This window comes from Alicyclobacillus sp. ALC3, assembly GCF_028751195.1.
Lineage (GTDB): Bacteria > Bacillota > Bacilli > Alicyclobacillales > Alicyclobacillaceae > Alicyclobacillus_L.
Map to the genome: position 1 here is coordinate 4661839 of NZ_CP066784.1, position 115343 is coordinate 4777181.

Below are 115343 nucleotides of genomic sequence, written 5' to 3' on the forward strand. Positions count from 1 at the left end.
ATGGATGCTAGTTCCTGAACGAGAGATTCCACCACTGCCTCAGGAAATTCCCCTCCACTAGCAAGTGAACGAATGACTGCACGGAGCCGATAGTCTAAATCGTTCTCATCTATGATGTCATCCGTCTCCCAATCTTCAGTTTCCACCCCGTCGAAGTACCCGGCCCTTTGCATCAATTCGCCATAGGTAACGGGGCGCAACTGTTCTGCAAGCAGCCTGAGCGTATCTGGAGTTGGCCGTTGAGCTCCGGCCTCAATCCGCGATAGGGTTGCTTGCGACACTCCAGTGGCCTCAGCTAACTGCTTCTGCGTCCTGAACCCGTAACGAACACGCAGTTCGCTTAGGTATGTTCCAAACGACTGTTGCGTTTGCAAACTTTCACCTCCTTTATCGCCATCATCTTACATCAGTAATTGCGCGTACGCAATTATTTTATACACACATATTGCACCCGCGTATATTATCGGCTTATCATGCAAATATACGCGAACGCATATTGGTGATGCGTAAACGTATTGAATGAGGGAAAAGTGAGGTGAGTACTGTGGCTAAAAAAATCATTCGACTAAAGGTGAAGGAGTTGATGAAAGCTCAAATCGATCATGACATTCCTACTGACGCTGCACTTGCAAAAATCATAGGCGTCTCTGTCACACAAGTTTGGAGAGCGAAACTTCCTCCGTCAGATAGGCGCCATAACTCTCCGGGAATACATTTTATCGCTGGGGTAATGAGCGCGTTTGAAGGCCCGTTTGAGCGCTTCTTTTACCTTGAAGAGGATTCACTCCAAACTGCGATGGGTGCGAGGTGACCGCAAATGGGTTTACGGGTCGAGAACTGGAATGGACACCGTATTCGGTTCGTTGAGAAAGAACCAGGTGAATGGTGGGCAGTCCTATCTGATGTAGCCAAGGCCCTTGATCTTGGACAGACGGCACCTATTCGCCGGCGATTGCCAAGGGATGTGATTTCAAGTCACCGCGTTGAGACAATCGGTGGAGCACAAGCAATGCTCATTGTGAACGAGTTTGGAATCTATGAAACAGTATTCGAAAGCCGCAAACCGGAGGCCAAGGCGTTCAAACGCTGGGTGTACGAGATGTTGAGAACGCTCCGCAAAGTTTCGGGCCTCGAAGGCTTTGAGATTTTCCGCATGTTGGACAAAGAGCATCAGAAGTCTGCGATGGCCCGTTTGCATGGTGCACTGCCAGAACCATCTCGGGTGGACTTCATTAAGGCAAATACGATTGCTAACAAGACCGTCTCGACCATATATGGCTATCCGAAGATGATCCATAAGAACGCAATGACTCCTGAAATGCTGCTGAAACGCGAGGAAGTTTTGGACGACACGGTCGAACTGATGGAATCTGTGGAGAAGTTTGGTCTGGGATTGTCGGTGTCCCAAGCAGTACGTAGGAGGCACCTGCAGTGAGCAGTTTCGATGAAGCGCTCCAAGAAATGCAATCGGAAATCGCCACCGAACTCGAGGAACGCTTATGGGCGCGCATCGAACCGCGCATCCAGCAGGCTCTCCTTGCTCGGTACATGACGGTCACCGAATGCGCGCAATACCTGCACACGTCGGATGCGTCTGTCAGACGCTTGATTGCAGACCGCACGATCCCGCACTTCAGGGTCCGGGAGCGAATCATCATCCGGCAACACGACGTCGACAGGTGGGTCGAAAGGCAAATCACTGAAGGGGGGCGATAGGTAAGACCGCGGTACCAGATAGACACGGGAGGAGTCCAAACGATGGAACAGTCACGAAAACACGGAACCCGCACAGGCGGCAACCTGCACGGGCTCGGAACACAACAGCTTTCGGGTTACCCACATTTTACGCCTCAAGTCATGAAAGGCGCAACCGCACTGGCGAATGCCCTACACCTGATGGTCCCTGCTGACCGGGAACTGGTCATCGTCTGCATCGGTACCGACCGGAGCACTGGTGACGCCTACGGACCCTTGGTTGGTACCGCACTGAAGCACGAGGATTGCCCGGTACCCGTTTACGGCACCATTCACGAACCCGTGCACGCGCTCAACCTCGAGGCGACAACGGATTACATCGCCATCCGCCACCGTGGTGCGTATGTCATCGCCGTCGACGCGACACTCGACACGTTCGACAATGTCGGCGCGATACAGATTTACTCGAGTCCGCTGCGCCCAGGCGCAAATGCCGGTAAGGAGTTGGCTGCGGTCGGCGACTGCTCCGTGCTCGGAGTGGTCAATGTCGATGGGTTCTTGGCCCAGACTACCCTACAGTTCACACGCCTGGCTCTCGTCATGGATATGGCTGAAAGCACTGCAGCAGGATTGCTCCAGTTCCTGCGCTCTCGAGTGGGACAGGCCTCTCTCACCGTAATTCAATAATTCGATACCCGAGGAGGAAATCACGTGTTTGAAGTCGTCGTGAAAGTCGAAGCACCAGAACTGTCTCACGCCATCCGCGAACTGGCCAGTGTTCTAGCGATGCGCATTTCAGCAGATGCCGCGCAGGTCCATGTCAAGGCGGAGACCTCGGCTGGCGTAGACTCGGGCGCCCTGCCTGCGCTTGGCGTCCAGGCACCTCAGCAGTTTACGCCGGCCGCTCCGGTGGCTGCACCTCCTGTAGCACCGATCGCGGCACCGCCTGTTGCACCCCCTGCACTTGCACCGAGTGCTGTTCCGACGGCTGCAGCTCCCACCTATTCGATGGAGCAGCTTGCGGTCGCGGCAACGCCACTCATGGAGGCCGGACGGCAGCCAGAGCTGATGCAGCTGCTTAACTCCTTTGGTGTGCAGGCGCTCACGATGTTGCAGAAAGAACAGTACGGCGCGTTCGCCACAGCGCTGCGTCAGATGGGAGCGCGGATCTGATGCCTGAGATTGCACACGCAGAACGCGCACACGCGCTCCTCAGTGCGTCCAGTGCGAAGCAGTGGCTCAACTGTACGCCGAGTGCGCGGCTGTCTGAGCAGTTCCCGGATACGCATTCAACCTTTGCGGCAGAAGGCACGCTTGCCCATGAGATGTCTGAACTCAAACTGCGTGCCGCGTTTGTAGAGCCGATGCCAAAGCGCACGTTCAACGCGCAACTGAAGAAGTTCAAAGAGCACGAGTTGTATCAGCCTGAGATGGACAAGCACACGGACACGTACGTGGAGTATATCGCGGCCATCGTGCACCAGTTCGCAACGCCCCCTTACGTAGCGGTGGAACGTCGCCTCGATTACAGCGCCTACGCACCGGAAGGCTTCGGTACAGGCGACTGCATCATCATCGGTGGCGGCACGCTCTACATCAACGATCTGAAGTACGGCAAGGGCGTACCGGTATCGGCCGAGGGCAACCCGCAGATGCGCCTCTACGCGCTCGGTGCCTATCTTCTCTACTCACTCTTGCACAAGATTGACCGCGTGCAGATGGCGATCATCCAGCCACGTCTCGACAGCATTTCCGAGGAGACGCTGACGCTCGAAGAACTGCTTGAATGGGGCGACAGCATCAGGCCACTTGCCAAGCTGGCGTGGGAGGGGAAGGGCGAGTTCCAGCCAGGCGACCACTGCAAGTTCTGCCGGGCCCGCGCAACATGTGCGGCGCGAGCTGAGTATCACCTGTCACTGGAAGGCTTCCACGCGATGAAGCCGCCGCTCATCTCTGCGGCGGACGTCGGCCAGATACTCGAACGAGCGCGCAACCTCGCGTCGTGGGTGAAGGATCTTGAGGACTACGCGCTGCAAGAGGCGCTCACGGGCGCAGAGATCCCTGGCTGGAAAGCAGTCGAAGGACGCGGGTCCCGACAGTACCGAGACCTCGATGAAGCGTTCCAGGCACTCATTAAGAGCGGCATCGAGGAGGCGATGCTGTACGAACGCAAGCCGCTCACCGTGCCGAACGTCGAGAAGCTGCTCGGTAAGCAGCGGTACCGCGAACTGCTCGAACCGTACGTCGTCAATCAACCCGGCAAACCGACACTCGTACCCGAAACCGACAAGCGGCAAGCGACTACCCGAGACACTGCGGCAGATGATTTTGCACCCGTAACCGAAAACTAGGAGGAAACGAAACCATGCCAAACGCAGACCCGAAACGCGTCGTAACTGGAAGAGCGCGACTCAGCTTTGTTCACCTGTTCACACCGTTCACCCGTCAAGGCCAGGAACCGAAGTACAGTGTCACCCTGCTCATCCCGAAATCCGATGTAGCTACGAAACAGCGCATTGACGCCGCAATCCAGGCGGCCATCCAGGAAGGCGTTGAGAAGCGCTGGAACGGCGTGCGCCCTCCGCAAATTGCTTTCCCGATTTACGACGGTGATGGCGTCAAACCGTCAGACGGACTCCCATTTGGACCTGAGTGCAAAGGTCACTGGGTCATGACGGCGTCCTGCAAAGCCGATCGCAAACCGGAAATCGTTGACGCGAGCCTCAATCCAATCATCGACCAGACACAGGTCTACTCCGGCATGTACGCACACGTCTCTATTCGTTTCTTCGCGTACACGGCAAGCGGTAAGAAGGGCATCGGCTGCGGACTTGGCAACGTGCAGAAGGTGGCTGACGGTGAACCGCTTGGCGGTGGTAGTCGTTCGGCCGAGGAAGACTTCGCCAGCCTCGCGGGGACTGCCCCGGCTCCGTACCCGAACCAAGGTGGCTACGGCGCTCCGCAGGCGCCCCAGCAACCGGCATACGGACAACCGCAACCAGGCTATGGCGTACCTCAGGCACCCCAGCAACCGGCATACGGACAACCGCAACCCGGCTATGGCGTTCCACAGGCACCTCAGCAACCCGCATACGGTCAATCGCAGTACGGTGCGCCTCCGGCACAGCCTGGTTACCCGCAACAGGCTCCGCAGATTGATCCGATCACCGGTCAGCCGCTGACTGGCGGCATCTACGGGATATGAGACACCTGAGTATCGACATTGAGACCTTCAGCAGTGTCGATATCCGAAAAGCCGGGCTCTACAAGTACGCGCAGTCGCCCGACTTCGAGGTTCTTCTGTTCGCGTACTCGGTGGATGGACAAGCAGTGCAAATCGTCGACCTGGCACAAGGTGAAACACTGCCGGTGCAAATCGTGACCGCGTTGGCCGACCCGAACGTCATCAAGCACGCGTATAACGCACCGTTCGAATGGTACTGCCTTAACCGGTTCTGGTTCACACCGATCGAGCAGTGGCGCGACACGATGTTACACGGACTCTACTGTGGGTACACCGCAGGGCTGGCGGCTACGGCCGTCGCCCTCGGGCTACCCGAGGACAAACGGAAAATGGGCATCGGGTCAGCACTCATCCGGACGTTCTGTGTGCCATGCAAGCCGACGAGCAAGAACGGGAACCGCAAGCGCACGCTGCCGCACCACGAACCGGAGAAGTGGCAACTGTTCAAGGATTACTGCAGGCAAGACGTCGCAGTGGAGATGGAGATTGAGCGACGTCTGTCGATGTTTCCGGTACCTGACCAAGAACAACGGTTGTGGGAACTCGACGTACAAATCAACGCGAATGGCGTCGCGGTCGACACTGAGCTCGTGGAAGGCGCTCTCGGCATCAACGATATCGTCACCAAGGAACTGACAGATGAGGCCGTGCGGCTGTCTGGCCTCGACAATCCTAAGAGCGTTCAGCAGCTGACGAAGTGGCTTGAGACCGAACTCGGGGAAGAGGTCGCGAACCTGCGCAAGGACACGGTCAGCGACTTGGTCACTTCGCTCGACGATGGCGCGGCCAAGCGGATGCTAGAGATTCGTCAGGAACTCAGCAAGACGTCTGTCAAGAAGTACACCGCGATGCAAGAATCCGTGTGCGCCGACGGTCGCGTGAGAGGGCTGCTCCAGTTCTACGGCGCTCGAACCGGTAGATGGAGTGGGCGTTTGGTCCAGGTGCAGAACCTACCGCGCAATTACCTAGAGACGCTGTCGCACGCGAGGGAACTTGTGAAGAGCCGCAAACTGGACGCGCTGCGCTTCGTCTACGGCAACGTGCCGGATACACTCTCTCAGCTCATCCGGACGGCGTTTGTTCCAGCACCGGGTCACGTGTTCCTCGTGGCAGACTTCAGCGCCATCGAGGCGCGCGTGATTGCCTGGTTGGCAGGTGAACAGTGGCGAATGGACGTGTTCGCCACACACGGCAAAATTTACGAAGCTTCAGCCAGTCAGATGTTCGGCGTACCGATAGAGCGCATCACAAAGGGGAACTCGGAGTACAGCCTCCGGCAAAAGGGGAAAGTCGCAGAACTCGCACTCGGGTATCAGGGAGCTGCCGGTGCACTGATTGCAATGGGCGCTCTCAACATGGGGCTGACGGAAGACGAACTGCCGGATATCGTGCACCGCTGGCGGTCGTCAAACAAGCGCATCGTGGATCTGTGGTACAGCCTGGAGAACGCCGCGATCGACGTCATGCACACGGGGCAACCGGCAGGAGTGAAGAACCTGATTCTCGCTCGCGAAAGCCATCACAGCACCGGCCAGGATTTCCTGACCATCACACTACCGAGCGGGCGTGAGCTGTTCTACCCAAGGCCGTTCCTGGCCGTCAACGATAAGGGCCGCGAAGCCCTCCACTACTACGGAGTGAACCAAACAACAAAGAAGTGGGAAGCGGTACCTACATACGGCGGCAAGTTGGTTGAGAACGTCGTCCAGTCCATCGCGCGCGACTGCTTGGCCGAGAGCTTGATGCGGTTAGCGGCAGCCGGTTACAAGACGACCTTCCACGTGCACGACGAGGTCATCGTGGAAGTTCCGACGGAGAACGCAGACCTCGACGCGGTGACGTCGCTGATGGGACAACCCATCGCCTGGGCGCCAGGGCTACCGCTAAGAGCTGACGGGTTCGTGACTGAGTTCTACAAAAAGGATTGATGGGAGTGAGGGACATGAAAACAGTGTTGCTGATATTCGGTGTTTTGTTCCTGCTGTGGACGTTATACGGATCCAGAACGTATTTCCGAAGCAGCGGTAAAAGCCACGATGCACTCAAGACATCAAAAGCTGATTTGGAAGAGAAAGCGGGCAAAGAAGCAGCGCAAGTGATTTACGGAGCGATCGTTGTGTTTGCGATTTGTGTCTCATTGCTCTGGATTGCCTACATGTTCGCGGTAGCTCTCTACTTCGGTCACGGTTGGGTGACGTTGATTGCGGCTGTACTCGGTTCGATTTCCGCACTGACACTCATCCCAAAGGTGTTGCGCACCTTGGCTGGGATCACGAAGAGAGGACCCCTGTCATACATCCTTCCGCCTGTGGATGCCATCTTTCTTGGCTATCTGATTTGGGTGTTTGCCCGATGACAAACGTGGACGAGCAGTTGTGGGTGGTGTGGATTGAGAGGGCGCAAGGATTATGGTGGCCGGAAGAAGCGCGGGAGCTACGCGACGCTAAAGCCTACGCCGGACTAGCGCGGGCTGCCGGATATCGCGTACGAGTGCATGCACGCCATACCGTGACGTTGCAAGACATCATCGACGGGTGAAAGGAGTGGCCGGCGTGCAACGGATACTCATTACTGACGACGTGACAGACATCCGCGATGGTTACGCGGTATGTGAGCAAAGCGGTGCGGTACAGCGGTACTGGCTGGACTTCTACCGGCTGCCAGACGAAAACACCGAACACTGCGACACATGCGGCAAGTCTCTGGACAAGTCCAAAGGCGAGGACTTCTTTGTGGAGGATGCAACAGGCGCCCACGTGTACTGCGAGGCACACTGGCCGGGCGCAGGTGAGACGGCGTGATGGATGCGACAACCGTGATTGCGCAGCTGCGCGAACAGCTCCAGATCGCGTTGGAACACTGGGAGATGTACGAGGAGTTCTTTGTGGACGCGGAAGCGGACGCGTTCCTAGCGGCGTCGGCTGTGCTTGAGTCGACCGCAGACGGAGGTGAGACGGCGTGAAAGTGGCGATCGAGCTTACGGACGATGGGTACGGTGTCACAGCAGAAGTGGACGGACAAACCTTCTCGGAGAAGTGGAAACTGACTCCGACAGGTGCGATCCAGTTGCCGGGAAATACTTTTGAAGACTCCGACCTCGACGATGACGTTGTCGAGGCGCTCGAAAGCATCCTGGATGCGGTTGGAAACCTCGCGTACTGGGACGCAGCGACACGAGGTGATCGTGAATGAAGAGTCACAGACGCTGGATGGCCAACGGCTTGCAAGTCGTTTACGAGGGCTACGACGACCGGGAGTGTGAAGTTCAGTACACCGTCAAGGTTGAGAGCTTCGACGACCTCCCGTACCTGCTAAGTGAGGATGGCATAGCAGCCAACCGTGGAGAAATTGAGGACGAAGTTCGTGTCTCTATCACGGCCACTCGCAAAAGTGAAAACGGCGAAGGCTACTGGATTGTCATCCAAGACGCAAAAAAGTGGGGAGAACCTGGACCGCGCGTCACGCTGGAGACGGATCACCTTGTCACTGAAGGCGAGTTCACCGAGCGGGCCCAGAACAGAGCGCAGGCGATTGTGCGGGACTTAGAAAGCGTCGTTGGGCGCCTGAGAGAGGATTTCGACATAAAAGAGGCTGACAGCCAATGATTCACGCCGGGATGTGGTTCTCACTGGGTCTGGTTGTCGGAGCGATCCTGATAATGGCGATCGCGCTGCTGATGTCCACCGGCGAACGCGAAACGTCTGCGACGCTCGTCAGCAAGCACCATCAGCACTTCCGGAACCCGGAGGAGATGCATGCCATGCTTCAGCATCGCGGGGAGCGTACGGTAACGGTCAACTCAGCACGTGTTACGGGAGAGACCGACGGTTTCACCGATACGCGCGAAGTCTTGATTCTGATGTCTGAGTACGCTGCGCTGCTGGGGGTTCTCGAGTCAGCACGGGCACTACACGACAATCTTGAGTGGGCACGGCACGAAGGCCGTCACGTGTCAGCGAGAGCAATCTTGGAACTTGGCAGAGAGTTGAAACGGTGGGAGAAGTCGTTCCATGTCTGAGCCGACATGCGTGTGCGTGTTCATCGGGCAGACAGAGTACTTCGTGGACCCGCAAACCATTCGAGAAGTTGAGCGTGGGCGCTACCTGTGCCGAGCGTGGAAGCTCGGTCGGGACGACGAACTACGCGAGGTGCAGCACGTGGGGCAACTCGACAAAATAGCCAGACTGGCGAAGGAGGAGATGGGCAAGTGAGCAAATTTCGCAAGAAGCCTGACGTAATCGATGCGTTCAAATGGACGGCTGACATTGACCAAACGGAAGACCCCGAATGGGCAGTCGCGGCGATTGAACGCGGAGATATCTGGTTTGAAGATGTCCCGAAACCGGAAGCGGTGGAGATGAGGATTCGCACACTCAAAGGAGTCATGACGGCGCGGCGCGGGGATTACGTCATCCGAGAAGTGAATGGTGAAATCTATCCGTGCAAACCGGGCATTTTCGAGGCAACGTATGAGCCTGCAGAGTGACCACAAAGAGAAAAGTCGGCTAAGCACGCGGCTTGCCGACAACAACGCAAAATTCACCCTCAGTGTCACACGCGAGCCTGGGGCGTGTCAAACAGATGAACTGGCGGGAGGGGGCAACGCTTCATGAAGAACACTCTCGGAGACCTCAACAATCACTTGTTTTCGCAGCTCGAGCGGCTCTCGGACGAGGAGCTGACCGGGGAAAGACTCGCCGAAGAGATTTCTAGAGCGCGGGCTGTGACCAGTGTTGCGTCTCAAATCATCGCGAACGGCGCTCTGGTTCTCGAGGCGAAGAAGCTGGCCGATGACAGAATGAGCGCGGAAACTGTCGTGCCGAAAATGCTGGAGGGATGACGCATGTTTCGTTACTCCCAAGAGCAGCGTGAATTCATCCAGGCAAACGTGAGTGGCCGACTCGTATCGGATTTGACAGACATGTTCAACGCCCATTTTGGGGCGAGCCTGAAGTACGAGCAACTGCGGGCATTCGTCAAGAACAACGGCCTAAAGAGCGGTGTCGACTCGCGGTTCAAGCCGGGGACGGAGCCATCCAACAAAGGTAAGCCAAAGATGTGGGCTGGCGGCGAAGCTACGCAATTCCGTAAAGGGGATAGACCGCACAACTATATGCCGGTCGGATCGGAACGAGTGAACACCGATGGCTACGTCGACATCAAGATTGCTGACCCCAACCAGTGGCGTGGGAAACATCTGATTGAGTGGGAGCGGTACAACGGTCGGCCGGTACCTGAGGGTTATGTGGTGCTCTTCGGCGACCGTGACCACTTCAACTTTGAACCTGACAACTTGATTCTCGTTTCTCGCGCACAACTGGCGATTATGAACAAACGGAAGCTGATACAGGACGACGCAGACTTAACCCGGTCCGGGGCGCTTTTGGCAGACATCTATCACAAAATCGGGCAACGCAAGCGGAATGGATGAGAAGGAGTTGAGCCAGATGAACGCGCATGATAGACGCCGCATTGCGGCACTCACGAAGACGCTGGAGAAGGCAAAGGAGCAGGCCGAGACGGTTCGGTTGTACCTGGCGGACGGTGACATGGACTCACAGTTCAAGCTGGCGTCGGTGCTGGACCACGTTGAGATTGCAGTGGAGCGACTGAAAGAGAAACAGGATGACCGTTCACAGGGTCAACGTGATTACGAGGCAGATTTGAAGCGTAAACCGACGTATCACGACGGTACGCCGCGACCACAGTGGTCTGAACTCGACCTAGTAGCGCGCTGGTCGTGGGAACGCGGACCGAACAAACCGTCGGAGGTGACAACGTGAAAGTCTACATCAGCGGTCCGATGACCGGTCGTCCCGCGTTTAACTTCCCGGCGTTCTTCGCGGCGGCTGAGACCGTGCGGCAACAAGGTCACGAGCCTCTCAATCCTGCTGAGGGTGTCACGGAATTGGACAGGCCTTGGAATTGGTATATGCGTCGGGCGATTCGATTATTACTCGAGGCGGACGAGATTTGGATGCTAGCAGGATGGGCCGATTCTAAAGGGGCAAGGCTGGAACGAGACTTGGCCACGCGGCTCGGCATGCAAGTTCGATACCTAAACGCCGTGAGTGTACCGGTCAAACGTTAAACACAAGGAGGGCGCTGCTATGAGTCGTTCGGTCAGCTATCGAGGTGTCAAGTCTGGTACGCCAGTCCCGCGGGGCGAACGAGAGCGAGCGGCGCCCAGTCCTGTTACGACCTACTTTCTGCCACCGGAAGAACTCGAGCAATACCGGAACCAAGGACGCCCGGCTAAGAAAGCGTCCAGACCAAGGGAGGAAGTTATAGTGGCCGCTCAGATCGCATTGACGAAGGAAGAGTACCTGCTGAAACGTTTGTCTGGAATGAACCGTGCGCAGATCGCTGACGAGCTCGGGCTACCGCATCAGTCGTATTTGTACTCGACGCTGCAAAAGTGGGAAATCAAAGAAAAGGCTGCCGAGCAGGCCGCGATGGACGAACTGAAGACATCCGCGGCGAAAGTGGAGACCGCGAAACGCGTGCTTGCCTCTCGTTCTACCGACTCTGTCAGCGCTACCGATTCTTTTGCCATTACTCTCGCTACTGACGCAACCAGTCCTAGCGAGTCTACCCCCTCCGCCGACGTTACTGATGACGGCATGGGCGAAGGCGAGCGTGCGCCAGTGACCGAGTCTACGCGCTCAGGTTGGGGTTTCTTCCCGACATCCCAGGTCGACCCGACAGCGGCTGCCGATTCTCTCAGCCTTCCCGAAGCGTTGGACCCCGAGAAAAACGGGAGACCCTTCGAGTCAGCCGACTACATCACCATCCAGCTACGCGTCCCTCTGCGCAAGCACGTGAGCGGTGTCTACGCGTCCAGGAGCGAGGCTGTGCAGGTCGGTATCACCCAGCTCCGGTACGCTGCGTTCTCTGCGTACTCGGCGCTTGCTGAGCTTCTCGGCGATGACGCCGACGTGGCTGCGCACGTGCAAGCCTATATGGACCGCAAGGTGCAGGAAGTCACACAGACAGTCTGAGCAGGGAAGAGTGGTGACGGCGATGCAATACGACAAACAGCTAACGATCTCTGCCGCCGGCAGTCGGCGGTCCACTCACTGGCCTGCGCAGCAAGTGTGGTGGTCAGAGCTCACCGAGCGGCTCAAGGTGCCGACGCGCGGTACCGAGACGCTGGCCGAGTACCTGGCGCTCAGTAAGTCGAAGCAAGACGACCTGAAAGACGTCGGCGGTTTTGTCGGTGGTACGTTCACCGGCAACCGCCGCAAGGCGTCTTCTGTCGCTGGCCGTGACCTCGTTACCCTCGACCTCGATAACATCCCTGCCGGCAACACGGCCGACGTTCTGCGTCGTCTGAACGGCCTTGGCTGCGCGTACGTCGTCTACTCCACGCGCAAGCACGAAGAGGCGCGGCCACGGCTGCGTGTGCTGATACCACTCATCCGGACGGCCACGGTCGACGAGTACGAACCGATCGCGCGCAAGCTCGGCCAGCTCATCGGGATCGACATGTGCGACCCGACCACGTTCGAAGCGTCACGGCTGATGTACTGGCCGTCCTGCTCCTCTGACAGCCAGTACATCTTCCAGGCGAGCGATAAGCCGTTCGTCGACACGGACGGTCTTCTGGGTCTCTACACCAACTGGCGTAACGTCAGCGAGTGGCCGCAGGTCCCAGGCACCGAGCAAACGCATCAGCGCCTGCTCTCGAAACAAGAGGACCCAACGCAGAAACACGGCGTCATCGGCGCGTTCTGCCGCGTGTACGACATCTACCGCGCCCTGGAGACGTTCCTCCCGGACGCGTACACGGAAGTGGACGGAATGCCGGACCGTCTGACGTTCACCGGCGGCAGCACGACCGGCGGCGCAGTGGTGTATGACAACGGTGCGTTCCTGTTCTCGCATCACGCGACAGACCCAGTCGGCGGCAAACTCGTGAACGCATTCGACCTGGTTCGATTGCATCGCTACAGCGAGCTCGACGATGACGCAAAGCCAGACACCCCAGTCAACAAGCTGCCGTCGTACGCAGCCATGTGCGAGTTCGCCCTCCAGGACGAGAGTGTTGCAGCGCTCCTCAACCAGGAACGCTACGAACAGGCGACACAGGACTTCGGTGTTGCCCCCGACGACGCCGCCAACTGGATGAAGCTGCTGCGCGTCAGCCCGACTACAGGGCAGCCGGCAAAGACGATCCGAAACGTGATGATCGTGCTCGAGAACGACCCCAGGCTCAAAGGTCGCATCAGAAAGGACCTCTTTGCAGACCGCATCCTCGGCTACGCGCCGCTGCCATGGGGCGCACGCAGCCGTGCGGAAGGTGCATTCCTTTGGACGGATGAGGACGACAAAGGCCTGCGCAAATACATGGAACTCGTGCTCGGCTTCTCAACGCGGGACCTGATTGACGTGGCACTGGGGAACCACGCCACCGAGAACAGCTTCAACCCTGTGACCGAGTACTTGAACAGCATTGAGTGGGACGGCATCCCTCGGCTCGATACGGTCTACATAGACTACCTCGGCGCCGATGACCATCCCTACACGCGTACCGTTGCGCGTAAGGCGTTTACCGCGGCTGTCGCACGTGCCATGACACCGGGGTGCAAGTTCGACTACATGACCGTCGTCTGCGGCCCTCAGGGCATCGGCAAGAGCACGTTCTTTACGAAGCTTGGGCGAGAGTGGTTCAGTGACTCCATCAAGACGTTTGAAGGTAAAGACGCAGCTGAGCTCATCCAGGGTGTATGGATTGTCGAGATTGGCGAGCTGGAGGCCTTCAGCAAGACGGACATCAAGGTCATCAAGCAGTTTCTCAGTAAGTTGGACGACCAGTACCGGGCTGCTTATGCGCGGACCACGGAGAAGCATCAGCGACGCTGCGTGTTCTTCGGTACCACGAACGACCATGAGTACCTGCGAGACCCGACCGGGAACCGGCGCTTCTGGTCCGTGGACGTATTGCTTCAGCGCCCTACGAAGTCCGTGTTTGACGATTTGACGGGCGACGAGATTGACCAGATATGGGCGGAAGCGGTCATGCGCTGGCGTGTAGGCGAGCCGCTACATCTGTCCGATGAGATGGAAGTGGAAGCACAGAAACGGCGTGAATCGCACATGGAACGGGATCCGCTGCAAGGTCAGATTGAAGAATTCGTGGATCGGCCGATACCGGAGGACTGGGTGAAATGGGAGCCAGGGCGACGCAGCATGTTTTGGGGGGATGGGGTCCGCGACGGGTTGAAACTGGTGCCGAGAGACCGAGTGTGCGCGATGGAGATATGGAGGGAATGCCTGAATGAGCGCCGCGTGATGACCAAGATAGACGCGACGCGCATCAACCAGGTACTGGAGATGTTACCCGGTTGGGAACGGGCAGGCGTGCAGCGATTTGGCGTGGATTACGGCAGACAAAAAGGGTTCAAACGGGTTCAAACGGACGCAAAAGTTGTCAACTTTCTCGGCCAAAATGTCAACCAAGTACCCCAATTTGTCAACCATCCAGAAAACGGAAGTGTCAACCATGTCAACCAAGTTTCAAGAGAAAGTTGACAAGTTGGTTGACGCAAAAACCCATACAGGACAAGGGATTATAGTACTTGTCAACTATGTCAACTACTATCTCTATAAGACAACTTAAAATAGACAAATTAGGCAGATACGAAAACGCCTAAAACGCCTAATCACGATCTCTCTATACGCGTACGCGGATTTGGTTGACAAGCTATTTCCGAAGCGCTTGGGAGAACGCCTTGGAGAGGTGGGCGCGGAGGTGCGACGGAAGGGGTGGACGGAGATGACGCAAACACGTGAACGAGACATCGAAGCGCACTTGAGAGACCGCATCAAAGCCGCAGGTGGTTTGGCCTACAAGTTCGAATCGCCGGGGAATGCAGGTGTGCCGGACCGCTTGGTCTTGATGCCTAGCGGCCGCGTGGCTTTTGTCGAGCTGAAGCAGAAGGGGAAGAAGCCGACGAAGCTGCAGGAGGTGCAGCACAGACGCATCCGATCCCTAGGATTTCGCGTCGAGGTGTGTGACAGCAAAGAGGCAGTCGACCGGTTTGTTGCCGACATCACGCAGGCAGGTGAGGCAGAGTGAAGTTTACACCGCACGCGTATCAGCGCTACTGCATCAATCGGCTGTTGTCGGACGATGCCTTGGGTCTTTTTCTGGATATGGGATTGGGGAAAACAGTCATTACGCTGACCGCCGTCAACGACCTGAAGTACAACCGGTTTGCCGTACGTAAGGTGTTGGTGATTGCGCCGAAGAAAGTAGCCGAGGCCACCTGGAGCAAAGAAGCGAAGAAATGGGACCATCTGCAGCTGCTTCGCATCGTCACCGTGCTGGGCAGTCAGCAGAAGCGGATCCGAGCGCTAAACACCCCAGCCGATGTCTACGTCATCAACCGCGAGAACATTCCGTGGCTGGTGGAGTACTATCGCAACGCATGGCCGTTTGACATGGTGGTTGCCGACGAGTTCAGCAGTTTCAAGAATCATGAGGCGAAGCGGTTCAAAGCACTGACTTTGGTGCGGGGGCACATCCGTCGGTTTGTGGGGCTGACCGGAACGCCAGCGCCGAACGGTCTGCTGGATTTGTGGGCGCAGGTGTATCTCCTGGACCGAGGACAGCGGTTAGGCACAAAGCTTACGCACTTCCGCGAACGGTATTTCGAAGCTGACCAGCGCGACCGTGACCGCGTGTTCAGTTACGCGCCGAAGCCTGGAGCTGATGACGTCATCCGAGGGCTGATCGGCGACATCTGCGTGAGCATGAAAGCAGAGGACTATCTGGAGTTGCCGGACGTGACGTCGGTGACTGTGCCCGTGGTGCTGGACGGTCCTGCGCAAAAAGCATACGCCAAGATGGAGCGTGAGATGATCCTTGAGGTGGACGAGACGACCATCGACGCCGGCAGCGCTGCGGTGCTGACGAACAAGCTTTTGCAGTTGTGCAACGGCGCAATCTATTACACGGAGCCCATGTTGGACGGTAGCGGTCAACCGGTCATCGACGACAAGGGACAGCCCAAAATGGAGCGGAAATGCGCGAACGTCCACGACTGCAAGCTTGAAGCGTTCATGGAGTTGGTGGAGGGCTTGAACGGCAAGCCTGCATTGGTGTTTTATAACTTCCAGCATGACCTGTCACGAATGCACGCAGGGTTGTCGCACACAAAGCTGCGAGTACGCGAGCTAAAGAGCCCGCAGGACGAGGACGACTGGAACAGCGGCAAGATCGACATTCTGCTTGCCCATCCCGCGAGCGCCGCGTACGGTCTGAATCTGCAGCAAGGCGGCAACCACGTCATCTGGTTCGGGCTGAACTGGAACTTGGAACTCTATCAGCAAGCGAACAAACGTCTGCATCGGCAGGGGCAAACACAGAAGGTCATCCTCCACCACCTGGTGGTCGATGGGGGAGTCGACGAAGACGTCATGGACGTGTTAGCAAAAAAGGGCGCCACACAGGACGGTCTGATGGAGGCGCTGAAAGCGCGCATCGAACGCGTCAAGGGAGAGTGACGGATGAGACCGAAGCTTAAGCCCAAAACACTACCTGACGTGTTTGCAGCCTACCGTGCTTGTCAGAAGCTGCTGGCGAGAGACATCATCCCGCATCCGGTGCCTGCGGCGCCGTTGCCAGGATACGAGGAAGCTGTTGACCCAGACTTGATTCACGTGGGAAGGGTACATGCCCCAGCGCCAGCTGGCTACGGCGTCGGAATGTCGTTTATGAGCCGTCAGGAATGGGACTGGTCTGACTACGTCGAGTGGGTCGATGGGCGTGTAGGGCGATTGCCAGCGCTGCAGAGAGACATCGTTCGAGTCCGGTACATGGGCGTGGCGGAACTGAGCGGGCAAGACGCGTACTACGTGCTTCGCGCAGTCGGAGTGGTCCAGACGTTCGAGGAGTATTTCGTGCAGATTCGAGCGGCGCAGAGAGCGTTGCGTCGAGCGTTTAAAATAAATTCTGAGCACGTTTGACTAAAGCTGATCACTGTAGCGAAAACGAATTGTAGAAATCAGGTAAAAAACAGCCGTTTTGATCAATCCTGAATGAAAATCGCTGTTTTTCTGCAAGCGAAATTTTTTTTATCCCGCGCCACGACTGGGTTTTTGGGGGTTGACACGTTCTGTCAAGGGGGTTAAGATGCATACGATGAGGTGAGTATGCATACACGCAAACGGCGTTCCGGGTGTCCGGAGCGCCTTTTTTGATCTCGTTTTGCATGCCAAGGCCGCGCTGAGCGCGCATCGGCCTCCACATAGCAACCTTCCCTGTTGCGGGACACCTCCCTGTCCCGTCTGCGGCGATGGCTGTAAGCGTATGTTAGCGCAGGTCTGGCATGGCCTGCGCATCCTTAGGCTGAGGTGATGACGATGGAGCCGTGTCAGAGTGGACAAGCGTGCATCTGGATGTCGAAGCGCAGCGGGCAAGCCATCTGCATGTTTGGCAGTTGCGTGAAGGTGCCAGTCGTGAGCGGGTACGTGGATCGCGTGGACGGAACCGTGAGACGCACCAAGTGACACCCCAGTTTGTGTTTCAAGCTGGCATGAGTGCGATTGGCTTGACACTGGCTATCCATGCGGTCGTGGTAGCCATACAAGCGATTCGACGTCGGTGAGACGCAGCGTCGGGAGCTGCCTAAGGGCATTCGTCTGAGCCATACCTTCCCCAGGCTCGGGCTCCCTACAGTGCGTCTGACTGAGTTGCGAGGTGAGAAGAATGTGAAGCGGAAAACGAATCACAAACGTGACGGGCAACGGCGAGCAACTGCGGCCAGAGCGAAGCAAGCTGACCGAGACCACGACTTGCGTGTTGGCCTGGGTCAGTTGTTTCGGCTGTCGACTGGCTGTGTTGGCGTGAGTGCAGCGGCCAGCCGAGAACCGTGATGCAGGGAGGTGATGATTGTGGCTGATCGTAGCAACGCGGTCGGTCGAGGAAAGTCGTTGCCGGCGAGGCAGCAGGCGTTTGTTGAGCAATACCTGATTGACTTGAACGCGACGCAGGCCGCAATCAGAGCCGGGTATTCGCCAGCTAATGCAGATAAGATTGGTTCGGAGCTCCTAGGAAAAACTGGAGTTCGCGCATGTGTGGATGCCGCGTTGGCAGAACGTTCGAAACGAACTGGCATCAACCAAGACATCGTGATTCAGGAGTTGGCGCGAATCGCCAGGGTCAACCCAGCTGATGTCATCGACCCGACAACCGGCGAGATAAACTCTGACGCTGTTGACGACCTGGCGGCGATTGCGTCGATTCGGGTCAAGGTGACACCGACGAAGAACGGCGAGATGGTTGAGCGAGAAGTCAAGATGGCTGACAAGCTCAAAGCCTTGGAGCTGCTGGGCAAGCACCTCGGCATGTTTGTGGACCGCAGGGAAGTGACCGGCAAGGATGGCGGCCCGATTGAGATGGCGGCGATAAGTCCTGAAGAACGAGAGAGACGAATTCAGGAGCTGCTTGAGAAGCGCGGTCCGTAGCCGCGTGTCTGGTTGGGGTACACTTCAATAATACACGTTCGGCACCGCGTAAAGGTGTATAGATAGAATCGGTTTTCGGGTTACTTGACACATTCCCGAAAAGGTTATAGACTCTAACTATGCACACAGTACACGGAGGTGCCGAATATGGCAGGCAAACGGATTGGCTACGTTCGCGTCAGCACGGTGGACCAGAACACGGAGCGTCAGCTCGACGGCATGGTACTCGACAAGGTTTACACCGACAAGGTGAGTGGCAAGAACACCGAGCGGCCGCAGCTGCAAGCACTGCTTGACTACGTACGCGACGGTGACACGGTGGTTGTTCACTCGATGGACCGGTTGGCGCGTAACCTTGACGACCTGCGCAAGCTGGTGTTTGGTCTGACGAGCAAGGGCGTCGTGGTCGAGTTCGTCAAGGAGCACTTGACGTTCACCGGCGATGACAGCCCCATGGCGAACCTGATGCTGTCCATCATGGGCGCGGTTGCCCAGTTCGAACGTGAGCTCATCAAAGAGCGTCAGCGTGAAGGCATCGCTGTAGCGAAGCAAAAGGGCGTCTACACGGGTCGCAAGCCTGCGCTGACCGAACAGCAAGCCGCAGAGCTTCGCAGACGGGCTGAGCAGGGCGAACCAAAGGCAAAGCTGGCACGTGAGTACCAGATTAGCCGAGCGACGCTCTACAGCTACCTGCAAGACGCTCAGTAAGCGAGACGCACGATGCAAGCAAGCCCACTCCGGTGGGCTTTTTTGTTTTGACGGAACGGTGATCGTTGGCGCAGGCCAACCGGTATGTACGCGGTGCGCAACGCGGGACCACAAGTCTCTTTACGGTACATGCGACCAGGTTGGCGTGCGCTGGCGATGACCAGCAAATCGACGACGAAGAGGATGATGACGATGTTTGCGAAGGACGAGGACAATCGACTGGACTTTCTGCTGCACTATTTGGGGCTGTTGAGAGATTTGAACAAGGACGGAGTTTTCGTCACGTCTGAAATCGTAGCCACGATGGCTGTGATTAACACGCAGCTTGGAATTGAAGTGAAGGCTCCGAAGTCCACACCTGGAGCAGTAACGCGCGGGTGACCGCGTTTTGACGGACTGGAGGTGAGTCACGTGGCGCTGACCGCAGAGGAAGAAGCTGAGCTGTTGCGCTTGCTTGAGCTGAGCACCAAGCAGCAGGAACTAGACGCGAAGTTTCAACCGCAGCCAGGTCCCCAGGAGATGTTCCTGAACACGACGGCAGACATCGCGCTGTACGGCGGTGCAGCTGGCGGCGGTAAGACCTACGCGCTGCTGCTTGAGAACATGCGCCACGTCGACAATCCGCGCTTCGGTGCGGTCATCTTCCGGCGCAACAGCAACCAGATTATGACCGAAGGCGGTCTGTGGGACAACGCGCTGGATCTGTACCCGCTCAAGGGTGCGGTACCGAAAATCACGCCGCGACCGGTCATGGTGTTTCCCTCTGGCGCGCGAGTCACGTTTGCCCATCTCCAGTACGAAAACGACATCCACGGCTGGCAAGGCGCGCAGATCCCGCTCATTTGCTTCGACGAGCTCACGCACTTCACACGGCGCCAGTTTATCTACATGCTCTCACGCAACCGTTCTACGTGTGGCGTGAAGCCTTACATACGCGCTACGACAAACCCTGAAGCTGACTCCTGGGTTGCAGACTTCATCAGCTGGTGGATTGACGATGACGGGTATCCAATCCCTGAGCGATCAGGCGTGATTCGCTACTTCGTGACCATCGACGACGACGTCAAATGGGCTGACAGCCGTGAAGAGCTCGCCAAGAACTACGGCAGCCGCATAGACGACGCCAAGTCCTTTACGTTCATCGCTTCGTCGATTCACGACAACAAGATTCTGCTTGAACACGACCCTGGGTACCTGGCGAACCTGAACGCGCTGTCGTCGGTCGAAAAAGGTCGACTGCTGCATGGCAACTGGAAAATCAAGCCGTCAGCAGGGATGTACTTCAGACGCGAACAGGCGCAAGTCGTACCAACCGTACCCGGTCGAATCATCAAGTCTTGCCGCGCTTGGGACTTGGCAGCGACGATTCCTACGCCGGACAACCCATCACCAGACGCCACGTCAGGCGTGCTGATGGGTAAGCTCGATGATGGTCGATTCATCGTGCTTGACGTGATACGCGTCCAGCAGCGCGCCAATGAGGTCCGTTCCCTGGTGAAGCGCACAGCAACGTCTGACCGTGACAGACACCCTGGCAACCGAATCAGGCTGCCGCAAGACCCGGGTCAAGCTGGCAAGGAACAGGCAGAGTCGTACGTGAAGCACCTGGCTGGATTCACCGTCAAAACGCTTCGTGTGAATGGCGACAAGGTCACACGTGCTGAGCCGTTCTCATCGCAATGGCAGGCAGGGAACATTCTTATCCTGGCCGCGCCGTGGAACGAGATGTACTTCACTGAACTCGAGTCATTCCCGGACGGCGCGCACGACGACATGGTCGACGCATCGTCAGACGCGTTTGCGGACCTGACCGCAGACAACTACGAGGCCATCACCGAGTACTACCGACGTCAACGCGAGAAGAGAGAGGTGAAGACGCGTGAAAGCAGCTGACGTGCAAGCGCAGATTGATAAGTTGCAGCAGGAAGTGGTTGGCCTGAAGTCTGAGCTCCACGACCGCCAGGAAGCCATTAAGCACCTGGAAGCGGTTCGTGACGCGATGAGCGAGGAGGAAAAATAGTGGATAGCACGATTCGCGACGAACTGGTGAAGGAAATCACCGGTCGGATTGAAACGGTGTACGACGAGTTCATGAGTTCCCATGACGAGAAGTGCATCGTGAGAATTGAACCGTCACTCGACCGGATGCTTCGCCTGCACATTGCGAGCATCACTCCAAGATTTATCGAGCCACCAGAGCACGGATTTCTTCCGCTACTGGCGTGGGCGCACAGTCGCACTGGTGAGCCTATTGAGCTTCGCTCCGACCCACGGGTAGAAAGCATTGAGGCGCAAGCCTGGCGGGAGTACGTGCCGTACAAAGGGGATGGACTGATGGAGACCGTTGTCGACAGACGCAATTGGACCCCGGAACAAGAAAAGGCATCTGCGCAGTTCCACGATTCACTGCTCAATGCCGATGAAGACGGGGGTTTCACTGTTGACTCGGACGTAGCCACAGAGTATGTGTCAGCGCTCCGAGACACCATCAAAATCACCACGAACAACTGCCAACGTTGCGGCGGTGAACACGTTGGTATCGAGTTTCAGCCGCTGCACTATCCTGTCGGCGAGTGGAACCACTACGGTATCTGTCCGACAACGGGTCAGCCATTGTTGATGCGGATTGGCGATTGACAGCCGGGCATTAGTAGAACCCGAGAACGGGGAGGGGTTGTGACGATGGAGCTGTACGGCAGCCTGTGCGAAAAGATGTCAGAGTGGTTGCAAACGAACGACGAGCCCGGAGTTATCCACATGAGCCTGACGGACAACTATCGCTTGGTCGATGAGATTCACCCTCAGAGGACAACGTTTGAATACGATGGTGCGGGAGGTTTCAGAGAATGGCGTGTCGAGAACATGACCATCGCCAAGCTGATGGAACCTACTGAAGGCAAGATATTTATCATCTCCATTGACGGTGAAGACAGTCCGGAGACGGCATTTATATCCGTACTTGTAGAAAAGGGTCCAGCGCGGTCCGAGGTGTTGTGTGCCGAGTGCGGGTACTGTTTTACGGGAAAATCGGGAGACGAGTGTCCGAGGTGTCACGGCATCCTCACGATGCCACTGCCACCTCATCACGTCAACTGCCGATGCACAGCAAAGGAGACTGAAAACAGTGGGTCATGATTCCAAAGCCGCAGCCCAGCAACCGATGCTCCGTTCCGTCATCCTACGCGGTGACACGGTTGTCAGTGAGGAAGAGCTCCCGGCCTACAGTACAACCACCATCATCGTCAAAGGCGGCCACGTGAACTTCCACAACGTCACACACGAGAAGAGGGTGGAGTGACGGTGGAGGCTCGGCACATTGACGCGAAGACAGGCGTATTGGTTTTGCCGCCAGTGACTGACGAACAGTACGAGGAGATCGTGGCTGCTCTTAAGGGAGCTTCAGAGCCCGGCAGTCTGTCAGTTTTGCCGCTGGGGACGTCGTTCGTTCCGACGGGTATTCACCTCGAACGCGGTGACTGGTTACGAATAATGGATTGGTATGACGTCGCTTGGGAAGAGGGAACGGCGAGAGAACCAGAACACGAGGCTCTCTATGCGGCTATCCGAGACCACGTCGATAACATTTCGACCGGCGTCTATGAGCAATCCACTGAACCTGAAAACAGGAGATGAGATAGTGCCAAAGTACGTGACGTTGGACTGGGATGAGTATCAAGGATTGAAGGGTCGTATCCTTGATGCCATATCGGAGCCGTTAAATTCTAACTTTGTTTTCAATGTGTTGGTGTTACCACCCGGGACAACGCCGGAAGACGGTCTCCAGAAATACGTTGCGCATATCCAACAGCTACTCGAAGAGAGAGTAGCCCGAGTCTTTGGCGGTAAGTAGAAGCCACAAACGAGCGGTCACTGATGAAGGGGACAACCCCATGTGACTGTAGTCCGCGCGACTACACACATGATCCCTTTTGTCAGTGACCGCTCTTTTTGCGTTTACAGGGTCTCACTTGGTTGGAGCGTCATACTCAGTCCACTGCGCAGAGGTCCCGCACTCCGCGCAGTGGCCTAGGACGTCGTACTCGTTCTTGGCAGCATTTACGAGTTTCCAACTGTCCGCCACGAGCTCGGTTTCTTTACCGCAATGTACGCACACCAAAGCGTGTCCCTCCTTTTTGTCCACATCGTATCACGGAAGCGAGGTGAAATAGATTGCCCGTTGAAATATTCGGCCGCACGGTTGGCGATGTCACGAAACGTTCGTCTGGTACCGGCACAACACGGATGGGCGCGCAGGACGGTGTGTTCAGTAACCCGAAGGCGAAGGCCTTGTCGACCGCGCTGGAAAACGTCTCGCGCCAGCAGGACATGAACCTGCAACCGGACCCGACGCTTGGCGCGCCGTTCAGCTCGTTTCCGGATAACCGACTGACCGTTGCGCAGATGGGCCCAGGTGAGCCAGCGGAGAACTTCCCGCTTGGTGGTGAGCCCCGCCAGTGGAAGTACAGAGTCGGTTGGAACTTCCCGACCACGCCAGACACTGACCGCGGCATCAATGGTGAGCTGCTTCGCGCACTGGCTGACTCGTCATGGTTGGTCAGACGTTGTATTGAGATCCGCAAAGCCGAGCTGTGCGGCCTCAGCTGGGAGATTGTCGCGAAGGGCCATAACGGCAAAGAACGGCAGCGCAACGGCGAGGAATATCAGCCGCTCATCAACGAGCTCACGTCGTTCATGGAACACCCAGAGGGTTATTACACATACGAGAATGGCCAGTGGATTCGCCGCGGGCTGGTGGACTGGGGCGACTGGCTGAACGCATCGATGGAAGACTACTACGTCGGCGACTGGTGGTCAGTGTGGCCGCAACGCACACTCGGCAACAAGATGCTGGGCCTGCGCCGTGTCGATGGCATGCATATCAAGGCACTCCTTGACCTCGATGGACGCACACCCCCGCCACCGATGCCCGCGTGGCAGCAGTACCTGTATGGCGTACCGCGTGGCAGCTGGGCAGCTGACGAGTTCTACTACATGCCTCGCAACCTGCGGAACATGACGCCGTACGGCTTCAGCCACATCCAGCAAGCGCTCGTGATGATTAACCAGACGCTCAAGTTCGACCAGTGGAACACGGCAGCGTACACCGAGTCGACGATTCCGATGGGAATCCTGGAAGCGCCGGAGAATGTCACGCCGGAACAGATTCAGGATATCGCGGACTTTTTGAACGGTGCGGCTGCGTCGCTCGCGGACCGCATGAAGGTGCACCCAGCGCCAAACGGCACCAAGTGGCAGCCCATCAAGCCGTTTGAGTTCGACCAGGACTTCGCGATGTACGTCATCGAAGGTATCTGTGCCTGCTTTGACGTGCAGCCGCAGGAGCTCGGGTACGCACCGTCACGCGCAGGTCTCGGTGGGGCAGGTTTCGCGCAAACACAAGGTGAGATTCACAGGCGCAAGTCGCTCGTTCCGACGGCGCGTTGGATTGAACGCAAGCTCACGAAGATCATCCACGACCAGTGGAAAGAGGACGGCGGCGATATGCTGGAGTTCCGGTTCTCTGACCTCGTGTCTGAGGACCTGCAGGCGAAGTATACCGCCAACAAGGTCGCCATCTTGAGCGGCCAGAAGGCGATTGACGAGGTCCTCGAGGAGGACGGCCAGGACGGTCTCGGCATCGGTCACGTCCTCGAGACGCAACAGGGCCTGGTGTTCCTGGAGAAAGGCGTCGTGCTCACGGCCACTGGAATGGTACCGCTCACGTTGAATTCGCAAGAGCTTCAGCAACAACAACAGCAGCAGCCGAACGCGCCACCTGGTTCGAATCCACCCTCGGCGGGGGATGAGACGAACGGAGGCCAGAATCCGCCGGCGCCGATGAAGGCGGCTTTGGCTGACATCTTCAAAGATGCGGTGACAGGCGCGGACGATAAAAAAAAAGTACTTGAAGCCGCTTGGCTGTTAGCGTGGCGCAAGTGGTGGAAGAAGAAACTTGACGCGCTGAAGGACAAGCAACCGCTGCGGCCCGAAGAGGCGAAACGGCTCCTCGAGCTCTCGCAGGCCGAACAAAACGACTTGGCAGAGATGCTGCAAAAGGAGTTGCGCGGACCCGCATACGAGTCCGCGTTTGTGTCGTTGGTAGAGGAGTCCGGTATCGACCTCGCGTTGCCCTCGGCCATCGTGACGCCGTCTGACGTCCTACGACTGCAGACCAAGAGCCAGACGCACATGGTGGAGATTGCCCAGACGTACCACACGGACCTGTCGAGAGCCTTTGACCAGGCGCAGGCTGAGAGCGCAGGCCACCCGGACGTGTCCGCTCAGGCGCTCATGATTCTGCGAGCGCTGGTGGACTGGGCCCAGAAGAGGGTCGACTGGAAGGGCGAACAGATTGGCGCAACGGAGGCCACGCGAGCGCAGACCCAGGCAACAATGGACTTCCGCATCCAGAACCCTGGCGCGTTCCTGCAGTACATGTGGTGGGCGGAGCTGGACGACAAGACGTGTGAGAAGTGTAGAGCGCGCCACGGCAGCATCGTCGGTCCGTCGGATGTCGTGCCTCCGATGCATCCCAACTGTAGATGTAAATTATTACCTATGAAGACGAACCGCGAAACCAGCAAGAGCTGGTGAGATTAGGATCTTCGCGTTGGACGCCCGTTGTGTCCGATGCGGACGTGTTCCGCGTGAGAAGCAAATTTCTGTAGGTTCTCAATGCGGTCGTCCAATCGGTCTTCGTTGATGTGGTGGATTTCTTCGCCGGCCTTAAGGACGTCCCCAGTGGTCTCTTGCCACACGTAGCGAGCGTTCCGGATGTAGCCCTTACTATTGGCGCCTGGGTAATCGGGGCCGACTTTGCGGAGGCGATAGCCGTGAACATCGATGACAACGCCGCCGTTCCACTGCGGGTTGTTTTCCATTTTGAACAGCTCCCGTTTCGCTTCTGCATAGCACTTTGTGCCGCAGTATTTGGCTGTTTCACTGCGGACGGCCTTAACAGCAAATGGGCGCCCGCAAACCAAGCACGTTTTTTCAACAGGGCGGTTCGCGCCATCACGCAGGTTAGAAAAGTTCACCTTTTGCGCGCAAGCCCGAGAGCAATAGTTGTGCTCTTTCACTTGGCTTGGAAACTTACGAATTTCCCGCCCGCAGTTATCGCAGTGCACGATGGTATTCCCGATGTGCGGTTTGATTCTACCCACAAAAGCGCCTCCAGTACTGAATGTTACTCCAATTATACCACCGGAAAGGAGGTGATAGAATAGTGGATTTTGAGAGCCCGGAGGAGTACCTCTATGCCGAGATAACAAAGTCTCAGGAGCTGGACGACGGGAGTCTCCTCGTATACGGTCGGCCCTCGCAGGACGTGCTCGACATTGACGACCAGGTGGCAGACAAGGAATGGCTGAAGCAGGCGCTTCCCGAGTGGTTCACCAGCTTCGCCAACATCCGCGAGATGCACCAAGCGAAGGCTGTCGGCGTCGGGCAAAAACTCGAATTTGACGAGGCTGGCGACCCGTGGTTGCTCTCCAAAGTAGTCGATAAGGATGCCGTCAAGAAGGTCAAAGAGGGCGTTTTAAAGGGATACTCGATCGGTATCCGCAAACCCGTCGTCAAACGCGACAGGGAAGCCCACAAGGGCCGATTCGTTGGCGGCAAAATCATCGAAGTGAGCCTGGTCGATCGTCCGGCAGTGCCGACTGCAAAGTTTGACATCGTCAAAGCGGCCGGCGCGAACGAGTGGTTGGACTGCCAGTCCGGTTTCGTGTTTGAGGACACGACGAAGGCCGGCAACATCCACGACCCGGGCGCAGGCAACTCGGTGGACTTCGATTCACTGGGGAACCCCGTCCTGCAACCAGGGCATCTGAAATCCGATGACGCAGCGATAACGGTTGTTACTGCGGATGACCGCGGCGTCGTGGTCCAGATGGGGGCAGACCAGTTCCTCGTTCCGTATACGGTCGATTCTGACGGCACTATTAAATTTGGAGAACCGGAACCTTTACCCCAGCAACGCAGGGCGACTGAAGGTCCGACCACCGAAACGCCGGCTAATAAATCAGCGGATATCGTCGAAGTCCAGGGAGGTGATTTTACGCGAGCAAAACCAGCACAAAGTCTGGAAGCAGTGCGTGACCAGGTCATGGCGAAGCTCGACCCGCCAGATCCGGTCTCGGGACGACGTGCGTACAACGTGTCCATTGTGTCCACGTACCCCGACTACGTCATCGTGGAGCGGTACGACGAGGGCAAGTACTACCGGGTCCCGTACACGTTCAAAGATGGCGACGTAGACGTCGGACAGTCTGAGCAGGTGGAACAGACCTTCGTTCCGGTGGCGAACAAGGCCGCGGCCGACTCAACTGACGAGCAACGCCGACAGCTCATCGCCGACCTTGGCAAAGCGGTATGGACAACTAAGTACATTGACGAGTTGCCCGACTCCGCGTTTGCCTATGTCGCCTCAGGCGACGACAAGGACGACCGACACCTGCCCTACAAGGACAAGGACGGAAAGGTGGATGCTGCCCATGTGCGTAACGCCTTGGCGCGGCTCGACCAAACCGACATACCCGCAGAGGCGAAGGAGGAGGCAAGGCGCAAACTCGAAGCCGCTGCGAAGGAGGTGGGAATCGACGTGGATGGTCAAACCACAAACAAGGCTGCCGGTATCATTGATGCCGCAAAAGCCGCAGTCGCTGATATGGCACACTGCCCTGAGTGCCAGAAGCGTGTCAAGCTCGGCGAGAAGGTGAAGGAAGAAGACGGTCAGGGCGGCAAGCACGTCACCTACAAGGGTGAGTGCGGCCACATGGTCAAGAAGTTCGAGAAGGACGACAAGAAGGACCCCGAGACACCGGACACGAGCAAGGGCGCGGATACGGATCCACCGTCGGGCCAAGGCGAAGGCGCTGGAGACGTCAAGGGGAACACAACCGGGGACCCTCCGAAAGATGGCTCAGGCGAGAAGCAGGAGAACGACATCATCAGGCGGATGCAGGCCGTGATTGACGAGCTTGAAAAGAACCAGGCGGGTTCGGACAATCAGCAGACTGAGAACAAGGCGTTGGCCCAGATGAAAGAGCTGGTCAACGCCTTTGTTGCGCATCAGCAGCAAGAGGCAACGATGAAAGGCGGCGACGCGACCAAAGCGGCGATTTCGGAGGCCGTGAAAGCAGCCCTTGCAGAAGCAGGCATTTTGCCCGACGCGGTGAAGGCCGGCCGCAAGATTCGCAAGGAGCGTCTGGACCGTCTGAAGGACACTCACGCCAAGCTCGGGGACCTCATCGACGAGCTCGACGACGATCCGCTTGAGAACCCCGAAGACGCGAGCAAAGCACCTTCGCTGGACCGCGCAAGCGGGGGCCCTACGCCGGTCGACAAGGACAAGATTTACGAGCGCATTCGCGAGGGCATCACAGAGTTCGATGAGCTCGCACGGATGCTGACGTCCGCTGACAATCCGTTGGTACATGCCGGAGAAGGTCAGGCAGGCAACCTGGGGCCTGACAACAAGCCGGTACCACCTGACAGCAAGCCAACGGGCGACACGATGGACTTCACCCGCGGTGACGGCGGCGGAGCTCCACGCGCTGGTGGCGATACGGTGAAAGCCGTTGAGATCGCCGATGCGGTGAAAGGCGCACTTGCGGATGTCACCAAGACATTCGGCGAGCAGTTGCAGGGCGTGTTGACACCGCTCCAACAGCGTCTTGCTACCCTCGAGCACTCGGCCAACAACACGACGAAGGCTCAGCTCTACGTGGCTGAGAACCCCGGCGTATTCGGGCAGGCAGCTCCGACGGTGCAGAAGGCTGCGATCGAAGACGTACGCAAGAAGTTCTCAGAGATGACTCCGAAAGAACAAGAACAATTCACCACGCAGCTCGTAGCCAGCGCACGTCGTGCCCAAGGCGCACGATAAGAAGGGGGATGACAGTTTAAATGCAATACGGACAAAGCGTGCCGCAAGAACTCTGGGAAACCGTCGAAGCGCTCAAGGGCGTCTTTGCCGCGCAAGACGGAGCAGCCCTCTCGAATGACCAGATGGACCTCATCACCAAGACGTTCGGTGTAGACTCCGGGTTCCATCCGTACGACCTGGCACCTGTTGCGATGTACCTGCAGCCGGTGTTCTCGCCCCTGCGCAACCGCATGCCGCGCTTGCACCTTCAGGGCACGAATATGGAGTTCAAGTCGGTGCTCAACGTCGACACCAACAACGTGTCTGGCATCGTGGCCGAGGGTAAACTGGCGCCGGCGATTGCGACGCAGTTCGCGGACGTGACCACGCACTTCAAGGCGTACGGCGTGTCGAGCGATCCTGTGACGTTCGAACAGCTGTACGTGGGTGCTGGCAAGGCTGCCGACTTCAACGTCGACTCTCGCGCGATCGCAGCTGCGAACCTCCTCAAGGCCATGTTTATCAAAGAGGAGCGCTTGATGTTGGCTGGCGTCGGTTCGCAGCAGCAGATCATCACGTCGACGGGCTCACCGGATAACGGCTTCGCGTTCACGATTGGCGGAGCGATGGGGAACGCGCCAGACGGTGGATCGTTAGCGGCCGTCACCACAGGCGGACAGATTCCAGCGTCGACGGCTGTGTACGGCGTCTATTCAGCGGTCTCTTCGTACGCCGTACCGACGGGCATGGCCACGAACTCTGGCCTCATTACGCCGACGACAACGCAGTTCGGTCAGTCGAAGCCGAACCAGACCGCGATGTCCGCGACGACCGGCTCTGGCACTTCGACCAATGCGCTGACGTTCACACCTCCGTCCTACTCGGGTCCGTTGCCCGTGCTCGGTTGGGTGTTGTACCTCGGTACCAATTCCAACGGGCCGTTCTACGCAGCTGGATACACCACCGGCGCTCCATTGACCGTGACGAGCGTTCCGACGTCTGGGCAACAGGCGCCTACTACCGACACATCTGCAGGCACGGTTGCAAACGGGGGAACCGGATCCAGTGTCGAAGGTTCGATGAACGGTGTGCTGGCCTGGATTTATGGCACGGGCAGCCAGGCGACCATCAAGCAGGTCAACGGTCAACCGACGCTGGCGACATACCAGAATGCCTTCACGGACGCATTCGACAACGCGTTCGCTGACCCGGATGAGTTCTGGTTGAACAGTAAGGACCTGCTGTTCCTCACCGGGTTGCTCACTGGCAACAACAGCGGTCAGCCGTACTGGTTTGCGGCGCAGCAGGGATCGGACCAGGGCAACATGACGGCTGGTTTCCGTGTGTCGCGGTTCATGAACCCGACCACGAGCAAAATCATGCCCGTGAATGTCCACGCCTACCTGCCGCAGGGCACATCCATAGCGCTTACGACGGAGTTGCCTGCGTGGTACGTCGGCAACAACGTGCCCGACGTCTGGACGTGGGGTGGCGCGATGGATTACTTGGAGGTCGATTATCAGCCGACCGCAAACAACAAGCAGTGGATCTCTGAAATTGAGTGCGTCGGTGCCATCCACTGCTTCTTGCCATCGCAGAACATTCTTTGGAGCGGTTTATCCGCGTCGTAATACCACTACTAGCGAAGGGCGTCCTGATGGGCGCCCTTTTTGTGTTGAGGTGACAACATGGACGCACGAGAGACGGTCACAATCAGCGTCGACGATCCCAACTGCGGAGGCGTCACTAGTCCGGACGGCGCAGTCCGGTACGACGCGAATGACCGCGTGATTGAATTGCCGAAGTTTGAGGCTGACCGCATCCTCAAGAGCGGTCACCCAGGCGCAGCAAGCTACCGCAAATCGTGGTCGGTCGGGATTGACCTGAAGGCCATGGAAGCGGCAAAGCGAGCAAGGGAGGGACAGCAAAGTGTGGGTAAAACATCCGACGATTGACAGGGATGGGGAAATCTCTATCGCCACGCCAAACGGTGCCGTGAGCCGCAAGATGGTTGGCGGCATTTTCGAGTGGCCAGACGGTGTGCCGATTCACAATCGCTTCACCGTAGCGGAAGGACCGGAAGAGTTGGTGCGCGAACGCAGGCGTCAACAGGTGCAGGAGAAAGTCGAGGAGCTGAAGGCGCTCGGCATTGACGTGCCTGACAGCTTGCTTGCCCAAATCGAGGAACCTGCATCCCCTGTGGAGCCGGTGCAAGATGCCGCAGCCATCGCAGAGAAACAGAAGGCAGTCGATGAGGCCCAGGCAGCTCTGGATGCCGACCCGGAGAACCCGGACCTCAAGAAGGCGCTGACGGCTGCCAAGGGAGCACTGACCAAGGCCAAGAAAGCTGCCGAGTAAGGCGGGTGATGGGAAGTGCGTAGTTACGCGACGACGCAGGAGTTCCTGAACCATCCGACGGGGCTCGAGGTCAGCGACCTGGTTGCCGGCGGCGATAGCGGGCAACAGACAGACGAGCTGGCTCTGTTGCTGCAAGCCGCTTCCTCAAGCATCGACCAGTGGTGCTTCCATCCGCTCTACGCGCACTCGAAGACCGAGACGAAGCGCGTCAAGCCGGATCCGTATGGCACCCTCACAGTGCGGTGCAACGAGTTCCCGATCTCAAGCGTGACGTCAGCTCAGTGGCGACAGTTTGCCATCAACTCATTCCAGGCGATTGACCTGACGAAGATCGATATCTTCCCTGAGCTCGGCGACGGACACAAGTATGTGGCCGGGGACATGAACTACGGACCGTATCACGGCTGGGGTCAACCGCCATTGACGGTTCAAACGACGTACGTAGCCGGGTACCCGAACATGCAACTGACCGGCTCGGTCACGGCTGGGGACACGTCGCTCACCGTGGACACCACACTCGGTGTGACCCAGGGCGACACACTCAAGATATACGACGGGACGAGCTATGAAGAGGTACTCGTCGAGTCAGTGGCAGACAACGTCATCACGCTGACGGCCGGATGTCAGAACGCACATGTCGCTGGTGTTCGCGTGTCGGAGGTTCCGGATGTGATTTGGCTGTCTTGCATCCTCTCGGCCGCCTACATGATCAAGGAACGTCGAGCTGGCGCATCCATCATGATGCAGGGCACCATTCAGCCCCAGAATGTCATCGACGCTGAGGACATGCAGCTCGTTCGCCAGTACCTGCAGCCCTTCAGGAGGGTGATTTGACGTGTTCTCCATCCAAGTGGACGACAAAATCACGCCCTACCTTGACGGTGTGATTGGGACGGTCGGAGACGCCATGAGCGCTCTCGTGCGACAGACTGCAGACGTTCTTACGCCGTTCCTACAGCAACAAGCACCCGTCGGGCAGCACTACGGATTCGATGGATCCCTTCAGCCTGGTGGTGAGTTGCGTAGTAGCCTGAACTGGGCTGTCGGTATGTATGGCGCGAAACTGGAAGGCGCGAAACAGGGCGAGTACGTGATTGGCGGCACGGCGCCGCATGAAATCACGCCGCGGGCCAAATCAGCCCTCGCGTTCTACTGGCCGAAGGTCGGAGCAGGTGTCATGTTCGGACACGTCAACCACCCAGGGACACAGCCAAATGATTTTCGCTGGAAGGCGATCCAGCAGGCGTTTGACGAACTGGCCATTAAGGACGTCACGTTGCACGTCATGTTGGATTGGCTGGACGGGGGTGCGTTCTAGTGGCGCGTATTGACCAGCAGCTAGCTCTATACGAGTTCTTCGGCGGCGCATCCACCACGCTTGTATCGGCAGCCAGTGCGGGGGACACAACGGTCATCATTGACGGCTCGTTCCCAAAGGCTCAAATGCTGACGCTCGTGAGTCCTGGCTCCATGGAGCGAGGTACGGCAGCTGTCGGCGAGGCACTCCTGGTGAAGTCTGTGAGTGGCGCAGGGCCGTACACGGTGACGCTCCTCCAGCCGCTGCAGAACAGCTACCCACAAGGCGCAACCGTGGCACCGCTCAGCTCCATGTCCTCTGTGTTCCCGTGGCTCGGTACCGTGGTGAACGGCGAGTTTGTGACGGCTAAGGGCAATCAACAGCCCGTGCTCTATCTGCTCTCGCCAACCACCAAAGAGACACGCGAGTATGCTCAGAAGAAGTTCATCACTTACACGTTGTCGGCTGTGCTGGTAGACCTGATTCCAGGCGTGCCGCAAGGCGACGCAGGGCCGTACGCGCTCTTCACGTTTTACTCCTGGCTGGATAGCATCGCGGACAAGATACGCACCAACAAGCAGCTCATCACAGCAAGTTACCCGCAAGGAGCGGCTATCAAGTTCGGCGAGTCATTTCAGATCCAAGAGAACCACCAGAGGACGGAAACCGAGGTGTACCTGGTGGGGCGCATCAACATCGAATCGATCGAGCAAGTCAACGCATAAGGCGGTGATCGTGTGAGAGTTAAGTATACGGGCGAGACCCAGGTTCTCTTGATGCACAAAGGTCAGGTGTGGCTCGTGGATCCGGGCACAGACGACCTGGAGCTCGACGAAGTTCCGGATCTACCTAATTTCGAGGCTGTGAAGCCTAAGAAAGGAGTGACGGCAACAGATGCCAGCGAAACTAACTAGTCTGTCCTACCTCGGTCTCGCGGTCGAGGCGACGCTTGGAACACCGGTTGCACCGACTGGGTTCATCCCGGTCAAGTCCTTTAAACCGCAGGACACGCCGCAGTACGTAGCCGACCAAGGATACCGTGGGCAGCCGGTTAAGGTCTTCGGGGAATACCTCGGCACCATGTCATCCACCTACGAGATTGACGGCGATGCGTATCCAAGCTCGTTTGGTAGTATCCTCGGGGCCATTTTCGGCGGCGAGACAGTGACGGGAACTACTCAGCCGTACACGCACACCTTCAAGGTGGCTGCCACCCCCGGGAGTTTGACTTTGTCTGACTATTACGTCGCAGGGTTCCGTCAGTGGGCGGGTGCGAAATGCGACAAGTTGACGGTGAAGTTCACCCCAGACGCAGGACTTACCTACACGGCGCATTTCATCGGATTCGGGTCAGTGACGGGTACAGCACCAGTGAGTCAGACGTTCGGCACGAGCCCGTTTTTCCTCGGTTGGGAAGCGGCACTCAACATCGACGGCACTGCGAACGTGAAGCTGGATTCTTTCTCGGTAGACATCGCGCGGGCAGGTAGTAAGGCCCTCTTCAGTGCTGCCAACAGTCAGACTCCATGGGATATTTTCGTCGGCGAGATGACGGCGGACTGGGACCTCAGTTTTTACATGGAGGACGACAGTGAGTACACGTACGCCCTGGCGGAGGGCAAGCACATCGTCTCTGTGACCCTGACGCAACCGAGCACGAATTACACCTGCAATTTCACATCCTCGGCGGTCCAGTGGACCAAACCGACGATCGACCGCGGGAAGGAGTTTGTGGCCGTCTCGATTTCAGGGTCGGCCGTGAACAACGCGACCGACAGCGGGGTTATCACCGCGGCACTCACGAACGATACCAGCACGGCCCAAACGACCACGGCCGCGAGCTAACGGAGGGATAGAATGCGCATTGACTTGTCTGAGCACCAGTCAGGAGCATGGGCGGACATTTTGGACGCGGTGCCGTATAAGGTGATCAAAGTCGCCGCGGCCGTTGCCAAGAAGAAGGACCCCACGCAGGACGAAGAGGAGCAGGCCAACCAGGTACTCCTGAAAACGATGGTTCGCGCGTGGAACGTGAAAGACGCGGAAGGCAAAGAAGTCAAAGTGCCACGCGAGGCAACCGTGGACGAGATCGAAATGGTAGACGGATTCATCCTCAGTAAGATTTTCACGACGGTCACCCAACTTGTGAAGTCCAAAGTACCGGACCCAAACTCCGGCAACGCCTCGTCGCCGTCCTAACCGGCGATACCCCTCTCGATTCCGAGCGCGCAAAGTCCAATGAGTCACTCATGGAACTCGTTACCGAATGGAACGAGTTTAATTTGTGTCGCGAACTGGGTATCACGCCGGATCAGTTGGCGGAGATGGACGCCGCAACCGTGCAACGGTACATGATGTTCATCTCCGCTGAAGGCGAGGCGGAACGCATCAAGATCGAACGTGCGAAACGAGAACAGCTGCGCGGAAGGAAGTGATGGACTGTGGCAGAGGTCAACGATATTGACCTGAAACTGAATATCATCGCGGACGACAAGGCCTCATCGGTATTGAAGGAACTCGATGTGGTGTTGACCACTCTGCGGGAGTCTCTGGTCGCGTTTAAGGACATCAATCCTTTCGCGCAGCTGATGGACGATGCAGAGACACTGGGTATGCAAGTGCAAGACCTGACGACCGAGTTTGAGAACTTGCGGGAAGCGGCAGCGAACGTAAACGACGCAGACGTGTTTGCCACTATGGCTATGCAGATGGACGACGCCTATCAGCAAGGACGGATGTTTGCCGAGGTCCTGGCGTCGATTGAAGATAGATTGCTTACAGTGAACGAGGGGAACGTGTTCGGCACCCTGGCACTCGAGATGGACGACGCTTCCCAGCAAGGGTCCAGGCTGTACGGAATTTTAGCATCGATTCAAGACAGCATGTCAACCGTAAACGGCGATAACTCGTTTGGGACAATCGCTCTGGAAATCGACGACGCCTCCCAGCAGGCGTCTCGGTTCTACGAACTCCTGGCGTCCATCCAAGATAGCATGTCAACCGTAAACGGCGATAACTCGTTTGGGACAATCGCTCTGGAAATCGACGACGCCTCCCAGCAGGCGTCTCGGTTCTACGAACTCCTGGCGTCCATCCAAGATAGCATGTCAACCGTAAACGGCGATACCGCGTTCGGCACCCTGGCGATGCAGATGGACGACGCGTATCAGGTAGGAATGCGGCTGGACCAACTCCTAACCACGCTACAAGACCAAATGTCGGGGGGCAGCGACCTGTTCGCCCCCTGGCAGACGGAACTGAGCGACGTCTCCAGTATGGTCATCGATATCAGCGGAGAAATCGTCACCCTCGGCGACGACGCCGATGCCGTCAACTTCGCGCGCTGGGGCGACTCCTTGCCTGCGCTACTGGGTGACCTCACAAGAGCCGAGACGCAACTCGCGACGATCCAAACCACAACACAGGATATTGCGGTAAGCATGGAAACCATGGGCACCGCCGGCATGGGCGCAGGCGTTCTCGGCGGAGGGGGTGCAGGCTCCGCGGGTGGCGGCAAGGGAATGTCCGGTTTGCTGGGCGGCCTACGCGGCGCGAGCAGCATGCTGAGCGAACTGCCGATGAAGCTGATGTACGGTGGCATGAACGCGATGATGGGGTATTACGGGCTGCAGGCCCTCGCGAACGGAACATCCGGGTTCGCCGCTATTCAGCAAATGAAGAACCTTAACAACTCGACGGTGAATCAGGCAGCCCAGTACCAGATGATGCTTGGAGCAGCGGGGCTTACGGGTACGTCAGGCGTGTCGTTCCTGCAGGGGTTGGCCGGGAACATGCAAAAGACGTTTACGCCGGCTGTGGGGTCGGGCGCACTCAGCCAGAGTGCAATCCTCCTGCAATCCTTAGGCATCACTCAGCAGGACATCACGCAGTCCCCGATGGCGCTCTTGAACACCATAGGTCAGCAATATCGGCAACTGCTCGGCCAGGGACGAGGCAATCAGGCGTCTGAACTATTGTCACTGACAGGCACAAGCCAAGTTGCGTCTCTGCTACAGAACTGGAAGTCCATGCAGAGCCAAGCCTCGCAGACGCAACTCGACATGTCGCCTCAGCAGTTGAATCAAGCCGTATCGAAGAACGTCAGCATGCAGATGTCGATGCAGCAATTGAACCTGGCGTTTGAACAGATGGCGATCACATTGGTACCGCTCGTGACACGATTGACCGGGGCTCTCACAGCGCTTATGAACGGGTTCACCAACGGCAAAGGTCCGGTTAATGGCTTTGTGTCAGGCATCACGGGTGCCGCGAAACACCTCGGCGTCCTCGGGACTTCGATTGTGGGTGCGATCGCGGCGATGAAAGCCATATCGTTCACGACCGATGTCATGTCCGGCATGGGGCTCTTGGCGGATTTGGGCGGTGGCATGACGATTGGAAAGTTGCTCGGCAAAGGGATAGGTGGAATTTTCAAATTCGGCAAAGGACTGTTTGGCAAGCTTGGTCTAGGAGGAGCAGCGGCAGCCGACGGCGGCGCTGAAGCTGGCTTCGCTACAGCTGGCGCAGGGATGGAAGCCACCGGCGGCACGCTTGACGCTACGATTCTCGGTGCACCCATCGGGGTCATCCTCAATATCTTGGGCCTCGTTTCCATCGGGCTGGCTGTACTGTGGGGGCACTTCAAACAGGTCGGACACTTCTTCGTGTCGACTGGGAAAGACGTCGGCCAGTGGGTGAGCTCTATGGCTCGCGGGCTGGGGCAGATGACCAGCCACCTCATCACTTGGTCTGGCCACCAATGGTCGAGTGTGTCCGGGAACTTTCAAGCGTGGACCTCGTCCTTGGTGAGATGGTCATCGCGGCAGTGGACGGCGGTGTCTGGACAGTTCGCCACTTGGACCAGTTCTCTCAATACGTGGGCCGGAAGGAACTGGACTGCGGTCTCCGGTCAATTCTCGATGTGGACGAGCTCACTTGTCGGGTGGGCGAGCAAGCTTTGGACCTCTGTCTCGGGTGACTTTTCCCGCTGGACCAGTTCGCTGGTTAGCTGGGCAAGCAAGAACTGGAGCTCAGTCTCGGGCGACTTCTCGAGTTGGACCAGTTCGCTGGTAAGTTGGTCGTCGAAGAATTGGGCATCTGTCTCAGGCAACTTCGCCAGTTGGACCAGCTCGCTTGTCAGTTGGTCGTCGAAAAACTGGGGGTCCGTCTCAGGCAACTTCTCGAGTTGGACGAACAGCCTGCGGACGTGGTCGGGTGCACTCTGGGGGGACGTGCAGTCCTCGTTTACCCAGTGGACCCAGAGGCTCGGGGCATGGGCAACGAACCTATGGCCAGCCGTGCAGCAGCCGTTCACGAATTTCACCACAGCCATTACGAGTTGGGCGTCGACCGTGGTCACGGATGTCGAGAACATCCTGAGTTCCATGGGCAACGTCGGGAAGCAAATCGTGGCGAGTACGAAGAACATGTTCAGCGGTCTTGGCAGTTGGATACAGAACAGCCTCGGCGGAATGTTCGGCGGTAAGTCGTCTGTACCCGGATCCCTGTCGAAGTCGAACGCATCTTTCGTGAACACGGTGCGCCCGTATGCGCAGGAAGTCGCCAAAGCAACAGGATTGCCGTTAAACGGCATTATCGGTCAGTGGGCGTACGAGTCAGGGTGGGGCTCCTCCACAGCCGCCCAACAGAATGCGAACCTCGCAGGCATTATCCCCTTCGGTCAGTACGGCGCCGGGAAGGACAGTTCGTACGCAGGATTCTCCAACCTCGCGCAGTTTGCCCAGGCGGACATATCTGTCCTGAACGAGTCGCGGTACGCAGGAGCGAGGTCGTTGGCCCAGAACGGCGGCAGCATCCAGGAGATATACCAACTGCTCTCGCAGGAGGGTTACGACACCACCAACCCAGGCATCTACTCGAACAATGTCGCAGGTATTGCCAACATGATCCCACAGCTCGCCGCGGGCGGGATGGTGAACAGCCCGACATTGGCACTCGTCGGCGAGGCAGGTCCTGAGATGGTCATACCGCTTAATCAGTACCCGGTGCGAGCTGGCGCAGTATCTCAGCTCGGTGCTACCGGCACGGAGGGTATGCCGGCTGGCGGCTCTCTTGCAGGACCAGCCGGGGGACAAGTCTTTAACGTGGTCATTAACGTAAACGGTGCGATGGGCGGTATGGGCGCTGGCACTGCGGAAGTGCGTCAGATGGCAGAAATGGTCGCGACGGAATTCAAGAACCAGATGAAACGTCGCGGCAACTTCGATTGGGGTTGATAGCGTGGGCGTTGACATCCTGATCGAGGGTGTGTCCTACATCGAAGGCGGCGGTGCGAGCGGCAAGTGGTGGGTGGATATGTCGTCGGTCCAGATTGATCAAGACATCGCCGCACAGCAGACAACCGCTGACTTTGATGTGTGGATTCGCGGCGTTTATAGTGGCGGCACCTGGTCGTGGCCGATCAAGCGTCCCCGAGCCGGCCAAGAGGTTGTGTTCATCAACGCAAGCGGCCAGCGAGAGTTTGGTGGCATCTTGCAGCAACCCGAGGAAGAAGAACGGCAAGAAGACACTATGGTCTACCACTGCAAGTGTTCCGACTTCACCCAGTGGTTCGACCGGCATCTCGTGAACGCGACGTACCAGTCTAACACGCCAATGCAGACGCTCATCAACGACTTGGTCAGCCAGTACGTCAACACGCCAGGGAACTCGCGCACCTTCACCACGAACAACGTGCAGCAGTTCCCCCAGCTGCCACTGCCGATTCTGCAGTTCGTGTACCTGCCGCCGTCTCAAGTGCTGTCGCAGCTCGCGCAGATGACGGGATGGGGGTGGTACGTCGACTTCTATCGGGATGTGAACTTCTATCAGACGCAGTATTTTACGAGCCCGCTCACCAACAACACGCTCAATGCTGATGACCTGATTGAGGACCCGAATATCGCAGCCGACCAGGTGGCCGAATGGGTCAATCTGATGATCAACGAAGACTCGAGTCAGCTCAAGAACGTGGTCTATATCACGGGCATCTACGTAGCGCAGGCGCAGCTCTACTCACAGACGTTCACCGCCGACGGCAGCACCGACGTCTTCACACTCGGGTACCAACCACCGAACAACGTGTCCAACATCACGGTGAGCGTCGGCGGCACGCAGCAGCAGATTGCGCTCGACCAGGTTGCAGGTTATCCTGGCGGCCCGGCGGCAGCGCAGACAGCCTATGTCAACTTTTCCAACCAAACAGTACGATTCGGCACTCCTCCACCTGCGGGCACTCAAATTGTTGTCGACTACTACCCGATGACACAGACAGTGGTTGCGCAGTCCGACCCGCAGTCGCAAGCATATATGCGCTCCATTGACGGCACGGACGGCGTGTATGAGTACAACCGCATGGACCCGAGCTTGAGTGCAGAGCTACCGGCACTCGCGCAGGAGCGTGCGCAGATAACGCTCAACAAGTACGCGATGCCGATCGTGCAGGGTCAGTTTACATCGTTTGCGTCGGGATGGAGGACTGGTCAGCACTTCAACTTCCAGTCCCAGCGACGCATGCAGGGCGACTACAACGGGTCGTCCTTCTTTGTGATTCGGATTCAGAAGAAGATTATTCGGGCAACCAGCGATTGGTTGTTCCAGACCACGGTCAACTTCAGCTCCATTCCGTTTGAAGTCTAGTCAAGGGAGGGGTTCACGTGCCCACGGCACCTGCGCAGTACATTCTGATCCCCGGTTCAAACGGGCAGCCGGATTACGCGGCGCTCGCGTATAAGGATGCGAATGGGGGTCTGGCGACCGTCACGACGCCTTGGTACATCAATTCTAGCGGACTCCTTGTACCCGCACCGACCGACGCGCAGGGCAACCCACAAGTGTCACCGACCGGCAGTAAACCGGCTCAAACGGTTAACAACGACGACATTGCTTACGACGTCACCAGTCAAATTAAGTTCGCAATGCTTCCCGACTACGACAGCGCTGTTGTGCAAATCGCTAACAACACGAACGAGACGCTCGACGTTTACTGGCAGGTGGGTGTGACGGAGTACGGACTCGGGACAGATGTGTTTGAGTCTTCTAGCGGCAATTGGGTGGGGTTCAATGCGATGAGCGTCGCGCCTGGGAATACTACCGTGTTTGTAAATTTGCCAAGGGGTCCTCTCATCACACTTACCCCTCAATTCTCGACTGCGCCGTCGCAGGGCACCTACAGCATCGACACGTACCTTTGGATGCAAAGTCACTAGCTACAAGAACGTATCGAGGCGCCGGGGTGGGCGCCTTTTTCTTTTGCGAAAGGAGAACTGGGCATGTCCATCAGTGGCGCTCCCGTGTTCTACGCGATGATGCAGAGCGCGCTTCAGCGTGCCTACCCGTCAGGCTTGCCGAGCAACCAGGTACTCACGCAGTTCGCGATGCCCTTCGACACGGCCACGCTGCCCGACGACGTGAGACTGTCCCGTGTCCAACAGGGCTATCCGTGGGGATGGTGCGAAACGGTCGCTGAGGCTGGTCCTGGCACGTACAGCCTCACGGAACCGCTCGCCAACTGCTGGCTGCTGCGACTAGACGCATTCAAGCCATCGGGTGCCGGTGTGTCGCTGTCGGCTGCGATCGGCGCTGGCGCTCAGCAAGCCATCCAGCGCATCGACCCAGCCCAGACACTCGTCTACGCCGACGACCTGTTCACGTGGTCGCCTGCGCACCCGCTCGGTCGGGTCGGAACGGCTCCGTGGGGCCCGCTTACGCAGAGCTACTTAGGCATGGGAGCGCTGTGGCCGCTCGAATCTCAAGGAGCGTTGTCGGGTGTGGACTGGAACGATGACACCGCAGTGTGGATGGGGCCGCAGTCCGGCTCGTCATCTTCGGCGCCGATCGGAGAATGGCTATTGCGCAAATGGGTATGGCTCGCGGCGACCGACAATTACACATTCTATTTTGCCGCAGACGGAATCGGAAACCTGTTCCTTGACGGGACCGAACTATTGGCGGGTGTGAGCTATGCATCGCCGCAAAGTGTGACAACACAGATGACTGCGGGTTGGCACCTCCTGTCTATCTCGTGTATCAACCAGGGCAGTTACCCGAACGCGACGGCGGTTGTTCTCAGCGTTCAGGACTCAAGCGGGACGGTAGTCGAGAACGGTTCGTATCACGCGCAACTCGGCTGCACATGGCAGACGTCGGGCTTCATCAACCCCACGTGGCAGTCGGTCACGACAGAAGATGATATGCGCCACGCGTGGTACGTCATCCCGGCGAGTGACATCACGAGCGAGGACATCACCCTGCAGGTGGTCACGTCGGGCTCGCCTACGATTCGAGGTATCGAGTGGTACAGTGTCGCGCCTTGGCGGTGGGACTTGGGAGGTCAGTATGATGCTACGGCGAGTCCGCAGACACCTGCGCAGGTGGCTCCAATCCAAACGGTGGAGGTGGTGGGCTGATGCCTATCGACCGCATACGAGCTCGTGGCGTTGCGCGTTTCGTCCGCAGTGACGCGTCTGATGCCATCTTGTCCGACCGCGTGCACGAGAACACCGTAACGGACTGGACGCGTGCCGTGATTGCGCAGCTACTCATGACACCGCCGAACGGCGAGAGCACGGCCATCACCATGAGTCGGCCTTCTTACATCTCGCTGGGCATCGGGCAACAGTCTCCAAGCCGGACAGACTCTGCTATGTTCTCGGAAGTCTATGGCACACGGAAAAAGATTTCATACACGAGTTCCTTCCAGGCGTTTGTCGCGCAGTTTACGGTCAACTATCTTACGTCGGACCCGAACGGCACTTGGTACGAAGCGGGGGTATGGGACGCGGACGTGTCGGCGACCACGCTTGCCGCGAACGCGTCTGCCGGCGCCACGAGCATCTCAGTCCCGTCTACATCTCCGGTCGTCCTCGGCAGCACCGCCCCGGGGCAGTACAACACCATCTACATAGAGGACGGTGCGAACAGCGAGTACGCGAGCATTGCGCAGACGACAAGCGCGGGCGCTACGACGTGGCAGCTGCAGAGCGGTTTGCAGTACGCACACGCAAGCGGGGTGATCATCACCGCGTTCACCGGGAACTTGTGCAATCACGTGAATCTCGGGCCGACAGGCGAGTCAAAGGGCATCGGAGAGCAGCTGACGGTGCAGTGGTCGGACTACATTGACGCGTAGGAGGTGTAAGCGTGGGGCTTGAAAGCATTGCAAAAGGTTCGCTACCTACCGCTGCGCAAATCCAGCAGTTCATCAACGTGCTCACGGGTGTGCGCGACGCGGGTCCGCTGTCGTTGCTTGGTCCGGTTGAAAACCCTGCAATAGCGCCTGCGGTGACCCTGCAAAGCGGGTCTCTGACAGGCGACTACCAGTGGGGATTCTACTGGATCACGGGCATCGAGACAGGCTCAGGGTCCTTCAACATCACTGGCCGTACCCTGGTGAGTGCGCTCACGACAGCACAGACGCTATCCAGCCAGCAGGCGAGCGTCAGCATTGCCGGGATTACGGTGCCAACTGGTGTCGTCGGATGGGGCGTGGTGCGCAACCAAAACGGCGGCTCGACGTGGTACGAAGTGCCGGGCAGCGAGCAGTTCCTGAGTTCGTCCGGCGCGATGCCTCTCGTGTTCTTTGATAACGTAGCAGACGCGAATCTCGTGACCGCTGCGCCATCTACGAACACGACGGGGACAACCCTTGGCGGCAGCAGTATTGAGAGTATCTTGGCGGACATCCAGAACCTGCAGTACAACGTCTACAACATCGAACTGACCGACTACTACAGCGGCAAGATTAACCCGATGAAGGGGATGCAGTTCGACGGGTTCTCCGACACCACAAAGGCTGACACGTTTAGCACGACGCTCGCCACGGCTGCCGCAGCCGGTGCAACGTCGATTGACCTGACATCCGTTACAGGATTAACGTCCGGCGAGGTCATCGCCGTCCTCGACGGCACGAACTACGAGGAACATCTGGTTGCGTCCATCAGCGGTACGACGGTGTCGTTTGCGACGGGTGATTCGCTGACGAATGCGTACGTCGCTACGGCCACAGCAGCACGTACGTCGTCCGTGATCGATACGGCCGATAAACTGCTGAAGTCCGGCAGCGTCCAACTCGGGTATCACTATGCGGTGACGACGCCATCGCAGGTTGGTTTGGGTGCCACTGAGCCATCAAGCGGACGGACACTGGTTATTCTGAGCAACGGGTGGATCGTGAGCGCGTCGATCAAGCAGCCCACATCATCTGCTGGGGGCACCCTCTACTGGTACGTGTCGAAGGATGGCGGTGCGAGTTTCAGCCAACTGTGCTACGCAACAAACGTCGGGAACCCGTCTGCCACCCTGTCCGTGGCCTTGGCGTCTGAGGGAACAACGGTTTACACACTCGGCAGTTGGAACAGCTTTTGGTCGTTTGACGCTACCACGGTACCGATCGTTGTGGCCAGTGCACTCTCGAGTCCGGACACGGGCCAAACAGAGTTTGGCGTTGAGTGCGCTCTCGCCGTCGACGGATCGGGCAATCTGCACGGCGTCTGGAGCAGCGCGAATTCAACGTACACCGACCTAAACATCCGGTACGGCAAGAGCACAGACGGCGGGAACACGTGGACAGTCACGCAGATAACCACGAACACTACCAACATCGGTGATCAGAACCCAGCGCTCGCCCTCACATCCAGCGGCGACCCGGTCGTCGTCTGCCAGAACTACAACGGGTCGGGGTATACGGTGGACGCATACTACTACTCAGCAAGCGCGTGGAATGGACCCGTCAGCCTCAACAGCTACACCGGGGGAGCCCAGACAAATCCGAGTGTGGCGATTGACGGGAGCGGCACGATACACGCCGTGTGGAGTGGGCCTATCAATAGCACGTCATCCGCGCATCAGATCCAGTACGCGAATTCGACGGATGGCGAATCCACGTGGTCTGCGTCGGTCGCCCTTACGTCGGCAAGCTACAACAGTGGTTACCCGTCTATCACGGTCGACAGCTCGAATAACCTGTGGGTTCTCTTCCAGCAGGCCAACTCCAGCGGCATACCGAACATCTACGAGATTGAGCACACGTCCGGGGCGTGGGGGACGCCGACCGCGATCACTTCTAACACAACCACGGGGGCGCAGTATGCATCCACCTTGTGGTCCATGTTTAACATGAACTGCAATTTTTCCGCGCCCGTCTTCGTATACTCGGAGGGGCAATCCAGCATGTTCCTCGGAAGCTGGGGGAACTCCGAGGTCGTTCAGGCGACCAAAACGGCCTACATGTCGAAGCGCATTTCCTATCCGTCGCCATTCGGGAACGCGATGCTATGGCTCACGAGGGCGGTCACGGTGTCGACAACTCCAGCGGCAACAACGGCAGCGGGCGTCACCAGCATATCGCTTTCGTCCGTGGCGAACCTTGCCCTAGGCGACACGATGGAAATCCGTGAGGGATCGGACTGGGAGCGCTTCGTGATTGCGTCCATTAGTAGCGGGACCGTGACCTTCGCCAACAACTACGCGCTCGCGAACACCTACGCCACCTCCGCAGTCGTCGCGCGCGTGGACGACCTGCCGCAGTTGAGTCTTGTGGCCACGGGCGCGAGCGAGGCGTTCAGCAACATGTCGTGGCAGAGCAGCACGCTGAACAGCGACGGGACGATCGAAGACCAGTACTACTGGAGCAGTTCCGTGAGCGGTTTGACGGATGCGACCATCAAGATTACGCAGTCGACGAACGCGCCCACCAGCATCACAGCCGTGACGGACCGGTACGGAGTTGCCTACGCAGTCTAAACGAGAGGAGTGATGTAGATGCCAGAGCGTGTCTCGTTGCCGAACGGCGCACACGCGTACCGTCCATCGCCGTCCGAGATGACAGCTGCTGAGCAATTCATGCTGCTCGACCCGAGTATCAACACGCTAGCTGACTTCCAGCAAGCGAAGATAGCCGAGTTGCAAGAAGGGTATGCCGCCACCATCGCAGGCGGCTTCACGTCCAACGCGACAGGAACGGCGACCGTGTTCGGGTGGGAGCAGTTGGACCAAGCCCATCTGTCACAGCTACAGGCGGCGATCAACCAGAGCATTGAGACTTTCCCGGTCACCGACTACGCCGACATCTACGGCAACTTGGTCACGCTCACAGCGCAGGCCAACCTTACGCAATTGGAGACGGACGCCAACAACTTCGCGTGGGCGAACATCAAGCAGATTCGAGCGCTCGTTGGTCAGGTCCGCGTGGCCACGACCATCGCAGAGGTCCAGGCTGTCGGCTGGAGCCCTGGCAACTACACACCGCAAGCATAACGCCAACGGTTCAAGCCGCTGCACCCTTCGGGGTGTTTTTTTGATCCAACGAAATCCCAAGCGATTGGGACTTGGAGGTGGTAAGGGTGCCTGAGTTTTGGTGCGGGGCTGGCGACATTCTGCTGTATCACAGGCCGCCGAATCTATCCACGCGGCTGATTGAGGACGGAGAGAGACTGGAGGATCCAGGGGAGCCAGAGTACTTCTATCACGTTGCCATTGCGCTCGACAAGTACACAAAAATCGAAGCGAACGGGAAGACAGTTGCAAAGGCAAACATCGACTACGGGAAGTTCAGGACGTTCCGGCTACCGTTCGGTCACGACGCCATTCAACGCGGTCTCAACCTCGTACTTTCCTACGAAGGCGAGCCGTACGACTGGCCACTCATCATCGATGATGGCCTGCGCTACGCGACACACGACCTCGTGCATCTGCCCGTCGCGTACATCCGGAGCGAAGAGCGTCGCCGCAAAGTGTGCAGCTCGCTGGCCGCTAAAGACCTCGTTGCCGTGCGTCCGGAGTGGGCGCCGCTACTGGGGCGTAACTCATCGCCCGAAGACATCTACAACGTAGTCAAGTCGTTCCCGGTAGGAGCGTGAGCCGTAAGTGGCGGAGGAGCAAACATTCTTGCAAGAGGACATCAACATCGCCCACGAGGTGGGCCGACTGCGAGGAGACGTAAACGGTTTGCTCGGATGGAAGACGGTATTCGAGAACCGCATTGACGAGTCCATTCAGAAATTGCATGGCCGTGTCGATGCCGTGGACGCGAATGTAGACCGGAAGTTCGACGACATGCACGACTACATTAACGAGCGCATGGACGGTCTGCATGTCAAGTTCGACATGGTGATCGAGTCCAACGAGAAGGCGGCATCCGCGGCCCTCAAAAGAGCAGAAGAGGAAGCTGCGAAGGCGGAGGCAGAGGCGGCGAATCGGCTCCCAAAATGGAGCAAGTGGTTCATCGGCATTCTAATCACTTGCGTCTTAACGACAGCGGGGTGGGTGGTCGATGCAGCGATTCACGCGCATCTATAAGCGTCTTCTCTACCCGTTCTACTGGCCATTTATCGAGACGGCATGGGACCGAAAGATTATCTTCACTTTCACCAAGTGGTTCGGCGGCGTGCCAGGTTTCAAGCAACAGGTCCTCTTGATCCTCGGATGGGCGGCTGTCGACCTGGCGTTCCCAGGACTCGACCCTCACATGTTGGCGCTGATGGCGTTCCTCACCATCTACTCCGGCGGCACGCAGCCGGGGTTGGCAGTCGGTAACGAACAGTCGATGGGAATGCTGGTTCAGTTACTTAAGAACAACACAGACCAGCTCAAGGCGATGTGGAGCGTCATCAAAGAGCTACAGAGCATGCGCGTAGAGGACAGGCAGCTTTTGACTCGAGTCCTCGAGGCGTTGCTGGATGACGACCGCGAGGCTGCGATACACGCGGCACGTGCCGCAATGAAACGAGGTGCAGACAATGGCGATTGAGACAGGGATCAGACTCGGCACGTACTTCTCTCCTGACGACGACACCATGGGCACGTTTGTGGACTGTATTCAGTCCGCACAAACGTCCATTTTCATCGCAGACTTCGCATGGCACGCGCCGATTGCAAAGGCCGATCTCATTGCGAAGAAAAAGGCCGGCATTGACGTGCAGGTCATCCTGGATGCGACTGAGGGTGGCGAGAAGTACGAGCAAGCAGCCATCCAAGAGATGCGCGATGCAGGCATCGTAGTGTGGCTCACACACAGCCAACATGGTAAATACATGCACCACAAGTTCATGGTAGTTGACGGAACCCGCGTTCTGTCCGGCTCATGGAACTTCAGTGAGTCCGCATCTCTCGAAGACAACTACTTCGACATCATTGAGAACGAACAGAGGGCTGCACTGTTCGTGAGCAAGTGGACGGAGATTCGCGACTTCGCGAAGGATCACTATATGGAGTTCAACCAGTGGGCGGAGGGGGCGCAATCGTGAGAGAGGAAATCGACGAACACACCGAGGTTATCGAGATGCCCGAGCCCAAGCACGCGGACGCGACACCGATCCTTATCGGCGCGCTGGCATTCTTTCTGCTGGCTGGCTCCGGCTTGGTACTTCACAACGAGGTTCAGGCGCAGGCAACACGGTTGCACGAGCAGGCGGTCACTATTCGCGCGCAGTCGGACACAATTCGCGCGTTGCAGGCGACTGAGAGGAACGACCGTAATGCAATCGCCAAGTTGCAGTCTGGGATGACGCGCGAGCAACACAATCCGAATTTCTAGGGGGTGAGCAGATGCCGTGGAAATGTCGGATGGTTGAATACGACCCGGCCATGAAATTAGAAATAGGCGATATGTTTTTCGCGAATGAGTACCTTCAGAACTCAGTTTCCCTCAAGCACCTGAGCGCACACTATCTCGCTGAGCCTGCAGGCCGACCACCCCTTTGGGTGATGACGCCTGGTGGGTGTTGGTGTGTGGACGAGCGACCGTTTGTTCGTGGCGAATGGACGGATGGTGGATGGAAAGTAACTGGAACAGCGCCAAACATCACGGCGCGACCTAGCATCAATTTTCCGGGGCTGTACCACGGCTGGCTGACGGACGGCGTCCTCTCTGACGATCTAGAGGGAAGGCGATACGATTGAAACCCATCACCATCGCAGTTGACCGCTACACGCCGTTCAGCGTGTCTGAGCTGCAGAAGCTCAAGCAGGTTCGCGTGCGTGGTCTGCCGGTTGGAGCCATCGTGGCGTACATCGGTCGGCACACACGTGGGCTCATGAACGGCATCACGCCGCAAGACCTGAAGAACTACGTCGACCACGGGTTCAAGGTCATCTTCAACTTCGAGGGCATGAGCAACAGCCGCGCCTATTTCACCGCAGCAGAAGGTTACAACGACGGACACGATATTGTACTCGAGTTGAAGTGGCTCGGCGTCGCGCCCGACCCTGGCATCATCGCGTACGACAGCGTCGACTACGACGCGTATACGCAAGCGGACTTCGCTGCGGTAGATGCCTACCAGACGGCGCTGATGGCTGAGTTGAGCGGTCAGTTCTCGGACGGTGAATACGGTGGTATCGCCGTCCTCAAACACAGCGACGGCACGAAGCACGCGCCGTCGGGAGAGTGGCAGACCGTCGCGTGGAGCAACAACCAGGTGCTACCCGGCATCAAGATGTACCAGGTACAGGTCAATGCGTGGGTGGCCGGCATGCTGGTTGACATCAACGAGGTCTACGAAGACCCGGGTTGGTACCCGAGAACAGGAGGCGAGGATGTGCAAACCACCAAAGTGAAGGTTAACGGCGCAGAGTTCCCGGCTGTCGTGTATGACGGGAGCACCTACATCTTGTGGACTGAGGATCGGCAGATTCCCGGCTTTCAGATGAAGAACGTAAACGGCGAGTGGAACTTCTCGTTTGACAAGACGGCATCGACACCCTCGAGTGCCATCACGTCTGCTGATATTCACCTCGCGGACGGTTCTACCACAACTCTCAAACCTTAAGGAGGCACACACATGATTTGGAACGGTACAGACTGGACGGTCGTTGTTTCGGTTGGCGCGGCGTTGGTGGCTAAGATTGCGCACGATCGGCAGTGGCTGCAGAAGAAGGACCCGCAACTCGCGCAGGAGATTCAGAAAGCCGAAGAGTCCCTGCCGCACGGCATTGGCGTTGCACTCGACGACGCGGGCAAACTGGTGCGCGGGCTGGTCGAGTCGCCGTGGTTCGCCAGCGAAGCAGCGACGGGGAAGGTGGAGTTGCATCATATCACCAACAAGCTGTTGCAGAGCCACCTAGACGGCGAGATCGCGAAGGTCCTCGCCGCATCCGGCAAAGCGTGGGGAGACATGAGTGAAACCGAGAAAGGTACACTCATCACGACGGTTCAGGCAGGCCTGCAGAAGCTCGGCGTGACCGTCACCAGTTCGCAGGTGACGGCTGCGGTCAACGCCGTCGAGGAAGGTATCGCAGCTGTTCAGCCAGCCATGCAGAACGCGGCGAAGCTGGCCGCGTCTATCACGCAACCGGCGACACCGCCAGCTGCCGAAACAGCGCCTGCAACGACAGCCTAACACGGAAGGGAGGTGAGCGTTTCACACGCGGTTATGTACACGGCAAAGACCCTCGGGACGCACACACCCGGGGGTCTTGTTGTTGCGTTAGTCAGGCTCCGACTTTCGCGCCTAGAACTGTTTCCATGCTCCATTTTAGGTCGTCGTCCAGGTCGGCTAGATTGCCGAGCGCCCATTCCAAGTAGGACTTAGGAACATCCTTGAGTGGCACACCTCGGTGTTTTCCGAACGGCATCGTATTCACCGGGATCGGGGAGCTTGAGAATGCCACTAGGGCATCCGCGTCGTCCGGTGCACCCCTCCTAAGATACTCCGCGATTTCGAACCGCAACACATGCGCCGTAACGAAGGCGTCTCCTTGCGCCCGATGCACGCTCACGTCCTCGATATCCAGACCGAAATAGTAACGCAGGTACTGATTCGAATGATGTGCCAACTCCGGCCACAGATGTTTGGCTAGTCGATAAGTGCACAGCCACGGGTTAGCCAACGGTACGAACCCCCTGTCGAATTTGGCATTATGAGCCGCGATGATTGCGCCCTCGGTGCCCCATTCGACGTCTCCCTGCACCTTTGTCCAAGGATGTGCATCTTTAACGTGCTTGTATGTTATGTGATGCACAGCAGAAGCCTCGGGTGGTATCACCCTCTCTGGATTCACAAGCGACTCATAAATGGTCTCTATCCGACCGTCTAAAAGTTCGACAAGAGCAACGTCGACCACTCTGTCTACGTCCGGATTAAGGCCTGTCGTTTCTGTATCCAGCACAACAAACCGCGTTTGAGATAACTTCACTCGCCATCATCCTCCCAAACCCAAATTTCCTCCACACTCTTACCCAAAGCACGCGCGATTTTGTAGGCGTTTGGAAGCGTCGGGAGGGACCATCCTAGCACCAAGCGACTCACCGCATTTTTGTCTAGGCCAGTCTTTTCACATAGCCAGCGTTGCTTAGTGCCGTTCTCTTCGAGTATCGCCTTAAGACGTGGTCGAATCGTCATCATCATCACCGCGTATTCATTTCTCTACTGAGTACGAAATTCCTCCACGTAAACGCATAATGACAAGTATCGACAGCATACACCTGAACCATCACTTCGATGGAGGTGTTTCGACATGTTAGAAGGCCGCTTCGCCGCGTTTCTGACAGACAGAATTGCAGAGAAAGCAGCTTCACTTCCGATGTCAGCAACGCAACAGGAGATCGTGCTGATGGTGTCTGAGTTGCAGACTGTCGTGGGTGCGATATTTGACTCTAAAGATGGAGGCAAGCGTCGCTCAGGTACCCGGCGCAGCTCGTCCAGTTCCGTGCGCCTGTCCCGAGGTGGGGGAGAGGCCTAACGCGGTAGCCTGGTAGCGACTCCCTGACTTAATTCTCGATTTTGGGGGTGACAACTTGAATCGGGGCAGAAGCGACAAGCAGGTCCAGGTGTTGTGCCAGGTGTCGCCGTGGGTGCGGGAGGTTGTCCACGACGTGGCGCGGTACCTGCGCACATCCGACGGCAAAGCGGCGCGCCTGATGGGCGTCACAGCATCGCACGACGTGCCGACACTCAACACACTGGCACCGTACTTCTGGCGCGACTACGAGCGCGGCAACACGATGTGGATCGGGCAGAACAAGCCGGACGATATCCGCGAGCTGATGCCGCACCCGAGCGAGCGCGTGGAGCGTCTCAAGTTGCGTGTCACCCGTGACGACTGGTGGGAGTTTGACGCCATCGCGTTTGCGTTTGCGAAGCCGCTTGCGCCGGTGGTCGGCGTGCTCATCACGCAGTGCGCGCGTCGGGAACGGTTGCTCGACATCGCGGCGCCTGGATTCGTGCCACGTTCACCCTACTCATTGAAACGGGGGACTGTGCAATGGGTTGGCGAGACCCGGCGGTAGATGTACCGCGCGTGACGTACAGGAGGCTGCAGATGTTGGTGGAGGAAGTGTCGTACCTGGCCGACGGGGAAGGCCTCGCGTCGTGGGAGCTGCGTGAGCAGGTTGAGCAACTCATCGGGCGCATCCTTGACGAGTATGTGCGGCAACATTTCGAGGAGTCGACAAAGGCCGCCGCACAGTTGTTGACGGCACGCAGGCGCGAGTCGTTGAAGTGAGATGTAAGAATATTCTCCACGTCAAAAAAGTTGTATAGTAGACTCGGATATGTATTCATTTTCTAAGGGAGGGAACGTATTGAAGACAGCATCAATGGTGTTAGGCATTATTGGGGCCATTTTTGGGATCCTCGCAGGCCTGTTTGCGATGTTCGTGGGCGGGTTAGGCCACGCATTTCATTCAAGTGCCACGAGTGGAGTCGGTGCTTTGGGAGTGGGAGCGTTGTTGGCTTCTGTCGTTGGCTTGGTGGGAGCAATCATGGTTGGCAGTAAGCCCAAAGTAGCCGCTATCCTCATGCTAGTCGCGGGGGTCGCAGGCATCATCTGCGTGTCGTACTTCTACATTCTCCCGGGTATCCTTCTCATCGTGCCGGGAATCATGTCCTTCTTCGTGAAAAAGGCGCAACCGCACACCGCATCACTGAATGGGTAGCCGATCTGGCAGCCCTCGCTGATGCGGGGGCTTTTTGTTTGGGAGTGGCGTTGGGAACGGATTGGGAACGAAAAGCTGATCAAGGCTGATAAAACCTGATCAACGTAGCTAAAGAAGAGAAGCGCAAACCGTTGATTTCCCAACGATTTGCGCTAAAATAGTGCACCGTAGACCGCCTCAGGACCAGCCTTCTAAGCTGTGGGTCGGGGGTTCGAATCCCTCCTGAGACGCCACGGTGATGCGAAGGGGGCGACTGCGCCAGATGGTCGTCTCCTTTGTGCGTCACAGAGCTGTGGCTCGCGCCGCAGAAGTTTCATTTCTGGCAAGGCACCACTCAGTGTGATACACTGCAAAACAGACAACGGTCAGTCTGGGAAAGCTATGCCCAGATCGCAGCGCTCCAGTGAGGCTGCGTGGCAGGAATGAGTTAGGGAGGAACGCGTGGATGACGGTGAAATGGGAGAAGACGTCCGCCAATGTAGGCGTACTCGAAGTCGAAGTTGACAGCGAACGCTTTGCGCAGGCTCTGGACGCGGCATTTAAGAAGGTAGTAAAACAGGTATCCATTCCGGGATTTCGCAAAGGTAAAGTGCCACGCAAGATGTTTGAACAGCGGTTTGGCATAGAGTCCCTTTACCAGGATGCCGTAGACGCTCTATTGCCGGAAGCGTACGAGCAGGCGGTTGATGAATCCGGAATTGAGCCGGTTGCGCAGCCATCTGTCGACGTCGTTCAGGTCGAATCCGGCAAACCGTTCATATTTAAAGCAACCGTTACAGTGCGCCCTGAAGTGCAACTGGGTGAATATAAGGGCGTCGAAATAGAAGACAAGCCTTTCGAAGTCACGGATGAAGCGGTGCAAGAAGAGATCGACCGAATTCGTGAGAGTCATGCAGAGATTAACGCCGTGGAAGACGGCGAGGTTGAGAACGGTGACCAGGTTACCATTGATTTTACGGGAACCGTCAATGGAGAGCCGTTTGAAGGTGGAGAGGCCGAGAACTTCCAGTTGGAAATTGGCTCGGGGATGTTTGTGGCCGGTTTCGAAGAGCAACTCATCGGTCTGAAGGTGGGAGCAGAGCGGGATATTGACATCACATTCCCGGAAGACTACCATGTGAAATCCCTTGCTGCCCAAGGGGCAAGGTTCCATGTCCTGCTTCATGACATCAAACGTAAGTCGGTGCGCGATTTGGACGACGACTTTGTACAGGAAATTTCAGAGTTCCAGACCGTGGACGAGTTTGTCGAGGATGTCAAGAAGAAACTCGGAGAGCAGATGAAGCACGACCACGAGCACTACCTGGAAGACCAAGCTGTGGAAAAAGCATCTGACAATGCAACAGTCGAAATCCCAGATGTGATGGTCGATCACGAAATTGATCATCGTGTGAGCGACTTCGCGCAGCAGTTGCAGATGCAACAAATTCCGCTGGACGAGTACCTTGAGTTTACCGGGATGACACAAGCGGAGCTTCGCGATCGCTTCCGTGAAGCTGCTGCTCAGGCAGTTCGTACAGGCTTGGTCCTCGATGCTGTCGCAAAAGCCGAAAGTCTGGACGCGACTGAGGAAGATGTCGCGGCAGAGCTTGAAAAAATCTCGGAATCTGCTGGTCTGCCGGTGGACCGCATTCAGCAAATGCTGTCATTGCGTGATCCTAACCTAGAGAGCTTCCGTTCAGAAATCCGCACGAAAAAGACAGTTTCGTTCCTTGTGGAACATGGCAAGTTGGTCTGAGTTCGTGTACAATATCAAATAGAACCAACGGCTGAGCGAACAAGGCACGGTACCGTGCCTTGTTTTCTCAAACAGCCAAACCGAGAGCGGGGAGGGAATTCTGTGAGCTTGACACCGATCGTCATCGAACAAACATCCCGTGGGGAACGCTCCTACGATATTTACTCTCGACTGCTTCGCGACCGAATCATTTTACTCGGGACACCAATCGATGACTACGTGGCCAATTCGATTGTGGCACAGCTGTTGTTTCTCGCCGCTGACGATCCGGAACGCGACATCCAGCTTTACATCAACAGCCCAGGCGGATCTGTAACGGCTGGGTTTGCCATTTACGATACCATGCAACACATCAAGCCAGCTGTATCCACCATGTGTGTCGGCCTAGCCGCAAGTATGGGGGCGTTTTTGCTGGCCGCAGGCGAGAAGGGCAAGCGCTATGCTTTGCCGAACAGCGAAATAATGATTCACCAGCCACTTGGTGGCGTTCAGGGTCAAGCTTCTGACATCAAGATCCACGCTGACTGGATCTTGAAAACAAAGGAAAAGTTGAACGGAATTCTCTCAGAGCGAACGGGTCAACCGCTCGAAAAAGTGGAGCGAGACACCGACCGTGACAATTTCCTGTCCGCTGCAGAGGCGAAGGAATATGGTCTGATTGACGACGTTATCATCCACGCGACACCACAGTAAGTTGCACCGCTCTGTGTGGCCCAACAAGCGGCCAACCTCGGTTTAAGGAGGGGACCACATGTTCAAGTTCAACGAGGAAAAGGGACAGCTGAAGTGTTCATTCTGCGGGAAGACGCAAGAACAGGTGCGGAAGTTGGTCGCCGGACCCGGCGTTTACATCTGTGACGAGTGTATTGAGCTGTGCAATGAGATTGTAGAGGAACAGCTTGGAGAAGACGAAGAGTTCGAACTGAAGGATGTTCCGAAACCTACCGAGATTAAGGGAATCCTTGACCAGTACGTGATTGGACAGGAAAACGCGAAAAAATCGCTGTCTGTTGCAGTATACAACCACTACAAGCGCATCAACGCCGGTCGGCAAAAGAACGAAGATGTTGAAATTGCCAAGAGCAACATTATGTTGATTGGACCGACAGGTAGCGGTAAAACACTGTTGGCGCAAACGCTTGCGCGTATCCTCAACGTGCCGTTCGCCATCGCAGATGCGACGTCACTGACAGAAGCAGGTTACGTCGGTGAAGATGTGGAAAATATTCTGTTGAAGTTGATTCAAGCGTCGGACTACGATGTTGAAAAGGCTGAACGCGGGATTATCTACATTGACGAGATCGACAAAATTGCGCGTAAGTCCGAAAATCCGTCAATTACCCGGGATGTCTCCGGTGAAGGTGTTCAACAGGCACTGCTGAAGATTCTCGAGGGTACGGTCGCTAGCGTGCCGCCGCAAGGTGGGCGCAAACACCCGCACCAGGAGTTTATTCAGATTGACACCACGAATATCCTGTTTATCTGTGGCGGTGCGTTCGACGGTGTGGAAACCATCATCAAACGTCGACTCGGTCGCAAGGTGATTGGCTTTGGGGCCGGTGGGGCTGCAGTGACTGAGACTGGGTCAAGCAACACTCTGGGCAAGGTGTTGCCGGAAGACCTGTTGAAATTCGGGTTGATCCCTGAGTTCATTGGCCGCCTGCCGGTCGTGACGACATTGGAAGCTCTCGATGAAGAGGCACTGCGTCGCATCTTGCTCGAGCCAAAAAACGCACTGGTGAAGCAGTTCCAGAAGCTTTTGGAGATGGATGGCGTAACGCTGGAGTTCCATGAGGGGGCGCTCAATGCCATTGCACGAGAGGCCATCAAGCGCGGGACTGGTGCGCGTGGACTGCGTGCGATAATTGAGTCCATCATGCTTGAAGTGATGTATGAACTGCCGTCTCGGGAAGACGTTAAGAAGTGTATCATCACTGAAGAAGCTGCGAACCGCGAACAAGGCCCGCTTCTGCTCGGTAAGGATGGCAAGGCGACCAAGGTCATTCGCAAGTCCGAAGAGACTGCTTGAACCTGTTTCGATAAAATTGGGTGATAAAACCTCCTGCCGCTGTGCGGCAGGAGGTTTTTGGCCTGTCTGTGTGGGTGGTTTTGGCGCATAAATAGAACTCATTAAGGTAACTGCTCGCTCGGTGGTGCGACGTGCTCTACTTTGTGTTTGTCTGGTGCAGTGTGGAACAACATGTCCATCGCCGGATGGGTCACACCAAACCAGTAGTTCTCGTTCATGTAGTGGTGTAACAGATGAAATTTCTTCATCCAGCGTCCTACAGCCGTACGCGGGACAATGGGCCGATGGGAGACAAAATGAGTCCATTCGTAATTTAATTGTGCAAGGCACACGCCACAGACAAACGCCGCCGTTGTTGTCACTCGCCCTGTGACGGCCCAAGTGGCGAGCCAAATCGCGATATATCCAGGCAAGTTGTAGACGTTTGGCGTCAGGAGATACTTCATCTGTGTCGGAGTGATGTGGTGATGCACGTGACCCTCGTAAGCCTTGGGCAGTATCCTTCGCATCAACCCGTGCAAAATGTACCGATGAATAAAGTACTCAATGATATAGAAAAATGCCAAACCTGCCAACACGACGAGCCACATCCAGTTGCGGTAATGTGCGGCCCAGGCAGCCAAGTCGACTGCGAACACTGCCGCAATAAGAAGGGGGCGGCTGTCGGTGGCAAACTCTCTGAAGTATGGTGCTTTCACCTGTATCACCGTCCTCTATCATTCAATTATACACCCTGCCTACCATATATGGGGAGTGTGTTCATCAACTCGAAACGGCTTTCACGACAAGACTCAGGTGGTTTATCGATAAATCGTCGTGGACATACTGAACCTGATAATGGCTGCACAGGGAGGGGTCGTGTTGAGCGCGACGATACTAGCCGTCATCCAGGTGTTCTTTGCAGTGGTGATTGGTCTATACTTCTGGAACTTGCTGAAAACCCAGCACAACAACCGCAACGCAATTGAAAAGGAGTCACGCAAGGAACTGGACAAGTTGCGCAGAATGCGCAGCATTTCGTTAAGTGAGCCACTCTCAGAACGCACACGCCCGGCATCGCTAGATGACATTGTCGGTCAAAAGGACGGGCTGAAAGCACTGCGAGCCGCTATTTGCGGACCCAATCCGCAGCACGTTTTAATTTACGGCCCTCCCGGTATCGGGAAAACCGCTGCTGCACGAGTGATTTTGGAAGAAGCGAAAGCAAATTCGGCATCTCCGTTCCAACCAGATGCCAAGTTCGTTGAACTAGATGCCACGACCGCGCGTTTCGACGAACGCGGGATTGCGGACCCGCTGATTGGGTCGGTTCATGACCCCATCTATCAGGGCGCTGGAGCCATGGGTGTTGCTGGCATCCCCCAGCCGAAGCCGGGAGCAGTGACCAAGGCACACGGTGGTGTTTTGTTTATCGATGAAATCGGTGAATTGCACCCGATTCAAATGAACAAACTGCTGAAGGTCTTGGAAGACCGCAAGGTGTTTCTCGACAGCGCGTACTACAGTTCCGAAGACACCTCAATTCCGCCGCATGTGCACGACATTTTTTCCAACGGACTTCCAGCTGATTTCCGCTTAGTCGGTGCCACGACGCGTTCGCCGGAGGACATTCCGCCGGCAATCCGTTCGCGGTGCATGGAGATTTTCTTCAAGCCCTTGAGCGCAAACGAGATCCACTTAATCGCGACCAAGGCGGCAGCGAAACTAGGCATGCCAATCGCGGCTCGGGCTGTGTCTGAAATCACGAAGTATGCGACAAACGGTCGCGACTCCGTAAACATTGTTCAGATTGCGGGTGGGCTAGCGTTGTCTGAGCAGCGCAGCGACATCACGCTCGAAGACGTTCAGTGGGTGATACAATTTAGTCAGATCTCGCCGCGACCATCCAAGGATTTGCCGCTCCTCCCGCAAGTTGGGGTTGTAAACGGACTGGCCGTGTACGGGCCGTCGCAAGGAGTTGTGCTGGAAGTCGAAGTGTCTTCTAAGCCCGCACAGAAGAGAAAAGGAACCGTGACAATCACAGGTCTGGTTGAGGAAGAGACTGTCCGTTTGCGGGACCGCAGCATGCGGCGTAAGTCCATGGCAAAAGGATCACTGGACAACGTCTTGACCTCGCTAGTCAAGAACTTCGGGATTGAAATTGCGGATTATGACTTGCACGTCAACTTTCCGGGGGGCATGCCTGTAGACGGACCGAGCGCTGGTATCGCCATGGCCACTGCCGTATACTCAGCCATTACGGGCGTTCCCGTCCAAAATAAGGTGGCGATGACCGGAGAACTGTCTTTGCGTGGACTGGTCAAACCTGTTGGCGGGGTGCCGGCGAAAATCGCTGCCGCTGCGGAGGCCGGGGCAGAAGTCGTGATCATCCCAAAGGAGAACTGGCAGGAAACATTCCGAGCTGACGGTACGCCTCGCATTGTACCCGTCGAACGGTTCGAAGATGTCCTGAAACTGTCTCTTGTCGGGGGGATGGAAGGAGAACTGACCAATCACAACTCTTCACTCGTCGTCCCCTCCGCCTCAGTGAGTGCTGCACCGCCGGCCCCTTAATGTTCGCAAGGGCCGTGGCCAAGTTTTTGACCTGGGGGGTCGATTAGACTTTCCCCAGGTCTTTTTGTACAATTAACCTACATCCAGTCGCTGGAACTGGAATGAAACATGGGGGTGGGGACACTGACCGCAAACGATTCAACAAATCAAGATGTGTATCCGCTGCTACCCCTTCGTGGATTGTTTTTATATCCATACATGGTTTTGCATTTTGACGTAGGTCGCGATAAGTCGATCAAGGCGCTTGAGCAGGCCATGGTACAAGAGCACTTGATTCTGTTGACATCTCAGGAAGATGTACAGATTGATGAACCCGTGGAGTCTGATTTGTACAAAGTCGGTACCGTTGCTCGTGTCAAACAGATGATGAAGCTTCCAAATGGTATCTTCCGCGTACTCGTAGAGGGTGTCGAGCGGGCCCGCATTGTTCGCTTCGTTCGCTCCGAGGGCTGGTTTGAAGTTGAAGTCGAGCACCATCCTGACCCGGAAACGACAGCATCTACTGAACTCCAAGCACTTATCCGCTCTGTCCTGCAGCAGTTCGAACAGTACGTCAAACTTTCCAAAAAAGTGGATCAAGAGACGTACGCCTCTGTTCTGGATATTGAGCACCCTGGCCGTTTGGCGGATGCTGTTGCTTCCCACCTGCCGCTAAAGATCAAGCAAAAGCAGTCTATTCTCGAAGCTTTCGACATCCGAGCCCGACTAGAACGGCTCCTGCAAACGCTCGCGGATGAGCGTGAGGTGCTCGAGTTAGAGCGAAAAATTCACCAGCGCGTGCGCAAGCAGATGGAGCGTACGCAGCGTGAGTACTACTTACGCGAGCAGATGAAGGCGATCCAGAAAGAACTTGGCGATCGGGAAGGCAGGACGACGGAAGTCGAAGAACTGCGGGCACAACTTGAACGGAAAAAACTGCCGGCAACCGTGCGCGAGCGCGTTGACAAAGAGATTGACCGACTCGAGCGGATACCTGCAGCATCTGCCGAGGGCACTGTCGCCCGCACGTATATCGATTGGTTGCTGGCATTGCCTTGGACAGAACAGGCCAAATCGACTGTCAATCTCAAGAAAGCCGAAAAAATTCTCGATGAAGACCACTTCGGTCTGGAGAAGATCAAAGAACGAATTCTCGAGTTTTTGGCAGTGCAAAAGCTTGCCTCGCGTCAGACTGGTCCCATTATCTGCTTGGCTGGACCGCCCGGGGTGGGGAAAACGTCACTGTCCAAGTCAATCGCGAAATCGCTCAACCGTCCCTTTGTTCGGGTTTCCCTCGGCGGCGTGCGCGATGAAGCCGAAATCCGTGGACATCGCCGCACTTACATTGGCGCGTTGCCCGGCCGAATCTTGCAGGGGATGAAACAAGCTGGAGTCAAGAATCCCGTGTTCCTGCTTGACGAGATTGACAAGATGGCGTCCGATTTTCGCGGTGACCCGTCATCTGCGATGCTTGAAGTCCTCGACCCGGAGCAGAATGCGACGTTCTCTGACCACTATGTGGAGATTCCGTTTGACTTATCGGATGTGTTGTTCATTACCACAGCGAACAATGTTTACGAAATCCCCGGCCCACTTCGCGATCGCATGGAAGTCATTCACTTGTCCGGGTACACGGAAGTGGAAAAACTCGAGATTGCGAAACGCCACTTGCTCCCAAAACAGCGCGAGAAGCATGCGTTGACTGGAGACAAACTGCGCATCTCAGACGACGTGTTGCTGCGGGTGATTCGCCTCTACTCGCGCGAAGCTGGCGTGCGGCAGTTGGATCGTCTGATGGCATCCATCTGTCGAAAGACAGCGCGCATCATCGCATCGGAAGCGGGTAAACGCGTGCGCGTAACAGAGTCAGTGCTGACAGACTTTCTCGGCGCACCGATTTACCGGTACGGTGAAATCGACGAACGTGATCAAATTGGCGTCGTGAACGGTTTGGCGTGGACGGAAAGCGGGGGCGATACGCTGTTGGTTGAAGTGTCAATCGTGCCTGGCAAAGGCAAGTTGGTTTTGACGGGACAACTCGGTGACGTGATGAAGGAGAGCGCGCAGACCGCTCTCTCCTACGTGAGGTCGCGGTCCCGGGAACTTTCCATCCCGCAGGACTTTGCAGAACGCGTCGATATCCATATTCACGTACCAGAAGGCGCGATTCCGAAAGACGGTCCGTCGGCAGGCATCACGATGGCTACAGCGATTGCGTCGGCGTTGACCAACAGGCCGGTATCACGGGTGGTGGCAATGACGGGAGAAGTCACTCTGCGCGGGCGTGTGTTGCCGATTGGCGGTCTCAAGGAAAAGTCACTGGCTGCACACCGTGCAGGCATTGAAACGATTGTAATTCCAGACGGTAATGAACGCGACGTCGCGGAGATTCCGGAATCAGTCCGGAGCGCCCTGCAGTTCGTCCCTGTGCATCACATGGATGAAGTCTTGCGCGCGGCCCTCTTGCCTGGCAACGATGAGGCTAACCCACTGTTCGAAGAAGACCCGGAGTCGTTTCCCGCAATCGTACAAGAGGGGTACCTTGAGGAGCGCACACATCAGTGATCATTCGACAAGTAGCTTTTGAACTGAGTGCTGTTCGCCCAGACCAGTGGCCTGATGACGGTTTGCCGGAGTTCGCGTTTATTGGGCGTAGCAATGTTGGGAAGTCGTCACTGTTGAACAAACTGCTTGGGCGCAAGTCCATTGCTCGTGTGTCGGCAACCCCAGGGAAGACGCAGCAGATTAATTTCTTTCGTGTCAACGACCAATTTCGCTTCGCTGATTTGCCCGGGTATGGCTACGCCTCTGTGAGCAAAGCCGAGCGGGCTGGATTCACCAAGATGATTGCAACTTACCTTGAACACAGACAGCCTTTGGCGCGGGTCATGCACTTGATTGATATTCGCCATGACCCGACGGTGAATGATTGCTCGATGCACGCCGAGTTAATGCAACTCGGCGTGCCTTTGTGCGTGGTGGTGACGAAATCGGACAAGCTGTCGCGTGGGCAACACCAGCGCTCCGTGTCGCGCATTGCACAGGTGCTGAAGACGCCATATGCGGTCATGCCAGTATCCAGTGGGAACGGAGCCGGGATCGAAGACTTGTGGACCGTAATCGAGGCAGACCTTGACACATTGCGGCCGATGTCCCCCGAGGCGTAATCGTTCACGATGACTTCACCGTTTCGGTGACACGCATCGACAGTCGGACTTGTCAGGCGTGGTACAATAGGTTTGGTTCTAGACTGACACACTCTGACAGGAGGTGGTGACGCGGATGCACTTGATTATGGTAGGTATGAACCATCGTACAGCTTCCGTCGAGTTGCGTGAACGCGTCAGCATCGTTGAGGATGACCTCGCGTCTGTTTATGGACAGTTGCGCGATTTGCGCACAGTCTACGAGAGTGTTGTGCTGTCGACTTGTAACCGCACCGAAATTTACACAGTTGTGACGACACGGGACTCAGCCGAGGACTATTTGCTGAAGTATTTAGCGCGTCGGGCTGGTCTTTCCGAAGAAAACATCCGAGCACACACGCTCACGTTGCAAGGTGAAGAAGTGGTTCGCCACCTCATGAAAGTCTCGTCGGGTCTTGACTCGATGGTGGTGGGGGAGACACAGATCCTGGGTCAAGTTCGCGATGCGTTTTCGCTGGCCCACGAACATGGGGCCACTGGGCTGATATTGAATCAGTTGTTTAGGACATCGATTCACCTCGGGAAACGTGCTCACACAGAGACAACAATCGGACAAAATGCCGTATCCGTCAGCTATGCTGCGGTGCAACTTGCGCGCAAAGTGTTCGGCGAACTGACAGGGCGTCGCGTTTTGGTCGTAGGTGCTGGTAAGATGAGTCAACTCACGACACAGTACTTGTATGAACATGGGATGACCGATGTCCACGTGGTTAACCGTTCACTGGCGCGCGCTGAGGCACTTGCGCAACAGTTTGGGGGTTCTTCAGTTCCCTGGAGTTCCTTGTCAGGCGAACTCACGGCGGCTGATATCGTGATCTCATCGACTAGTTCGAAGCAGATTGTACTCTCCCGTGTGATGGTTGAACAGGCTGCTCAAGGACGCGGCACGAGACCTTTGTTGTTGGTCGACATCGCGGTGCCGCGCGACATCGATCCCGAAGCAGGTTCGGTACGGAATGTCTTCCTTTATGATATTGATGATTTGGAAGGCGTCGTAGCGGCCAACCAGGCTGAACGATTGCGTCAGGCTGCTCTCGTCGAGTCGATGATTCAGGACGGGCTGTCGTCGTTCGTAGAGTGGCTCGCAGAACAGCGCGTAGTACCAGTGATCGCGGCCGTTCGCGCGCGCGGAGAGGACATTCACGAACGCGTAATGGCGAGCTTGGAGCGAAAACTTCCGGACCTCTCAGAGCGCGAGAGGAAGCTGATTCGAAAACACGCTATGAGCATCGTGAACCAGTTGCTGCGAGAGCCTGTGCAGTACATGAAGGAGCGGGCAGGTGTTTCGGAGGGTGTTGACGAGGTGGAGTGGTTCGCGGACATGTTCGGCGTGGCCGAACAGGCAGACTTGCAACCAGTCCTTGGTGGGCTACTGGAGAGCGTGACGAACACTGCGCAACAGGGTACAGAGCGTGTGACGAGAGCAACAGGGCTGCAACCGGCCCTGCGCTGAGCGGCGCATGGGGGCGATGCGCGCGTCATACGACGCATTTAACCTGCTGTACGCAGTGAGTCTGATCTTGTTTTTTATCGACATCATACACCCGCGCCGCTTCGTGAATCGAACGGCGCTGGTCTTATTGTTTGGCGCTTTTGTCCTTGACACGGTGTTCTTGTTTCTGCGCCTGCGCGCTTACGGACACGTTCCCGTGTATTCACGGTTTGACGTTTTACTGGTACTGTCATGGCTGATTCTGCTGGCAGCGCTGGTCCTCGATGCGTTTTTCAAAGTTGGCCTATTGGTGTTTTTTGTGAATCTGGTAGGTTACGCGTCTGTCGCTTTCGACCTTTACCGACCGACCGGCAACATTCACTATCCCACTCACATGGTAGATTTACTGGTCGTGCACATTTCACTTGCAGTTGTGAGTTACGCGTGCTTTGTTTTTGCGTTCGTCGCGTCGTTCATGTACCTTATACAGGATTGGTTGCTGCGTGCAAAACGCTGGAATCAGTGGTACTTTCGACTGCCTGCGTTGGAACGACTTGACACCTACGCATTTCGTGCAGTAGTGCTTGGTGTCCCGACCCTCTTGGTAGCGATGGTGCTCGGCGTAATCTGGGGGAAAGTTGTTCTTGGTCGTTGGGTGATATTGGATCCTAAACCGCTTGCCACGTTTATCGTCTGGTTGATGTACAGCGTGTACCTTGGATTTCGCCTGCGGTCCGGATGGGGGGGACGGGCACTTGCTCGGTACAACATGGCCTGCGCTGTGGCGGTCGTTCTTAATTTTGTAGTGGTCAATCTGTACTCCAATTTTCACCACGCGTTCTAGCGGGTGGTCAGCGAGGTTTTGTCACGTGCGAACGATTCGTGTTGTGTCTCGTCGAAGTCAGCTTGCCATGGCACAGACAAAGTGGACTATTGAACGTCTGCGAGCCGCGGTTCCAGCTTGGGAATTTGAAATTGTCCCAATCGTAACACAAGGCGACCGTATTCAAAACGTACCGTTGTCCGAAGTCGGGGGGAAGGGATTATTCGTCTCCGAAGTCGAGCAGGCGATTGCGCAAGACCATGGCGACATGACTGTACATAGTCTCAAGGACGTGCCCGCAGACCTGTTGCCGGGTTTGGTTCTAGCAGGGTATCCAGAGCGCGTTGAGCCAAGAGATGCATTGGTGAGTCGGCAGAACTTACGGCTCGCAGACTTGCCGCAACACGCACGCATCGGGACGTCGAGCCTACGGCGAGCCGCGCAGTTGCGCGCGAAGCGACCGGACTTGGAGATTGTTTCAATTCGCGGCAACATTGATACACGACTACAGAAACTCGAATTGGACGGTCTCGACGGTGTGATTCTTGCAGCCGCGGGGCTTGTGCGCATGGGATGGGATGACCGAATATCTGAACTCTTGGCGCCGGACATCTGCCTTCCCGCCGTCGGTCAAGGCGTCCTCGGCATTGAATGTCGCGCCACGGACGCAGACCTGATAGAGGTCCTTCAGGCGATTACGCACGAACCGACGCGCACAGCGGTGCTGGCAGAGCGCACCTTTTTGGGGCGTCTTGAGGGTGGGTGTCAGGTGCCAATTGCAGGATATGCTCAGGTGCTGCCGACGGGAGCGGTGTCCATGACTGGTCTGGTGGCCACGGAAGACGGGCGACGTGTGCTGCGCGCGCACGCGGAGAGAGAGGATGCTGTTTCCGCCGGGCAAGTCGTTGCTGACGACTTGCTGGCTCGCGGTGCAGCAGAGATTGTCGCACAGGGTTGAATTTCTCGGAATTCTGGCGCTGGAACCATCGGGAAGGCGAGGTGACGTGATGACGCAAACAAGTGAGGACCCGAGCCGAACAGAGTCGCCACTGGCTGGTTGTACTGTGTTGATTACGCGACCGCAAGCCGCGTCACAACCGTTGGCAGACCGCGTGCGCGCTTTAGGCGGGCGGCCGCTTGTCGCACCGCTGATTGAAGTCACTTATCCAGACCAGGAACTTACTTTCGAGCCCCCGTTCAACTCGTTCTCAGACCGCTTTGATGCTGTGGCTGTGACGTCGGCCAACGCCGTTCGAGGTTGGATGCAGGGTGACGCATTGAATTCACGCCGTCAGGCGGTGTCTGGTGCGCGCTGGTTTGTAGTTGGTGAACGAACGCAGCACGCGCTGCAGGCCGTCGGCATCGATGGAGATGTTCCGGAAGGGTGTAAAACTGGCCAAGACCTCGCCGTTTACCTCGCCGAGCAGCGAGCGACTGAGCGTATGATGGGTAGCCGCATCCTGTATTTGCGTGGCTCTCTAGCCAGCCCGGTGTTTCGTCAAGTTCTTAGCGACGCGGGGTGGCAGGTGACGGAGTGTATTTGCTACGAAGTCCGCTCGGCGCCTTGGCCAGACAGCGCCTGGCAAGCGTTTCTCGAAGCCCCTTCGCCGCGGGCGGTTTTGTTGTTCAGTCCATCGGCTGTGCAGACGCTTGTTCGTCACCTGACAACGATGGGGACGCCGCCCGCGTGGCTGCACGGAACGGTAATCACCTGCGTCGGTACAACCACAGCAAAGGCCTGCACCGAGTCCGGGTTACCGGTGCATGCCATTGCGACCCGCCCCGACCAAGATGCTCTGTTGTCTGCCACCGTGACTGCGGTGTCCGACGCTCGGAACCACTCGCCATTCAGCGTCTGAAGAAAATGAGGAGGGAACAAGCATGCTTGAGAGCTTTGACCGTCACCGCCGACTCCGCACCACACCCGCCATGCGCAGACTGGTTCAGGAGTTTCGGTACACACCGGAGGACTTTATCTATCCAATGTTTGTGCAAGAAGGGCTACATGGGCAAGAAGAAATAGCCGCAATGCCGGGTGTCTATCACTACGGTCTGGAAGAATTCCGTCAAGAAGTGCTCGAACTCTCGAGACTCGGTGTACCGAGTATTTTGCTGTTTGGAGTCCCTGAGGAAAAAGACGAACTCAGTTCGAGTGCGTATGCGGAAAGAGGGATTGTGCAGGAGGCGGTTCGTGCGGCCAAAGAGGAGAACCCCGACCTTCTGGTGATGACTGATGTGTGTCTGTGTCAGTACAACCAAGCGGGTCACTGTGGCTTGGTTCAGGATGGGAAAATCGTCAATGACCCTAGTCTTGACTTGCTAGCTCGCACCGCGGTTTCTCATGCTGCGGCGGGTGCTGACGTGGTCGCACCCTCGGACATGATGGATGGCCGGGTTGCTGCCATTCGCGCAGCGCTCGACCGCGAAGGTTTGATTGACACGTCAATTTTGTCATACGCGGTGAAGTACGCTTCTGCCTTTTACGGACCTTTTCGTGAAGCGGCACACTCCACGCCAGCGTTTGGCGACCGTAAGACCTATCAAATGAACCCGGCAAATGTCCGCGAAGCCGTGCGCGAGACGGCTTCTGATTTGGCTGAAGGTGCCGACATGGTGATGGTCAAGCCAGCACTGTCGTATATGGACGTGACGAAGACAATCCGGGATCAATTTGACGTGCCTGTTGGCACTTACAACGTGAGTGCCGAGTACAGCATGGTGAAAGCCGCGGCAGCACAAGGATGGATTGACGAACGAGCGATGGTGACGGAAATTCTGACTTCGTTTAAACGCGCCGGCGCAGACTTCATCCTCTCGTATCACGCAAAAGACGCGGCGCGCTGGCATCGGGAAGAACTAGGGTTGGAGGGATAAGCGGTGATTGGACCGAAATCCGTTGAGGCTTTCGAACGCGCGAAAAGAGTCATGCCAGGGGGCGTGAACAGTCCCGTCCGCGCATTTCGCGGCGTAGGGGACCAACCGTTATTTGCAGGCCGAGGCGAGGGCGCGTACTTGTTCGACATTGACGGGCACCGTTACGTCGACTACTTGCTGTCGTGGGGACCGTTGATGTGGGGACACGCACATCCCGAAATCGTATCAGCGGTTAAGCAAGCGGCTGAGCGAGGTACAAGTTTCGGTGTGCCAACAGAGATTGAGACTCGTATGGCAGAGCTTGTCTGTGAACTCGTGCCGAGCATCGATGTTGTCCGGATGGTGAATAGTGGCACAGAGGCGACTATGAGTGCCATTCGATTAGCCCGTGCCTACACCAAGCGGCGCTTCATCGTCAAGTTTGCTGGCTGCTACCACGGACACGCGGACCAACTGCTCGTCAAAGCTGGCTCTGGCGTAGCCACGCTAGGCTTGCCGGACAGTCCAGGAGTGCCACAGGAGACCACAGAGTTAACGCTCAGTCTCCCCTATAACGACAGTGAAGCGTTGCGTGCCTTGTTTGCGGAGCGAGGTGACGAGATTGCCTGCGTGATTGTCGAACCAGTGGGCGGCAATATGGGTTGCGTCCCACCCGTTGAGGGGTTCCTACAGACGATTCGGGAAGTAACACGGGCCGCTGGGGCACTGCTCATCGCAGACGAAGTGATGACCGGCTTTCGTGTCGCATTGGAAGGTGCCGCAGCTCACTTTGGCATCGATCCCGACCTAGTGACACTTGGCAAGGTAATCGGAGCGGGGATGCCCGTTGGAGCATACGGTGGTCGTCGCGAGATTATGGCTCTCGTGGCACCGCAGGGGCCTGTCTACCAAGCTGGGACGCTCTCTGGAAACCCGCTCGCGATGGCAGGGGGGCTAGTGTCGTTGGAGCTCTTGCAACAGGCCGCGGCAAATGGGTTGTATGAGCGGCTGCAGGGCTACGGTGAACGCTTAGTGGCGGCTTTTCTGGCGGCTGGACAGCGCGCGGGCATTGAAGTGAGTGGAACGGCCGTCGGAGGTATGTTTGGCCTGTTTTTTCACCCCGGTCCTGTTCGTGACGCCACCGCTGCGGCGGCGTGTGACAAGGCTCTGTACGCGAAGTTTTTCCACGGGATGCTTGACCGAGGTGTACTGTTTGCACCGTCTCAGCTCGAGTCCGGATTTCTATCGGCGGTTCATTCGGACGAGGACATTGCCTATACCGCGTCAGCGATCGCAGAGACTCTCGGAGAGCTTTGAATCGACCTTGGAACGTCGATGTTGTGCCTTCGGGCGTGCATGGCCCAGCTTATTCAGGGTCGCTTGCACGCCCTTTGGGTCTTCAGCGTACCGAATGGACTACCCCCTGTTGCGACATAATGAGCCGCAGTCGGACATAGATTGATGGTGGAATAACGCGAGTTGAGGGGGGAGCGCATATGAGTGAGTTCGACCGTGCCCCGATCATCCGACTGCAGATCGACCAAGAAGTATTTCAGGATGCAGTGCGGGATGGTGACGAGATTGACGATGCCACTGTGGCGACCGAGGTGACGTCGCTTGAACGTGTCGGTGACGCGTACGTTCTGGAAGGAGCCATCGTCTTTGCCGGGTACATCAATCGCGCGAGTGAATTGGGATCGGAGCCTCAAGCCACCGCGGGGTTTGTCCAAACACAGGCAGCGGACTCTGGGCAATCGCCGAACGGCTCTGCCTTACACAACCGTTTGCCATTTGTGTTGCGCGTACCCGCGAAGTCTCAACCGAGGGGACTTGTCAACGTTGCTAGCCGAATCTCAGCATGGCAACTCACGTCTGTCAGTCCTGGGTGGATTCGCGTGGTTGCCGACCTGAGCATTGTAGGTCTCTCCGGCGCCCATGGATACCACTTTGAGTGCGGGTCCCAGGAGGACGGAGACGTATTGTTTGGGCGAGACGACAGCGCCAATTCGGCGGAGGTTGCCGATGGTCATGCCGATAGTCAGCAGGCAGCAACTGAGCAACCAGCGACTGACGACATGTCACCGGATCAACAAAGTGCGCAAGCTACACCTGAGCTCGACCTCCAGTTGACGCGTGGTTCCCGTGACCATGATGTCTCTCCAGCTGGTGGCGCCCCACAGGAAGACGACGGCTTAGCTGCGGCTGAGACGATTAGCCAAGCTCGCGGTGGCGCAGCGACCGACAACACAGAGCCACTGCGTAGCGGGCAACAAGCGGGTGACACAGCACAACGTGAATTGGCAAGTCTGGACAAGGCGTACGGAGGTTCCGTTCGCGACGAAGTGTCGTCGGTTGCTGACGAACGAATGACCAAGCGGGAGCCTGACGCGAAGAGTAACGTTGTGGAGTTTGACTTCGAGCACCAGGTGTCACCACGTGAATTGCACGATGCGTACACTCCTCGTGAAACGGCAGAGGCAGCCTACCGCGGCGGCGCAACCGAGGCGGTCGGTGACGAACCGGACAGTGCAGAGGTCGAAGACGGGGGCGCAACGGAGCTAAGTGAAGCCGAGGCGACTAGCCTGATTATGCGTGGCAGCCCGGATGAGGAAAACAGTGATGGCAATGTGATTTCCAGTGAATTGTGGTCGTTTGTTGACTTCAATTCACCTGAACACTTTTACACGTTGCGATATGTGATTGTGTCAGAGGAAGAAAACCTGGCGTCCATCGCGGACCGCGTTGGAGTCCTCAAATCAGACCTCATGAGGGCGAACGAGATTTCGGAAGAAGTGGTGCAGCCAGGCCAGGCGCTGGCGGTACCGGGACGTCCAGTTCTGCAGTTAGACCTCTGAGCTTACGGGAAATCCATATCGTGTGCACAGGTGGAAAGTGGTGATGAACACCACTTTCCATTTTTTGTACTCGCAGTTGGAGCGATTGGAGCGAAGGGAAGCAATGTGTTCAACGGCGAACGACTTCCAGAATTAAGGTGGACCGACAAACATCGCTGCAAATACCATGAACAACAGCATGAGCACAATCAAGTCCAGTGGCGTTGGCCAGAAAATGGCGCGCATGAATAGTAGACAAATAGCAATGGCCAACATCAGGCGTACAAACCTGGCGATCAGCAGAAAAAAGCCCATGTCCGTCCCTCCTCCTCGTCCTATGTATATGCGCGGTGGGCGACAAATGTCCAAGACTACGCGGTGACACCAATGAGTCGAGTTTGGTAAGATGGGACAAGCGATGAGTAGGTGTATGTCGGCATGAAGACTTGTTTCCTGCAAAGTCTTTTAGACACGGTGACACCTCGCGTCAGGAGGAATCAGTTTGCCGGAGTTCAATTTTTCGAAACCAGTCGTAAATGGGTGGCACTGGAGGACCTTGGCCCTCACAGTGGCGGCGATTGCAGTTCTGCAGGTGATTTTGAACCTGGTCACACGGTACTCAGTCGCCACAACTGCGCCGCTTGGAGTGCTGTTCGTAGGTTACCTGGTAATCCCCAAGATTAAGGAACGCCGCCTTGGCAATGCCTTGGTTGGGGTGACCGCAATCTTTGTGATTGACTTAATCCTCCAGGTGTTGCTCGACACGCACGGAAAGAATGCTGTGAGCCAAGCGGTTTTTGTCGAAGAGAACGGGATGAGTTTACTGCTTGGAGCCTTTGTCTGTTTTGGTTACACGCGGATGACGGATTGGTCCGACCGCAAGCGCGAGGAACGTGAGGCGCGACGGCGTGCACAGACGTCCCCGGCTCAGGCCGAGGTACACCCCACACGTCGCCATCACAGCAAGAAAAAGCGGCGCAAATAGAACGGTTAAGGCCTACGGCCGACGCGGTCAACTTGACATCGTTTCGCTCCTCTGCGTAAGATGTTTCGTATACAAGTTGAATCGTTTTGGCCATGATGAGAAGGAGTAAAGCCGCGAACTTCGTCCAGAGAGGAACAGACTTGGCTGAAATCTGTCCCGGAGAATCGGTTTGAATGTCGTCTCTGAGCTGTGTATACCGGTTCATCCCGTTATCGATGAAGAGTGCTCGATGGTTTGCGCTGAGTGCGTATAACGTCGGGAATTCAGGTGGTACCGCGGAGCCTCCGTCCTGATTCAGGACTGGAGGCTTTTTTGACGAAAAGGAGAGACTACGCATGGCCTCACTAGAGCCTCGGTCACTGACAACTGCTTACGATCCATCCCAAGTGGAACACCGAATCTATCAGTATTGGGAGTCGGGGGGATTTTTTGAACCCACGGGTGACAGGAACGGGAAAGGCCCGTTTTCAATCGTCATGCCTCCGCCGAACGTCACCGGTTCACTGCACATCGGTCACGCGTGGGACAATACGCTGCAGGATATTATTGTGCGATATAAACGGCTAGTTGGTTTCGACACGCTGTGGGTGCCGGGGACAGACCACGCTGGGATAGCCACACAGGCGAGAGTTGAAAAGGCGCTTCGCGAAGAAAACGGCCCGAGTCGGCACGAACTTGGACGGGACGCATTTATTGAAAAAGTTTGGGCCTGGAAGGAACAATATGGGAACACGATCACCAATCAGGTGCGTGCTCTCGGGGCCTCATGCGATTGGAGCCGCCAACGCTTTACGATGGATGAAGGTCTGTCCACAGCGGTTCGCGAAGTGTTCGTGAGTTTGTATGAAAAAGGCCTGATGTACCGCGGTAACCGCATTATCAACTGGTGTCCGCGGTGTGGGACCGCGCTGTCAGATATTGAGGTTGAACATGTGGAACAAGACGGGCAACTCTATCACATCGCTTACCCACTCGTTGGCGGGACAGGCGAAGTCGTGATTGCGACCACTCGCCCAGAAACGATGTTCGCCGATGTCGCGGTGGCAGTGCACCCGGACGACTCGCGCTATCAACACCTGGTTGGCCAGGAAGTTCGCCTGCCGTTGACGAACCGAACCATCCCACTCATCGCGGACAGTTACGTGGAAGCGGATTTTGGTACGGGTTGTCTGAAAATCACGCCAGCACACGACCCGAACGACTTCGAAGTCGGGGAACGCCACGATTTGCCAAAACTTCAGTGCATTGACGCAGATGGACGATTGAACGCACTCACGGGGTCATATCAGGGGCTGACGAGGGAAGAAGCGCGGACGAAGGTGGCGGCTGACCTCGAAGCGGGCGGTTGGTTGCGTCAAATCGAGACGATTCACCATGCAGTGGGGCACTGCAGCCGCTGTGACACTGTGGTCGAACCGTTTTTGTCGGACCAGTGGTTCGTGCGCATGCAACCGCTAGCGGAGCAAGCGCTGCGCGCACTGGACAATGGAGAGGTTCGCTTCATACCAGAACGGTTTGAAAAGGTGTTCGTGCACTGGCTGACGAACGTTCGGGATTGGTGCGTATCACGGCAGTTGTGGTGGGGTCACCGCATCCCAGCTTGGTACTGTGGGGATTGTGGTGAAATTACGGTTTCCAGAGACACGCCAGTCGAGTGCGAACACTGCCAGAGTCACAACATCGAACAGGATGAAGACGTACTAGACACCTGGTTTTCTTCGGCTTTGTGGCCGTTCAGCACGATGGGGTGGCCGATTGAAACAGAGGATTTCAAACGCTACTATCCGACCAGTGCGCTGGTCACCGGCTATGACATTTTGTTCTTCTGGGTTGCAAGAATGGTCTTTACTGGTCTCGAGTTCACAGGCAGAATGCCGTTTGCAGACGTGGTCTTGCACGGTCTGATTCGGGCGGCAGACGGAAGAAAGATGTCGAAGAGCCTCGGTAACGGGGTTGATCCGATGGAAGTGATCGACCGTTATGGCGCCGATTCGTTGCGATTCATGTTGGCAACGGGCTCAGCGCCTGGCAGCGACCAGCGTTTTCACTGGGAACGTGTTGAGAGCTCCCGCAACTTTCTCAACAAGCTGTGGAACGCCGCGCGCTTTGTGTTGATGAATCTTCCGGATGACGGCGTTGTCCAAGAAATTGACCGGAAGCAGTTACAGCTGACAGACCGGTGGATTTTGCACCGCCTTGCAGAGACAGTCGAGGAGACGACAAGAAGCCTCGAACGCTATGATTTTGGCGAAGCTGGACGGGCACTGTACGACTTCACTTGGGATGATTTTTGTGATTGGTACATCGAGTTTTCGAAGCTCTCTCTTTACGGTGCAGATGAGGGCGCCAAAGCGCAGACTCGGGCTGTTTTGGTGTATGTTTTGCGTCAGCTTCTGTGTCTGCTTCACCCACTGGTGCCGTTCATCACGGAAGAGATTTGGCAGGCCATCCCAGGGACGGAGGGTGCTCTCATCACGGCGACTTGGCCCGGAGGACTTGAGCAATGGAAAGATGCGGAGGCCGCGAAGCAAATCTCTGTCGTGCAAGAAGCTGTGCGTTCACTTCGAAATCTAAGACAGGAAATGGACTTGCCACCAAGTCGACAAATCACGGTGGTTGCGCGCACCGCCTCAGCGGAATCGACACAACTGGTGTCGGCCACACGGCCGTACTTGATGCGATTTGGCAATATCGCAGAACTTGACGTCAGTGAGCAGGCTGAAGCGCCAGAGTACGCTGTGACGGTAGTGGTGAGCGGAATTGAACTGTTTGTCCCACTGGCAGGTCTTGTCGATATCGATGCGGAGCGGCAGAGGTTGGCGCAAGAAGTGTCTCGTCTGACATCCGAGGTTGATCGCGCAGAAAAGAAGTTGGGGAATCCGAAGTTTGTCGAGAAGGCCCCAGCAGATGTAGTGGACAGTGAGCGGACGAAGTTAGCGGACTATCAGGCGAAGTTAGCCGCTGTTCGGGAACGGTTACGCGCGCTCGAGCAACCTGGACCGTGACACATGAATGGAAGTCTGCGTGTCAGGTCTGTGACTTTTCCAGTGGGTGGCGAATAAATTATGGCGGTGGCAAACGCTGACGGCCTAGACTGGCTGCGGTCGCTTTCTCGGTTTGGTGTGAAGCCGGGTCTTGAACGAACCATGAAAGTCTTACAACACCTAGGGCACCCGCAAGACTCTCTGGTGTTTTTGCATGTCGCTGGAACCAATGGGAAAGGTTCAGTATGCGCGCTGTTAACGGCACTTCTCTCACCGCGTCTACGCGTTGGCGTATTCACGTCGCCAGCTGCACTTTACCGAGGGAGGTTCACAGTAGACGGTACATCACCAAATGACGCGATGGTCGCTGCCTTGGCTGAGGAAGTCCGCTGTGTATGTGAGCAGCATTCACACGCCGATCCTTTAACGGAATTTGAAGTGCTCACGGTCATGGCAATTTTGTACTTTGCCAGACAGCGCGTCGACGTCGTTGTGTGGGAGACAGGTTTAGGCGGCCGTCACGACGCAACCAACGTCGTGACACCGCTGGTGACGGCCATCACGAATGTCGGCCGTGACCATCTGGATGTACTCGGTCCCACCCTGTGGCATGTTGGTTCAGACAAGGCGGGAATTGTCAAAGCAGGTGTTCCGCTGGTGTCTGGCGCTGAGGACGAAGGAGGCCTAGCCGTATTGGCCGCGGCGTCTGAGATGGGGGTGCGTCCGTCGCGGCTGGGTCTCGACTTTGCTGCAGTACGTACAGCTCTGTCGGCAGTCGGGCAGATGATGAACTACCGTGGGTTGTGGCAGGACATCTACGGCCTGCGCGTACCGCTGTTCGGTTTGCACCAAGTGCAAAACGCTGCGATAGCTCTTGCTGTATGGGAGTGGGCGGGCGCGAGAGGTCTGCCGGTGTCGATGACGAGTCGCGAAATCGCGGCGGGTCTGGCAAGAGCAGAGTGGCCAATGCGGTTTGAAGTACTGGCTCGAGGCGACGTGACTGTAGTGCTGGACGGTGCTCACAATCCTGATGGCGCCCTTCGCCTAGCAAACGCACTCGCGGAGTGGGGCGAGTTGTTTGAGGAAAGCGCGAACGATTGGACACTGGTTGTAGGGGTGTTAAGGGACAAAGACGCTGTACACATTTTGGGACCGCTGTTGCGTGTGGCACGCCGTGTGGTCGTGACTGAGCCGGACTCGTCGCGCGCGCGGTCCGCAGAGGAATTGTCGAAACTCATTCAAACCCTGCGCCCCGGACTGGAAGTTGTGGTCTGCCCTCAAGTGAGTGAAGCATTAACGCGGGCAGTTGCATACGGTAGCCCTGTGTGTTGCAGTGGTTCCTTGTATACAGTGGAAGCCGCGAGGGAGTCTATGAGGTACACTGGAGTTATCGGTCATTCGTGATGAAGTGCGAAGTTACGAACGTAAACGGTGCACTGAGATTTTTGCAGCAGGGACGGTGAAGCATGTGAGTCAGCCACAACACGTGCACTTTGTCGGCATTGGCGGCTATGGCATGAGTGCGATTGCCCGCGTGATGCTCGATTTGGGGTACGAAGTATCGGGATCGGATGTCTCTACTCCGGAATTGGCTACACGTCTCAAGGAACGTGGGGCTCGGGTGTATCTCGGTCATGCACCGAGTCAGGTCACAGGAGCCGATGTGGTCGTATACAGCACGGCCGTTCCCGCAGATAACGTGGAGCTAAAGGCCGCACGCGACCAGCACATCCCCGTCATCCACCGGTCTGAGATGCTGTCGAGATTAATGGCCGACAGAACAGGCATCGCCATCGCAGGCGCGCACGGCAAGACGACTACGACTTCCATGATTGCCTACGTGATGGAACGCTGCGGATTAGACCCGACGTTCGTGATTGGTGGCGTGGTGAACAATATTGGTGACAATGCGAAGGCTGGCGCAGGCCAGTTTGTTGTCGCAGAGGCAGACGAAAGTGACGGCTCATTCTTGCACTACCATCCGCAAATTGCCGTGGTGACTGCAATCGAGGCAGACCACCTTGAGTACTATGACGGAAGTTTTGAAAACCTGAAGGCTGCCTATGCCCAGTTTATACGACAGATACCTGCTGAGGGTCTGTGTGTAATGTCGGCGGAAGACAGCCACATCAGGTCGCTGCGCAATGAGGCCGCGGCGAGAGTGTACACGTTTGGGATCGAACAGGAAGCTGACTACATGGCAAAACAAGTCCAATTGCTGGACCGCGGCAGCCGGTCAGTTGTTTACTATCACGGACAACGCTTAGGGGAGTTGGCGCTGTCTGTCCCTGGACGAATGAACATTATGAACGCGCTGGCAGCCATTGTGGTGACACTGGAGGCGGGTTTGTCATTTGAACAGGCAACTGCTGAACTGGCGACATTTCATGGCGCGAAACGCCGGTTTCAGGTGATTTCGGAGGCATCTGACGTCCTCGTGATTGACGATTACGCGCATCATCCCACAGAGATTACTGCCACAATCGCGGCAGCGCGCACGACCGGCCGTAGAATTGTCGCCGTATTTCAACCGCAGCGGTACACTCGAACATACTTTCTGTTCGACGCATTCGCCAGGGCTTTTGAAGGTGCCGATGAAGTCATCATCACGGACATTTACTCACCGCCAGGTGAGCGGCAGATTGAGGGTGTCACCGCGGAGAGGCTTGTCGAACAAATTCGTGTGCACAGCAACCCGAACGTTCGCTTTTTGCGCTCGAAGGACAATGTGTATGATTACCTGCTTGCGACTGTAACAGCAGGAGATTTGGTTTTGACGATGGGGGCCGGCGATATTTGGCAGGTAGCGGTGCGTTTAGGAACGGTGTTGCAGGAGAGGACAGAAGAAGAGGCGACCATGTAGCGTGGTAAGCATGAGCATCAAGAGAAAGGCGTGCTGACCAGTCGCGGTCACCACGCCTTACGAAGCGTCAGCGTCGGTTTAACATCTGTTTGGCACGTGCGTACAAGTAGTACCCACCTGCCACCAAAATAAACAACAGGGCTACTCGCAACAAGAAGTGAAGGAAAATTGAAAGTAGCAACAATGCGACAACAGCAGACAGAAACCAAGCAATCGTGCGAAATGCGCCGTGCATTCCATCACCCCTCACAGGAAAAATGTGCGTGAAGCCCACTCTGCTTAGCAGACGTCTGTTCCCGCGAACCGCCAAGCTTGTCCGCTCAATCATATCATACCACAGTGAGAACTTTTCCCACTCATCCGTGTCGAACAACCGAAAATAATGTCGGTTCTGTGAGCTGACCGACAGGTGCAAGGAATCAGGTCGTTCCTTGTCGAACGGTTGATGTCGTCGAATGTGGACGGGAGTGGTACCGTGTCGAACGAGGCGAATGTCACGACAGGGTCAGAGTGGCAACAAGTCGAGGGTGCCCTATGGCTGCAGGAGGCGGCAAATGCCGGTGCCTCTGACCTGCATGTAACGCCAGGAGGCTTTTTGATGGCAAGAGTCGATGGACGGTTGGTTCGTCGCAGTGAGGTCAGAGTTCCGACCGATGTGGCTCGGGAATTTGCACAGGGACTAGTAGGACAAGGGGGCTGGGAGACACTCCAGCAAACAGGCCAGGTCGACGTGTCGTTTGTGCTTCAGGATGGGCTGCGCTGTCGTGTCCACGCCTATCGGACAAACGCTGGTATCAGCGTGACAGCTCGTATCATTCCCGCGTCTGTACCGGATTTTCACACGCTCGGTTTACCACGTCAGGTATTAAATTTCATCTACCAAAGTCAGGGGTTGGCACTGTTGACTGGCCCCACCGGTTGCGGGAAGTCGACAACGCTGGCGGCTCTTGTCAATGAGCTTAACCACAGCCTTCCGAAACACGTGGTCACGCTCGAAGATCCAATCGAATTTGTATTCGAGAATGACGTCGCGCTCATTGAACAGAGAGAGATTGGTCTGCACACGCAATCCTTTCAAACTGGGCTGCGTTCAGCACTCAGGCAAGTCCCAGATGTCATTGTGGTCGGTGAGATGAGGGATTTAGAAACGATTTCCACCGCGGTTACGGCCGCGGAAACAGGGCACCTAGTATTGGCAACGCTTCATGCCCCGGATGCGGCAGAAGCTGTGCATCGCATCATCGACGTGTTTGAACCACGTCAACAGGCTCAGATTCGGACACAATTGGCCGGAGTGTTGCTTGGCGTTGTCACACAGTCGCTGCTGCCGCACGCATCTGGCCATGGCAGAGTCCCGGTTTGTGACGTACTGGTCAATACTTCTGCTGTGTCGAATTTGATCCGCACGGACAAAGTACACCAACTGCAAACTGCTATGCAAACTGGAAGACAGTTTGGTATGCAGACGATGGACATGCATCGGGAGGAGCTAATCCGATTAGGGGCCATCACTTCAACGCAGACTGCCGCGCAGTCTGTCTCAGCCGTTGGTCACACGCTGTAGAGGAGTGGAACGATGCCGATTTCGTTGACATCAGTGAGCGCCGCCGCCTTTGTCTTCGGCGCCGTTGTGGGGTCGTTTTTGAATGTCGTTGCGTATCGGGTGGTACGTGGGGAATCGATTGTTCACCCCCGGTCCCATTGCACGACCTGCGCAACTACACTGAGCCCAGTGGAACTCGTTCCACTCCTCTCGTGGCTGTTTCTGCGCGGTCGTTGCAGGACGTGCGGGGCGGTCATACCGATGCGGTATGCAGTCATTGAACTTTGCACTGCAACTCTGTTTGCGCTAACCACTGTGACGGTTCCCTTTGGACTGAAGTGGTTGGCTTGGGGGGTGTTTTGGGCGCTGCTGACCACGGTTGTTGCAACTGATTTGACTGCCATGAGAGTCCCCAACGTATTGTCATTGGGCGGGGCCGTAGTGGTAACCGCACTCGTAGGTCTGTCTGGCATCCACCCTTGGTGGAGTGGGTTGCTTGGTGCACTCGAAGCTGCCGGCGTGCTCTTGCTGCTACAACTGGTCTCACGGGGAGGAATGGGGATGGGGGACGTCAAGTTGTACCTCTCCGTCGGCGCGATGCTCGGGTTTCTACCGGGGCTTGAGTCGCTAATCGTTGCTTCATTGTTCGGGTCCGTTGTGGGGCTGTCGATGCGCGCAGTCGGTTGGCTTCGTGCACGTGAGCATGTGCCGTTTGTACCTTACATCGCAATTGGTGTAGTTGTCGTGGTGTTCTTTGGGCACACGATGTCTTCCTGGTATCTCAGCCATGTCTTGTAGGTGGAAATTGACTGGATGGAACCGTTTTACAGCAGGTACCATTGCGTTCCACTTCATGATCTTCTATACTGTCCCCAGCCTAGGTACCCAGTGGTTCTTCCCTTTCCCCTCAATGCTTAGGGAGAGGTGATGGAGTGCGTCTACCAAGGTCCAAAACCTTGTCGGTTGGTGCCACAGTACTGGCGCTGGTCGGTTTAACGGCAGTGACGGTACCCGGAATCGATTACAAGGTGCAAGACAGTGGGCAACGCAACAGCCGGGGAACGAGACAACAAGGCAGAGCCCAAGTACAAGCGCCCAAGGCGGACAGTCGTGCTCGTTGGATATCGTATAGCCCCGAGAAAACTGTCCCGCACAAGTCGTTTGCACAAGAGCAACTCGCTGCACATGTGGCGACAAAGACGCAAGCATTACCGTTTCAGACCGTCCGCCGGGGTACAGACCGACTTTACAAAGGACAGCAACGCGTCCTGACGAACGGTGTGGAGGGGTTACTGCAGGTACAGACAGCACGCGTCTACCAAACCGGTCATTTAGTATCAAGCCGAGTCGTACAGACTGTCTTGCGGCATCCGGTTGACTGTGTGATCGAGTTTGGTACAAAGGTTCGCCCACCTGTAACACCGCATGCGGTCACCAAGCATGCACCATTGTCAGGACGCAGCAGCGAATCTGGCATGGTCGCACTGCAAACGTTGACCGTCGTAGCAACCGCTTATGTGGCAGGAGGTAGGACGGCAGTCGGCGTTCCCGCTGAACCTGGCGTGATTGCTGTCGATCCACGTGTAATTCCACTCGGAACGAAGGTTTACATCCCTGGGATCGGAGTGGTGCACGCGGAAGATACGGGGAGTGCCATTATCGGCGACCGTATCGACATTTGTATGGCCACACAAGCAGAGGCCGACGCATGGGGCGTGCGCACGATTACAATCTACGAGATCAGATAGTGACCGTTGCGTATTGCAATGCAGGTCGACGGGTAAAGGGAGCCACGGGGGAAATTCAGATACAGGTTGCACTCGACACTAGGCGAGAAATCCGCACAGCCCACGCTGTGCGGATTTCTATGTTTTCTGCCACAAAATAAAATATCTCATAGTTTGGCGTGTGAATTCATAGACTGTACGGACAACCGATGGAGCGGAGGAGGCAGCGACATGGCGCTGACAGAAAGCGTTCAGGACACAGAGCAAGCAGCTGAGTCAAAGGCGAACGGTGGTGTGACGGTCCGCGTAGGGGAAACGTCATGGGTGGTCGGAGACTTCTCGGTTTCAGAGGCAGTACAAGCTGTTACAACTGGACGGGCTGTTCCTGAAGTTTCACACGAACAGGTAAAGCAAGGAGTATTTCAACCTTTTAGGCGACCAACGCTTCGCGATAGTTTTAAAACGGGGCTTGTATTCGGACTCGCGATGGGTTGCCTGGGTTTGATTCTATTTCATCAAATGCCTACGATGGCTGGGGCTGCCGCAGCGACCCCTGTTGGTGCTTGGCCGGGAAGTGCAGCCATGACGGGTTCCACCGTCGTGATGCCGGCCGTGAGCGCATATGCGCTCGCTGTCGGTGAATACCCTAATGACACGAGTGCTCGGGCGGCACAAAGCAGACTCGAACACAGCGGAGTGGCGAGTGTGGTCTTCCCAGATAGTCTCAGCCGGCGCAGTCTGGTAGTGCAAATGGCAACACAGGCATCGGCCTTGTCGACTGAGGCCAATGTGCTACGACGCCACAACATCCACCCCACGACAGTGCACCTGGCGAGCTCAGTGCGGACGATCCCGACACTGTCATCGACTTCTCAGAAGGACGGAACCCGTATCTCTGCATGGCTGTCGGCAGAAGTTAGCGCCGCAAATACGTTAATGGCCAGCTTGTCGGATGGCGAAACAGCGCGCGACGCGCAAATGGCGACCGAGAAAGCTTTGCAACTGCAGCCCAGTGCTGCCGTGCTCGGGGCGACCGGATACGGAACGGCGCTTCAAGCCGTGGCGCAGAATGTGAAAAATGCAGAACAGCAACTTTTACAGCACCACACAGCACAAGCGGAGTTGGATGTGCTGTCAGCTTATAGCACGCTTGCGTCGATCAACTATCAATCTTGAGTCGAAATGACGAATGGTTGTCGAATTCACTCGCATTCCCCACAACTTTTTCACATTCCATACGCTATACTAGTAAGGCGGTTGCAGGTTTTTGTGCACCAGCTCGTCCAATAGAGTGTAATTTGGCCGCATCGCGTTTGCCGCCCCACGGAAAACCCCCTATCGTGAGAGACAGACTTCTATGAGGGGGCGTTGCACGTGGTTGTGCAAGGCGAGGAAGCTCCACGGGAACGACTGTTGCGTCAGGGCGCGCAGGCACTTCGCAGCGATGAGTTGCTTGCTGTTATTCTTCAGTCAGGTAGTCGGACAGTAAACGTCCTAGACCTTTCGGCACGTGTCATTCACGAGGTTGGCGGCGTTTACGGACTGCTGGAAGTGGAAACGGAAGAGTTAATGCGCATTCCTGGGATTGGTACAGGAAAGGCGTTGCAGATTGCTGCTGCGGTAGAACTCGGGCGACGGATCGCACACAAACCAGTACAGACAAAGACACAAATCCGGTCTGCAGATGATGCCGCAGAGTATTATATGGATCGGTTGAGGCACCTTAAAAAGGAGCACTTTATCACACTGCACTTGGACACCAAACACCGCATTATCGGGGAAGACGTAACCTCGGTTGGCAGTTTGGATGCTTCCATTGTCCACCCACGTGAAATATTCAAACTCGCAGTGAAGCGCAGCGCGTCGGCCATTTTATGTCTGCACAATCACCCGAGTGGAGACCCCACGCCCAGTCCGGAAGACATCGCAGTGACGCGGCGGTTGGTAGAAGCAGGTCGCCTCCTTGGTATTGATGTGCTTGACCACATCGTGGTGGGCGATGGTCAGTTTGTGAGTTTGAAGGCTCGTGGGGCGATGTCGTAAGCTATAAATAGACCTGCAGATGCAGTGTATGTGAGAGGAGATTTCGTACATGTTTGCCGGTAGAGATATGGGTGTCGATCTCGGCACTGCCAACACTTTGGTCTACGTAAAGGGCCGCGGGATTGTCGTGCGTGAACCGTCCGTTGTCGCAATCCGAACGGATAGCAATACCATTGAGGCCGTGGGTGAGCAGGCAAAACAGATGATTGGGAGAACACCAGGCAACATTGTTGCCGTGCGTCCCATGAAAGACGGTGTGATCGCCGACTTTCAGACGACGGCTACCATGCTTCGGTACTTCATTCGACAAGCGATGAAAAACAAGTCGAACTGGTCGGGAAAACCGCGTGTCATGATATGCGTGCCGTCTGGCATCACGGCCGTGGAGAAGCGCGCCGTCGAAGATGCAGCCATTGAAGCCGGTGCCAAAGATGCACAGACGATTGAGGAACCGATGGCCGCAGCCATAGGGGCGGGTTTACCGGTGGGAGAACCTACAGGAAGCATGGTGGTTGATATTGGCGGTGGGACAACGGAAGTCGCCATTATTTCCTTAGGCGGGATTGTCACAAGTCGGTCTATTCGCGTCGCTGGAGACGAGATGGACGAGGCGATCATTCAGTACATAAAGAAACAGTACAACCTGATGATCGGCGAACGCACTGCAGAAGATATTAAAGTGACCATTGGAACCGCCATCACTCCAGACGATGATGATCCAACAGTGGATATCCGAGGGCGCGATCTGGTGACCGGGCTTCCTCGGACCTTCACCATTCACTCGTCAGAGATCAGTGCAGCGCTTGCAGACACGGTAGGTGCTATTCTCGACGCGGTGAAGGTGACTCTGGAAAAGTCTCCGCCAGAACTCGCAGCCGATATCATGGACCGCGGCATTGTCTTGACTGGCGGCGGCGCGTTGCTTCGCAATCTCGACCGGATGCTGAGTGAAGAGACGGGAATGCCAGTAGTTGTTGCGGAGAACCCGCTCGATTGCGTTGCTGTGGGCACTGGCAAAGCGCTCGACAACTACGACGTCTATCGCAAGCGCAATGCGGTCTCGCGCAAGGCCAGACGAGGATAGCGGGGGGCCTGTCTCCGCGGTCGGGAGAGGGCCGAAGGGCAGGTTAACAACCGTGTAAAGGATGTGGGGATGCGGGTGTCCCGAATACTTACCAGTCGGCGATTGTTCATTCTGTTGGCCAGTGTCATCGTCTTGATCATATTGGCTGGCGTGACTCTACAGTCTTCTGGCACTGCTGTGTGGCCTGAAAGTGTCGTCATGGACGTTGAGAATACAGTGGGTAGCTGGGTGTATCGGCCAATCAGCCAGTTAACAGGATTTTTTGGAGGTTTACGTGACCTTCACCAAATGTATGTACAGAACGCCGAGCTAAAGACGGAGATGCAAAACTACGGCCAATTACGGAATCAGCTGGCAGCGCAGCAGGAGGAAAACGCGCGGTTGGCACAAATGGTCGGATTTAAAAGCGGCAAGGGCAGTCAGTTTCAGCTGCAACCGGCTCACATCGTGGGGAGGACCCCATCAAGTTGGACGTCTGTCGTGACGATTGACGTCGGTACGGCCGACGGAGTGCAGACCAACATGCCAGTTGTCTCCACCGACGGCAGCTTGGTCGGGCGTGTGCAAATGACGGCTGCGCACAGTGCAAAGGTACTGCTGCTCACTGATACGCAGGTCGGAGACAGTGTTTCGGCCAAGGTCCAGGTCTCAGGTGCGGATCAGCCGTTCGGCGTGGTTTCGGGATCGACCTCGGTGGGGGGAGACCTGGTAATGAATTTTCTATCCCCGTTGGCAAATGTTAGTCCTGGCAATGTCGTCGTTACGTCTGGTCTGAGTTCTAGCTTGTTTCCTGCCGGGATCGAAATTGGAACGGTTGTCAAGGTGCAACAAGGTGTCCAGGGCTTGACGCAGTCTGCTGTGATTAAACCCTCTGCCAACTTCCCGTACTTGGAAGATGTATTTGTTGTGGAAGGGAAAGCCGGAAAGGCGGGCGCAAAGTGAGGAACGTCATCGCCTTTTTCGTGCTCTGGTTCGCCCTAATTATTGAGTCCACGGTGTTTCAAATTCCACCGATCTCTGCAATTCAGCCGAATTTGGTGCTCGTGGTCGCGGTCATGGTTGCAATGACGCGTGGGCCACGGGCAGCCATGTTGCTAGGGGTGCTGGTCGGCCTGATTCAGGACATTGAATTCGGCTCGTTCATTGGACTCAGCGCGTTTACGTACGGCGTTGTGGGGTACTTTGCCGCCGCCTCCTTCAGTCAGTTTTTGCACAAGAACGTGTCCATCGCGTTCCTCGTTACGATTGTGTTTACGTGGTTGCAGGTGTGGATCACGTTTGGGTTAACCCGCTTGTTCGATGTAACTGGTTTTGCGTGGCAATCGGTCATGGCGGATTCACTGTCGAAGATGATTCAAAATGGCATTGCGCTGCTGATCCTCTATGCGCCACTGCATTTCGCATTTGCAGATAAACCGGGAAATCGCTACCGAAGCAAAGCCCCTGACTCCCTGTGAACCACGGTCGCCTCCTGACCAAAGCCAGTGCAGGAAATTGGACGTCTCATCGCGAAGTACCTTCCGTTCAATCTATCTGTGAGCTTAGCCTTGCAGACATTGTTTAAGGGGCTAGTGGCCCTGCCGCACAGAGCGGCGTTCAGGAGGGAGCCAATTGGCGGTGAGGGTGAGACAGCCCGGACAGCCTCCGGTTGCGATCAAAGGAACAAGAGACGGGTTGCTGTTCTTACTGGATGAATTTTGTCCCTTTGACGCGCTGCTTCTCCACCTTGACGAGGTTTTAGACGGTGAAGGTGCAGTCCTGTTTTCGGAGGGTGAGGTTGCTGTTTCCATTGATTTCGGGAACCGAACGCTGAGCAATGCTGAGCATCGGCAACTGCTCGAGGTTTTTCTCAAACGCGAGAACTTTATGATTCGGGAGTTCGGCCCCCGCACGATGAGCAAACAGTCTGTCGTGCCAGAGGAGCGACGTTTCAAACAATCTGTCGTGAAAGGTGTTGTGCGAAACGGGCAGTGTCTGACGTTTGACGGCGATGTGGTGTGGATTGGTGATGTCAATCCTGGAGGCACTATTGTCGCTTCCGGAGACATCTATATTTTCGGACGTCTGCGCGGAGTCGCGCACGCGGGTGCGTCTGGACTGACTACTGCAGTCATTGCTGCCGCAGAGTTTGCGCCTCTTCAGTTACGGATCGCAGATATCGTGAGTCGGGCACCCGAAACACAGCATGGTCGGTCGGCTGTCGCGTTTATGGAATTCGCGTATGTCAAGGATGGTGTCATGGCTGTCGATAAACTTGCTTATCGCGCGAGTCTCGTCGGCGAATGACAGACCACAAAACCTGTACTATTGAGATAAGGTTTGGGAGGATTCATCGGGATGGGAACCGCGATTGTCATAACATCGGGCAAGGGCGGCGTGGGAAAGACGACTTCGACCGCCAATATTGGTACAGCGCTGGCGCTCCTCGGCAAGCGGGTTTGTTTGGTTGATTCCGACATCGGTCTGCGCAACCTGGACGTAGTGCTGGGCTTAGAAAACCGCATCATTTTCGACATTGTGGATGTGGCGACAGGGGAGTGCCGCCTCGAACAGGCGTTAATCCGCGATAAGCGATTTGATCAACTTTTGTCCCTGCTTCCTGCGTCGCAGACCCGGGATAAGACTGCTCTGACTCCTGACGCAGTGCGGGAGATTATAGGTGCTTTGAAAGAGTCTCACGACTTCGTCATTATTGACTGCCCTGCTGGTATCGAACACGGATTTCAGGTCGCGATTGCGGGGGCCGACCGCGCGATTGTCGTGACCACTCCGGAAACACCCGCCGTGCGTGATGCGGACCGAGTGATTGGACTGTTGGAAGCCGCGCAGATTCATGCGCCACAACTGGTCATCAACCGCATCCGCCCACAGATGGTCAAGCGCGGGGAAATGCTTGACATTGACGAGATTATGCAGTTGTTGGCGATTGATTTGCTCGGGATTGTACCCGATGACGAAGCCATTATTCGCAATGCAAACCGCGGCGAACCGACAGTGATGAAACCAGACACCAAGGCATCGATTGCGTATCGCGACATCGCTCGGAGAATTTTAGGCGATGCAGTGCCGCTGATGGTTCTCGACGAACAACCCGGCCTGTGGGGGCGCATGAGGCGCTTGATTGGCGGGAAAAGGTAATCTTTTTGCCGGGTCTACTCGTCCACATGTGCTCATACACATTGGGTAAGTGTGTGTGAGGGGGTACCACGATGGCGACCGAACACAAGGACGGTAAGTGGACACTGCGCCGCAGTTGGCCGATGCGTCGAATGGCAGAACGCGCATCGGCAGAGGTCCAGCAACTACCGAATCAAATCCAGAATCCTCTGACAGACGAACCGGACAATCCTTGGCTGCTATTGCATGACACGAGCGCTAACCCACCCATGCCGCCGATTGAGTCGGCGCGACGCCACTTGGCAGAGCCTTCAGTATACCGGACAGATGTACCTACCCCGACTTTTGACCAATCATCCCAACGCGTGCGGTGGCTGAGCGAGGCGAGCTCTCCGTACGGATTTTCCGACGAAGATGGCAGTCTAAAACAAGGCGATGCAGATACATGGCGTAAAGCCTTCAGTGGTTCAAGTCAGCAGCCATCGGAAGCGGTTCGGGCGGCAGGTGGCCGCAAGCCGCCAACCTCTGCGGGCCCGTCCACATGGTGGTACCAACTTGTCGCTGCAGCGGTTCTCGTTGCAGGAGGCGTGTACTCTGTCCACGCACACACTGCTGTCGCAGCGGATGTCCGCGGCGTGTATCAGAGTGCGTTTGCACAGGACCAAGGGACTGCGTTGTGGACACGGGTAAACCGGTTCATGGTCAATCACCACATCGCGATTCCTGGGTTGTCGACCAACTTTGGCGCCATTAAGATGCACGTTCCGCTACAAGGCTCGATTGTCCGTAACTACTCCGTCGGACAGCCCGAAATGCTGATTCAGGGCACGGCTGGAGAGCATGTCCTCGCAGCTGGGTCGGGCACCGTCACGAAGGTTGCGCAGCTCTCTGGCGGAGACTTGATCGAGATCAATCACGGCTCCATCGGTACGACGTGGTACACAGGTGTAGTGAAACCGACGGTGCGCGTGAATGAGTACGTCACCGCAGGTGAAATCATTGGCCAGTTACCAGCTACGCCCGCGCATCCAACGTTGCAGTTTGCGCTTGAGAAGAACAATCGGTTTGAAAATCCGCATGACTACATTGTGTTTCCGGGTTCACTGACCGCTCCATGAGGATTTCCATCACGACTCCCACGTGGGTGCAACGCATCAGTGGTTTTGGGCGGGTGCGCTTCCACCCGCTGTTTTTCCTGTTGGCTGTTGTCGCACTCGGGGTTGGCCTGTGGCGAGATGTCGTAATCCTGTTTCTGCTTGTTCTGCTACACGAACTCGGCCACGCGGCTGTCGCAAATCATTTGGGTTACGAGGTCGAGGAAGTATCGCTGCTGCCATTTGGCGGAGTCGCAAAGATCTCGTATGGGCGCGGCGGACCCGCCCCGCGTGATGAAGCATTGATTGCCATCGCTGGGCCCTTCGTCAATCTTGTTCTGCTTGGAACAGCCGTTGTCATGGTGATGGTCCACTTGTGGCCAACCGAATTTGGACGCATCGTGATCGAACTGAACCTTTGGATCGCGGTATTCAACATGCTGCCAGCCCTTCCCCTGGACGGTGGGCGCATCTTGCGTGCAGCGCGGTCGCGTACAATCGGATACGAAGCGGCGACGCGGGAGGCGTATACAATGGCCATTGCAGCCTCTCTGCTGTTACTCGGACTCGGTGGTGTGGCGCTATGGGCGGGCTACCCTCATGTGGGAATGCTCGTGCTTGGTCTGTTCTTGTTCGTCAGTGCTTGGACAGGGCGCAGGGACTTGGCCATGGACACAGTGCGCTTTCTTGACGCCAAACGCCGCTCTCACGAGCAGAGACCTGCGTTGATCCGGTCTGTGGCCGCACCAGAAAGCGCAGTGATTCGCGACGTCGTCAAGCAATTTGCTCCCGACAGGTACCATCTCGTGTACGTCCTTGATGAGAATGGGAGTGTCCGAACGATTTTGGAGGAAGATGAACTTCTTGAAGCGGTCTTTGCTGGGCGATGGCTGGACTCTCTCGACCAATGGCTGCAGTAGTTCAATGGATTCCTTGATTGTGAGAGTGGGGCATGATACACTAACTCGCGTGTGTGTACGTCACGCCAACCGCATGACCAGCGGTTTTAACCCTGTGGCCCACAGTTGGGACAATGGACCCTGGCAGCGAGTCTGAGTGAGGGAGCGTTTATATGTACGCAATTGTTGAGACAGGTGGCAAGCAGTACAAGGTTGCTGCTGGAGACACCATCTACGTGGAGAAGCTCGATACTGAGGTCGGTCAATCCGTTACCCTCGACAAAGTCTGCTTTGTCGGCGGCGAACAGACCAAAGTCGGTACACCAACCGTGGCAGGTGCTTCAGTGACGGCCAAAGTTGTGGAGCACGGACGCGGTAAGAAGATTGTCGTGTTCAAGTACAAATCCAAAAAGAACTACCACAAGAAACAAGGTCATCGCCAGCCATATACGAAGTTGCTGGTTGAGACCATTCAAGCGTAACTAAGACTGATGATTCGCGCGCGCGTCGAACGGGTTGCTGGTGTCGTGACAGCATTTCGCGTCTCTGGCCACGGCGGTTACGGTGAGGCTGGTGAGGACGTCGTCTGCGCCGCAGTATCAGCTCTAGTGTTGAACGCTGTGAACAGCTGTGAGCAGTTGCTCGGTGTCGCGCTGCCTGCAGAAGACGACGGTGATGTGCTGTCGTGTTCTGTACCGGATGCGGTTCGAGACGACTCTGGAATACAGTTGTTGTTGGAGAGTATGTGGTTTGGCCTGCAGCAGACAGCGGAGCAGTATCCACATCACATAACGCTGCGAGAAATCCGGCTTGATCAAAAGGAGTGAGTTCACGTGTTGCAGTTTAACCTTCAACGTTTTGCTCATAAAAAAGGTGTTTCAAGCACACGCAACGGGCGTGACAGTGCAGCGCAGCGCCTCGGCGTAAAGCGCGCAGACGGCCAGTTCGTGAAGTCCGGAAGTATCATTGTTCGCCAGCGGGGTACGAAAATTCACCCCGGAACGAACGTCGGCATCGGCAAGGATGACACGCTCTTCGCCATGGTAGAAGGCCGTGTGAAGTTCGAACGCTATGGTCGTGAGCGCAAGCGCGTAAGCGTGTATCCGGTTGCTGTGGAGACCGAAGCGGCTGCGGCGGTCGAAGCGTAAAACACGGGTCTAGCGTGGTGAGCCTGGCAAATGCCAGGCTCTTTGTGTTCCTTGACTTGATTGTGGAGGTGCGCACAAAGTGCGACGTGCTGATCTAGAGTCTGCACACGAACAGGGCAGCGCCAAGGATGCCTTTCGGATTCATCGACATGATGTTCAGAATTTCTTGCAGTTGGTGCGGGCATACCTCCAACTTGACCGACCGGAACGGGCGCTGACGACGGTCATGGACTTGTCCGATTGGTTGACTTCACTGTCACTCGTTCAGTCGAGGTTTGAATTTGCGCCGTCGATAGTCCTTTGGACAGCCGCCCAGTGCCCACACGTACGACTCATTCGCGCAGAGTACACGACGGAGTGGCGGCGTACCTGGTCGAAGAGTCTGTGCGAGGTCTGGACGTTCGCCAACGAACAAGCCGCGGCGACTGGCGTCTCACCGCTCAGCTTGGAAATGAGCATCAATGAAGTGGATTCTACTCTTTGTCTACACATCGGCATTCCGTCAGGGATACAGAGTGCGAATAAAGTCTTGGTACAAATCACGGCGTACATAGATCGGCACAAGCGCACACACAATGCCAAAGAGGTCGCGATTGGTTGCGCACTTGATCCCGACCCACTCGGCACAGGCAGCGAAGCGTAGGGCGCTTCGAGAAAGAGTAGAGGTGAACGGTATGTTTGTCGATCACGCACGGATTTACGTCAAAGGCGGCGACGGGGGCAACGGTATTGTCTCATATCGCCGGGAGAAGTTCGTGCCCCTAGGCGGGCCCGCCGGCGGCGACGGGGGGCGCGGCGGCAATGTCGTGTTCGTGGTCGATGAGGGCTTGCGAACACTGGTGGATTTCCGCTACCAACGCCATTATAAGGCGACTCGCGGCGACCACGGTGGCGTCAAGAATCAACACGGTAAGAGCGCGCCCGATATGGAAGTAAAGGTTCCACCTGGCACTGTTGTGCGTGAGGGAGACAGCGGCGAATTTCTTGGCGATCTCGTTCGCAACGGTCAACGACTTGTCGTAGCAAGAGGAGGCAGGGGAGGGCGAGGTAACTCTCGTTTCGCCACAGAAGGGAACAAAGCGCCTGATATGGCTGAGAAAGGTGAACCGGGCGAAGAACACTGGCTCTTGCTTGAACTTAAAGTCCTTGCGGACGTGGGCCTCGTCGGGTTCCCGAGTGTCGGTAAATCAACACTATTGTCGACCGTGACCTCCGCAACTCCGAAAATTGGCGCCTACCCGTTTACGACGCTCTCACCCGAACTCGGTGTAGTGGCCATACCTGACGGCCGGAGTTTCGTGATCGCGGACTTGCCTGGACTCATCGAAGGGGCACACCAAGGCCACGGTCTTGGTCTCGAGTTTCTGCGCCACGTGGAGCGCACGCGATTATTGCTCCACGTCATAGACATGGCTGCCGTAGAAGGGCGTGATCCGCTTGAGGACTACAACCTGATACAAGCCGAACTTGCACAGTACAACGCAGACTTGACGTCACGGCCGCAATTCGTCGTCGCGAACAAAATGGATATCACCGAAGCGGAGGAAAATCTCGCGCGCTTCCGTCAGGCGTATCCCGACTTACGGGTGTTTCCCGTGTCTGGTGCAACGCGACAAGGTCTCGACCTGCTCGTGTACGCGGTGGCAGATGCCTTGGATAAACTCACAGAGGACCAGCCAACTGTCGCCGACGTCGAGTCAGAGCCGGAGGAAGTCAAGGTGTATCGGTATGCGCCAAGGAGGCCAGTGTTCACTGTCCGACGCGAAGGGAACCACTTTGTTGTGGAAAGCGAAGAACTTGAGAAACTTGTAAAAATGACAAATTTCGCTCAATACGACGCCGTCAAACGGTTTCAGAAAATCCTGCGGCAAAGTGGTGTAGATCAGTCTCTGCGCAACCGTGGGGCGAGCGAAGGTGATGTGATTCAAATTGGCGACATGGAGTTTGAATTCGTCGAGTAACGGGGCCATCGCAACGGCTACTCCGGCGTGGTGGACGCGCGATGTCTGGGAGACGGTCAAAAAGGCTGCTGAGGTCGCCTTACCAAATGAAGTCTGTGGACTGATATACACGGAAGTTTATGGTGTGGCCGTCCACTGTTTCGAAGCAGAAGCTACTGCCACTTCTTGTTTTGCTGTCGAGCAGGAAGTGATCGACTTCGCGTTTTCGCTGCGGGACGCCAACGCGTCAGTCCTCGCCACGTTTCACAGCCATCCGCTCGGATGGCCTCAATTGTCGGCGAGAGATGCGGGATTGGCTGATTGGGCGCAACTGCACTTGTTGTTGGTCCCACACAAAGAGCTTTGGGAACCCCACTGGTTTACTATACAAAGAGCTCAGCAAACCTTGTAAATAGCTCCAAAGAGAGATTGGATCCAGCGCGTTGAAAACAGGCGGTCGATAAGCCATCACGAATTTCCCTAGCTATAGGAGGGATTACCGTGGAGGAGCTGTCGGCCGTTGTTTTGTTGCAGCGAATCTTGGACGATGCCCTGGTTCGCGGCGCGTCAGATGTACACCTGCGCTTAACAGACGGACTTTTGCACGCGGCTTTCAGAGTGGACGGTGTGATCGAACCATTTTTAACCGTACCTGACCAAGCAGGTACTGTGATTCGTCGGGTCAAGGCCCTCAGCCGGATGGACGTGTCCGAGTCACGAATGCCTCAAGATGGTGCATTTTCATGGCACGTCCAGCCGTCTGAGACCGAGGCCGAAATCGACTGCGACGTGCGCGCTGCAGTAGTTCCGATGCTTGGCGGAGAGGCAGCTGTACTTAGACTGTTTGCGCACTCGAAGAGTGTTGTCCCGACGTTGGTCCAGTTGGGCATGACTACCCCAGACTATCAGTTCGTCACACGGATGCTCTTTCGGCACTCGGGGCTCATCCTTGTCGCGGGCACAACTGGCTCTGGTAAAACGACAACTCTGTACGCCATGCTGCGCGAGTTGTCGGAAGCTGGTCGACGTGTGGTCAGTATCGAAGACCCCGTCGAGATGCCAATGACCGATTGGCAGCAGATGGAGGTCAGAGAACGGATTGGGGTGACGTTTGAAGCCGGGTTGCGGGCCCTACTACGGCAAGACCCGGATGTCATCATGATTGGCGAGATCCGCGACGAACAGACTGCTCACGTTGCAGTCAGAGCAGCGTTGACTGGGCACCTTGTACTGAGTACCACGCACGCACGCGACATCGTCGGCGCCGCTGCCCGGTTAGTAGACTTCGGTGTTGCGCGTCAACTTCTTGCAGAGGTTCTGTTGGGGGTGGTCGTGCAGGAGATTGACCGCTCTGTGGCTACACCGCAGTTAGTGACCGCGGTGGGCGCAAGCGTAATGTCGCGACACGCCTCGTTCGCGGTGCTCGAAATGACCACTGAACTGTCCAGTCTAATCGCAACTGATGTGCCTTGGGGGGCAATCAGGGCGCGTGTGAGCAAATCGCAACCTGAGGTCGTTGTCGGTTATGGCGTCTCCGACCGGGATGGGAGGGGGCGCTAGTGGGTGTAGGCACCGTCAATCCGGTGGCAGGGGGACGAAGTAAGCGCGTTGGCCACTTTCGTCAACGATTTCAGACTCGCGATCTCGACCATCTAACCGACCATCTGGCGTCGCTGCTGGAGGCGGGGTTACCCGTGCGACAGGCAGTAATGCACTTGAGCGACCATCCATTGAGTCGGCACATGCAGGATTGGTTAAACCTAGCCACTGTGTCTATTGAGGAAGGCCGATCTCTGTCCGATGCCTGGCGGTCATGTGCTCCACGCCTGCTGCTGTCGATGGTAGCGGCGGGTGAAGCCACGGGAAACCTTGCTTCAACACTGCGTGCCTGGAGTACTCACGCACGACTGCGTCGAAAGGCCATCGGCGACATCCTGCGCATGCTTAGTTATCCCGGACTGCTGTCAGGGCTGATGGCTCTGCTGCTCATCTTTGTCTCCAGAGTGGTAATGCCGATGTTTATTGGGGTCTACGCCTCCCTTGGATTACACCCGAGCGGTGCGACGGCCGTGGTCGTCAGGATTCTCGATTCAGCACCCCGTTGGACTGTCGGCTTAACTGCAACGATTGCCGTCTTTACGCTCGCTCTACTTGTCGTTAGAACCTCGCGCCCCGCTCTTTGGTCCAAGCTCTCCAAGTGGCTTCCGGGGCGACAGCTTTGGCGACTCCGGCGAACGTACACCTGGTCTCAATTACTCCGCCTCCACCTCGACGCAGGCGTCGCACTGACAGACACGCTCACGGAACTAGCTGACATCCACAACCCTGTGTGGATGCGAAAGGCTGCGACTGAGACGTTGTCCCGCGTAATGGCCGGACAGCCGCCTGCCCTTGCGTTCACAGGTGACTGGGATCCGCTGTTGACCGTGTTGTTGCGCTGGGCGGAACAGACAGGAGAGATTGGAGCCGCCTTCGCACGCGTAGAAGCGTATACCCAAGAGGTGTTTGAGGAACGGTTGCGTCGATTGGTACAAGTGCTAGAACCCGCCCTGTTGTTCGTCATGGGAGGACTTGTCAGTGCCTGCATGTATGTTGTTTACGTTCCGATGTACGACATGATGACGACGGTATCAACTGGACACTGGTCATAACGCGCATGAAAGGGGTCATCACTCATGATGAGCGCACTTTGGCGCCAGTTAGTTTGGACAACGAAGGTTCACCGCAGCGGGCCCACGCTTCGTGAACGCGACTGCAAGCGTGAAGGGGGCTTTACGCTGATGGAAATGGTCGTCGCCGTTTTCATTGTTGGTGTCATGATTGCTGTTATCACACCCCACTTGCTCGGGGCTGGAAAACAGGCCACAGCTGTTGCATGCCAGCAGAATGTCAACGCCATTGAATCGGCCTTAACTGAGTACGCTCTCGAAAACGGTTCGCTCCCGACGGGCGACGCTACCACTCAGATGCAAGCTTTAGTCGACGCGCAGATGTTAGCGGCGATGCCGGGGCAGCCGGCCAATGCGGTCTACACAATTTCAGACCCTGACCCCGACCACATATCAGTCACATGTCAAGTGGCACAGACAGGAACCAACGGTGTGCAGTGACGCTCGTCATCAAGGCGGTTTTAGTGTCGTTGAGTTGACCGTGGCAATGTTTGTCACTGTGCTCACGCTTGCGTTGGCGGTGCCTGCGTTCCTGCGCGTGTGGTCCACGCTCCAACTCACAGAGACGAGGCAACTGCTGCTTGACAATCTTCGCTTTGCCCAGGAGGAAGGACAAAGTTCAGGAACATTCGGCGCTGTGCGGATGGCCAAATACGCGCCACGTTACGGGACGTTTGTCGGTGGGAAGCAGTTGTCAACTACTGTGTTTGCCCCCGGCATCAATTATGTCGATGGGTACTTGCAAATGCAGAACGGAAATTTGACGTACGACCAATTAGGTAACTGCCAAGTAAGCGGTGTGATCAGACTGACGAATGGTGTGCAAGAACTAGACATCACGACGTATATGGGCGCCGGATTAATCTCCCCCGGGGGGTGAAAAAATTGACAATCACCGAGGTTGTTGTCTCCGTGTGGCTGTTGTCCGTCATTGGAACTGCTAGCCTGCTCGGGTGGAGCCAGACAGTGTTGGCGACAAAGATGACGTCCGCACAGCGCGCAGCCGATGACTGCGCCGACAATGCTGCGGAGACTTATTTAGCCGGACAGGTCGCGACATCTGAAACTATGTGGCACGGTTTGACCTGTCAGGTCCAACTTCTGCCCGCGCAAGACAGTGAGCAGGGGGTGATGACCATTGTGGCGCGTGTGGGTGACACCAGCCAAACGTTGTGGATCCCGCAGCGCGGCTTTTAGCTCGTCGCGAGAAGGGTTCACGCTGATTGAAGTATCCCTCGCGTTGGTACTATCAACCATCGTCCTTGCGTTGTCCACGAGTCTGATGGTGTCTCTCTGGCGCGCGGAGAATCGCCTGACCTCGGCAGGTGAAGTGGAGGCAATGTGGGCAAGTGCCCATCGTGTGCTCGCAACCGACGCACATGCCGCGACGTCAGCGACTTTGCGTTTTGAAAGTCTAATGTTAACGGAGGCAGACGGCATTACCTATCGTTATTTGGCGAATAACCGAGGGCAACTCGTTCGCATTGAAACTGGGGGTGGAACTGCAGTCATTGCGACGATGGTGCAGTCTGTTGCGTTCCAGGTGCTGCTTGGTGAAGTTCACGCGTCCATCACGTTTACGGACGGAGAAACGAGGGAAATGACGCTATGCACACTGTCAGGTGCTGTATCGTCTTCTCTAGGTTGAAAACGTTAGTTGTCTCGAGCGAGACTCGCTCGGTGTGTTGGCACGCAGTGACACGAGACTGTGGACATGCTCTCGTGACAACACTTGGCCTCGCACTGTGCAGCGCGGTCATCGCAGGGACACTTCAGACGATGGTCATGTTTCAGGCGCGAACACTGCGATTATACGATGCGAGCAGGCAGTCCTTTTGGCTTGCGCGGGGGGCGGCCTTGAGCGTGCTGACGGCACTCGAGAGCAATCCTGCGGCTGTAGGTACCACGAGGACCGTCGAAACCGTGGGTGGAGTGGTGAAAGAAAGCGTGTCGTTCGGGAGTTCAGACAATGTCCGGGTGGAAGCCTCTGTGCCCGGCGCTATCAACACCGTTGTCTTTTCCTACGACCCAAGCGCAAAGCGAGTCACTCGGTGGCAGGACAACAGCCCGTAATTGAAGTCTGAAACAGCGTCGTTTCGAGCGATCGCGATGTGCTATGATGTGAGACAAGTCCAAGACAAGCAGGTGACTGTGTGTCACACCGTTCGATTGCCTTGATCGGTCCAACGGGAGCCGGGAAAAGCACCGTTGGATCGGCTCTCGCAGACACTTTGAAATGGCGCTTTATAGACCTCGATACGTACATCGAAGCACGTGTCGGAGCGTCTGTCTCGCAGATCTTTGCCGAATCCGGCGAGGGTGGATTTCGCGTAGCTGAAAAGTCTGCGCTTGGGGTTGTAACTGAAATGGCTACATCCACACCGCTGATTTGCGCGACGGGCGGTGGTATCGTAACGACAGAAAGTTGCGTTGCACAGTTGCGCTCGCACTGGTTAGTGATTGCACTGGAAGTCGACGTTGACACGCAGATGCAGCGCTTGCTCGGGCAAACTTCGGGTCGCCCGCTGCTTGCAAGTGCTGACGACCTTGCAACTCGACTAAGCAATCTGGCAGAGGCGCGAAGCAAATTGTATCGACGGGCAGCGCACCACGTGATTCAGGTTGACAAGCTCACGCCACAACAAGTCGTGGAAACAATACTCGCTATCCTCTAGAATTGGATGAGCGTAGCTTTCAGGAGAGGAGACGACCCTCTGTGCAACACATTCGTGAAGTGATTCCCAGTTCGTGGCGGAATCACCCACTTGAATATAAACCAACCGATTTCCGCATCCAGATTCCGCAACTCGATGAGTGGGGTGTCTCTGACGCAACCATTCGGAGTCAGCAAGCCCTACTTCTTGAGTACGTACGGCAACGCGATATCTGTCAAGCTTGTCGCGGTTTTAGCAGCTGTGGCAAGGAAGGCGACATGCAGGGTTTTGTGCAGTCGTTAGACCGCTACGGGACTCAACTGACGACAATGGTCAAGCGGTGTACTCCGTTCAAAGATGCTCAGCTACAACAGAAGGTTAGGCGCTTTGCCGAATTTTCAGGCGCACTTCGCGAAGACGAATCCTTTCGTTTTGAAAACTTTCCAGTGGAGCAAAGGCGCAAGTATCCAAAGCTAGTGCAGTACGTTGAAGATTTCGCGGAACGCTTCCAACCCGGAGCCGCCATGCAGGGTGTATACGTGTTTGGGCCTCCGGGCGTGGGCAAAACTCATTTGGTGCTTGCTGTCGTCAATCGCCTTCAGGAACGCGGTGTACCCAGCCTGTTTGTGCGATCGGACTCGCTGTTTGACCGTATGCGTCACGAACTTGCAGAGGGGAGAGACCTTGAACCCTATCTCGATATCTACGCGACGGCACCCGTGCTATTGATCGACGAATTTGCTCAGGAACGCGCCAACGAGTTTACGATGGAGAAGTTGTTCAGGATTGTGAACCACCGCTTTCACGCCAAACTGCCGACGTGGTTTACCAGCAATTACGCTCCCCCCGACATCTACCGAAAGAATGGCGGCGATTTACTCGACACAGTAGCACCGCTACGCAGTCGCATCATGCAGATGTCCAAGCTAGGGAAGATGGATGGCCCAGACGCACGGCAACGGAACCTAGAGTCGCTGTTGTAACTAATGTGTCACGAGGCCAACAAGGGCCGTTTGTTTCATGTCGATCTCGACTTTAGGCGCAACTCTGTCCCTGACCTGACAAATTTTCGCCTTCATCTCAGCTTCAACAGCAGCTTGCTCATCAGGTGGGATGTCCGGCAAGATACTCATGTAGTACGTGTGCAATTGCCGTTCTTCCTTTGCAAGTCGTTCCCATGCGGACTTTGCCCATTCATCGGGGTGGTTGGACACCAATCGTTGCAATAGCCCCGTGATACGATTCCAAGCTTCGGATAAATTGAGCTTTGCCAACGACAGTAGGCCGGTCGGGTCTGTGGGCTGAAGTGGCAAGTGGCGCACAGTGTCAAAAAAAGACTCAACAACCTGTCCGTTTTCCAAACAGACGCCTACTGAATGCCACACTTGTTCCACGATGTCACTCCGATACGACACAACGACGTTTTGCAACAACCACGGCACGATGCGACCTGTTCGCCCTGCAGGTAACGACACAGCACAGAAGCGGCCTCGTGATTCGGCTGCAGACATAATTCGGTCGAGGCGAAAGCTACCGAGTGTAACGAGTTCTGCGGTTGGCGGGCGAAAAAACATCTGTTCAATCTCAGAGAACGCCTGTCCCTCTCGCTGGCGGAGCGCCTGTTCACGAAGTCGTTCGTTCTCTCGCGTCAAGGCCTCGTCAGTGAATGCCATGCGCAGAACAGTGGGAGGGACATTCTGACTAGTCTGTTCAACCCACAGCCAATAGTACGGGCGGTCTGTCAACTCTTTATCGACATCTCTCGGCAGAGAATACTCACGATACCCCTCTGTGTCATACACGCATGTCGCGCCAGTCGCCTTGAAGAAACCATCACAAAATTTGATGCGTTCCGCAGGTGTACGCAAGACCGTCTTCGTCATGTCCACACCTCCGAATCACTGCGCAGAGGGGGCGTCTTCAGCACGGAATCGCCAATGGTGCTCAGTCTCTGATAGAGGTCATCGTCTGACAAACTGGTCATTGCAGCATCGAGAATTCCTTGTTCAAACTTTGTTCCGGCAACCTCGCCGTTAACAATGTAATCGAGGTCGCCAATCACAAGTTCAAACATCCGGATCTTCTCCTGAAGCAACTGTACAATGTGTGACTCGATTGTGTTATTGGTGGACAGATTCCACACGTGCACGTTATGCTTCTGACCCAGACGGTGAATCCGCCCAATCCGCTGCTCCAATCGCATTGGGTTCCAAGGCAAATCGAAGTTAATCATGTTATGGCAGAACTGCAGGTTAATGCCTTCACCGCCAGACTCCGTGGCGACCAGTACTTGAATGTGCTTGGAGAACAACTCTTTCATCCAGTCCTTCTTTCCCCGTCCAAATCCGCCACGAAAGGGTACTGCGCTGACTCCGTTTTTCTTCAGCATGTACAGCAAAAAATCCTGAGTGGCTCGGTACTCTGTGAAGACCACGCATTTGTCGTCGATGCCTTCGAGCATATGGATGACTTTGTCGACTTTCGTGTACGTTTGAATTTTTTCAGCCAGTCGCAAAAGCTGGTCGATCGCACCGGACGCACCCGGTTGCTTGGCTCGCTTTTGCATCTTCTCCAGCGTCATCATTGCGGCGTAGGGAGAACTGCAAATCTCTCGCTGCAACGTAATCAGCGGGAGCATCGAAATACGCGCTTCTTTGCGGTGCGTATACTCCTCACGTAAAAAGGTTTGTACACCGTCGTACAGCGCAAGCTCTTCTGAAGTTAAATCGAGTGGCACGACGGAGACTTGGCGCGGAGGCAGGTTCGTACCGCCGTCCATGCGCCGGTTGCGAATCATGATGGTCTTGAGTTGTGACTTAAGTGCAGCCGGGTCTTTCGGTGTACGACGCGACTCCACATGTGCTGCGACAAAATCCTGAGGGTTGCCGAGTGCGCCTGGCTTAAGAAGCGTAATGAGTGTATGGAGTTCACGCAGTTCGTTCTGCATCGGCGTCGCTGTCAACAGCAACATGTACTTGTTTGGAATCTGGTTTACAACCTGCCAGTTGCGAGTTCGACTGTTTTTCAATTTGTGTGCCTCGTCGACCACGACGAGGTCCCATTCGTTCGAGAGAAGTGCTGACCGATGAGGGTCGCGTTTGGCTGTATCGAGTGAAGCGACCAGCACATCGTACTGTGTCCACGACCACTCGTTTCGCTGAGCGAAGGCACCCAGGCGAAATTTTTCATTGAGTTCTCGAGTCCACTGCAAGACGAGAGAGGCAGGCGTCAGGACCAACATCTTCCGAGCGAGACCCCGCAGTTGATATTCCTTCATCACGAGTCCCGCTTCAATTGTTTTACCAAGTCCCACTTCGTCGGCGAGAATGGCACGACCGCGCAAGTCACGGATAACTCTCGCAGCTGTCTCAATTTGGTGCGGAAGGGGTGTAAAGCCCTGGACGTGTTCCAAGGCTACGAGTTCGTTTATATCGCCTGTAAGTTGCGCGTGGCAAGCTGTGGCGGCAAGTGTAAAAAGTGACCAGGTCGACTCTGCTTGCTCGTTGCCCGCACTTACTGACGTGAGAAACTGTTCATATGCAGTTCTTACGTCATCCGGTTTCCAGACCACGGGAGGGTGCGGTGTAATGTTGTTCTGAAGTTGTTGTTGGCGCTGGATACGACCGCCTCCTCACCGCACATTCGACACTGATTACAGTGTGTGCAGATGTCACGGAAATCTTGCAACGGCAGTCGGGCAGATGTCTTTGTCGTGTGAGTGCAAGGGAACGTACAGTGTGTGGAAACAGAGAGGAGGATTCGCGACATGTACGGAAGCTTTGGCGGGTACACCAGATGGGCAGTCGTGTTCCTGATCATTTTTGTTCTGTTTATCCTGTTGGTTCCCTATACTGGGGCAGGGTATTAAATTTCTCCTCAGAGGTTAAGTGACCAGCCCAAGAAATAGACGCCGCGCGCCAGGCTGTTCCGCTCCACGTCAGACGCGTCACGGACGTGTTGGCCAAGGGCGGGACATCCTGGTGTCCAAGCGACACCAGCAAATTTCTAATGTATCCTCCGTGGCTCACGGCGAGAAATCGTCCACTTTGATAAGCACGTACACTTTCCAGGAATGCCTGTGCACGGCCCGATAAGCTTTCGCTTGATTCCTCGTCGGGTACACCGTGTGGGTAACAAGCGCGAATTTCCTCTCGCGTCAGCCCCTCCGCACCACCAAACCCACGTTCGCGGAGTCTGGCATCGGTTCGGTACGGCTTTCCGATGGCGTGACTAAGGACATCTGCCGTCTCTCTCGCTCGGAGCAAATCGCTTGCGTAAAAACCCCTGAAGGGAACGCCTTGTAGCCAACTGGCCAGGCGTACTGACTGGTCTTTTCCATTTGCGTTCAACGGAATATCTGACCAACCTTGAATGCGCCCTTCGTGATTCCAATCCGTCTCGCCGTGTCGAACGAGCCACAGAGACAGCAAACTGCTCCCCCCACTCAGTAAACTACGCCTTCGTCGCAGTTTCAGTATATCAACCAGTGTGATACAATAACAAAGATTTTTGGCTTCTACCGGAGAGGGGACGAATGACTATGGCGCCTGCCCACCGGGTGTTGCTTCTGGTCAATGGCCCGAATCTCAATCGATTGGGTCAGCGCGACCCAAACGTCTATGGGTCCACCAATCTTGAGACGATTGAGGCGACAGTGCGAACAACTGTCAGTGCCGCAGGAGGAACACTGAAGTCTTTTCAGTCGAATCACGAAGGCGCCCTCATCGATTTCCTTCAGACCGAAGGTCCAGCGTCCACTGGGATTATCATTAATCCTGGCGCGTTTGGACACTACAGTTATGCATTGCGAGATTGTCTTGCCGATTTGGGGAAGCCCTGCGTCGAAGTACATATCTCCAATGTCCACCAGCGTGAGGCATTTCGTCACCAGTTGGTGCTCTCTCCAGTCGTGACCGGACAAGTCGTCGGTCTCGGTGCAGATGGGTATGAGGTTGCGGCACAGTGGTTTGCCAATCGGTTTATGCGGGAGGATGCTGGTCAGTGACAGAACAGCGAATCAAGAACCTGCAGGCGTTGCTGTCTGATCAAGGGCTGGACGCAATGCTCGTGTCAAGTCCGGAAAACCGTCGCTATTTGAGCGGGTTCACAGGCAGTGCGGGTAGTGTGCTCGTCACTCCAAATCGGGCTTGGATGATTGTGGATTTTCGTTATCTTGAGCAAGTACAGGTGCAGTGCAAAGGCCTTGAAGTCATTCGTCAAGGGGATACGGTTGCCGATACACTCCGCGACGTCATCGAGCAGGAGCATTTAGGTCGCGTCGGTCTGGAAGACCACGCTTTGTCCCACCGAGACGCCAGGCAGTTCTTGAACTTAGAGAAGACTGTGACCAACCTGCGGATTGTGTCAGCAGGTGGACTCGTAGAGCAACTCCGGACACGCAAAGACATAACCGAAGTGGATACAATCCGCAAGGCGGCGCAAATTGCGGATGCTGGATTCGAACACATTCTCAGCGTAATCCGACCTGGGGTAACTGAGATTGAGGTCGCGTTCGAACTAGAAACCTTCATGCGTCGCCAAGGTGCCAGTCACATTGCGTTTGATACGATTGTCGCCTCAGGTTGGCGCGGGGCTTGGCCGCACGGAGTTGCGAGCGACAAACTACTCGCGTCGGGCGAGTTAGTGACACTTGACTTTGGTGCCGTAGTGGATGGCTATTGTTCGGATATCACGCGCACAGTATGCATAGGTGAACCGACTACGGAACAGCGCAGTCTGTATGACCACGTGCTGGAGAGTCAGGTTCGTGCCTTGCACGCGTTACGAGTCGGAATGACTGGCCGAGAAGCAGACGCCGTTGCACGCTCGTACTTGTCAGACCACGGCCTAGGCGAAGCGTTTGGACACAGTCTCGGTCATGGCCTCGGACTAGAAGTTCACGAGGCACCTCGTTTATCTAAGGTCAGTGATGATATTCTTACCGAGGGCATGGTTGTGACTATCGAACCCGGAGCTTATTTGCCGCAATTTGGCGGCGTTCGCATTGAGGACGATGTATGGTTCACACCAGATGGTAACGTGGAAATTCTGACCCACGCACCAAAACAATTGATTTGTCTATAGGAGGATTAAATACTTATGATTTCCAGCAATGACTTCCGCACAGGCACTACGATTGAGGTCGATAGCCAAATTTTTCGTGTGATTGAGTTTATGCACGTGAAGCCAGGAAAAGGCGCTGCGTTCGTGCGCACGAAGCTAAAAAACGTAAAGACGGGCGCGGTTCGTGAGCAGACATTCCGTGCCGGCGAAAAGGTACCTCGTGCTCGCATTGAGACTCGGGAGATGCAGTACCTGTATGCTGAAAGCGATATGTACACGTTCATGGATACCGAGACGTTTGAACAGATTCAGATTTCAAAGGCACAGTTGGAGTACGAATTGAACTTCCTTAAGGAAAACATGAATTGCTACATTGTCATGCACGACGGCGCGTCAATCGGGGTGGATCTGCCGAACACTGTTGAACTCGAAGTTGTCAGTACTGAACCAGGCATCAAAGGTGACACAGCGACAGGCGGCAGCAAACCAGCGACGATGGAGACGGGTTATACACTGCAAGTTCCTCTCTTCATCAACGAGGGCGACCGACTGCTCATTGACACACGCAGCGGAAACTACATCTCGCGCGCCTGATTTACCATCTCAGACCGCTTAGCTTCGTCTTGCACAGACCGTGGCAACACGGTCTGTTTGTGCTTCTGAGGGCTCTTGCGGAAGTTCTGTCCCCGCAAATGCGTGCATATACCAAGAATGTGTGGACAAGGCAAACCACAGCTTGCATGCGTAGGCAAACTCCGCTGGTAAAGAGGCGAGGAACGTGCTGAACGTACAGGACAAAGTTGTCTATGGAATGGCTGGAATTCGCGTGGTTTCAAGCGCGATTGAGTTCATTGGCGCCATGCTCATGCTCTACTTTGGAACTGCCGAAAAGGCGCTGCAGGTAAACGCAGGACTTGCACTCGTCGGGCCAATTGTACTCCTTAGCGTGACCTTTCTCGGCATTATCGGCATTGCCGGTGAGGGCATTGCTTGGCAGCGCATTGCGCTGATTTTGTTTGGCGTGGGCTGTATCCTCTTTGGCGCCCGTGGTTAACAGCGGCGCTTTAGGTCGCGACTAATAGTAAGCGTGGCGAGGCGCCATTACGGCACCCATTACACACAGTGCCGCAGCCCGAACGACGGGCAGGCGCGCTCTAGCTGATCACGTCGACTTAGCTTGTTTGCCACGCATAAAACTGAACACAAGTGCCATCAGTAACACAAAGATGACAAGAAAGACCACGATCCACCGCATCATCACAGCGAGTTCCACACTTGGACCCCCTTTGCAGCAACTCCCCTGAAGTTCGCACGGCAATTTTCCTTCTCCCTATTGGATGCTCAATCTGGCCGTAGCGTGCAGGCAAAGGAGCGGCATGTTCTCAGGTCAACACACGAATATGCTTGTGCACCCGCCCATATATATGGACTACCAAGGGGGTGGACAACGGTTGTGGCAGCGTCTGATGCATCCCAGGAATCCGTCTCTCGACTGTGGCAAAACGCGCTGCGGGTATGCCCTAGTCACGTTCAACGCCTTGTGCTGTCGCTCGATGCGCAAGCTCTCTTACACATTGAGGAGATCCGGTTTCGCCTCGGCCAACCTGTGGAGTTGTGTGGTGTTGGGTTCGACCAGTTCCTTCACGCACAAAGCGGCCTGACGCTGCGCACCGCGGACGCCTATCGAACGACTGCGGAGGACATGGAACGCGTCGTCCAGGCGGTGACACAGTCGTCCTTGTACGCGGTTGAGGAGGAACTTCGCCGCGGATTTGTGACCATGCCTGGGGGACATCGCGTAGGTATTGCCGGACGAGCCGTTCTCAGCAACTCAGGAACGATTCGCTCGATCCGGTCAATCACGTCGGTGAACATCCGGGTTGCCAAGGAGAAGATTGGCGCTGCGGATTCACTTCGCAGTGTGATCGCCGATCCGCTCGGAGCACCTTACAGTGTGCTCTTCATTTCGCCACCTCAGTGCGGAAAGACGACGATGTTGCGGGACTTGGCTAGGCAATGGAGTGAGGGGGCGGTCAACGGAGGTGTCGGTCGAAAGGTGTGCGTCGTGGATGAGCGGTCAGAACTTGCGGGCTGTCTGTCTGGTGTACCTCAATTTCACCTCGGTCCACGCACAGACATTCTCGACGCTTGTCCAAAGGCGGAAGGGCTGCTCATGGCGATCCGTAGTCTCTCCCCGGAAGTGGTAGTGACTGACGAAATCGGGCGGTCGACCGACGCCGATGCCATTCTCGAGGCGGCACACGCAGGCGTGTCTGTGATTGCGAGTGCACATGCGCGAACACTGGCCGACTGGAAAAGGCGGCCGCATATGGGGGAGTTGTTCGAAGCGAAAGCTTTCTCAAGGTACGTACTTCTGAGTCGACGCCGTGGACCCGGGACAGTAGAAGACGTACTAGACGAGAGTGGCCGACCGATTGCGGGTTGGAGGGCGCCATTCGCGGGACGAAGGTCGCATGATGATGTGCGTGTCAATGTGGAGGGAGCGGAGTCGCCATGATTCGTGCTCTTGGCGCCGCGATGGTACTCGCCGCCACGAGTGGCATCGGCTGGCGCATAGCCGGTTCGTACCGCCGGCGTCCTGCACATCTTCGGGCGCTTGCGCAGTCTGTGCGCCTGCTGCAAGCCGAAGTGGAGTACAGTGTCATGCCATTGCCAGAGGCGCTAAGACATGTCGCTATGCGTGCAGACCGGACGGTCGCTGAATTGTACCGGTTAGCAGGGGAGGCGCTTGCGAATGTGGATGTAACTGTCGCTGATGCCTTTCGCATCGGGATCGACGCGTGCACTCCACGTTCAGCACTGCGCAGTGAGGACTTCGACGTGATGCGCGAACTCGGTGCGACCCTCGGGACTTCGGACAGCGTCCATCAAAGCCAACAACTCGACGTGGCGCTCGCCCGTCTGAACAGCCTGGAGGCCATGGCACGCGAACTACAGCAGAAGAACGAGCGCATGTGGCAGTACCTTGGCGTGTTGTCCGGTCTGCTGATTGTTATTTTGCTTTATTGAGCGACGACAACGTAGCGCGAAGTGGGGGCAACAGGACGGCAGTTGGGAGGGAGCAAAATGATACCCGAAGTGCGAGCGGTCTTTCAGATCGCTGGGATTGGCTTTCTAGTTGCCATTCTGCACACCATCCTCAAACAGAGTGGAAAAGAGGAATTTGCGAACTGGACGACCTTCGTAGGTTTTGTCGCCGTGTTTGTCATCGTCATTGGTTACGTGGACCAACTTTACGGCGAAATCTCGAGGGTCTTCCTAAACCAGTAGGTGGGAACTTTGCACATTTTGCAGATGGTAGGTGTCGGGCTCTCCGCAACTACACTTGCTGCCCTATTGCGCACAAGAGCACCTCAGTTTGCCATGATGGTCGCTTTTGTCGCCGGTATCGCGCTGTTGTTGATGGTCTTGAACAGTATGGACACCGTAATTCAGACGCTCACGCAGTTGGCTGAGGCAGCGAAACTGGACCGCAATTTCCTGTCCACCGTGCTGCGCATTATTGGCATTGCGTACATTGTCGAATTCGCTGCACAGCTTGCGCGCGACGCCGGCGAGGGTGCATTGGCGAGCAAAATCGAGCTCGCCGGAAAAGTGGGTATTGTCGTGTTGGCAATCCCCATTGTGACGGACGTTATTCAGGCGTTAGTGCACCTGCTTCCGTGAACCGCAGGGACGCTGCGTACCGAGGGGGGAACGGGGTGCGCACTGGGAAGACTTGGCGATCCGTAATTTCCGCCTGGCTATTGTGTCTCGTTGTTGTGTGCTTCGGTTTCACGCTCGGGACAAGTGTGGCCTCTGCGCAAACCTCCGCAGGAGCAACGCCTGCCGCGACCGTACAACAAGATGCCAATCAGCAACTCGACTCTTTGCCGATCGGTGCAATTAATAAGTTCTGGGACTCCCTACAGCAACAGTATGGAGGGTATCTTCCGGACGCGGGCGGCACTAGCTTGGTTCGAGACATCGTCGACAGCGGCGGCGTGAACCTGCACGGTATTGTCCACGGTTTGCTCAAGTATCTGTTTGATGCACTCATCGACAACGCGGCACTGCTCGGTGGTGTCATCATGCTGTCCGTGTTTGCCGCAGTGCTGGAGTCCATGCAGACGGCTTTTGAACAGCAGACGGTGAGTCAGGCAGCCTACGCGATGATCTTTATGGTGCTGCTCGTGCTCACAGTGGGTTCGTTTACAGAAGCCATTGGCTACGCCAAACACGCGATTCAGGCGATGAATGACTTCATGCTCGCGAGTGTGCCTGTACTAACAGGCCTCCTCGCCGCGTCTGGGGCAATTGCGTCCGCCGCGTTCTTTCATCCGCTCGTCGTGGTAGCTGTCGAGGTGGTGAGCAACGTTGTCTTCATCGTCGTCTTTCCGCTCATTTTTTTCTCAGCGGTGCTCGACATCGTCAGTGCTCTGTCGCCCCGGTACAAGTTGACGCGACTGGCGGGACTCCTGCGAAGCGGCGGGGCAGCGGTACTAGGACTGTCAATGAGCGTGTTTTTGGGGATCACGGCGGTCCAAGGTGCAGGGCGTGGCATTGCAGACGGCGTGGCTTTGCGGACCGTGAAGTTTAGCGTGAGCACGTTTGTCCCGATTGTCGGCAAAGCCGTCTCTGACGCGGCTGAAACCATTGCCAGCGCGTCCCTGCTCGTCAAAAACGCGGTTGGCATTGCAGGTCTTATCATTGTTGCGTCGATTGCGTTGTTCCCTGCAATCAAGGTGCTGGCAGTTTCACTTGTGTACTCAGGCAGTGCAGCTCTGATGCAACCGCTTGGAGCCGGACCCATCGTGGATTGTCTCGGCGCGCTGGGAAAGAGCCTTCTCTACGTGTTCGGGAGCGTCGTTGTGGTCGCCATGATGTTCTTTATCTTCATCTGCATCCTGCTCGCGTCGGCCAACTTGGCGGTGGTGATGGGATGACAGCGCTCGGAGAGTGGCTCAAGCAACTGGTCATCATTGTTTTGTTGGCCGCTTTTGCAGACCTCTTGCTGCCGACGCGGTCGATGGAAAAATACGTCCGTATGGTGATGGGGCTGGCCATCGTGGCAGCCATGTTGCAACCGATCGTACCGCTGCTCTCGCGCAACTGGTCAGGTCAGGCCGCGGCAACGGCTGCTGACGAGCTCTTGCCGAACAACGCCACGTCAAGCGCGAGCGGATCAAGTACAGGAACCACCACGACACTGACACAAGAGTTTCAGCAACAGACGAATCAGGCAGCCGACAGCCTGCTCGCGACTCGACTGCGGGCTGAGATTGTAGCGCTGTATCCGGTGACTGTGTCCAGTATTGACGCCCACGGCGTCGGTCTGTCCGGTTCCCAGCTGTCTGTACACGTGGTGCTCGGCGCCGCGTCGGCAAGGACTGTCAGCAACATCCGTGACCACCTGGCACACGAACTCGATGTCCCTGCCAGACAGGTCACTGTCACCACGGGATGAGGAGAGGATTCTGTGGACTGGAAACCGATTTTACAAAACCGATGGCTGTTAGTGCTCGGTGTACTCGGTGTGGTACTGCTCTTGTTCGGAACGATGTGGAACCGGACTGGGTCGAGCGTTTCCACACTGGCTTCAGCTGGAACAGCGGGGAAGTCTGGAAGTGGGAACACCACATCGACTGCACTGTCAACGAACGCGAGTTCGGTTGACCCTGCTCTCGCGTTTGAGAACATATACGACAGTCAGTTGACCTCGATTCTTGACCAAGTTGCCGGTGTGAACAGCGTGCATGTGATGGTGACGCTAGACTCGACGGAGAGTTTACAACTGGCGCAAGACATTCAGAAGACTACACAATCATCCTCTTCAACGGTCAACCAGCAGCCAACGACTGTTCGTCTCGCCAACGGAAGTACAGCGCCGGTTGTGATTCAGCGTCTCGCTCCGGCAGTGCGCGGCGTACTGGTGACGGTGAATGCGAGGGACTTCTACACAGCAAAAGCAGAAATCATTGACGCGATCACGAATGTGTTGGACGTGCCTGCATATAAAATTAGCATAGAGCCTCAAAAACAAAATTCGTAGAGTACCTAGGAGGTATGTGAAGTGGTCAAACGGCAAACGGTGTGGCTGTCCACGATGATGGTCCTGTCATTGATGTTGATAGGATACTATACGATGAACAGCGGAGCCCAGACGGCAACCACGAAGACGAGCGGCGGACCTTCCGTGACAACTTCAACGGTGAGCCCGCAGGCATCGAACACCACAACAGGCAATGCCGCGAGCAGTGCCGGTGGCACAAAGACCGGGACAAGCGGGTCTCAGTCGGGCTCGACGTCCGGTGCAACCACGCCGACGAGCGGCACGGACTGGTTTACAAACTACCAGACGCAAGTCGAACAAAACATCGCCAAGAAAGAGGGCGTCGCAGAACAGATCATCGGTAGCAGCAGTTCATCGACGGCTCAGATTAACCAGGCACAGCAGCAGCTGCGGCAGTACATGAACCTCGATGGCGCGATGATGCAAGCACGTCAGGCAATTCTAGGCGAGGGCTACAAAAACTGCGTGATTGTCCCCAACGAGAACCCGCAGGGCCTCACGCAAGTCTACGTACAGACGAAGAAACTGACACCGACTAACGCAGTGAAAGTGATGAATATCGTCAGTCAGCAAATGAATGTCCCAATGAATCAGATTGTCGTCCACGAGCACGCGTAAACGCATCAGAAGTACTTTCTGGACACCGTGCACCGCACCTGTGCGGCCGCAGGTGTCCTTCATGATCCGGACCGGTAGATGCAACCCGATTTCCCCCTATGCTATACTAGGACGAGTGACGAGATGGGTTTTGAGGAGTGACGGACTTGTTCAAGATTGGAGAAATTCGAGAGTTGATTCGTCTGCTGGACGAGACCAGTATTACAGAGTTACAGGTTGAATCAGACAATACGAAACTGCTCATCAAAAAACAAGAAATCTCCACGGCTGTTGGAACGGCGCCCGTGACGAGTATGCCAACACCAGCAACTCAGCCGATTGCATCGGTGTCGGAAAACGTGCAAGTACATTCAGCGAGCGCGTCCCCCCTTGCACAACCGGTGGCAGAAGCGGATGAAAACGTGCACATTGTGACGTCGCCGATGGTTGGCACTTTCTATCGATCGCCCTCGCCTGATGCACCACCGTACGTAGAGGTTGGGACGAAAGTGTCCACAAAGTCGGTCCTTTGTATTGTAGAAGCCATGAAGTTAATGAATGAGATTGAAGCCGAAGTTTCTGGAGAAGTCATGGAAGTGCTTGCCGAGAATGGACAGCTGGTTGAGTATGGACAGCCACTTGTCAAAGTTCGTTTGTCCTGAGTCTGTAGAGGACAGCGTAACTACTTTTGTAGACAAGGAGATTTCGCCATGTTCAAACGGGTGTTAATCGCGAACCGCGGCGAAATTGCGGTCCGTGTGATTCGCGCATGTCATGAACTGGGGATTGAGACGGTTGCCGTCTACTCTGAGGCTGACCGCGACGCACTGCACGTACAGCTGGCCGACGAAGCTTATTGTATCGGTCCGACTCCGAGCAAAAACAGCTACCTGCACATTCCGAGCTTGATGTCGGTGGCGACTCTGACCGGAGTAGATGGCATTCACCCTGGTTATGGGTTCTTGGCGGAAAACAGCGACTTCGCAGAAGTGTGCGAAGCCTGCGGGATCACGTTTATTGGTCCGAGCGCATACGCGATTGAAACGATGGGAGACAAGTCTGTCGCGAAAGAAACGATGAAGACAGCTGGAGTTCCAACGGTTCCCGGCAGCGACGGTTTGCTCACAGATGCGGATGAGGCTGTGCGGGTCGCCCATGAGATTGGATACCCGGTCATCATTAAGGCAACTGCTGGCGGTGGCGGGAAAGGCATTCGTATTGTGCACGATGAAGAGAGCTTGAAACAGGCCGTTGCGACCGCCCAACGAGAGGCAGAGTCGGCGTTTGGGAACGGTGGTGTTTACTTAGAGAAGTACATTGAACGCATGCGCCATGTCGAAATACAGGTGCTTGCAGACCGCCACGGGAACGTCATTCACCTCGGCGAACGCGACTGTTCGGTTCAGCGACGACTGCAGAAACTGGTGGAAGAGTCGCCGTGCCCTGTCTTATCTGAAGAGACTCGGGAAGCGATGGGGCAAGCAGCTGTAGCTGCCGCCAAGGCCGTCGACTATGTCGGCGCAGGCACGATAGAGTTCATTTATTCCCTAGATGGGTCTTTTTACTTCATGGAAATGAACACGCGTATCCAGGTCGAACACCCTGTGACGGAGTGGGTCACATCCGTCGACCTTGTTCGAGAGCAGATTCTTGCGGCTGCAGGAGAGCCCCTGTCTGTGCGACAGGAGGATATCCACTTGACAGGACACGCTATCGAATGTCGGATCAACGCTGAAGACCCGGAGCGCAACTTCATGCCTACGCCCGGACCGGTGATTGAGTACCTGCCACCAGGCGGCATCGGCGTGCGTGTAGACAGTGCTGTCTACACCGGCTATACGGTACCACCCTACTATGATTCGATGGTTGCCAAGTTAATTGTCTGGGCACCGACGCGTGAGTTGGCAATTGCACGGATGCGCCGAGCTCTAAGTGAATTTCGTATCGAGGGGATCAAGACCACGATTCCGTTTCATCTCAAGCTGATGGATAATGAAGCATTTCGGGCCGGAGATGTGACAACGCGATTCCTTGAGGAACATACCATCTGACGAAGGCCTTGAAATTGCCAGTCAGGGAGGCGGATGCAGAGTGCAGGACATGGAGTTTCAGGCTACTTCTATGGGTAAAATTCAGATCGCTGACGAAGTGCTGCAAGTGATCGCTGGACTTGCGGCTAGTGAGGTGCCAGGTGTCGTGGGCATGAGCGGCAGTTTCGCCGGTGGGCTCACTGAACAGTTGCTTGGTCGCAAGAACCTCTCGAAGGGTGTTAAAGTCGAGTTCGCAGAAGAAGACCGCGCTTGCACAGTCGACGTGTCGGTTGTTTTAGATTTTGGTGTCAATATTCCAGATGTCTGCATGTCTGTGCAAGAGAATATCAAGCAGGCAATTGAGAGTATGACGGGGCTAGAGGTGAAGGCGGTGCACGTCCATGTGAGTGCAGTTGCATTCAGCCAAGAAAAAGGTCAGGATAAGACAAAAGACGTCACGGAACTTCCACCGGCACAGATTAGGAAGTGACGCAAACAAAGTAACGTGGAGGGCAGCCTGGTTAGGGCAGCGCCACGGGCAGGGCTCTGGAGGGATACGATGAGCATTCTTGATCGAATTTTGCTCGTGCTGCTGACACTCGGCAGCCTTGCAGTGGCAGTGTTGTTGCTGCTGCTTGGCGTCGGTGTGCTTGGCTCATGGCCATCTATTGTCGTGACAGACGCCGCCACGTATCCGATGTACACCATCATCGTGGCGGTGGTGTTCGGCCTCTTCGCCTTGCGTTTTCTGTTCTATCGCTGGACACGGCCGCAAGAAGATTACATCATGCTCCCTGGTGATCACGGTTTCATCCGCATCTCGTTTGAAACGATTCGTCAACTATCAAACCGCACAGGCAAGTCAGTTCGCGGTGTGCAGGAGTTTGACACCAGAGTGCGGAGCGGACAAGCAGGGGTCCTGCTCGCGGTCCGGGTCAGGGTCATGCCGGACATTGACATCACCCAAATGAGTGCAGAAATCCAGCAAGCCGTAAAAGGCTACGTAGAACAGACAGCCGGTGTAACGGTAGAACGCATCACTGTAAATGTAGTAGAACTCGCGTCGCACACAGCGAACAAGAATACGCGCGCGTGGGCGGAGTGACACCATGAACTGGGTCACGTTGATTACGCGGAGGTTGTTGTCTCTGCAAAGGCGTTGGCAGGGCGTTATCGCTGCCTGTTTGTTTTGGCTTGTGTGGATGATTGTCGGGTTCTGGGACACCCTGTTGTTGTTGGTGCTGGTCGGAATCGGTTTTTCTGTTGGGCGAATCCTCGAGGAGCGAACGACGTGGCAAGATGTCGTTGAAAAGTTGCTGAGGGAGCACTACCATGACTCGTGAACGTAGTGGAGAAGGAACAGCTTGGAAGGGGCATGGAAATGAAGCGGCACGAGGCGCGCCAGCGTGCGCTCCAGGCGCTCTATCAGATTGATGTCGGTAAGGGTGAGGCAGAGGCTGCGATTGAGCATGTCTTGGAAGATGTATCGGGCCCGATTGAAGCAGTTGACTGGACTTACATACGGCGGTTGGTCCATGGCACAACCGAGCGCTTGCCAGATATTGACGATCTTCTCGCCGCCCGCGTGGAAGGCTGGCACCTTGACAGATTGGCGCGGGTTGATTTGAATGTACTGCGCCTTGCAGTCTATGAACTGCTCGTAGAGAGTGATGTAGACGTCGCGACAATTGTCGATGAGGCTGTTGAACTCGCGAAGGACTTTGGCACAGACGAATCTGGCAAGTTTGTGAACGGCGTTTTGGCCCGGGTGTTGCCGGTCGTCAGACAAGATGCAGAACCGAACGCTTGACCTGCGAGGGAACGCAATTTGGACTGTATTCTGGGAGTAGACACGAGCAATTACACAACGTCACTGTGCATGGTCAGCGCGGAGAACGGGCAAGTGCTGGCGGATGAGCGCCGCATTTTGCCCGTGCGTGAAGGAGAGCGAGGGCTCCGACAAGCGGATGCGCTCTTTTTTCATGTTCGGCACCTGCCTCTGCTGATGGACCGTTTGATGGGGCGTGTGCGTCACGACTGCGGTGACGCAGATGTGGTGGCGATTGGAGTATCTACGCACCCGCGACCGCTTGCAAGGTCATACATGCCTGTTTTTACGGCTGGTGTCTCATATGCCGAATCCCTCGGACGTGTTCTTGGGGTTCCTGTGTTGCGCACGTCGCACCAAGAAGGACATATCGCGGCGGCCACGGGACACTGGAGCGAGCGCCGAAAGCAGCCGTTTCTGGTCGTTCATTTGTCCGGTGGGACTTCTGATGTGGTGGTGGCAGAGGAGTCCCCTTGGGGATATCGAGTGGAGACGGTCGGGGAAGGGGCCGACCTGCACGCTGGTCAATTCATCGACCGCGTTGGAGTCGCGCTCGGCTGTCCGTTCCCTGCTGGTCCGGCGCTTGAGCGCCTTGCGTCCACACATCGGGCAGGTCATCCTGTGGTACACATTCCTTCCCGGGTTCTCGGTTCTAGCATGAGTTTTTCGGGGCCATGCACGGCGGCTCTGCGAGCGATTGCGAACGGTGCCCCGCCCGCGGCTGTCGCCGCATCAGTGCAGACTGCAGTGGCGAACAGTGTCGCCAAAGCAATTCTCCACGCGTCGCAAGACCGACCTGCCCTGGACGTGTGCGTTGTTGCTGGAGGAGTAGCCGAAAATGTGTTCATTCGCGCTCGCATTCAAGAGCGGGTGCGACGTGTTGAACGTCGCCTGCGCATTGAGTATGCGCAGGCGCGTTTGTCGTCGGATAATGCCTTCGGCGTGGCACGACTCGCGTGGCGCCATTGGTGCCACTCAAGACTGTGAGGTATAATGGCCAAGGTATGGTTTCGACAGCAAGGGAGGAGAACATATTGGCGAGCGAAACATTGCTGACGCGAGATGAACAAGTGTACGACATCACGATTATCGGCGGCGGACCAACGGGTCTGTTTGCCGCGTTCTACTGTGGCATGCGTGATGCAACTTGCAAAATTATTGACGCTTTGCCGGAACTCGGCGGCCAATTAGCAACACTGTATCCAGAGAAGTTCATTTACGATGTCGGTGGTTTCCCCAAAATTCGTTCCCGCGACCTTGTGGAACAATTGAAACAGCAAGCGTTCCAGAGGGGCCCGGCTGTCGAACTGAATCAACGAGTTGAAACACTAGAGCGGCGTGAAGATGGCACCTTTGAACTCACGACAGACAAGCAGGTTCACCTTTCTAAAGCCATCATCATCTGCGGCGGTATTGGCGTGTTTACACCGAAAGCTCTGCCTGGAGAAGGCGCAGACCGTTTCCCCGACGACATTCATTACTTTATTGATAACTTGGATAAGTTTCGTGGCAAACACGTACTAGTCGTTGGCGGTGGTGACTCAGCCGTCGACTTTGCGTTGATGCTCGATAATGTGGCGACAGAGGTCACGCTCATACACCGCCGTGATCAGTTCCGCGCCCACGAAGAAAGCGTGAAACAACTCTATGAATCCAAAGTGAAAATCCGCACTTTTACAGAGTTACAGACTTTGGATGGTCACGCACGTCTTGAGTCTGCCACTCTTGTCAACAACAAGACGAAGGAAACGGAAAGAATTACAATCGACTCCGTCGTGAGTGGTCTTGGCTTTTCTGCTGCCCTTGGTCCAATGAACGACTGGGGACTGGAGATTGAAAACAACGAGATTGTGGTCAACACGAGGATGGAGACTAACATTCCAGGCGTATACGCAGCGGGAGACATCGTGACCTACCCAGGTAAGGTCAAACTGATCGCCACCGGGTTTGGCGAAGCGCCGACAGCTGTGAATAACGCAAAAACATTCATTGACCCAAAAGCTCGGTTGTCTCCCGGACACAGCAGCAGCCGCAAAGAG

At 56.2% G+C, this 115343-nt stretch carries 143 protein-coding genes and 1 other annotated feature (2 of these 144 only partly in view); of the genes, 132 read left to right on the forward strand and 11 right to left on the reverse strand.

Annotation, left to right across the window (positions count from 1 at the left end; translation table 11 throughout):
• Window positions 1-374: the 5' portion of a helix-turn-helix domain-containing protein gene (locus tag JC200_RS21955; protein ID WP_274433856.1), read on the reverse strand. 265 nt of this gene lie to the left of the window's left edge; 374 of the gene's 639 nt are visible here — the first part of the coding sequence; its start codon is at window positions 372-374; its stop codon lies beyond the left edge, outside the window.
• A 170-nt stretch (window positions 375-544) separates the two neighbouring features.
• Here JC200_RS21955 and JC200_RS21960 point away from each other — a divergent pair, with 170 nt between their 5' ends.
• The 38 genes from JC200_RS21960 to JC200_RS22145 all read left to right on the forward strand — a co-directional run bounded on the left by JC200_RS21960 (window position 545) and on the right by JC200_RS22145 (window position 22970).
• Window positions 545-811, forward strand: coding sequence for a hypothetical protein (locus tag JC200_RS21960; RefSeq protein ID WP_274433857.1), 267 nt, complete (start codon window positions 545-547; stop codon window positions 809-811).
• A gap of 6 nt (window positions 812-817) precedes the next feature.
• Window positions 818-1435, forward strand: coding sequence for a BRO-N domain-containing protein (locus JC200_RS21965; protein ID WP_274433858.1), 618 nt, complete (start codon window positions 818-820; stop codon window positions 1433-1435).
• The gene (locus tag JC200_RS21970) at window positions 1432-1716 is read left to right on the forward strand and encodes a helix-turn-helix domain-containing protein (protein ID WP_274433860.1); all 285 of its coding nucleotides are present in this window, start codon (window positions 1432-1434) and stop codon (window positions 1714-1716) included. Before JC200_RS21965 ends, JC200_RS21970 begins: the two co-directional genes overlap by 4 nt.
• A gap of 42 nt (window positions 1717-1758) precedes the next feature.
• A complete protein-coding gene (gene yyaC / locus JC200_RS21975; RefSeq protein WP_274433861.1) occupies window positions 1759-2382 on the forward strand; it encodes a spore protease YyaC in 624 nt (207 codons plus the stop codon).
• A gap of 24 nt (window positions 2383-2406) precedes the next feature.
• Window positions 2407-2868, forward strand: coding sequence for a hypothetical protein (locus JC200_RS21980; protein ID WP_274433862.1), 462 nt, complete (start codon window positions 2407-2409; stop codon window positions 2866-2868).
• Window positions 2868-4046, forward strand: a complete 1179-nt coding sequence (locus tag JC200_RS21985) for a DUF2800 domain-containing protein (RefSeq protein WP_274433863.1) — start codon at window positions 2868-2870, stop codon at window positions 4044-4046. Before JC200_RS21980 ends, JC200_RS21985 begins: the two co-directional genes overlap by 1 nt.
• A gap of 14 nt (window positions 4047-4060) precedes the next feature.
• The gene (locus JC200_RS21990) at window positions 4061-4900 is read left to right on the forward strand and encodes a DUF2815 family protein (RefSeq protein WP_274433864.1); all 840 of its coding nucleotides are present in this window, start codon (window positions 4061-4063) and stop codon (window positions 4898-4900) included.
• Window positions 4897-6867: a DNA polymerase gene (locus JC200_RS21995; protein ID WP_274433865.1), complete on the forward strand. Its 1971-nt coding sequence runs from the start codon at window positions 4897-4899 to the stop codon at window positions 6865-6867. Before JC200_RS21990 ends, JC200_RS21995 begins: the two co-directional genes overlap by 4 nt.
• Window positions 6868-6881: 14 nt before the next feature.
• Entirely contained in the window at window positions 6882-7295 is a 414-nt protein-coding gene (locus JC200_RS22000) for a hypothetical protein (protein ID WP_274433866.1), read from the forward strand.
• Window positions 7292-7477 carry a hypothetical protein gene (locus JC200_RS22005; RefSeq protein WP_274433867.1) on the forward strand — a complete coding sequence of 62 codons (186 nt, stop codon included), beginning with the start codon at window positions 7292-7294 and terminating at the stop codon, window positions 7475-7477. The genes JC200_RS22000 and JC200_RS22005 overlap by 4 nt, the downstream gene beginning before the upstream one ends.
• A gap of 14 nt (window positions 7478-7491) precedes the next feature.
• Window positions 7492-7740, forward strand: a complete 249-nt coding sequence (locus JC200_RS22010; protein ID WP_274433868.1) for a hypothetical protein — start codon at window positions 7492-7494, stop codon at window positions 7738-7740.
• Window positions 7740-7901 carry a hypothetical protein gene (locus JC200_RS22015; protein ID WP_274433869.1) on the forward strand — a complete coding sequence of 54 codons (162 nt, stop codon included), beginning with the start codon at window positions 7740-7742 and terminating at the stop codon, window positions 7899-7901. The genes JC200_RS22010 and JC200_RS22015 overlap by 1 nt, the downstream gene beginning before the upstream one ends.
• Entirely contained in the window at window positions 7898-8131 is a 234-nt protein-coding gene (locus tag JC200_RS22020; RefSeq protein WP_274433870.1) for a hypothetical protein, read from the forward strand. Before JC200_RS22015 ends, JC200_RS22020 begins: the two co-directional genes overlap by 4 nt.
• Entirely contained in the window at window positions 8128-8544 is a 417-nt protein-coding gene (locus JC200_RS22025; protein WP_274433871.1) for a hypothetical protein, read from the forward strand. The genes JC200_RS22020 and JC200_RS22025 overlap by 4 nt, the downstream gene beginning before the upstream one ends.
• Complete coding sequence (locus tag JC200_RS22030) at window positions 8541-8957, forward strand: hypothetical protein (protein WP_274433872.1); 417 nt, start codon at window positions 8541-8543, stop codon at window positions 8955-8957. Before JC200_RS22025 ends, JC200_RS22030 begins: the two co-directional genes overlap by 4 nt.
• A complete protein-coding gene (locus JC200_RS22035; RefSeq protein ID WP_274433873.1) occupies window positions 8950-9150 on the forward strand; it encodes a hypothetical protein in 201 nt (66 codons plus the stop codon). Before JC200_RS22030 ends, JC200_RS22035 begins: the two co-directional genes overlap by 8 nt.
• On the forward strand, window positions 9147-9425 hold the full coding sequence (locus JC200_RS22040) for a hypothetical protein (RefSeq protein ID WP_274433874.1): 279 nt from the start codon (window positions 9147-9149) through the stop codon (window positions 9423-9425). Before JC200_RS22035 ends, JC200_RS22040 begins: the two co-directional genes overlap by 4 nt.
• Before the next feature lie 123 nt (window positions 9426-9548).
• Entirely contained in the window at window positions 9549-9779 is a 231-nt protein-coding gene (locus JC200_RS22045) for a hypothetical protein (RefSeq protein ID WP_274433875.1), read from the forward strand.
• Window positions 9780-9782: 3 nt separating this feature from the next.
• On the forward strand, window positions 9783-10370 hold the full coding sequence (locus JC200_RS22050) for an HNH endonuclease signature motif containing protein (protein ID WP_274433876.1): 588 nt from the start codon (window positions 9783-9785) through the stop codon (window positions 10368-10370).
• A gap of 16 nt (window positions 10371-10386) precedes the next feature.
• Window positions 10387-10722, forward strand: coding sequence for a hypothetical protein (locus tag JC200_RS22055; RefSeq protein WP_274433877.1), 336 nt, complete (start codon window positions 10387-10389; stop codon window positions 10720-10722).
• Window positions 10719-11030 (forward strand): DUF4406 domain-containing protein, encoded by a 312-nt coding sequence (locus JC200_RS22060; RefSeq protein ID WP_274433878.1) that lies wholly within the window; start codon window positions 10719-10721, stop codon window positions 11028-11030. Before JC200_RS22055 ends, JC200_RS22060 begins: the two co-directional genes overlap by 4 nt.
• 19 nt (window positions 11031-11049) lie before the next feature.
• A complete protein-coding gene (locus JC200_RS22065; RefSeq protein WP_274433879.1) occupies window positions 11050-11940 on the forward strand; it encodes a hypothetical protein in 891 nt (296 codons plus the stop codon).
• A 22-nt stretch (window positions 11941-11962) separates the two neighbouring features.
• Complete coding sequence (locus tag JC200_RS22070; protein WP_274436629.1) at window positions 11963-14473, forward strand: virulence-associated E family protein; 2511 nt, start codon at window positions 11963-11965, stop codon at window positions 14471-14473.
• A 244-nt stretch (window positions 14474-14717) separates the two neighbouring features.
• Entirely contained in the window at window positions 14718-15020 is a 303-nt protein-coding gene (locus JC200_RS22075; RefSeq protein WP_274433880.1) for a VRR-NUC domain-containing protein, read from the forward strand.
• Window positions 15017-16450, forward strand: a complete 1434-nt coding sequence (locus JC200_RS22080; protein ID WP_274433881.1) for a DEAD/DEAH box helicase — start codon at window positions 15017-15019, stop codon at window positions 16448-16450. The genes JC200_RS22075 and JC200_RS22080 overlap by 4 nt, the downstream gene beginning before the upstream one ends.
• A 3-nt stretch (window positions 16451-16453) precedes the next feature.
• Entirely contained in the window at window positions 16454-16912 is a 459-nt protein-coding gene (locus tag JC200_RS22085; RefSeq protein WP_274433882.1) for a hypothetical protein, read from the forward strand.
• Window positions 16913-17316: 404 nt separating this feature from the next.
• Complete coding sequence (locus JC200_RS22090; protein WP_274433883.1) at window positions 17317-17553, forward strand: hypothetical protein; 237 nt, start codon at window positions 17317-17319, stop codon at window positions 17551-17553.
• 103 nt (window positions 17554-17656) lie between these two features.
• The gene (locus tag JC200_RS22095) at window positions 17657-17821 is read left to right on the forward strand and encodes a hypothetical protein (RefSeq protein ID WP_274433884.1); all 165 of its coding nucleotides are present in this window, start codon (window positions 17657-17659) and stop codon (window positions 17819-17821) included.
• An 18-nt stretch (window positions 17822-17839) separates the two neighbouring features.
• Complete coding sequence (locus JC200_RS22100) at window positions 17840-18412, forward strand: terminase small subunit (RefSeq protein WP_274433885.1); 573 nt, start codon at window positions 17840-17842, stop codon at window positions 18410-18412.
• A 147-nt stretch (window positions 18413-18559) separates the two neighbouring features.
• Window positions 18560-19120, forward strand: coding sequence for a recombinase family protein (locus JC200_RS22105; protein ID WP_274433886.1), 561 nt, complete (start codon window positions 18560-18562; stop codon window positions 19118-19120).
• 84 nt (window positions 19121-19204) lie between these two features.
• Complete coding sequence (locus JC200_RS22110) at window positions 19205-19501, forward strand: hypothetical protein (RefSeq protein WP_274433887.1); 297 nt, start codon at window positions 19205-19207, stop codon at window positions 19499-19501.
• Window positions 19502-19531: 30 nt separating this feature from the next.
• The gene (gene terL, locus JC200_RS22115) at window positions 19532-21013 is read left to right on the forward strand and encodes a phage terminase large subunit (RefSeq protein ID WP_274433888.1); all 1482 of its coding nucleotides are present in this window, start codon (window positions 19532-19534) and stop codon (window positions 21011-21013) included.
• The gene (locus tag JC200_RS22120) at window positions 21000-21140 is read left to right on the forward strand and encodes a hypothetical protein (RefSeq protein WP_274433889.1); all 141 of its coding nucleotides are present in this window, start codon (window positions 21000-21002) and stop codon (window positions 21138-21140) included. Before terL ends, JC200_RS22120 begins: the two co-directional genes overlap by 14 nt.
• Window positions 21140-21757 carry a hypothetical protein gene (locus JC200_RS22125; RefSeq protein WP_274433890.1) on the forward strand — a complete coding sequence of 206 codons (618 nt, stop codon included), beginning with the start codon at window positions 21140-21142 and terminating at the stop codon, window positions 21755-21757. The genes JC200_RS22120 and JC200_RS22125 overlap by 1 nt, the downstream gene beginning before the upstream one ends.
• Before the next feature lie 39 nt (window positions 21758-21796).
• A complete protein-coding gene (locus JC200_RS22130) occupies window positions 21797-22255 on the forward strand; it encodes a hypothetical protein (protein ID WP_274433891.1) in 459 nt (152 codons plus the stop codon).
• Window positions 22245-22418, forward strand: a complete 174-nt coding sequence (locus JC200_RS22135) for a hypothetical protein (RefSeq protein ID WP_274433892.1) — start codon at window positions 22245-22247, stop codon at window positions 22416-22418. The genes JC200_RS22130 and JC200_RS22135 overlap by 11 nt, the downstream gene beginning before the upstream one ends.
• A gap of 2 nt (window positions 22419-22420) precedes the next feature.
• Window positions 22421-22753, forward strand: a complete 333-nt coding sequence (locus JC200_RS22140) for a hypothetical protein (RefSeq protein WP_274433893.1) — start codon at window positions 22421-22423, stop codon at window positions 22751-22753.
• Window positions 22754-22757: 4 nt separating this feature from the next.
• A complete protein-coding gene (locus JC200_RS22145; RefSeq protein ID WP_274433894.1) occupies window positions 22758-22970 on the forward strand; it encodes a hypothetical protein in 213 nt (70 codons plus the stop codon).
• A 114-nt stretch (window positions 22971-23084) separates the two neighbouring features.
• Here the strand turns inward: JC200_RS22145 and JC200_RS22150 are convergent, their stop codons facing one another.
• On the reverse strand, window positions 23085-23237 hold the full coding sequence (locus JC200_RS22150) for a hypothetical protein (protein WP_274433895.1): 153 nt from the start codon (window positions 23235-23237) through the stop codon (window positions 23085-23087).
• Between the two features lie 53 nt (window positions 23238-23290).
• Between JC200_RS22150 and JC200_RS22155 the strand changes: the two genes are divergently transcribed.
• Entirely contained in the window at window positions 23291-25714 is a 2424-nt protein-coding gene (locus JC200_RS22155) for a phage portal protein (protein ID WP_274433896.1), read from the forward strand.
• Between the two features lie 2 nt (window positions 25715-25716).
• Here the strand turns inward: JC200_RS22155 and JC200_RS22160 are convergent, their stop codons facing one another.
• Entirely contained in the window at window positions 25717-26283 is a 567-nt protein-coding gene (locus JC200_RS22160; RefSeq protein WP_274433897.1) for an HNH endonuclease, read from the reverse strand.
• 62 nt (window positions 26284-26345) lie between these two features.
• On the opposite strand from JC200_RS22160, the gene JC200_RS22165 reads away from it, so the two are divergent.
• From JC200_RS22165 to JC200_RS22285, 25 genes are all read left to right on the forward strand, one after another.
• Window positions 26346-29009 carry a hypothetical protein gene (locus JC200_RS22165; RefSeq protein ID WP_274433899.1) on the forward strand — a complete coding sequence of 888 codons (2664 nt, stop codon included), beginning with the start codon at window positions 26346-26348 and terminating at the stop codon, window positions 29007-29009.
• Between the two features lie 20 nt (window positions 29010-29029).
• Entirely contained in the window at window positions 29030-30619 is a 1590-nt protein-coding gene (locus JC200_RS22170) for a hypothetical protein (protein ID WP_274433900.1), read from the forward strand.
• 57 nt (window positions 30620-30676) lie between these two features.
• Window positions 30677-30943, forward strand: coding sequence for a hypothetical protein (locus JC200_RS22175; protein ID WP_274433901.1), 267 nt, complete (start codon window positions 30677-30679; stop codon window positions 30941-30943).
• A complete protein-coding gene (locus tag JC200_RS22180; RefSeq protein ID WP_274433902.1) occupies window positions 30918-31346 on the forward strand; it encodes a hypothetical protein in 429 nt (142 codons plus the stop codon). The genes JC200_RS22175 and JC200_RS22180 overlap by 26 nt, the downstream gene beginning before the upstream one ends.
• A gap of 15 nt (window positions 31347-31361) precedes the next feature.
• Window positions 31362-32180 (forward strand): hypothetical protein, encoded by an 819-nt coding sequence (locus tag JC200_RS22185; RefSeq protein WP_274433903.1) that lies wholly within the window; start codon window positions 31362-31364, stop codon window positions 32178-32180.
• Window position 32181: 1 nt separating this feature from the next.
• A complete protein-coding gene (locus JC200_RS22190) occupies window positions 32182-32664 on the forward strand; it encodes a hypothetical protein (protein WP_274433904.1) in 483 nt (160 codons plus the stop codon).
• A complete protein-coding gene (locus JC200_RS22195; protein WP_274433905.1) occupies window positions 32664-33368 on the forward strand; it encodes a hypothetical protein in 705 nt (234 codons plus the stop codon). Before JC200_RS22190 ends, JC200_RS22195 begins: the two co-directional genes overlap by 1 nt.
• A 169-nt stretch (window positions 33369-33537) precedes the next feature.
• Window positions 33538-34488, forward strand: coding sequence for a phage tail tube protein (locus JC200_RS22200; RefSeq protein ID WP_274433906.1), 951 nt, complete (start codon window positions 33538-33540; stop codon window positions 34486-34488).
• Window positions 34489-34500: 12 nt separating this feature from the next.
• Window positions 34501-34842, forward strand: a complete 342-nt coding sequence (locus tag JC200_RS22205) for a hypothetical protein (protein WP_274433907.1) — start codon at window positions 34501-34503, stop codon at window positions 34840-34842.
• A 50-nt stretch (window positions 34843-34892) separates the two neighbouring features.
• The gene (locus JC200_RS22210; RefSeq protein WP_274433908.1) at window positions 34893-35078 is read left to right on the forward strand and encodes a hypothetical protein; all 186 of its coding nucleotides are present in this window, start codon (window positions 34893-34895) and stop codon (window positions 35076-35078) included.
• A gap of 6 nt (window positions 35079-35084) precedes the next feature.
• Window positions 35085-38879, forward strand: a complete 3795-nt coding sequence (locus JC200_RS22215; protein WP_274433909.1) for a glucosaminidase domain-containing protein — start codon at window positions 35085-35087, stop codon at window positions 38877-38879.
• Between the two features lie 4 nt (window positions 38880-38883).
• Window positions 38884-40281: a hypothetical protein gene (locus JC200_RS22220; RefSeq protein WP_274433910.1), complete on the forward strand. Its 1398-nt coding sequence runs from the start codon at window positions 38884-38886 to the stop codon at window positions 40279-40281.
• 17 nt (window positions 40282-40298) lie between these two features.
• Window positions 40299-40850 carry a hypothetical protein gene (locus JC200_RS22225; protein WP_274433911.1) on the forward strand — a complete coding sequence of 184 codons (552 nt, stop codon included), beginning with the start codon at window positions 40299-40301 and terminating at the stop codon, window positions 40848-40850.
• 63 nt (window positions 40851-40913) lie between these two features.
• The gene (locus tag JC200_RS22230) at window positions 40914-42050 is read left to right on the forward strand and encodes a hypothetical protein (RefSeq protein WP_274433912.1); all 1137 of its coding nucleotides are present in this window, start codon (window positions 40914-40916) and stop codon (window positions 42048-42050) included.
• Window positions 42050-42772, forward strand: a complete 723-nt coding sequence (locus JC200_RS22235; RefSeq protein ID WP_274433913.1) for a hypothetical protein — start codon at window positions 42050-42052, stop codon at window positions 42770-42772. The genes JC200_RS22230 and JC200_RS22235 overlap by 1 nt, the downstream gene beginning before the upstream one ends.
• A gap of 11 nt (window positions 42773-42783) precedes the next feature.
• Window positions 42784-45384, forward strand: a complete 2601-nt coding sequence (locus JC200_RS22240) for a sialidase family protein (protein WP_274433914.1) — start codon at window positions 42784-42786, stop codon at window positions 45382-45384.
• Window positions 45385-45402: 18 nt separating this feature from the next.
• Window positions 45403-45897, forward strand: coding sequence for a hypothetical protein (locus JC200_RS22245; RefSeq protein ID WP_274433915.1), 495 nt, complete (start codon window positions 45403-45405; stop codon window positions 45895-45897).
• Between the two features lie 86 nt (window positions 45898-45983).
• Window positions 45984-46499 (forward strand): hypothetical protein, encoded by a 516-nt coding sequence (locus JC200_RS22250; protein ID WP_274433916.1) that lies wholly within the window; start codon window positions 45984-45986, stop codon window positions 46497-46499.
• Window positions 46500-46506: 7 nt separating this feature from the next.
• Window positions 46507-46938 carry a hypothetical protein gene (locus JC200_RS22255; protein WP_274433917.1) on the forward strand — a complete coding sequence of 144 codons (432 nt, stop codon included), beginning with the start codon at window positions 46507-46509 and terminating at the stop codon, window positions 46936-46938.
• Window positions 46913-47389, forward strand: a complete 477-nt coding sequence (locus tag JC200_RS22260) for a hypothetical protein (protein ID WP_274433918.1) — start codon at window positions 46913-46915, stop codon at window positions 47387-47389. Before JC200_RS22255 ends, JC200_RS22260 begins: the two co-directional genes overlap by 26 nt.
• Window positions 47379-47885, forward strand: coding sequence for a phospholipase D-like domain-containing protein (locus JC200_RS22265; protein WP_274433919.1), 507 nt, complete (start codon window positions 47379-47381; stop codon window positions 47883-47885). Before JC200_RS22260 ends, JC200_RS22265 begins: the two co-directional genes overlap by 11 nt.
• Window positions 47882-48175 carry a hypothetical protein gene (locus tag JC200_RS22270; protein ID WP_274433920.1) on the forward strand — a complete coding sequence of 98 codons (294 nt, stop codon included), beginning with the start codon at window positions 47882-47884 and terminating at the stop codon, window positions 48173-48175. The genes JC200_RS22265 and JC200_RS22270 overlap by 4 nt, the downstream gene beginning before the upstream one ends.
• A gap of 11 nt (window positions 48176-48186) precedes the next feature.
• Complete coding sequence (locus tag JC200_RS22275; protein ID WP_274433921.1) at window positions 48187-48540, forward strand: hypothetical protein; 354 nt, start codon at window positions 48187-48189, stop codon at window positions 48538-48540.
• Complete coding sequence (locus JC200_RS22280) at window positions 48537-49409, forward strand: glycoside hydrolase domain-containing protein (protein ID WP_274433922.1); 873 nt, start codon at window positions 48537-48539, stop codon at window positions 49407-49409. The genes JC200_RS22275 and JC200_RS22280 overlap by 4 nt, the downstream gene beginning before the upstream one ends.
• Window positions 49410-49421: 12 nt before the next feature.
• Window positions 49422-49979 (forward strand): hypothetical protein, encoded by a 558-nt coding sequence (locus JC200_RS22285; RefSeq protein WP_274433923.1) that lies wholly within the window; start codon window positions 49422-49424, stop codon window positions 49977-49979.
• A gap of 91 nt (window positions 49980-50070) precedes the next feature.
• On the opposite strand, the gene JC200_RS22290 is transcribed toward JC200_RS22285, so the two are convergent.
• Complete coding sequence (locus tag JC200_RS22290) at window positions 50071-50775, reverse strand: putative quorum-sensing-regulated virulence factor (RefSeq protein ID WP_274433924.1); 705 nt, start codon at window positions 50773-50775, stop codon at window positions 50071-50073.
• A complete protein-coding gene (locus tag JC200_RS22295) occupies window positions 50772-50981 on the reverse strand; it encodes a helix-turn-helix transcriptional regulator (RefSeq protein WP_274433925.1) in 210 nt (69 codons plus the stop codon). The genes JC200_RS22290 and JC200_RS22295 overlap by 4 nt, the downstream gene beginning before the upstream one ends.
• A 115-nt stretch (window positions 50982-51096) precedes the next feature.
• Here JC200_RS22295 and JC200_RS22300 point away from each other — a divergent pair, with 115 nt between their 5' ends.
• The 7 genes from JC200_RS22300 (at window position 51097) to clpX (ending at window position 56283) form a co-directional block, all read left to right on the forward strand.
• The gene (locus JC200_RS22300) at window positions 51097-51321 is read left to right on the forward strand and encodes a hypothetical protein (protein ID WP_274433926.1); all 225 of its coding nucleotides are present in this window, start codon (window positions 51097-51099) and stop codon (window positions 51319-51321) included.
• Window positions 51322-51376: 55 nt separating this feature from the next.
• Window positions 51377-51868, forward strand: a complete 492-nt coding sequence (locus tag JC200_RS22305) for a hypothetical protein (RefSeq protein ID WP_274433927.1) — start codon at window positions 51377-51379, stop codon at window positions 51866-51868.
• Window positions 51844-52083, forward strand: a complete 240-nt coding sequence (locus JC200_RS22310; RefSeq protein ID WP_274433928.1) for a hypothetical protein — start codon at window positions 51844-51846, stop codon at window positions 52081-52083. The genes JC200_RS22305 and JC200_RS22310 overlap by 25 nt, the downstream gene beginning before the upstream one ends.
• Before the next feature lie 79 nt (window positions 52084-52162).
• A complete protein-coding gene (locus JC200_RS22315; protein ID WP_274433929.1) occupies window positions 52163-52516 on the forward strand; it encodes a DUF4064 domain-containing protein in 354 nt (117 codons plus the stop codon).
• 445 nt (window positions 52517-52961) lie between these two features.
• Window positions 52962-54254 (forward strand): trigger factor, encoded by a 1293-nt coding sequence (tig, locus tag JC200_RS22320; protein ID WP_274433930.1) that lies wholly within the window; start codon window positions 52962-52964, stop codon window positions 54252-54254.
• Between the two features lie 102 nt (window positions 54255-54356).
• Window positions 54357-54947 carry an ATP-dependent Clp endopeptidase proteolytic subunit ClpP gene (gene clpP, locus JC200_RS22325; RefSeq protein ID WP_274433931.1) on the forward strand — a complete coding sequence of 197 codons (591 nt, stop codon included), beginning with the start codon at window positions 54357-54359 and terminating at the stop codon, window positions 54945-54947.
• 58 nt (window positions 54948-55005) lie between these two features.
• The gene (gene clpX / locus JC200_RS22330) at window positions 55006-56283 is read left to right on the forward strand and encodes an ATP-dependent Clp protease ATP-binding subunit ClpX (protein ID WP_274433932.1); all 1278 of its coding nucleotides are present in this window, start codon (window positions 55006-55008) and stop codon (window positions 56281-56283) included.
• Between the two features lie 101 nt (window positions 56284-56384).
• Here clpX and JC200_RS22335 read toward each other — a convergent pair whose 3' ends face one another.
• Window positions 56385-56981, reverse strand: a complete 597-nt coding sequence (locus JC200_RS22335; RefSeq protein WP_274433933.1) for a sterol desaturase family protein — start codon at window positions 56979-56981, stop codon at window positions 56385-56387.
• Window positions 56982-57120: 139 nt separating this feature from the next.
• Between JC200_RS22335 and lonB the strand changes: the two genes are divergently transcribed.
• From lonB to JC200_RS22385, 10 genes are all read left to right on the forward strand, one after another.
• Window positions 57121-58836: an ATP-dependent protease LonB gene (gene lonB, locus JC200_RS22340; RefSeq protein WP_274436630.1), complete on the forward strand. Its 1716-nt coding sequence runs from the start codon at window positions 57121-57123 to the stop codon at window positions 58834-58836.
• A gap of 108 nt (window positions 58837-58944) precedes the next feature.
• Window positions 58945-61380, forward strand: a complete 2436-nt coding sequence (gene lon / locus JC200_RS22345) for an endopeptidase La (protein WP_274433934.1) — start codon at window positions 58945-58947, stop codon at window positions 61378-61380.
• Window positions 61377-61982, forward strand: coding sequence for a ribosome biogenesis GTP-binding protein YihA/YsxC (gene yihA, locus JC200_RS22350; protein ID WP_274433935.1), 606 nt, complete (start codon window positions 61377-61379; stop codon window positions 61980-61982). The genes lon and yihA overlap by 4 nt, the downstream gene beginning before the upstream one ends.
• A gap of 115 nt (window positions 61983-62097) precedes the next feature.
• A complete protein-coding gene (gene hemA / locus JC200_RS22355; protein ID WP_274433937.1) occupies window positions 62098-63474 on the forward strand; it encodes a glutamyl-tRNA reductase in 1377 nt (458 codons plus the stop codon).
• Between the two features lie 16 nt (window positions 63475-63490).
• Window positions 63491-64297: a cytochrome C assembly family protein gene (locus tag JC200_RS22360; protein ID WP_274433938.1), complete on the forward strand. Its 807-nt coding sequence runs from the start codon at window positions 63491-63493 to the stop codon at window positions 64295-64297.
• Between the two features lie 25 nt (window positions 64298-64322).
• Window positions 64323-65234 (forward strand): hydroxymethylbilane synthase, encoded by a 912-nt coding sequence (hemC, locus tag JC200_RS22365; protein WP_274433939.1) that lies wholly within the window; start codon window positions 64323-64325, stop codon window positions 65232-65234.
• Entirely contained in the window at window positions 65158-66135 is a 978-nt protein-coding gene (locus JC200_RS22370) for a uroporphyrinogen-III synthase (RefSeq protein WP_274433940.1), read from the forward strand. The genes hemC and JC200_RS22370 overlap by 77 nt, the downstream gene beginning before the upstream one ends.
• Before the next feature lie 22 nt (window positions 66136-66157).
• Complete coding sequence (gene hemB, locus JC200_RS22375; protein WP_274433941.1) at window positions 66158-67150, forward strand: porphobilinogen synthase; 993 nt, start codon at window positions 66158-66160, stop codon at window positions 67148-67150.
• Between the two features lie 3 nt (window positions 67151-67153).
• Window positions 67154-68446 carry a glutamate-1-semialdehyde 2,1-aminomutase gene (gene hemL / locus JC200_RS22380; protein ID WP_274433942.1) on the forward strand — a complete coding sequence of 431 codons (1293 nt, stop codon included), beginning with the start codon at window positions 67154-67156 and terminating at the stop codon, window positions 68444-68446.
• 179 nt (window positions 68447-68625) lie between these two features.
• The gene (locus JC200_RS22385; RefSeq protein ID WP_274433943.1) at window positions 68626-69984 is read left to right on the forward strand and encodes a LysM peptidoglycan-binding domain-containing protein; all 1359 of its coding nucleotides are present in this window, start codon (window positions 68626-68628) and stop codon (window positions 69982-69984) included.
• 132 nt (window positions 69985-70116) lie between these two features.
• On the opposite strand, the gene JC200_RS22390 is transcribed toward JC200_RS22385, so the two are convergent.
• Complete coding sequence (locus JC200_RS22390) at window positions 70117-70278, reverse strand: hypothetical protein (protein WP_274433944.1); 162 nt, start codon at window positions 70276-70278, stop codon at window positions 70117-70119.
• 187 nt (window positions 70279-70465) lie between these two features.
• Here JC200_RS22390 and JC200_RS22395 point away from each other — a divergent pair, with 187 nt between their 5' ends.
• The 4 genes from JC200_RS22395 (at window position 70466) to murC (ending at window position 76795) form a co-directional block, all read left to right on the forward strand.
• On the forward strand, window positions 70466-70948 hold the full coding sequence (locus JC200_RS22395; protein WP_274433945.1) for a hypothetical protein: 483 nt from the start codon (window positions 70466-70468) through the stop codon (window positions 70946-70948).
• An 83-nt stretch (window positions 70949-71031) separates the two neighbouring features.
• Window positions 71032-71243 (forward strand) — a binding site (T-box leader).
• 40 nt (window positions 71244-71283) lie between these two features.
• Entirely contained in the window at window positions 71284-73953 is a 2670-nt protein-coding gene (locus JC200_RS22400; RefSeq protein WP_274433946.1) for a valine--tRNA ligase, read from the forward strand.
• 60 nt (window positions 73954-74013) lie between these two features.
• The gene (locus JC200_RS22405) at window positions 74014-75336 is read left to right on the forward strand and encodes a bifunctional folylpolyglutamate synthase/dihydrofolate synthase (RefSeq protein WP_274433947.1); all 1323 of its coding nucleotides are present in this window, start codon (window positions 74014-74016) and stop codon (window positions 75334-75336) included.
• Between the two features lie 64 nt (window positions 75337-75400).
• Window positions 75401-76795 (forward strand): UDP-N-acetylmuramate--L-alanine ligase, encoded by a 1395-nt coding sequence (gene murC, locus JC200_RS22410; protein WP_274433948.1) that lies wholly within the window; start codon window positions 75401-75403, stop codon window positions 76793-76795.
• 67 nt (window positions 76796-76862) lie between these two features.
• On the opposite strand, the gene JC200_RS22415 is transcribed toward murC, so the two are convergent.
• On the reverse strand, window positions 76863-77030 hold the full coding sequence (locus JC200_RS22415; RefSeq protein ID WP_274433949.1) for a hypothetical protein: 168 nt from the start codon (window positions 77028-77030) through the stop codon (window positions 76863-76865).
• Window positions 77031-77204: 174 nt separating this feature from the next.
• Here JC200_RS22415 and JC200_RS22420 point away from each other — a divergent pair, with 174 nt between their 5' ends.
• From JC200_RS22420 to zapE, 27 genes are all read left to right on the forward strand, one after another.
• Window positions 77205-78359 carry a type IV pilus twitching motility protein PilT gene (locus tag JC200_RS22420; protein ID WP_274433950.1) on the forward strand — a complete coding sequence of 385 codons (1155 nt, stop codon included), beginning with the start codon at window positions 77205-77207 and terminating at the stop codon, window positions 78357-78359.
• A gap of 12 nt (window positions 78360-78371) precedes the next feature.
• Entirely contained in the window at window positions 78372-79136 is a 765-nt protein-coding gene (locus JC200_RS22425) for a prepilin peptidase (protein WP_274433951.1), read from the forward strand.
• A gap of 134 nt (window positions 79137-79270) precedes the next feature.
• Window positions 79271-80086, forward strand: coding sequence for a G5 and 3D domain-containing protein (locus JC200_RS22430; protein WP_274433952.1), 816 nt, complete (start codon window positions 79271-79273; stop codon window positions 80084-80086).
• A 210-nt stretch (window positions 80087-80296) separates the two neighbouring features.
• Window positions 80297-81241 carry a hypothetical protein gene (locus JC200_RS22435; RefSeq protein ID WP_274433953.1) on the forward strand — a complete coding sequence of 315 codons (945 nt, stop codon included), beginning with the start codon at window positions 80297-80299 and terminating at the stop codon, window positions 81239-81241.
• A gap of 198 nt (window positions 81242-81439) precedes the next feature.
• Complete coding sequence (gene radC, locus JC200_RS22440; protein ID WP_274433954.1) at window positions 81440-82108, forward strand: RadC family protein; 669 nt, start codon at window positions 81440-81442, stop codon at window positions 82106-82108.
• A 49-nt stretch (window positions 82109-82157) separates the two neighbouring features.
• Window positions 82158-83192 (forward strand): rod shape-determining protein, encoded by a 1035-nt coding sequence (locus JC200_RS22445; RefSeq protein ID WP_274433955.1) that lies wholly within the window; start codon window positions 82158-82160, stop codon window positions 83190-83192.
• 75 nt (window positions 83193-83267) lie between these two features.
• Window positions 83268-84134 (forward strand): rod shape-determining protein MreC, encoded by an 867-nt coding sequence (gene mreC / locus JC200_RS22450; protein WP_274433956.1) that lies wholly within the window; start codon window positions 83268-83270, stop codon window positions 84132-84134.
• Complete coding sequence (gene mreD, locus JC200_RS22455; protein WP_274433957.1) at window positions 84131-84649, forward strand: rod shape-determining protein MreD; 519 nt, start codon at window positions 84131-84133, stop codon at window positions 84647-84649. The genes mreC and mreD overlap by 4 nt, the downstream gene beginning before the upstream one ends.
• 160 nt (window positions 84650-84809) lie before the next feature.
• Window positions 84810-85478, forward strand: a complete 669-nt coding sequence (locus JC200_RS22460) for a septum site-determining protein MinC (protein WP_274436631.1) — start codon at window positions 84810-84812, stop codon at window positions 85476-85478.
• 51 nt (window positions 85479-85529) lie between these two features.
• The gene (minD, locus tag JC200_RS22465; protein ID WP_274433958.1) at window positions 85530-86330 is read left to right on the forward strand and encodes a septum site-determining protein MinD; all 801 of its coding nucleotides are present in this window, start codon (window positions 85530-85532) and stop codon (window positions 86328-86330) included.
• Window positions 86331-86401: 71 nt separating this feature from the next.
• Complete coding sequence (locus JC200_RS22470) at window positions 86402-87427, forward strand: M23 family metallopeptidase (RefSeq protein ID WP_274433959.1); 1026 nt, start codon at window positions 86402-86404, stop codon at window positions 87425-87427.
• A 26-nt stretch (window positions 87428-87453) separates the two neighbouring features.
• Window positions 87454-88323: a site-2 protease family protein gene (locus tag JC200_RS22475; RefSeq protein ID WP_274433960.1), complete on the forward strand. Its 870-nt coding sequence runs from the start codon at window positions 87454-87456 to the stop codon at window positions 88321-88323.
• Between the two features lie 152 nt (window positions 88324-88475).
• Window positions 88476-88784, forward strand: coding sequence for a 50S ribosomal protein L21 (gene rplU / locus JC200_RS22480; protein ID WP_274433961.1), 309 nt, complete (start codon window positions 88476-88478; stop codon window positions 88782-88784).
• 9 nt (window positions 88785-88793) lie between these two features.
• Window positions 88794-89129: a ribosomal-processing cysteine protease Prp gene (locus JC200_RS22485; protein WP_274433962.1), complete on the forward strand. Its 336-nt coding sequence runs from the start codon at window positions 88794-88796 to the stop codon at window positions 89127-89129.
• A gap of 6 nt (window positions 89130-89135) precedes the next feature.
• On the forward strand, window positions 89136-89450 hold the full coding sequence (gene rpmA, locus JC200_RS22490) for a 50S ribosomal protein L27 (RefSeq protein WP_274433963.1): 315 nt from the start codon (window positions 89136-89138) through the stop codon (window positions 89448-89450).
• 79 nt (window positions 89451-89529) lie between these two features.
• Window positions 89530-90093 carry a Spo0B domain-containing protein gene (locus JC200_RS22495; RefSeq protein WP_274433964.1) on the forward strand — a complete coding sequence of 188 codons (564 nt, stop codon included), beginning with the start codon at window positions 89530-89532 and terminating at the stop codon, window positions 90091-90093.
• A gap of 31 nt (window positions 90094-90124) precedes the next feature.
• Window positions 90125-91411 (forward strand): GTPase ObgE, encoded by a 1287-nt coding sequence (obgE, locus tag JC200_RS22500; protein WP_274436632.1) that lies wholly within the window; start codon window positions 90125-90127, stop codon window positions 91409-91411.
• Window positions 91395-91802 carry a M67 family metallopeptidase gene (locus JC200_RS22505; protein ID WP_274433965.1) on the forward strand — a complete coding sequence of 136 codons (408 nt, stop codon included), beginning with the start codon at window positions 91395-91397 and terminating at the stop codon, window positions 91800-91802. The genes obgE and JC200_RS22505 overlap by 17 nt, the downstream gene beginning before the upstream one ends.
• An 89-nt stretch (window positions 91803-91891) precedes the next feature.
• Window positions 91892-92950 (forward strand): GspE/PulE family protein, encoded by a 1059-nt coding sequence (locus tag JC200_RS22510; protein ID WP_274433966.1) that lies wholly within the window; start codon window positions 91892-91894, stop codon window positions 92948-92950.
• Window positions 92950-94041, forward strand: a complete 1092-nt coding sequence (locus JC200_RS22515) for a type II secretion system F family protein (RefSeq protein WP_274433967.1) — start codon at window positions 92950-92952, stop codon at window positions 94039-94041. Before JC200_RS22510 ends, JC200_RS22515 begins: the two co-directional genes overlap by 1 nt.
• Window positions 94042-94065: 24 nt before the next feature.
• Entirely contained in the window at window positions 94066-94500 is a 435-nt protein-coding gene (locus tag JC200_RS22520; RefSeq protein ID WP_274433968.1) for a competence type IV pilus major pilin ComGC, read from the forward strand.
• 34 nt (window positions 94501-94534) lie between these two features.
• Window positions 94535-94939, forward strand: a complete 405-nt coding sequence (locus JC200_RS22525; RefSeq protein ID WP_443111854.1) for a pilus assembly FimT family protein — start codon at window positions 94535-94537, stop codon at window positions 94937-94939.
• A gap of 5 nt (window positions 94940-94944) precedes the next feature.
• Window positions 94945-95256: a hypothetical protein gene (locus JC200_RS22530; protein ID WP_274433969.1), complete on the forward strand. Its 312-nt coding sequence runs from the start codon at window positions 94945-94947 to the stop codon at window positions 95254-95256.
• Complete coding sequence (locus JC200_RS22535; RefSeq protein ID WP_274436634.1) at window positions 95207-95707, forward strand: PulJ/GspJ family protein; 501 nt, start codon at window positions 95207-95209, stop codon at window positions 95705-95707. Before JC200_RS22530 ends, JC200_RS22535 begins: the two co-directional genes overlap by 50 nt.
• A 74-nt stretch (window positions 95708-95781) precedes the next feature.
• Window positions 95782-96132, forward strand: a complete 351-nt coding sequence (locus JC200_RS22540; protein WP_274433970.1) for a hypothetical protein — start codon at window positions 95782-95784, stop codon at window positions 96130-96132.
• 80 nt (window positions 96133-96212) lie between these two features.
• Entirely contained in the window at window positions 96213-96734 is a 522-nt protein-coding gene (locus tag JC200_RS22545; RefSeq protein ID WP_274433971.1) for a shikimate kinase, read from the forward strand.
• Between the two features lie 41 nt (window positions 96735-96775).
• Window positions 96776-97696, forward strand: a complete 921-nt coding sequence (zapE, locus tag JC200_RS22550; RefSeq protein ID WP_274433972.1) for an AFG1/ZapE family ATPase — start codon at window positions 96776-96778, stop codon at window positions 97694-97696.
• Here zapE and JC200_RS22555 read toward each other — a convergent pair whose 3' ends face one another.
• The 3 genes from JC200_RS22555 to JC200_RS22565 all read right to left on the reverse strand — a co-directional run bounded on the left by JC200_RS22555 (window position 97697) and on the right by JC200_RS22565 (window position 101143).
• Complete coding sequence (locus JC200_RS22555) at window positions 97697-98596, reverse strand: YqhG family protein (protein ID WP_274433973.1); 900 nt, start codon at window positions 98594-98596, stop codon at window positions 97697-97699.
• A complete protein-coding gene (locus JC200_RS22560; RefSeq protein ID WP_274433974.1) occupies window positions 98593-100125 on the reverse strand; it encodes a DEAD/DEAH box helicase in 1533 nt (510 codons plus the stop codon). Before JC200_RS22560 ends, JC200_RS22555 begins: the two co-directional genes overlap by 4 nt.
• A gap of 418 nt (window positions 100126-100543) precedes the next feature.
• Window positions 100544-101143, reverse strand: a complete 600-nt coding sequence (locus JC200_RS22565) for a histidine phosphatase family protein (protein WP_274433975.1) — start codon at window positions 101141-101143, stop codon at window positions 100544-100546.
• Window positions 101144-101247: 104 nt separating this feature from the next.
• Here JC200_RS22565 and aroQ point away from each other — a divergent pair, with 104 nt between their 5' ends.
• The 20 genes from aroQ to JC200_RS22665 form a co-directional block, all read left to right on the forward strand.
• Window positions 101248-101718, forward strand: a complete 471-nt coding sequence (aroQ, locus tag JC200_RS22570; RefSeq protein ID WP_274433976.1) for a type II 3-dehydroquinate dehydratase — start codon at window positions 101248-101250, stop codon at window positions 101716-101718.
• Window positions 101715-102797 (forward strand): M24 family metallopeptidase, encoded by a 1083-nt coding sequence (locus JC200_RS22575; RefSeq protein ID WP_274433977.1) that lies wholly within the window; start codon window positions 101715-101717, stop codon window positions 102795-102797. Before aroQ ends, JC200_RS22575 begins: the two co-directional genes overlap by 4 nt.
• A gap of 15 nt (window positions 102798-102812) precedes the next feature.
• Entirely contained in the window at window positions 102813-103370 is a 558-nt protein-coding gene (gene efp / locus JC200_RS22580; protein WP_274433978.1) for an elongation factor P, read from the forward strand.
• A gap of 184 nt (window positions 103371-103554) precedes the next feature.
• Window positions 103555-103830, forward strand: coding sequence for a DUF2619 domain-containing protein (locus JC200_RS22585; protein ID WP_274433979.1), 276 nt, complete (start codon window positions 103555-103557; stop codon window positions 103828-103830).
• A gap of 399 nt (window positions 103831-104229) precedes the next feature.
• Window positions 104230-105294, forward strand: coding sequence for a stage III sporulation protein AA (spoIIIAA, locus tag JC200_RS22590; protein ID WP_274433980.1), 1065 nt, complete (start codon window positions 104230-104232; stop codon window positions 105292-105294).
• Window positions 105291-105806, forward strand: coding sequence for a hypothetical protein (locus JC200_RS22595; RefSeq protein WP_274433981.1), 516 nt, complete (start codon window positions 105291-105293; stop codon window positions 105804-105806). The genes spoIIIAA and JC200_RS22595 overlap by 4 nt, the downstream gene beginning before the upstream one ends.
• 57 nt (window positions 105807-105863) lie before the next feature.
• Complete coding sequence (spoIIIAC, locus tag JC200_RS22600) at window positions 105864-106067, forward strand: stage III sporulation protein AC (protein WP_274433983.1); 204 nt, start codon at window positions 105864-105866, stop codon at window positions 106065-106067.
• The gene (gene spoIIIAD / locus JC200_RS22605; protein WP_338000188.1) at window positions 106068-106463 is read left to right on the forward strand and encodes a stage III sporulation protein AD; all 396 of its coding nucleotides are present in this window, start codon (window positions 106068-106070) and stop codon (window positions 106461-106463) included.
• 35 nt (window positions 106464-106498) lie between these two features.
• Entirely contained in the window at window positions 106499-107722 is a 1224-nt protein-coding gene (gene spoIIIAE / locus JC200_RS22610) for a stage III sporulation protein AE (protein ID WP_274433986.1), read from the forward strand.
• Window positions 107719-108243: a stage III sporulation protein AF gene (gene spoIIIAF / locus JC200_RS22615; protein ID WP_274433988.1), complete on the forward strand. Its 525-nt coding sequence runs from the start codon at window positions 107719-107721 to the stop codon at window positions 108241-108243. The genes spoIIIAE and spoIIIAF overlap by 4 nt, the downstream gene beginning before the upstream one ends.
• Window positions 108244-108255: 12 nt before the next feature.
• Entirely contained in the window at window positions 108256-108828 is a 573-nt protein-coding gene (locus JC200_RS22620; RefSeq protein ID WP_274433989.1) for a hypothetical protein, read from the forward strand.
• Between the two features lie 21 nt (window positions 108829-108849).
• The gene (locus JC200_RS22625; protein WP_274433991.1) at window positions 108850-109467 is read left to right on the forward strand and encodes a SpoIIIAH-like family protein; all 618 of its coding nucleotides are present in this window, start codon (window positions 108850-108852) and stop codon (window positions 109465-109467) included.
• Window positions 109468-109613: 146 nt separating this feature from the next.
• Window positions 109614-110108, forward strand: coding sequence for an acetyl-CoA carboxylase biotin carboxyl carrier protein (gene accB, locus JC200_RS22630; protein ID WP_274433992.1), 495 nt, complete (start codon window positions 109614-109616; stop codon window positions 110106-110108).
• 48 nt (window positions 110109-110156) lie between these two features.
• Window positions 110157-111497 (forward strand): acetyl-CoA carboxylase biotin carboxylase subunit, encoded by a 1341-nt coding sequence (gene accC / locus JC200_RS22635; protein WP_274433993.1) that lies wholly within the window; start codon window positions 110157-110159, stop codon window positions 111495-111497.
• Window positions 111498-111546: 49 nt separating this feature from the next.
• Entirely contained in the window at window positions 111547-111966 is a 420-nt protein-coding gene (locus JC200_RS22640) for an Asp23/Gls24 family envelope stress response protein (protein WP_274436635.1), read from the forward strand.
• Window positions 111967-112035: 69 nt separating this feature from the next.
• Window positions 112036-112581: an alkaline shock response membrane anchor protein AmaP gene (amaP, locus tag JC200_RS22645; RefSeq protein WP_274433994.1), complete on the forward strand. Its 546-nt coding sequence runs from the start codon at window positions 112036-112038 to the stop codon at window positions 112579-112581.
• A gap of 4 nt (window positions 112582-112585) precedes the next feature.
• Window positions 112586-112819, forward strand: a complete 234-nt coding sequence (locus JC200_RS22650) for a DUF2273 domain-containing protein (RefSeq protein ID WP_274433995.1) — start codon at window positions 112586-112588, stop codon at window positions 112817-112819.
• 38 nt (window positions 112820-112857) lie between these two features.
• Window positions 112858-113286: a transcription antitermination factor NusB gene (gene nusB / locus JC200_RS22655; RefSeq protein WP_274433996.1), complete on the forward strand. Its 429-nt coding sequence runs from the start codon at window positions 112858-112860 to the stop codon at window positions 113284-113286.
• A gap of 18 nt (window positions 113287-113304) precedes the next feature.
• Window positions 113305-114291, forward strand: a complete 987-nt coding sequence (locus JC200_RS22660) for a tRNA (adenosine(37)-N6)-threonylcarbamoyltransferase complex transferase subunit TsaD (protein WP_274433997.1) — start codon at window positions 113305-113307, stop codon at window positions 114289-114291.
• Window positions 114292-114308: 17 nt separating this feature from the next.
• Window positions 114309-115343: the 5' portion of an NAD(P)/FAD-dependent oxidoreductase gene (locus JC200_RS22665; protein ID WP_443111932.1), read on the forward strand. It continues 3 nt past the right edge of the window; 1035 of the gene's 1038 nt are visible here — the first part of the coding sequence; it begins with the start codon at window positions 114309-114311; the stop codon falls past the right edge of the window.

Coding starts and splice junctions, on each gene's coding strand:
- JC200_RS21965 (WP_274433858.1), top strand. CDS start 818: ATGGGTTTACGGGTCGAGAACTGGAATGGACACCGTATTCGGTTCGTT.
- yyaC (WP_274433861.1), top strand. CDS start 1,759: ATGGAACAGTCACGAAAACACGGAACCCGCACAGGCGGCAACCTGCAC.
- JC200_RS21985 (WP_274433863.1), top strand. CDS start 2,868: ATGCCTGAGATTGCACACGCAGAACGCGCACACGCGCTCCTCAGTGCG.
- JC200_RS21990 (WP_274433864.1), top strand. CDS start 4,061: ATGCCAAACGCAGACCCGAAACGCGTCGTAACTGGAAGAGCGCGACTC.
- JC200_RS21995 (WP_274433865.1), top strand. CDS start 4,897: ATGAGACACCTGAGTATCGACATTGAGACCTTCAGCAGTGTCGATATC.
- JC200_RS22000 (WP_274433866.1), top strand. CDS start 6,882: ATGAAAACAGTGTTGCTGATATTCGGTGTTTTGTTCCTGCTGTGGACG.
- JC200_RS22005 (WP_274433867.1), top strand. CDS start 7,292: ATGACAAACGTGGACGAGCAGTTGTGGGTGGTGTGGATTGAGAGGGCG.
- JC200_RS22015 (WP_274433869.1), top strand. CDS start 7,740: ATGGATGCGACAACCGTGATTGCGCAGCTGCGCGAACAGCTCCAGATC.
- JC200_RS22025 (WP_274433871.1), top strand. CDS start 8,128: ATGAAGAGTCACAGACGCTGGATGGCCAACGGCTTGCAAGTCGTTTAC.
- JC200_RS22030 (WP_274433872.1), top strand. CDS start 8,541: ATGATTCACGCCGGGATGTGGTTCTCACTGGGTCTGGTTGTCGGAGCG.
- JC200_RS22035 (WP_274433873.1), top strand. CDS start 8,950: ATGTCTGAGCCGACATGCGTGTGCGTGTTCATCGGGCAGACAGAGTAC.
- JC200_RS22045 (WP_274433875.1), top strand. CDS start 9,549: ATGAAGAACACTCTCGGAGACCTCAACAATCACTTGTTTTCGCAGCTC.
- JC200_RS22050 (WP_274433876.1), top strand. CDS start 9,783: ATGTTTCGTTACTCCCAAGAGCAGCGTGAATTCATCCAGGCAAACGTG.
- JC200_RS22055 (WP_274433877.1), top strand. CDS start 10,387: ATGAACGCGCATGATAGACGCCGCATTGCGGCACTCACGAAGACGCTG.
- JC200_RS22065 (WP_274433879.1), top strand. CDS start 11,050: ATGAGTCGTTCGGTCAGCTATCGAGGTGTCAAGTCTGGTACGCCAGTC.
- JC200_RS22070 (WP_274436629.1), top strand. CDS start 11,963: ATGCAATACGACAAACAGCTAACGATCTCTGCCGCCGGCAGTCGGCGG.
- JC200_RS22075 (WP_274433880.1), top strand. CDS start 14,718: ATGACGCAAACACGTGAACGAGACATCGAAGCGCACTTGAGAGACCGC.
- JC200_RS22085 (WP_274433882.1), top strand. CDS start 16,454: ATGAGACCGAAGCTTAAGCCCAAAACACTACCTGACGTGTTTGCAGCC.
- JC200_RS22105 (WP_274433886.1), top strand. CDS start 18,560: ATGGCAGGCAAACGGATTGGCTACGTTCGCGTCAGCACGGTGGACCAG.
- JC200_RS22110 (WP_274433887.1), top strand. CDS start 19,205: ATGTACGCGGTGCGCAACGCGGGACCACAAGTCTCTTTACGGTACATG.
- JC200_RS22170 (WP_274433900.1), top strand. CDS start 29,030: ATGCAATACGGACAAAGCGTGCCGCAAGAACTCTGGGAAACCGTCGAA.
- JC200_RS22175 (WP_274433901.1), top strand. CDS start 30,677: ATGGACGCACGAGAGACGGTCACAATCAGCGTCGACGATCCCAACTGC.
- JC200_RS22200 (WP_274433906.1), top strand. CDS start 33,538: ATGCCAGCGAAACTAACTAGTCTGTCCTACCTCGGTCTCGCGGTCGAG.
- JC200_RS22205 (WP_274433907.1), top strand. CDS start 34,501: ATGCGCATTGACTTGTCTGAGCACCAGTCAGGAGCATGGGCGGACATT.
- JC200_RS22210 (WP_274433908.1), top strand. CDS start 34,893: ATGGAACTCGTTACCGAATGGAACGAGTTTAATTTGTGTCGCGAACTG.
- JC200_RS22230 (WP_274433912.1), top strand. CDS start 40,914: ATGTCCATCAGTGGCGCTCCCGTGTTCTACGCGATGATGCAGAGCGCG.
- JC200_RS22235 (WP_274433913.1), top strand. CDS start 42,050: ATGCCTATCGACCGCATACGAGCTCGTGGCGTTGCGCGTTTCGTCCGC.
- JC200_RS22245 (WP_274433915.1), top strand. CDS start 45,403: ATGCCAGAGCGTGTCTCGTTGCCGAACGGCGCACACGCGTACCGTCCA.
- JC200_RS22260 (WP_274433918.1), top strand. CDS start 46,913: ATGCAGCGATTCACGCGCATCTATAAGCGTCTTCTCTACCCGTTCTAC.
- JC200_RS22265 (WP_274433919.1), top strand. CDS start 47,379: ATGGCGATTGAGACAGGGATCAGACTCGGCACGTACTTCTCTCCTGAC.
- JC200_RS22275 (WP_274433921.1), top strand. CDS start 48,187: ATGCCGTGGAAATGTCGGATGGTTGAATACGACCCGGCCATGAAATTA.
- JC200_RS22285 (WP_274433923.1), top strand. CDS start 49,422: ATGATTTGGAACGGTACAGACTGGACGGTCGTTGTTTCGGTTGGCGCG.
- JC200_RS22295 (WP_274433925.1), bottom strand. CDS start 50,981: ATGACGATTCGACCACGTCTTAAGGCGATACTCGAAGAGAACGGCACT.
- JC200_RS22300 (WP_274433926.1), top strand. CDS start 51,097: ATGTTAGAAGGCCGCTTCGCCGCGTTTCTGACAGACAGAATTGCAGAG.
- JC200_RS22310 (WP_274433928.1), top strand. CDS start 51,844: ATGGGTTGGCGAGACCCGGCGGTAGATGTACCGCGCGTGACGTACAGG.
- tig (WP_274433930.1), top strand. CDS start 52,962: ATGACGGTGAAATGGGAGAAGACGTCCGCCAATGTAGGCGTACTCGAA.
- clpX (WP_274433932.1), top strand. CDS start 55,006: ATGTTCAAGTTCAACGAGGAAAAGGGACAGCTGAAGTGTTCATTCTGC.
- lonB (WP_274436630.1), top strand. CDS start 57,121: ATGGCTGCACAGGGAGGGGTCGTGTTGAGCGCGACGATACTAGCCGTC.
- lon (WP_274433934.1), top strand. CDS start 58,945: ATGGGGGTGGGGACACTGACCGCAAACGATTCAACAAATCAAGATGTG.
- hemA (WP_274433937.1), top strand. CDS start 62,098: ATGCACTTGATTATGGTAGGTATGAACCATCGTACAGCTTCCGTCGAG.
- JC200_RS22360 (WP_274433938.1), top strand. CDS start 63,491: ATGCGCGCGTCATACGACGCATTTAACCTGCTGTACGCAGTGAGTCTG.
- JC200_RS22370 (WP_274433940.1), top strand. CDS start 65,158: ATGCTGTTTCCGCCGGGCAAGTCGTTGCTGACGACTTGCTGGCTCGCG.
- hemB (WP_274433941.1), top strand. CDS start 66,158: ATGCTTGAGAGCTTTGACCGTCACCGCCGACTCCGCACCACACCCGCC.
- JC200_RS22385 (WP_274433943.1), top strand. CDS start 68,626: ATGAGTGAGTTCGACCGTGCCCCGATCATCCGACTGCAGATCGACCAA.
- JC200_RS22390 (WP_274433944.1), bottom strand. CDS start 70,278: ATGGGCTTTTTTCTGCTGATCGCCAGGTTTGTACGCCTGATGTTGGCC.
- JC200_RS22400 (WP_274433946.1), top strand. CDS start 71,284: ATGGCCTCACTAGAGCCTCGGTCACTGACAACTGCTTACGATCCATCC.
- JC200_RS22405 (WP_274433947.1), top strand. CDS start 74,014: ATGGCGGTGGCAAACGCTGACGGCCTAGACTGGCTGCGGTCGCTTTCT.
- JC200_RS22415 (WP_274433949.1), bottom strand. CDS start 77,030: ATGCACGGCGCATTTCGCACGATTGCTTGGTTTCTGTCTGCTGTTGTC.
- JC200_RS22425 (WP_274433951.1), top strand. CDS start 78,372: ATGCCGATTTCGTTGACATCAGTGAGCGCCGCCGCCTTTGTCTTCGGC.
- JC200_RS22435 (WP_274433953.1), top strand. CDS start 80,297: ATGGCGCTGACAGAAAGCGTTCAGGACACAGAGCAAGCAGCTGAGTCA.
- JC200_RS22445 (WP_274433955.1), top strand. CDS start 82,158: ATGTTTGCCGGTAGAGATATGGGTGTCGATCTCGGCACTGCCAACACT.
- minD (WP_274433958.1), top strand. CDS start 85,530: ATGGGAACCGCGATTGTCATAACATCGGGCAAGGGCGGCGTGGGAAAG.
- JC200_RS22470 (WP_274433959.1), top strand. CDS start 86,402: ATGGCGACCGAACACAAGGACGGTAAGTGGACACTGCGCCGCAGTTGG.
- rplU (WP_274433961.1), top strand. CDS start 88,476: ATGTACGCAATTGTTGAGACAGGTGGCAAGCAGTACAAGGTTGCTGCT.
- JC200_RS22485 (WP_274433962.1), top strand. CDS start 88,794: ATGATTCGCGCGCGCGTCGAACGGGTTGCTGGTGTCGTGACAGCATTT.
- obgE (WP_274436632.1), top strand. CDS start 90,125: ATGTTTGTCGATCACGCACGGATTTACGTCAAAGGCGGCGACGGGGGC.
- JC200_RS22520 (WP_274433968.1), top strand. CDS start 94,066: ATGATGAGCGCACTTTGGCGCCAGTTAGTTTGGACAACGAAGGTTCAC.
- JC200_RS22555 (WP_274433973.1), bottom strand. CDS start 98,596: ATGACGAAGACGGTCTTGCGTACACCTGCGGAACGCATCAAATTTTGT.
- aroQ (WP_274433976.1), top strand. CDS start 101,248: ATGACTATGGCGCCTGCCCACCGGGTGTTGCTTCTGGTCAATGGCCCG.
- efp (WP_274433978.1), top strand. CDS start 102,813: ATGATTTCCAGCAATGACTTCCGCACAGGCACTACGATTGAGGTCGAT.
- JC200_RS22595 (WP_274433981.1), top strand. CDS start 105,291: ATGATTCGTGCTCTTGGCGCCGCGATGGTACTCGCCGCCACGAGTGGC.
- spoIIIAC (WP_274433983.1), top strand. CDS start 105,864: ATGATACCCGAAGTGCGAGCGGTCTTTCAGATCGCTGGGATTGGCTTT.
- spoIIIAF (WP_274433988.1), top strand. CDS start 107,719: ATGACAGCGCTCGGAGAGTGGCTCAAGCAACTGGTCATCATTGTTTTG.
- accC (WP_274433993.1), top strand. CDS start 110,157: ATGTTCAAACGGGTGTTAATCGCGAACCGCGGCGAAATTGCGGTCCGT.
- JC200_RS22640 (WP_274436635.1), top strand. CDS start 111,547: ATGGAGTTTCAGGCTACTTCTATGGGTAAAATTCAGATCGCTGACGAA.
- amaP (WP_274433994.1), top strand. CDS start 112,036: ATGAGCATTCTTGATCGAATTTTGCTCGTGCTGCTGACACTCGGCAGC.
- JC200_RS22650 (WP_274433995.1), top strand. CDS start 112,586: ATGAACTGGGTCACGTTGATTACGCGGAGGTTGTTGTCTCTGCAAAGG.
- nusB (WP_274433996.1), top strand. CDS start 112,858: ATGAAGCGGCACGAGGCGCGCCAGCGTGCGCTCCAGGCGCTCTATCAG.